The organism is Mucilaginibacter sp. SG538B (assembly GCF_013376065.1).
GTDB lineage: Bacteria > Bacteroidota > Bacteroidia > Sphingobacteriales > Sphingobacteriaceae > Mucilaginibacter > Mucilaginibacter rubeus.
This window is the reverse complement of sequence record NZ_JABMJI010000001.1, coordinates 1,900,359-2,015,701: the sequence shown is the minus strand read 5'-3', so window position 1 is coordinate 2,015,701 and position 115,343 is coordinate 1,900,359. Positions and strand designations below refer to the sequence as shown.

Here is a 115,343-nt window from a genome sequence, read left to right as displayed (position 1 = left end):
GCGACGAATTCAATGGTACATCCTGAATCACGCCGGTAACTTTTAAATTGTAGTTATTATCAACCTTAACTACCTTATTGATCACATTCCCCGCGCCAAATAAAGCGAGAGCAGTAGCTTTGGTCAATACAATTGAATATGGATCATTCAAAGCGGTGGTACGGCTCCCCTGTAAAAAATTGTATTGAAAAATTTTCAGGAAATCACTACCTGCCTGCACGCCATCAATAGATAGCTTCTTATCGCCTACCATTAACCCATGTGTGCCCCCCCAATCTGTGGGTGCTACATATTCTATTTCGGGCATAGTTTTCAACACATCTGCCAGTTTTAGCGAGGTTGAACTAAACGTTAATGTTTCGCCATTACTATTAAAATTACGGCGAACCTGGTATACCCTGTTGGCATCGGGCAAAAATCTGTCATATGAATATTCATGGGCAACCCAAAGCGCTATCATCAAGGCAACAGCCATCCCAGCTGCCAATCCTAAAACGTTGATAGCTGTATAAGCTTTGTTGTTTGCGATATTTCGCCAGGCTATTTTCAGATAATTTCTAATCATATTCTATATCATTAGGTCAATGCGTCATTAGGTCATTTTTTGCTTTGCTCATTCTTCAATGACTTAATGACACGAAGCAAATGACTCAATGACTATTTATTCGGAACGCAAACTTTTAACCGGGTTGGCGAGCGCCGCCATTGCAGCGCGGTAACCTACCGTAATCCAGGCTATTATGAGGCTTGACAAAATCGATATCACAAATATTTGCGGGCCGATACTGATTCGGTATTGAAAATCCTTTAAGTAATTGTGCATTGCCCACCAGGCCAGCGGAGAGGCAATTACAAATGCAACAAGCAACAATATGCTGAACTCTTTACCGAACAACCAAAGAATACTGCTGATATTTGCTCCCAATACTTTGCGCACACCAATCTCCTTGGTTTTACGCACGGCCATAAACGATACCAGGCCGTATAAACCGAGGCAACCTATGATGATCGCTATACCGGCAAACGCTTCAACCAATGTTAACAGGATATTATCCATTTCGTAAAAATGGGCAATAGTATCGTCCAAAAACTGGTATGAATATAATTCTTCCGGAAAGGTTTGGTTCCAGATCTTGTCAATTGCAGCTAATGTAGCCTTAGCATTACGCATATCTATTTTCACAGCAACGGTACCCAAATCCTGGTAATTAGGCATCACACACAATGGGGAAATTTCCGAATGGAAAGAGTAATTATAAAAATCTTTCATCACCCCTACAATGGTGCCTTTATAGTCGCGGCCATTAATTGCCATCTGCTTTCCAATTACATCCTGCGGCTTAAGGTGCAGTTTTTTAACAAAGGTTTCATTAACCAAAAACTCTTTTACCGAGTCGCCTTTAAAGAAATTTCTACCGGCAATCAGTTTAATGCCAAAGGTTGAAATGTAATTTTCGTCGGCCTGTTTGGTATTGATGCTCCAATGCTCGTCTTCGGCACGGTTATCATATTGAATACCGGTATTACTATTTGAACGGGATGCAGGTGCATTAGCACAGTAAGATACGTTTTCAACTCCCTTAATTTCGCTGAGGCGATTACGCATCGTGCTCATTTTCATCTTATCGTTTTGAGGGAGCGGCACCAATACTATGGCATTTTTATTAAAACCAAGATCCGCAGTTTGTGAATAGTGTAATTGCGATACCACGATAATGGTGCCGATGATCAAAACCTGCGATATAGTAAATTGAGTAACCACCAAAACCCTGCGCAACGAAAACCCGCCGACGTCTTTTTGTGACAGCTTGCTTTTGAGCGCCTTGATAGGTTGAAACCGTGCCAGTACCAAACCAGGATACGAGCCCGAAAGGAATACTACAATAATAGTAATCAACACGATAAAAGCACTAAGTTCCGACCAGTTAAAGGTCATCCTTGCGTGAAAGAGTTTATTCAATGCAGGCAAGGCAATTTCCGACAACCCAATGGCCACCCCAACGGCTATAATACTGATAATGGCTGTTTCGGCAATAAACTGCCAAAATAATTGAAAAGGCTGGCTGCCCAATACTTTACGGATACCCACCTCTTTTGAGCGATTTAGTGCCTGAGCCGTAGCTAGGTTTATAAAGTTCACCGAAGCAGTAATGATCAGGAACACGCCGATAAAGAACAGTGCCCATAAATAGCTCTTATCAGCGTAGCCGCCGAGTTCACGGTCAAAGTGCATTTCGGCAATAGGTTGTAACTTAAAGCGCCATACCTGCAGATCCCGCCCTGTATAATTTTTCTTAACCAATTGCAGCATGGCAGTTTCAACCTGTGCTTTGGTTACGCCTGGTTTTAAACGGGTAAAGCCCTGACTGCCGCTGTAAACACCTCCCCAGTTATTTTCACGATCTTTGCCTCCGTAGGCATCCATACTTGCGTACGAAATAAAGATCTGTTGTTTTTGATCAGTATTATTTGGCAAATCCTGTAGTACACCGGTTATGGTTACGCTGATATTATTATCGAGCTTAAAAACTTTGCCTATCGGGTTATCGTTACCAAAGTATTTATGAGCCATTTTCTCGGTTACCAAAGCTTCATTTGGGTTCGCGAGGATGGTTTTCTTATCCCCTTTAAGCAATGGAAAATTGAGGATCTGGAAATAATCAGGCTCAACAAAAGCAACACCGTCGTCTTCGCCAAATTTCTTAACTTCATTTCCCTTCGTAATAGTGATCAGCGTTTTGTTAAAGCTGATATACCTTGCCGTTTTTTCGCTAAAAGCAAAGTCATTACGATATCCTTTGGCCATAGGCTGCGGAATAGCTCCTACCCGGTCTACACCCTGATCGTGAAACTCGGTATAGAAACGGTAGATCCTGTCTTTATCTTTATGAAATGTATCAAAGCTCAGGTGGTAGCTGATCAGCGTAAAAATCAATACGCCGCAGGCTATCCCCAAAGCCAAACCAATAACACTGATGGTTGCATAAGCCTTGTTACGAACCAAATTTCGCCAGGCAATTTTTATATAGTTTTTAATCATAAACCCCTCCTAACCTCCCCAAAGGGGAGGAATTGTACTTGTGATATATTTAGTTATTATTTATCTATTTTAATCTTCTTAAAGCCCTCTCCAAAGGAGAGGGTTTGGGTGAGGTTACTCACTTCGCAAACTCTTAACCGGATTTGTCAACGCTGCTTTTATAGCCTGGAAACTTATCGTGATCAGGGTGATAATTATCGCAGCTACTGCCGAAAGCATGAATACTCCCGGACCGATGGTTATACTGTAATCATATTTCTGCAACCAATCCTTCAAAAAGTAAAAGGCTATAGGTGTTGCTATTATGCAGCTTAACATCACCAATAAAATAAATTCTTTCGACAGCAGCAGCCATACCTGTGCTATGGAAGCACCCAGTACTTTACGGATACCTATCTCTTTAGTGCGTTGTTCGGCCACATAAGCGGCTAACCCAAACAAACCGAGGCATGATATAAAAATCGCTAACCCGGCAAACACACCGGCCAGCTTGCCAACCAATGCTTCCAGGCTAAATTTGTGGTTGTATTCTTCATCAACAAACTGATAGATATAAGGATATGCCGGGTTGTAAGTATCGAAGATCTTTTCTATCTTTTTAATTGCATCCTGCATATTTACATTAGCAGCCAGGCGATACATGATATTGTTGCCGCCGCGACCGTGATTAAATACAGCTGGCTGCACAGGCGTAAAGGGCGATTCCATTAAAGCATCTTTAACCACACCTATGATACGCACGGGCTTATTGCCGCCCGAATAGCTAATTAATTGATTAATTGGATTTTTAAGCCCCATCCTTCTTACTGCCGCTTCATTTACTATCACATTCAAAGTATCCGAAACCCAATCGCTTGAAAAATCACGGCCATCCTTGAGGCTCATACCCAATGTTTTAAAATAATTGGGCGATACTGATATCGAACCAACATTTATGCCTGTTTCTCCACCGGCTTTTCCCGGCCAGTTATCGATACCTGTATGACTATAAATATTGGTAACCGGGCTTGATGCTGAAGCAACACTTTCTACCATACCGCTTGCCAATAGATCATTTTTAAGGGCGCTGTAGTTTTTTTCCAGATCGCCGCTCATGTCGGTCATCATTAACCGGGTTGAACTATAACCGGTAGGCCTGTTTTTTGCATATTGAATTTGCTGATAAACGATGATAGTACTGATAATCAAAGCAACCGAACAACTAAATTGCATTACCACCAAAACCTTGCGCGGCAATGAAGCCGACTTACCAACCTTGATAGTACCCTTTAATACCTGTACGGGATTAAATGACGATAAGTAAAATGCAGGGCGGCTACCTGCCAATAAGCCGGTTAATAACACGTAGGCTATCATCATAGTCCAAAACAAAATATTGGTATATGGGATACTAATGGCACTGCCTACGATAGCATTAAACGAAGGAATAGCCAGCTGCACCATCACTATGGACAACAAAAATGAAATGAAAGTGATCATTACAGATTCGGCAAGGAACTGGGCTATCAAATCGCTTCGTTGAGATCCGATGGCTTTGCGTACGCCTACTTCACGAGCCCGCTTTTCGGACCGGGCAGTTGAAAGGTTCATGAAATTGATACAGGCTATCAGCAGCACCAAAATGCCTATCACACTAAACATGCGCACATAATCAATAAACCCACCAACAGCTTTCCCGTTTTTGAAATCATTATACAGATGCCATTTTTTTAGGGGATGAATGATCACTTCAGGCTTGCCAGGCCGCATTTGTTCACTATGATCATATACAATGTTTTTAATTTTAGGCGCTATCTGCTCCATAGTTACACCGGGCTGCAACTCCAGGAACATATTGAACGAGTTGTTTGTCCACATCGTGCGGGCACCTTTCATCCAGCCCTCGGTTGCTTCCTTGAAACTAAAAGGAGTTAAAAAGCTAAATTGTATTGTAGCGTTTTTGGGAATATCTTTGATAATACCGGTAACCTTTAAATTTTGGCTGTTGTCATAACGAACAACTTTATTGATTGGATCAGCATTGCCAAAAAGAGCTATAGCGGTCGATTCATTCAGGATGACGGAATTTGGCTGGGTAAATACGTCTTTAGCATTACCTTTTACAAAAGTATATTTAAAGATCTGTAAGAAATCGGGATTAGCTGCGCCCCCGGCAAGGTAAAGCTTTTTATTACCCACCAGCAAATCATGCCATTGCATGCCAACCCAATCGGTTTCGGCTACACGCTTTACCCCCGGAATCTCTTTACGTAACACTTCGGCTAACGGTAGTGAAACCGCCGTTTGCGTATGCTCGCCATCGTGCTGGGTACTAAAATGCTGTTCAACCTGGTACAGCTGCTCATAATTAGGCAAAAACCTGTCATACGAATACTCGTTAACTACCCAAAGACCAATCATCAGCGCAACCGCCATCCCCGCGGCAAGGCCCAGTATATTAATAGCGCTGTAAACCTTATTTTTAAGGATATTGCGCCAGGCGATTGTTATATAATTACGAATCATAAACCCCTCCTAACCTCCCCAAAGGGGAGGAATCTTTTATATTATTACTTTCAGTTTCATTTAAAGCCCTCTCCTTTGGAGAGGGTTGGGTGAGGTTACTCCGACCTCAAACTTTTAACCGGGTTGCTCAGCGCCGCTTTAACAGCCTGGAAACTTACCGTTGCCAGCGCTATAAAAATCGCTGCTATACCGGCGGCGGCAAACACCCACCATTGTACGGTTATCCTATATTGGTAACCTTGCAACCAGTTATTGGTAGCATACCATGCAACCGGAAAAGCAATCAGGCAAGAAACTGTAACCAGTTTTAAAAAATCACGCGATAGCAGGCCGGTTAAACCGGCTACTGATGCGCCAAGTACCTTTCGGATACCAATTTCTTTGATCCTTCTTTCGGCCGTATAGGCGGCTAAGCCAAACAGACCGAGACAGGATATCACTATAGCCAATGAGGCAAACACACCCGCCAGTTTGCCGGTAAGGGCTTCTGTTTTAAACAACTCATCAAAATCCGAGTCGACAAATTTGTATTCGAAAGGATAGCCCGGGTTAGCACGTTTATAAACCTCGCCTGTTTTGGCCAGCGCTTCGGTTAAATTTACGCCTTGTTTAAAGCGAATGGTTAAAATATTGTTGTTTTGTGGGCGGCTAAACAACATCAGCGGAGCACCCGAAACATACATATCATTATAAAGGAAATCTTTAATAATCCCCGCAATTTGATAAGGCTTACCGCCGCCATCCCTGATAATCCCCCCCACATGACCGGCCTTACCCATTTGTTTGGCAAAGGCTTCGTTGATGATCACATTGCTACTATCAAGCCTGGCATTGGCATAAAAATCCCTGCCTGCAAGCAGCTTCATATTCATGGTTGATACAAATTGAGGGCTTACGCTTTCAATGGTAATCAGTGGATTTTTTGACGCGTCCTTACCATCCCATGAAAAATTATCGGTATTGCTCCAGATCTGTAAAACAGGGTATTCGCTTAATGACGCATCGGCTATAACGCCGGTTTGCTTCAGTTCGCTATTTATCGCGGCAAAATGGTCGGTTATTTTGCCCTTGGTATCAATGTAAACGAGGTTATCTTTTTCATAACCCAGTTCCCTGTTTTTAACATGTTGAATTTGTTGATATATGATCACCGTACCGATGATAAATATTATCGATACCGAAAACTGGATCACCACCAGACTTTGTCTGATGAAACCCGCGCCTGTTGCAGATGGCAATTTGATATTCTTTAATATCGCTATAGGGTTAAATGATGACAGGTAGAACGCAGGATAACTGCCGGCTAACAAACCGGTAACCACCCCCATCAACAATAGATAAGTTAAATGCAGGGGCTGCAGCAAATTAATATTAAGTTCTTTTTGAACCATGTTGTTGAACGATGGCAAAACAGCGTAAACTAAAAGTACCGCGATAATAACGGCAATGAATGCCATGATCAAAGCCTCACCTATAAATTGAGCAACAAGCTTGCCTCTACCGGCGCCCATTACTTTACGAACGCCAACTTCTTTAGCCCGCTTTTCGGAACGGGCGGTTGATAGGTTCATGAAATTAATACAGGCTATGATAAGGATGATAAAAGCAATCGCCGAAAACAGGCGGACGTACTCAATCCTTCCACCATCCATTTTGCCATCGGTAAATTTATCACGCAGGTTCCAGTCGTTCATCCCAAAAAGAAACGACGCGGTATTATTGCCGTTTTTCTTAGTGCCGATATAGTTAGCCAATTTTTTGTTAATTGCATTAACATCTGCAGATGGTTCAAGCTCCACATAGGTATGGGCCCAATTGGCCCCCCAATCCTGCATCCATGGTTGCGTATGCTCGATATTTTTTAAGGGCGCGAACCACTGCATTTGGAAAGTTGAATTTTTAGGAAAATCTTTAAACACGCCAGTAACTGTAAAATCCTGCTCATTGTTCATCTTCAGAGCCTTGCCCAGCGGGTTGGTTTCACCAAAGAACTTTTTAGCCATGGTAGTGCTAATCACTACCGAATGCAGGTCATGAAAAACATTCGTTTCATTACCGTGTATAAATGGGAGTTTCAGCATCGGGAAGATCTCCGCGTCCGTATAAGAACCATCTTCGTTGATCGCTTTATCACCGAGCGCAAATACAATATTATCGGAGCCGGCCATACGGGCAGCATTTCTTATACCGGGGATATCATTCTTAAGCGACGCAGCCATAGGCCCCGGGGTGGCGCGGAATGTGGAGGTTTTACCATCATAGGTTTGATTTTCACGAACCGTGTACAGGTTATCCCGCTTTACAAAATTGTGGTTAAACGTAAGCTCGTCCTGCACCCATAAAAATATCATAGATGAACAGGCCACTCCAATAGCCAGGCCGGCGATGTTCAAAACGCTGTAAGCCCGGTTTTTCGTCAGGCCACGTACCGTGGTTTTAATGTAATTTCCTATCATGGTTTGGTCATTAGGTCATTTACGTTGTGTCATTTGCTGCACGTCATTGGCTCATTTAGTCATTCTTTGCCTTGCATTTTTGTCAATGACTTAATGACGCGAAGCGAATGAAATAATGATTATTCCGATCGTAGGCTTTTAACCGGGTTAACAAGTGCTGCTTTAACAGCCTTGTACCCTACTGTTACCCAAGCTATCACCAGCGATGATACTATTGCCAGTAAAAAAATCCAGGCGCCCATTGAAATACGGTAAACAAAGTTTTGCAGCCAGCCGTTCATGATATACCATGCGGCAGGCATGGCTATCAGGAATGAGATACCTATAAGTACCATAAACTCTTTTGAAAACAGGAATACTATACTGCTTACCGACGCCCCCAATACCTTGCGAATCCCGACTTCTTTTGTGCGCTGAACTGCCATGAACGACACCAGGCCGTATAAACCAAGGCATGATATAAAAATCGCTATCCCCGCAAAAACTTTGTAAACTGTTGCCATTTTATTTTCCTGCTCGTAAAATTTTGCAATATTATCATCCAGGAAATAACCGTTATAAGCATATTCGGGATAAGTATCCTCCCACAGTTTTTGCAGTTGGAATACGGTTTTGCTTAGATCGGAGGTTTGGATTTTTATACCTATCTGGCCTTCAAATTTCTTTGCCGGTGATATTACTATCGGCTTAATGGCTTCGCGAAGAGAGTTGGTTTTAAAATCCTTAACTACCCCTACTATCGGCAGCCATTTACCGCGACCTAAACGTAATGTTTTACCAATGGCATCATTAGCATTTTGGATGCCTAATTTATGGATAAAGGTTTCGTTAACTACATATTGCTTTGCAGTATCGCTTACATCATATCCTTTACCAGCGGCAAACTTCAGACCATAAGTTTTAAAGTAATCAACATCTCCAAATTTGAGATAAGTATTAAAGCCAACATCTTTGGTTGAGTTATTGAAATCGAAATTAGTGCCCCAATTGTTTTCGGACGATGGCACATCCGAGGAAAAACTGACGGCTTTGACATTCGGGTTTTGCAAAACCTGCAGCTTGAATGATTCCATTTTATTAAGGCTCAGGCTATCGGTGTAACCCGGAATGATCAACAAAGCGTTTTTATTGAAACCAAGATCTGCCTTATTAACGTAGTCCATCTGGTTTACGGCTACGATAGTACCGATAATAAGCAATTGTGATATGGCAAACTGGGCAATCACCAGTCCGCGGCGAAGCGGGATGCCACCGATAGAAGCTGCCGTTATTTTATTTTTAAGTGCAAGTACTGGCTTAAAACCTGATACTACTAATGCAGGATAAATACCCGATAATAAAACTATAGTTACTGTACTTGCTGCTAAAAACAACAAGCTGCCCGTAGTAAATAAGCTGATACTATCTGGCACATTGGCTATATTTTTTAATTGAGGCATGGCCAGCCTGGCAACTGCTAAAGCAATCAGGGCCGAAGCAATAACAATGATAGTTGTTTCACCAATTACCTGAAAAATCAGTTGCGGGCGGGTGCTGCCTAACACTTTCCGGATGCCAACCTCTTTTGACCGTCCCACAGATTGCGCTGTCGAGAGGTTGATAAAGTTAATAGACGCCATAATAATGATTAGCAATGCAATGAACGACAAGGTACTCAAGGTAGCCCTGCTGGTACTGTGATCGCCCAGGGGATTACCTATTTGCGTATCAAAATGCATATCAGCAAGCGGCTGTGGTAACAGCGTAGTTTGTGCCGATCCCTTTTTAAAATGCTTGGTCGAAAATGCTTTTAACTGTGCGTCGATACTGCTTTTTGACATGCTTGCCGGGAACAACATAAACACCTCATGGCTGCTGCTGGTTGATCCCCATTCGGCGCTGTAGTTGTAATCTTTAGGATGCTGTTTCCAGGTATCAAACGATACCATTACCTTAAACGGAAAATCGCTGTTAACCGGGGCATCTTCTACAATGCCGGATACTTTCAGCGTTAAAACATTATCCATTTTAAGAGTTTTGCCTACAGCATTTGTCCAGTCGCCAAAATACTTAATGGCCGAGTTTTTATCCAACACGACCATATCCGGACTGGCCAGTACAGCAGGGTTACCAGCCAGCCATTTGTAGCTAAAAATATCGAAGAATTGAGGCTGAATAAATAGCACGCCAATATTTTCAGTAAATTTCTTATCGCTGCCATTACTTCCTGCAGTTTGCGGCACTGTGATCTGACTGCCATAGCTGCTGTTCAAAGCTGCCACTTTAGCCTGAGGTATGTCTAAACGAAGGGCATCTGTAGCAGGAACAGCAACTCCGGGATTGGTGGTAGTTTCCGATTCGTGCTTTTCCTGGGTAACTATACGATAAATGCTTTTATAATTAGGGTTGAAAGTATCAAAACTAAGTTCAAACTGAATAATCACAAAAATGAGCAGGCAGGCAGCCAGGCCAACTGTTAAACCCGCAACATTTATAGCAGAATAGCCTTTATGACGCACGATATTGCGCCAGGCTATTTTGAAGTAATTTTTAAGCATATCGTACAGTAATTTTCGAAATTGATGTAAAAGCTATACCAAAACCAAAATCAACTGAATATCAATTATTTAAATCAAATAAAAAACATCAACTGTTCGTAAGTGTAACACCTTGTGTACGGTATTGATACAGTGGTTTTGGAGATTAGTGGTTTGAGGTTAGAGATTAGTTATAACTCGAATTTCGGAAGTTCGATTTCGGATTTAGAAGTTTGTTTCCTGCGCCCGGCAGGCGCAAGTGTTGTGTGTGAGCAATTGTAAGGCTCACTTGTGCCTTCAACACATTATTAGTTTATTCATATATCATCATAAACTAATCTCTAATCTCTACTCCTCAAACTTTCAACCGGGTTTGCCATCGCTGCCTTAATGGATTGAAAACTTACTGTGACAAATGCTATCAGCAGCGCTACAAAAGCCGCCAGCACAAATACCCACCATTGAATATCTATGCGGTAAGCAAAATTTTGAAGGTATTTGCTCATCATAAGCCAGGCAATAGGCGATGCCACAATAACAGCAATCAGTACCAATTTCAGAAAATCAACAGAAAGCAAACCTGTTATATTGGTTACCGATGCACCAAGCACTTTACGGATGCCAATCTCTTTGGTACGCTGAAGCGTTAACAGCGATATCAGGCCAAGCAAACCGAGGCAGCTGATAAAAATGGCGATTATCGCGCTTGAGGTGATCAGCTTATTTAACAAATCTTCCTTTTGATAAAAGTCGGCTATTTGCTGGTCGAGAAAGCGGTATTCAAATACATTATCCGGATAAATCTCCTGCCACTCTTTCTTAATACGGTCGATAACAGCTGAAGGGTTATTCGAACCGATTTTTACGCCTGCATATTGATATCCTTTTCTGAAGGTGGAAATATATTCAGGTGCTATAGCTGTATATAATGATTTGGCATGAAAGTCTTTAACCACACCTACTATAATTCCCGGATTGTTGGATAAATCCCCGGCGGTAAAAAACCTGCCGATAGCTTGTTTCGGGTCTTTTAAACCTAATTTATGTATCAACACTTCGTTAACCAGGTATTCACGGGCGGTATCGGCTTCAACAATATTGCGGCCCGCAATTAACTGCATTCCAAAAGTTTTAACATAGTCGGCATCACCTATCTGAGTATACCCAACAAATTTTTCCCAGTCGCGGGTATCAAATTTAATTGATCCGCCTTTATCAGCTGTAGAAGATGGCGCGCGATAACAAAATGAAATACTTTTTATCGCTGGATCAGCCAGCAACTGGTTACGCAAATAATTGGTTTTACTTTTATCATTATCTGGCACCGGAATCATTACAACGGCATTTTTATTAAAACCGAGGTCAGCAGTTTTAAGATATTTAACCTGCATGGTTATCAATATCGTGCTAATGATAAGCACCTGGGCTATTATGTTTTGAACCACAATTAAACCTTTACGGGTAAAACCAGGAGCGTGCGTTTTACCGCCAAGCTGGTTTTTCAAAGCGTTTACAGGCTTTAACCTGCTTAATATCAGTGCGGGATATGAACCGGCAGCTATTATGATAATGACTAAAACAACTACAGTAAAACCAGCAAGGCGATAGTCATTAAAAAGCTTAAAGCTCAGTTGAGTTTGCAGCCAATTATTCAACACCGGGATGGCTGTAATCACCATTACAAATGATAACAATGCCGCAAAAACTACGATATATGATGTTTCAGAAATAAACTGAATGAATATTGCCCGCGGTGAGCTGCCTAAAACTTTGCGGGTACCTATCTCCTCGGCCCGCTTAAAGCTTTGGGCTGTAGCCATATTGATGAAGTTAACGCAAGCAATAATAATGAGCAGTAAACCAATTATACCAAGGGTTACCAATAAAGAGCGTTGGATAACACCCGCAAAGCGACCGTCGAAATGCACTTCGCTTAGCGGAAGCATCATAAAATGGTATGGTTTTGCGGCTTCCGCACCATGTAATTTCACATTCAACCGATTGATATCTTTTTCTACCGATTGCGGATTTGCCCCATCCTTAAGTTCTAAATAAATTGAGTTAGTTGAATTGATAAAGCCCCAGTCATTTTGAAGGCCATTGGCAACATCGGGATAGATATTTTTTAATGTGGCGAGAGAAAGAAACAGATCTGCTTTGATATCAGTATTAGCCGGGTGATCTTTAACAACACCTGTTACCCTGAAAGTATTCTTATTATCAACCCTGATAGTTTTTCCGATAACCTCCTGGCTGCCAAAATACTTTTCGGCAAGATAGTGACTTAAAACTACGGTATTAGGTTCGGTAAGAGCGGTATTCTGATTGCCTTGCTCCCACCCGTAATCAAATAAATTAAAAAAATGGCCATCGGTTATGCTGATATTTTCATGCTCGGCAAACATTTTTTTACCAGCCCCATCATTTTGAGGAATGCTGACATTGATATCATGCATTCGTAATAACACACCTACATCTTTCACCTGCGGATTGTTCGCTTTCACATCTCTTGCCAAAGCCAAAGGCGCTCCCTGGTCATATAACGGCATGCCATCATCAAAAGTAAGCTGGTGAACAACCCTATATACCTGTTTGGCATCATGGTGATAAGTATCAAAACTCAAATGATAGGTAATAAACTGAAAAAGTATAATACTGCAGCCTATGCTCAGCGCCAGGCCAAACATATTGATAAAGGTGTAAAACTTATGCTTCCAAAGGTTACGCCAGGCTATCTTAAAGTAGTTTTTTATCATATCAAATACTTTATACGATGATACGCAAAACCCTTTAAATGAGTAGTTAAAATATGTTAAAGGTGAAAGGTGAAAAGCGAAAGGCGGAAGTCTCTAACATCGGACAACTACCTTTTAGCTTTCGCCTTTAACCTTTCGCCTCAAAAATCTATTCGCTCCTTAAGCTATTTACCGGGTTGGCCAGTGCAGCTTTAATAGATTGGATGCTTACGGTTATCAATGCTATTAAAAGTGCTATGCACGCGGCAACAGCAAAGATCCACCATGTGATATTTGTACGGTATGCGAAATCCTGCAGCCATTTGTTCATCATGTACCAAGCCACCGGGAAAGCAACGACGTTGGCTATGACAACTGTTTTTAAAAACTCGGCAGATAGCAATCCTATTATATTTTGGACACTGGCGCCAAGCACTTTACGAATACCTATTTCTTTTACCCGCTGTTCGGCGGCAAAGGCGGCCAGGCCGAGTAAACCCATGGCCGATATTGCAATGGCTATAATGGCGAAAGCGGCTATCAATGTTGACGAACGCTGTTCGGCATGGTAAAGTTTATTATAACCGTCATCAATAAAACTATAATCAAACGGCTGGTCGGGAACAAATTCATTCCATACATTTTGGGCTATCCTGATGGCTGCCGCCGTATTGCCGGGAGCAGTTTTGATATAAAAACTACGCGCCCAATCAGTATGATTATTTATAACCATAGGACCTATCTTTTCATGCAGGCTCCTGAAGTTAAAATCTTTCACCACACCGGCAACAACGCCCGAATCCCCGTTAAACTTAAACCGCTGCCCTATAACAGGCCTATGGATACCAAGCTGTTTTACTGCGGTTTCATTCAAAACTACATTATGCTGATCGGAGCCATTTTTATCAAACCAATGCCCGTCGGCCATTTTAAGGCTTAGTATATGTTGAAATTTTTCGTCGGCCGATATGGTGGAAACCGAAGGTTTATAATCCAGTGGCCGGCCTTCCCAATCCATTGATCCTGACACCTTGTTACTGTTATTAAAAAAGGCATCGTTGGCCGATTGAGAGATCTCAGCTATCGCGCTTTGCTGGGTTAACTCGCTGGCGATACTTTTTAATTTCGACTCTCTTGTCTTATCGTCTAAGCCAAGCACCTGCCATGGTATAGTCATTACAAAAACGTGTTCGCGCTTATACCCCAAATCAGCATTTTTCATAAAATTAAGCTGACGGTAAATGATCATTGTACTAATGATAAGCATCACCGAGATACCAAATTGCAAAACAACCAGCGTTTTACGGATGCCGCCATCCTTAAAATTCAATAGTGCCCTACCTTTAAACACGCTTAATGGCTTAAATGACGACAATAACACAGCGGGATATAAGCCATTAAAAATAAAGCAAACTATCAGTGTACCCAACAATATCAACCATGTAATACCGGATGTTAGTGGTTGTACAAAATGCTTTTCGGTAACCTGATTAAACCAGGGCAGGCAAATCTGGATAAATAAAATGGCAAATAATAATGATAAGAAACTAACAACCAATGATTCGGACATAAACTGGGCGAAAAGCTGCCTCCTGCCGGCACCAACAATTTTACGTACGCTCACCTCTTTTGAACGCACGCTTGCCCTTGCCGTAGTTAAGTTTACATAATTAATGCATGCCGTTGATAAAAGTAAAAAAGCCAGTATCAGGAAGATGTTAACCAACTTTCGGTTGCCGTTTTCAAATGAAGTACTTAGCAAGCCACTTTCAAAATGGATATCCTTAAGGCTTATCACACTCATGGTTGTGTTTTCGCTGCCCTTGTTATTTTTCCTGATAATTTGGGTTAGCTTTTGGCCTACCTCTTTAATATTTACGCCCGGCTGCAGCTTTAAAAATGTGAGGCCGCTGTAATTACCCCAATTGCTCGCCTGTTCTTTTTCATGTGCATTGCTTAGTTTAGCCTCTACTGGCATCAATATATCGTACTGAAAGCTTGAATTTGCAGGATTATCCTTAACTACTGCCTGCACCTGGTAGTTCATGGAGTCAACTTTCAGCATTTTGCCGACAGCTTCGCCATTACCAAAATATTTCTTTGCTGTTGATTCTGTCAGGATTAAACTAAATGGATTTTTCGAAAAACTATCGGCGCTTCCGTCGATAAAATCGTAATGGAATACTTTGAACCAATTAGCATCTATATATGCATACTTTTTTTCCGATATCAGTTGGTTATTATGATGCACCGTCATCATATAACCCGGCCACAAAAACGTATAATTCTTTAAACCCGGTATTTCCTGCCTGGCAACCGGGCCTAACATATAAGGAGATGATTCCCAGTCCCACACTTCGTCTTTAGTCAGGCTTAGTTTGGTTTTTACCCTGTAGATATTATCAACATCAGGGTGGTAATTGTCAAAGCTAAACTCATTTTGTACCCACAACATTATAAATACCGATGCGGTAATGCCAATAGTAAGTCCGGCAATATTAATGAGACTGATAGTGCGGTGCTTACCTAAATTACGGAATGCTATTTTAAAATAATTTCTGAGCATATTAATTAGTCATTGAGTCATTATTGCATAGTCATTAAGTCATTTTGCTTTTCTAAATCATCAATCAAAATGACTTAATGATGTGAAGCAAATGATTCAATGACCAATTATTCAGAGCGCAAACTTTTGGTTGGATTAGCCAACGCAGCTTTAACAGTTTGAAAACTTGAGGTGATCAACGCCGTCAATAACATTCCGCCGCCGCTTACTACAAATATCCACCAACTTATTGTTGTACGGTCGGCAAAGCTCTCCATCCATTTGTTCATTGCATACCAGGCCAGTGGGGTTACCAGTACAAAGGCCAGCACAATGAGCATTACCAGCTCAGTTGAAAGCAGGGTTACTATCTGCGTTACCGTAGCACCAAGTACTTTCCGTATGCCTATCTCCTTAGTACGCTGATTGGTATTGTAAATGGCCAAGCCTAACAAACCAAGGCAGCTGATAAATATGGATAAGCCCGTTGCCCATGTTAACAGCGTTGATGTATGTTGCTCGGAATCATAAAATTTGGCGATGCTTTCATCAAAAAAGCTATATTCAAAATCGTCTTCAGGATAAATCTCTTTCCACGCCTTTTCCATTGATGCGATAGCTTTTTTCCATTCGTTGCCTCCGGCAGTTTGCGGCTTAAGCGCTATATGAAAGGTACCGTTGTTGTAATAACTGTTACTGATATGAATGCAGGTAGGTTTAATTGCCGAATGCAATGATTCAGAATAAAAGTCGGCCACTACACCTATGATCTGCATTCTTTTATCGCCATTAAATTTATCAATGTATTTACCTACAGCATCAGCCGGATTTTTAAACCCCATTAGTTTTGCGTAAGTATTATTAATTAAAAATGCCCTGGTACTATCGCCATATTGTATATTACGTCCGGCCAAAAGTTTAAGCTTGTATACATTAATATAATTAGGGTCGCCGTACTTTTCGTACAACTCAATCTTTATTTCCTTTTTGCCATCGATATACGTAGCTTCCGTTGAATTGGTACTGGTTGATGATGGAGCGGCCTTACCTGCACTTACCAACTCAACCTGTGGTATTGCCTTGAGTTTGTCCATAAATACCTGGTTCTTACTAAGCGTTCTATTTTTCCAGGGTGAGTTAATGATCAGGATGGCATCCTTTTTAAAACCCAGGTCTTTTGTGAGCGCATAATGAATCTGTTTGCCTACCAGCACAGTAGCCATTATAAAAAACTGGGCAATAACAAATTGAGTTACTGTTAATGATTTACGTAGCCACGCATTACGTGTTTTACCCGTGTTTGACGATGCCTGATTTTTAAGCACTAAAACAGGTTTGTAGCCTGATAGCAAAGCTGCGGGGTAAAAGCCCGACAATAAGCTTACCACTATTATCAATAAAAACAGGAACACAAAAAGATGGGGCTGTTGCAGCAGGTCAAGTTTAATACCTGCGGATATAAAATCTTTAAACAGCTTTAATATAGCGGGTGCCAACGCCACCGAAATGATAACTGCCAAAAGGGTTATGATGAATGTTTCGCTCAGAAACTGCGTAATAAGCTGGGTACGGCTACTTCCCATTGTTTTACGTACGCCAATTTCCTTGGCTCTTTGGGTAGCCTGCGCGGTAGTTAAATTAACAAAATTGATACAGCCTAATAACAACAGGAAGGCAGCTATAACCAGTAAACCGTAAAGTGTTGTTTTATTAGCCGGATTACCGGAATCAAATGTTCCGTATATACTGTTAAAATGCAGATCGCTCAAAGGCTGTAAGGCAAAATCACGTGTGTTGCCCTTGTTTTCGGGTTTTGGAGGATCATTCTTTTTAAGAATAATATTTAGTTGCTTTTCAAAATTAGCTGCAGTGGCATTGGGCGCCAGCTTAACAAAAAGTATAGATGATGAAGTAGTACCTCCCCAACTGGTAAGGCTTAGTTCGTCAGACAGCGCTTTATTAGCTTTTGCCGTTGAATAAGAGATAAAATCGTGAAAAGTAAAATCGTTATTCTCCTTTAATGGTTCAACAATGCCACTAACGGCCACACTAATAGTATCATAAGTGATTACCCGGCCCATCATCTGGCTATATGACAGCTGAGGGAAATATTTTTTTGCCTGATCTGAAGTGAGCACCGTTTGATTGGGAGAATTCAAAGCAGTGTTGGCCGAGCCCGCAAGCCAGTTATATTTAAACATGCTGAAATACCTGCCATCAGCGAGGATCACATTATCCTGTAGTTTAAACTTAACAGGAACGCGCCCTTTTTCGGGAATAAACACATTAGGCTGATTCAACAAGAAAAATGGCACGGTAAGTTCCACGCCACTCACGCCATTTCTTACAGCTTCGGGCACCGGGCCTGATACGCCGCGGTTATGCGCTTCTTCGCCGGAAAAGGTATAGTTTGATACTACCCGGTAAATGCGGTCGCCGTTATCAAAGTTTTGATTAAAAGTAAAATCAAAATGAACTATCAGGTAAATAACCAGCGCCGAACTGATCCCTATAGATAAACCGATTACATTGATGAATGTAAAAAATTTATGCCGCCAAAAATTACGCAGCGCGATTTTGAAATAGTTTTTAAACATTGTCAAGTCATCATTAGGTCATTAAGTCATTTTTGCCTCGCGCTAATCAAAAAATGGCTTTATGACGCGAAGCAAAATGACATAATGACGAATTTATTCAGAACGTAAACTCTTCACCGGGTTAGCCATAGCTGCTTTTATTGATTGATAGCTTATGGTTGCAAAAGCGATGATCAGCGCTATTACGCCGGCCATCACAAAAACCCACCATTGTATGTTAATTCTGAAGGCAAAATCAAGCAGCCATTTACTCATTGCGTACCACGCTATTGGTAAAGCAATTACCGATGCTATGATCACCAGCTTCAAAAAGTCTTTTGATAGTTCGGTAACAATTTGCGGTATGCTTGCGCCAAGTACTTTGCGCACACCTATTTCTTTTACTCTTTGCGATATGGTAAAAGCTGAAAGTCCAAACAGGCCAAGGCAAGCTATGAATATGGCAAGACACGAAAATATAGTAAACAGGTTGCCCTGCTCCTGCTCACTATTATATAGCTTTTGGAAGCGTTCATCTAAAAAGCTGTACTCAAAAGGTGTTTCGGGTTGATATTTTTTCCAGGTTTGCCCAAGGGTTGCCAATGCCGAATTGATGCGATTACCATCGATCTTAACCGTTATTCTTCTATAACTATTGTTGACGAATGAGGGCATCTCCATTAAAAGCGGGATGATATTTTGATGTAATGACTCGAAATGAAAGTCATTAACCACCCCTATCACTTTTCCTTTAACGCCACCATAGCTCATATCCTTGCCTATAGCGTTTTCAGGCGATTTCCATCCTAATGCACTTACTGCCGATGCGTTGATCACAAAATTATTACTGTCGGTGGCGAACTCGCGACTAAAATTTCTGCCAGCTGCCATTTTTATACCGTAGGTTGGAATAAAGCCATAATCGGCATTGATGCATTTGATATCTGCTTTAACCGGCAGCGGTTTATCCCCGTCAAAAACAGAAACGCCCTGATCATCCAGTAGCCGCCCCGACGGAATCCGCGATGAACGGCCGATATCTTTTACAGCAGGATCCCGTAATACCTCTGCCCTGAAAGCTTCAAACTGGTTAGCAGGGATACCGCCCAATGTTACTAAATGATCTTTATTAAAGCCAAGTGATTTGGTTTGAATATACCTCAATTGCTGAAAAACTATCGTCGTAGCAACAATCAGGATGATGGAGATGGAGAACTGCACCACCACCAATACCTTACGGAACGAGATATTTCCAGATCCAACTTTAAGAATACCTTTTAAAACTTTTATCGGTTTAAATGACGACATAAAAATAGCCGGATAAATACCACTGATAAGTCCGATAATCAGCGGCAGCAATAACACCGATATTAAAATTATCGGTTGAAATAAACTATTGATAGAAAGACTAAGTTCTGAAAGCCGGTTAATAAGTGGCAGCAGCAACCACGTCAAAGTCAAGGCCAGTACAAGCGAAAAATAAGTGATCAACACAGATTCGCTTAAAAATTGGGTAATAATCTCTTTTTGTTGTGCGCCGATCACCTTGCGGATACCGATCTCTTTAGCCCTAAGCGTTGAGCGGGCAGTAGATAGGTTCATGTAATTGATACAGGCGATCAGCAAAATAAACAGGGCGATAGCCGAAAAAATGTAAACCCTTTTAATATCGCCATTTTGCTCTACTTCATCATCAAGATGTGAATGCAGGTGAATATCCAGGAATCTTTGAATATGCAGCTGGGTAAATTTTGACTGCCGGGGTTGCCCGGGAGAATTCATGTATTTATCTATAAAAGCCGGAAACTGTGAGCTGATTTGATCAATATTATAATGATCGGGCAATAGCAGGTAGGTAAAAAATGAGTTGTTCCCCCAATTGGTTGCCAGTTGATTACGTCCGTAAACCTTGTCATCGTTCAGTGTATTGAATGACAGCAACATTTGAGGGTGCATCTGCGAGTTAGCCGGAAATGGCTTAAAAATACCTGTAACTTTAAAATTGGCTGTATTATCAAGCCTGATTTCTTTGTTTATAGGATCTTCGTTACCAAAGTACTTGCGCGCCATATCTTCGGTCATCATCACTGTATACGGCTCACTAAGGGCAGTTTTAGGGTCACCTGCTACTGTTTTAAGATCAAAGAAACTAAGGAAGTTTTCATCAGCAAAATAAGAGCCCTTTTCAACGAGCAATTTTTCCTTATAGCGCAAAACCACATCGCCGTTCGGGAACAAGCGTGTTACCTTTTTTATGTCTGGAAATTCATTTTTTAACAATGGGCCAAAAGGGGGCGCCACGGCTCCCAAATGCAGGTTGACGATACCATCGGCCGTATTAAAACTCCGGCTCACCCTATAAATATTGGGGGCATTATGGTTAAACTTATCATAACTGAGTTCTTTAACTATGTAAGTTAAGATAAGCAGGCAACAGGTTAACCCTATGGTTAAGCCAAATATGTTGATGAACGAAATAAATTTGTGCCGGGCAATATTGCGCAGGGCACTCCGTAAATAATTCTTTATCATGTTATTTCATTTTGTCATTGAGTCATTAAGTCATTTTTTTGCTCATCGGGGCATTGGGTCATTAAATCATTTTGAACTTTTCAATGACTTAATGACGCGAAGCAAATGCCCCAATGACCTATTCTGAACGTAAACTTTTCACCGGATTAGCCAAAGCTGCCTTAACTGATTGAAAGCTTATAGTAACAGCGGCAACTACCAGCGCAATAGTGCCCGCGAGTAAAAATACCCACCATTGGATGCTGATGCGATATGCAAAATCCTGCAGCCATTTGTTCATGGCAAACCATGTTACCGGGAACGATATAACAGAAGCAATGACGATCAACCTCAAAAACTCCTTCGATAACATGACTGTTATATTCGCGGTTGATGCGCCCAGCACTTTGCGAATACCGATCTCTTTAACCCTAAGCCTGATCATGAAAGCTGCCAGGCCGAATAAACCTAAGCTGGCGATGATCAGAGCCACACAGGAGAATACCGTAAATATTTTGCCGGTTTGTTGCTCAGAGGCATAAAGTGACGCGTACTGCTCGTCAAGGAACGAATAACTGAAAGGAGCTTCCGGTCTGAGATTGTCCCATTCGGTTTTAAGGCTCGCAATCAGCAATTTTATATCGGCGGTTTTAGCCTTCAAAATTAATGTACCTGTACTATGCCCCGATAAAAGCATTAATGGTGCAATTTTTTGCCTGGCCGAAGCATAGTGAAAATCTTTAACCACACCTACAACTTTGTATTGGGTACGGGCTGAACGCACTATAGTTTTACCTATCGGGTTGGTGTTACCCCATCCCAAACCTTTTACTAAAGCTTCGTTCACTACAACCGACATCGAATCGGCGGGAAAGGATTGATAAAAATTGCGCCCGTTGATGACCTGTAAACCTAAAGTAGGCACATAACTTTCATCCACATGGTAAATATTGGTATGGATCTCGGCATGACCACCCTTGTCATCAAATTCTTTAGCAGCAATTTGGGTACCATCAACACCGGCTAACATACCTGGCACACTGCTGGATATAGTAGCATTCAACACCTGCGGGTTGCGCAGAAGTTGATTTTTGAAAGCATCTGCATTATGGCCTAAGGTATAGGCATCATTAATTATCAATACCTGGTCTTTATCATAACCCAACTTTTTGTTCTGCATATAGTGTAATTGCTGGTACACTACAAAAGTTGATATAATAAGTGCTGTAGATACCGCAAACTGAAAAATGATTAATCCGCTGCGTAAAATCCCTTTTCCTTCTGCTTTGGTAGCGCTGTTGCCTTTTAACACAGCGATGATCTGGAACGAGGACAAGAAGAATGCCGGATAAATACCTGCGAGAATTCCAACGCCAAAAGCTGTAAACAGTTCGATAAGCAAAGCCATAGGGCTCAGGAAAAACCTAAGTTCGATATGTTTCCCTGCCAAGTTATTGAACAGCGGTAACAGCAGATATACAATACCTAATGCCAATAATAAAGCCCCTAAGGTTAGCATAACCGATTCGGTGAGGAACTGGGAAACCAGTCCGCTCTTTTCAGAACCAAGCACCTTACGGATGCCCACTTCTTTTGAGCGCTTGGCCGAACTTGCCGTTGAAAGATTAGTAAAATTAATGCAGGCCAATATCAATATAAAAGCGGCCAATGCACCAAATATATATACATAATGAATATCGCCATTGGGCTCCAATTCGTATTTGGTTGCCGAGTGCAGGTGGATATCGCTTAAAGGCTGCAGGAAAAACAGGAAAGTGTTCACCGATTTGCTTGCCTGTGCCAAACTCGTACCCATATCATGGGCAATTTCGGGCACAACAAATTTCCGCACCATTTCAGGGAAAGCAGCTTCCAGTTTTTTTGCGTCGGCATTTTTATTTAATACCACATAAGTAAAATAACCAATATTGCTCCAGCTTTGCTTTGCTTTTTCAACAAAAGGGGCCATATTTAAAAATGCATCGCCATGAAAGTGCGAATCATCGGGTATTTTGTCAATTACTCCTGTTACTTTATAAGGCTTCCCGTCTATTGTAACAGCTTTTCCTACAGCTTCCTGGTTGCCAAAATATTTGGTAGCCATGGCCCTCGTGATTACCATGCTGTTAGGCTCAGTAAAGCAGGTTTTATTATCACCATCAACCAATGGTATCGAAAACAGGCGAAAGAAATTGGCATCTATCATCTGCACATGCTCTTCCTTAAACTGCCTGTCGTTATATTTTATAAAAACCGGACCACGACGGGCAAGCCTTGTAGTTTCAAGCACTTCGGGAAACATATTTTTAATCCCCTGTCCTACCGCGATGTCAACCATCGGGTATTCGCTTACGCCATTATTTTCAATGGAACGTAAACCAACACGATACATTTGTTTGGCCTGTGCCGGATATTGATCATAATTTAATTCACTATATACATAAGCACAAATGAGCATACAGCATGCTAAGCCTACAGACAGGCCAAACACATTAATAAAAGAGAATATTTTGTTCCGCCTTAAGTTTCGCCAGGCGGTTTTGATGTAGTTTCTGAACATGAGTGTACGATTAACCTTAATACAGGTTTAAAAGCCATACCAATAAATCAAATCTCTAATTATCAATCAATTACGATTTATTTCATATAAAAACTGTACGAAGACGTAACACCATGTGTTCGGTTATGATACACCCCAGGCAACACAAAAGGCCTGTCACTATTTGAGCAACAGGCCTTTGTAATATTCCTTACACTTATATTAATTGACGGTAAGATTAACTCGCCCATTACCACGTACTTCAACGGGGGATCCGCCGCCGTTAAGTTTGCCTTCTACCCTTTCTTTATCCTTGTTACCAGAGAAGTTATCTGCAAGGTTACTTTCTATTTTGTTGGCGCGCAAATCGAGGTTAAGACCTTGTTTTGACGGTAACTGCAGATCGATATGACCCGAGCTTACATCAATTTTAACAGATTTACCAACGCTTACAAATTGCGCATGAAAGCTGCCGGCACTTGTTGAAGCATCGAGGCTGCACGACAAATCAGTAAGGTTAATGCTACCACCTGATGTGCCGGTAATGAAATCGCCATCAATTTTACTGCCGCTGATACTGCCGCCGCTGGTTGTAGCTTTGATATCTCCCTTTAAACCATCGAGATGCAACGAACCGCCAGATGTTTCAAGTCTGATATGCCCCATGCAATTACGGGCTTCAATACTGCCGCCTGAGGTTTGCAGATCGATATTTTCTTTTGAATCGCTTACATGAATGCTGCCGCCAGAAGTACGGCCTTTAATTATACCAGTAATTTTATCAAGATGTAAACTGCCGCCGCTGGTTTCAAATTGCTGTGCACCTGTTAGATTATCCAAATGGATACTGCCTCCGCTAGTATTTAGATTAGTTGCCACACTGCCGGGTACATACACACGGAACGAGATACTTAACGATTTTTTCCAGTCCCAGTTGCCATCGTGCTTGCTTTTAGCCTTGGCATGCAGCTCCCCGCCGTTAACATCAATGCTCAGGTCGTAATTTTCGTCGAGGCGCTTTTTGATCTCTTCTTTGGAAAGGTCATTATTACCATTATTACCTTGTATAAAAACCTCAACTCTCGGTTCTTCGCCCGATGCGCCGCTAACAGTAATACTGCCGCCCGATGTATTAACAAATACATTTTTCACAGCCTGTCCTGACAATGATTTGGTGAGGTATGGTGTTTTCTGATTATTTTGTGCAAAAGCGCTGCCTGCACAGGCAACAAATAACACAAGTAAATACTTTTTCATAATAATGATCTTTGGTTTATATATAATAAGACCAGGCGTTTAGCAAATACGTTGCATGGTGCTGAAAATAAATTCAGGCTGCCTAATAATGACAGAACGTCATAAAAAAGCCCGTGGGGACACGGGCTCAGGGTATATCCTATTTCTTCAACTGCTACTGCAAACTGCCACTGCTATCTGCAAACTGATCTCATTCGCTTCTCAAACTCCGGATAGGATTTGCAAGTGCCGCCTTTAACGATTGAAAGCTAATGGTAACCACTGCTATAACAAATGTAAGCAAAGCCGCCAAAGCAAAGATCCACCAATGCAAAGGTGTTTTGTAAGCGAAACTTTGCAACCATTTATCCATGCTGTAATAACCCAGGGGGATAGCAATCACTGTAGCTAATAACACCGGTTTAAGTAGATCTTTTGATATCAGGATAAGGATATTTTGTACCGATGAACCCAATACTTTACGGACCCCGATCTCCTTGGTACGTTTCGCCGCGGTAAATGAGGCTAAACCGAACAAGCCCAAACAGGCTATAAAGATTGCCAAGCCTGAAAATATACTTAACATGGTTTGCTGCCTGATATCGTTGCGATAGGTAGTATCAAACTGCTGATCAAGAAAGCTGTATTCAAACGGATAAACGGGCGCAACTTCGGCATAAATGTTTTTGATAGCCGCCAAACCAGCCTGGATATTCCCGGATTTTAATTTGATTACGGCTACACGCCTGTCTTCGCTTGGCGATATCACCAGGGCATCCATGTTTTCTTTAAGTGAAAGGAAGTTAAAATCTTCAACTACACCAATGATAGTGCGGCGACTACTATCACGCACCGTATTTTTAATCCATTTACCGATAGCCTGCTGCGGCGTAAAGCCCAGTTCTTTAGACGCTGTACGGTTGATCAATACCGAGTTCGTAGTATCAGTAGCAAACTGTGATGAAAAATCCCTGCCGGCAATAATTTTCAGGCCAAATGTTTTTACATATTCAAAGTCGGCAAATTCCGACCTGGATTTGAACGTTTCATGCTGGCCTTCAACCTCAAAGCCCTGCATATCAAAAAAGCCGCCCGGCTCGCCCGACATCAGAGATACCGACTTCACATAGTCCGAATTTTGCAGCTGATGTTTAAATGTTTGCCTGTGGTCATAGATATCGTTATTATCAATCTGCACAATAACCGTTTGCTCTTTGTCATAACCTAATGATTTGTTTTTGACATACCGCATCTGGTTAACTATCACGATAGTGCCAATAATAAGCAACACCGAAATACTGAACTGGAACACCACCAGCGATTGCCTGAAAAATGACCCGCCTTTGCCTAATTTAAGCTTACCCTTTAACGCCTCAATAGGCGAAAAGGCTGACATGAATATAGCCGGATAGCTTCCGGCAAGGAAACCCACAAATAAAATAACTCCTAAAAGAAACAGGTAAATCGGTACACTGTTCCATGATACAGTGAGTTCATACCCCAGCAGGCTGTTGTATGATGGCATCAGCAGGAGTAACAAACCAATAGAAAGCGCACATGAAATTAGCGCCAGCAAAATAGATTCGCCTATGAATTGCCATACCAAATGGTTTCTTAACGCGCCTAAAACCTTGCGCATCCCTACTTCTTTTGAACGTTCGACAGCGCGGATAGTGGCCAGATTCATAAAATTGATACAGGCAATGATCATGATGAGCACTGCTATCGAAATAAAGATGAATACCACGGTTTTATCCCCATGTTTTACATTATCAAACGACGAAGCATTTTCAAAATAGATATCCTTTAACGGTCTTAAACTCAGGTTAAATTTAGTACCAAAACGCTGCATATCCTTGCCCATGTATTTATCCATAAATTGCGGAAAGCGGCTTTCCAATGCAGCAGGGTTGCTATGCTCATTCAACAACAGGTAAACAAACAGGCTATTGTTAATCCATACATTAAAACCCTGGTCGCGGGTGTAATTGGCTATTGGCATCACCAAATCAAAATCAAGATGCGAGTTGGAAGGTACATCTTTGGCAATACCGGTTACCTTTAACTGCAGGCGTTTATCCATCTGCACCACTTTGCCCAAGGCATTATCAATATTGCCGAAATATTTTTTGGCGGTGGTTTCAGTTAGCACCACGCTGCCCGGATGGTTTAGCGCCGAAGTAGCATCCCCTCTCAGCAACGGGAAGGTAAAGAGGCTAAAAAAGTTGGAGTCAACCGCGTAAACCTTTTTCTCATTGAACGATTTTTCGCCAAAAGAAACCAGGTTATTTCGCGGAGAAACCCGCACTGCCATCTTGATATCCTGCGGATAATCATTCAGCATGGCAGGACCGTAAGGCCCCGAGAGGTAAGATGTAGGCGCTTTCGACTTATCAAAACCGCGCATTACCCTGTAAATATTTTTGCCCTGCTTATGAAAATTATCCACGCTAAACTCATTCATAATGTACAGGAATATCATGAGGCAAACGGTTATCCCCATGGTTAACCCCAAAATGTGGATCAGCGAAAATCCCTTATTCCGATAAAGGTTTCGCCATGCTGTTTTTATGTAGTTACGTATCATATTTATATCATTGTGTCATTACTGCATAGTCATTAAGTCATTTGGCCACTTTTGTCATTTTCTTTTTAATGACCTAATGAGGCGAAGCTAAAGACCTAATGACAATTATTCATTTTTCAAACTCCTAACCGGGTTGGCCAGTGCCGCCTTGATGGATTGAAAGCTGATGGTTACAAAAGCGATCAACACGGCCAAAACCGCAGCCAATACTACCACCCACAATTGTATGTTTTGCCGGTACGCAAACCCCTGTAACCATTGCTGCATGGCGACCCAGGCAACCGGAATGGCTATTACTATTGCTATCATTACCAGTTTGATAAAATCTTTTGACAGCATACCTACTATAGCGCCTACATTAGCGCCAAGTACTTTACGGATGCCTATCTCCTTAGTGCGCTGTTCAGCGGCATATGCTGCAAGGCCAAACAAACCTAAACAGGCTATTACAATTGTTAAACTTGTAAATATGATGAATATGGTACCCATCCGCTGTTCCGCACGGTATGATGAATCAAAATCATCATCCATAAATGAATATTCAAACTCCTTACCCGGCTTTATGGATTTCCATTTGTCGCTGATCATTGCCATAAGTGCAGTGATATTAGCGGTATTTACTTTTACACTTAAGGCGCCGGTATCCTGCCCGTACATCAATATCACCGGGCTTACATTATTACGCAACGAAGCGAAATTAAAATCCTTAATAACGCCTACTATATGATATTCTTTAAACGTTTTGGCCATATTGTCCATAGGTAAAAACATGGATTTGTTAAGCGGGTCACGTACGCCCATCAGTTTCGCCGCCGTTTCGTTAATGATCATAGCCGCCGAATCGGTGGGCATCTGGTTTGAGAAATTACGGCCTTTGGTCAGTTTTATGCCGAGGGTTGGCAGGTAGTTGTCGTCAACTACCCAGGTTTGTGCAAGCACTGCTTTTTTGGGGTCGAGCCCGCGTTCCTGGAAAACGCTGCTGCTGTTCCGGTAATCAGAAGTTGGCAAAAAGCCTGTCATGGTTACACCTATTACGCCGGGCAACTGCTTTACTTCATCTCTTAACACTTTGCTCTTGTCGCCAAGGTCATACACGCCATGAATCACCAATACCTGGCTGCGGTTATAACCAAGGTCTTTATTCTGAATATATTTAAGCTGATTATAAATCACCAGCGTACCAATGATGAGCACAATCGATATAAAAAACTGGAACACCACTAACGAGCTCCTTAACATACCACCCTTAAAGCCAGAGGAAAGCTTGCCTTTCAAAACATCAATTGGCTGAAATGCCGAAAGAAAAAATGCAGGATACGAACCGGCCATGAAGCCGATCACCAAAACTATAACAAGCAAAGCGGGAATCAGCCAAACCAATGACCCCATATTAAGCTCCATGGTTTTACCCGCAATATTATTGAATACCGGCAGCAGAAAATATGCCATCAGCATAGCTATCACCGTAGCAATAAATGTTACTATGATAGATTCGGACAGGAACTGGGCAATGAGCGACCGACGCCTTGAACCAAGCACCTTGCGTACCCCTACCTCCCGGGCACGGTTTGCAGAACGGGCGGTTGAAAGGTTCATGAAGTTTACACAGGCTATCAATAAGATAAAAATTGCCACCGCGCCAAAAATGTACACATACTGGATATTCCCGTTATGGTCGAGCTCCGACACGAGGTTTGATTTAAGGTGGATATTCTTCAATGACATAAGGCTCAATTGGTATTTGTTGCCGGAACCTTCAAACGAATCAAAAGTAAGATGTAAGATACTCTGCAATTGCGGACCCGCATATTTGTGCATCAATGCAGGAAACTTTGCTTCAAATTTTTTGGCATCCACACCAGGTTTTAGCAGCACATAGGTATTGAAATTATTGCTAAACCATGCCCCATCTTTGCTTTCGGCATTTGATGCCATCGACAGGAAAAAATCATAACGAAAATGCGATTGCCTGGGCAGGTCTTTAATTACACCCGTAACCTTATAAAGCAGCTTTTCATCAAACGTAAAGGTTTTGCCCACTACCTGCGTGTTGTTAAAATAACGTTTGGCCGTACTTTCAGTGATAACCACGGTATTCGGTTCAACCAGCGCCTTTTTGGGATCGCCGGCTATCATAGGCAGAGTGAATACATCAAACAATGTCGAATCTGCAAGTACCATTCTGTTTTCGTGAATGGTTTGGTTACCTTTTTTCACGTTATAACCGCCGCGTTGCAACAAACGGCAGGCACGTTCAACCTCGGGATAATCGTTTTGAAATACAGCCCCCAGCGGCGCCGGAGACGATGCATAGCTTTGATCGATACCGCCAAATTTAATCTGCATATTGGCGCGATAGATCCTGTCGGCCTTAACATTGAACTTGTCATAACTTAGCTCATCAACCACATAAAATATAATGAGTAAACATGTGGCCAGCCCAAGGGACAAACCAAATACATTAATTGCGGTGAAACCCACATTTTTTTTCAATGTGCGAAATGCAGTTTTAAGGTAATTTCTAAACATGGTTCATTGGTTCAATTGTTCGTTAGTTCATTGGTATCCTCCTGTTACATAACTGCTAACTGCCACTACAAACTGCCTACTCATTTTTAAGGCTGTTAACCGGGTTTGCCAATGCTGCTTTTATAGATTGGAAACTTACTGTCACAATAGCTATTAACATGGCGCCTGCACCTGCCAGCACCAGCACCCACCATTGTATACTGATGCGGTAAGCGAAATCCTGCAGCCATTTGTTCATTAAATACCAGGCTAAAGGGGTTGTAATGGCTATGGAGATCAATACCAGCTTTATAAAATCTTTGGATAAGGTATTTACTATGGCAGATACACTTGCACCGAGTACTTTACGGATCCCGATTTCTTTGGTACGTTGCTCGGCGGCATACGCAGCTAAGCCAAATAGGCCAAGGCAGGCAATGGAGATGGCTAATACGGTAAATATGATAGATATGGTGCCGGTACGCTGCTCGGCCCGATAGTTAGCGTCAAAGTCCTGATCCATAAAAGAGTAGCTAAACTGGCTTTGGGTCATGCCCTGCCATTTGCTTTTTATCTGATCGACGAGAGCCGGTAAATTAGTTGTATTTACCCTGATACTCAGATTTCCACTGTCTTCGTCCATTAAAAAAATCATCGGACTGATATTTTCTCTCAGCGAATTGAAATTAAAATCCTTAACCACGCCAATGATGTGATAAGCTTTTACATGATCACGGTTACCATCCATATTGCGGTACAGGATTTTATTAACGGGATTAGTAAAACCTAAAAACTTGGCCGCTGTTTCGTTTATCACTAATCCGGTGGAATCCGTTGGCATGCCTGCGGAAAAATCGCGCCCGGCTGAGATCTTCATACCCAGGGTATTGATGTAATCTGCGTCTACCCGCCAGCTTTGTGGAAACAAAGCAGTTTTTTGATCGGCCGCCGCTTCTTTGTAAAAAATGGACGTTCCCCTGTTTTTACCGGTTGGTAAATAACCCGTCAATGTAGCGTTAACCACGCCTTGTAATTGCTTCACCTCATTTTTAAAGGTTTTGGCATGGCTGCCCAACTCAAACGCATTATTAATAATAAGCACCTGGTTACGGTTATAACCCAGGTTTTTGGTTTGAATATAATTGAGCTGATTATAAATAACAATGGTGCCAATGATGAGGAATATTGAAATAGAAAACTGGAAGACAACCAGCACACTCCTGAGCCAGCTGCCTTTGAAACCACCGGCCAGTTTACCGCTAAGCACATTAATTGGCTGAAATGCTGAAAGAAAAAAAGCAGGATATGATCCGGCAGCAAAACCTACCACCAGTACAATTAATAGTAAGGCCGGCAACAACCAGGTTAAGGTTTGCGAACCTACAACCAATTCTTTTCCGGACACTTGATTAAATAGCGGCAATAAAAGTAAAACGGCAAAAAAAGCGATAACCGCTGATGCCAGGGTCACCAATACCGATTCTGTTAAAAACTGGGCTATTAAATATTTACGCGGGGAACCTAAAACTTTACGTACTCCTACCTCTCTTGCCCTGTTGGCCGAACGTGCTGTTGACAGGTTCATAAAGTTGATGCCTGCTATAAGTAATATAAATATGGCAATGGCCGAAAATATATAAACATACTGCACCGAACTGTTGCTGCTTAACTCGCCGGTACGGTTTGAGTGTAAATGGATATCGGTTAACGGAGTTAGGTTAAGCCTGAAATAACTGCCGCTTTTTTCAAAATCGGCAATGTTGACGTGTAAGGCCGTTTGCATTTGCCCTTCGCTGTATTTTTTTAGGAGGGCAGTTAATTTCTTCTCAAATAACTTGTAATCTGTGCCCGGTTTCAACACCACGTAAGTATTATAATCACTTCTCAACCATTCAGAAGATTTGCTATCAGGCCAGCTTATCATCGACATTAAAAAATCAAAACGAAAGTGCGATTGCTTCGGTAAATCCCTGATCACCCCTGTAACCTTTAATAGTTGATTGTTATCGATGGTAAGTGTTCGTCCTACAACATTGGTACTGTTAAAGTACTTTTTAGCTGTAGCTTCAGTTATTACTACTGTATTTGGCTCTTTCAAAGCCGTAGCCGGGTTACCATTAATCATGGGCAACGTAAACACATTAAACACCGATGGGTCGGCAAAAACGGTACCGTACTCAAGGATGCTTTCATTACCTTTTTTAACATGAAACCCTCCCGCTGCTTTAAGCCGGGTTGCTTCTTCCACCTCAGGGAGATCCGTTTTTAAAGCCTGAGCCAACGGCGGCATTGCAACGGCATAAAGTACATTATTATTACCAAATTTAAGGTCTTCATTAACGCGGTACGTGCGATTGGCTTTGTCATTAAAACGATCATAGCTCAGTTCATCAGCTACATATAGCACAATCATAAGGCAGGTAGCCAGGCCAAGGGCCAGCCCCAATATATTTATAACCGTAAACCCCACGTTTTTACGCAGGGTACGGAATGCTGTTTTTAAGTAATTTTTAAACATAAACCCCTCCTAACCTCCCCAAGGGGAGGAATTTTAATTAATTATTTTATATCATAGCCACACTTTAAGCCCTCTCCTTTGGAGAGGGTTGGGTGAGGTTTATTCGTTTTTTAAACTTTTAGCAGGGTTAGCATTTGCTGCCCTCACCGATTGTACACTCACTGTTACAAAAGCAATGATCACAGCCAGGATACCCGCTACCGCGAAGATCCACCAGTTAATATCAACGCGGTATGCGAAACTTTGTAGCCATTTGCTCATGCCATACCAGGCCAGCGGCGACGCTATCAGTGTGGCAATCAACACCAGTTTCATCAAATCTTTTGACAACAGGGTAACTATAGAGGTTACACTTGCACCCAAAACTTTCCTGATGCCAATTTCCTTTACCCTTTGCTCTGCGGTAAAGGTTACCAGGCCGAAAAGCCCAAGACAAGCAATACTGATGGCCAACACGGTGAATATGAACAGGATGCTACCTTGCTTTTGCTCTGACTGATATTGTTTGGCAAAATTCTGATCAAGAAAATGAAACTCTGCCTTGTTTTCAATATCAAACCTGCCATACACTTTACCGATATAATTAAGCGTGGCCTGGATGTTATTTTTGCCTATGCGCACGTACATATTATCCTCATCATTAGTAGTAGCCGGCAGGTGCAGTACCATAGGCGATACTTTATGCTGGAGCGAATAGGTATTGAAATCCTTAACTACACCAATGATCTTTTGTGTAATTACATTACCGTTTTCATCCACCCCGGTACGTACCGATTTTCCAACAGCATCTTTCCATCCCATTTCATTCACAAGCGTTTGATTGACGATGATGGACTCTTTCTGATCAGTCGCCATCGAGGCTGAAAAATTCCGTCCTTTAGCCAGCCCGATTTGTAAGGTTGGTATAAAATTTTCATCAACAACCAGGCTTTCCACCACCTTTGAATCAGCGTTGTTTTTACCATAAGCACCGATATTGAATTTCACTGTACCAATATCATTATTGCCTATCGGGTTACCGGCTATACCCACAGCCTCAACGGCAGGGTTTTGCAACAGCTGAGTTTTAATAGCTGCTATTTTAGTTCGGGCCGATTTATCATGAATATGAAAAGTAAGCGTTTGCGCCTTGTTAAAGCCGAGATCCTTGTTCATTACATAATGCAGCTGCCGGTAAATAATGCATGAACCGGCTATCATCACAATGGTAATCACAAACTGAAACACCACTAATGCCTTTCTGAAAATTAAAGTAGAAGCCTGGCTGCCCAGTTGCCCTTTCATAGCAGTGATGGTTTGAAAACCCGAAAGGAATAAGGCCGGGTATAAGCCACTCAAAATACCCGTAATAAAAGCAAACAGTGTAGATATAATAACCGTTTTACTAATGCCGAATTGAAATAGAATCAAATCTTTGCCCGATAGCTGGTTAAAATAAGGTAGTAAAGACTGTACCATTACCGCAGCTATCAGGGTAGCAACGCCGGTTAGTAATACCGATTCGGCAAAGAACATGGTTATTAGTTGTTTTTTGCTTGATCCGATCACCTTGCGTACGCCGATCTCTTTGATCCTTACCGATGAACGTGCGGTAGTTAGGTTTACGTAATTAATAACCGCGATTGCCAGGATTAGCAAGGCCACTACACCAAACACATAGATATAGGTGATGTTACCAACGCTCCCAAGCTCATAATCAAGGTTTGAATGCAGGTGGATGGAAGTAAGCGGTTGCAGTTCCATCGTAAATTGCATTGGGCCAAGTTCGCCTTTTATATATTTATTGAAGAAAGCATCCGAGCTCGCTTCTATCTTTTTATAATCGCCCGGATTTTTGAGCAGTAAGTAGGTATAAATACCTGCATTGCCCCATTTATCAGTATAACCATCAGGAAACGAGCGCAGCGCCTCAAAACTGAATTGCGAATTTACCGGCACATCATCTACTACGGCGGTAACGGTATTGGGATTATTTTCGATAAGCACCGTTTTATCCAAAGCATCGGCAGTGTTGCCAAACAGTTTTTTGGCCAGTGTTTTGGTAATTACAATGCTGTTAGGTTTGCTTAAGGCAGTGGCAGCGTCGCCGGATAAAAAGTGATGGGTAAAGATATTAAAGAAGCCCTTATCAGTAAAAAGCATGGCGCCTTCATTGATCTGCTTTTCACCATAGCTTATTTTACCACCTCCTTCAGCATCTATGCGGACAGCATCTTCAACTTCAGGATAGTCGTTTTTTAAAGCGGGGGCATATGGGGCCGATGTCACTGCAAGGTTAAACTTGCCGCCGTTCCATGCCCCGTGTTGTACAACCCTGAAAATCCTGCCGGCCTTTTCATTGTACCGGTCATAGCTCCATTCGTCGATAACATATAGGGCAATGAGCCAAAAGGCAGCAACACCAATAGCCAGCCCTAAAATATTGATAAATGAAAATACTTTATGTTTGAGGAGGTTTCTCCAGGCTATTTTAATGTAGTTACGCAACATTGGTAAATGGTTTATACCACTAAAGTATTAAAACCCGTACCAAATATACAATTAATTAAAAATCAGATATTTATACAAAAAACATCAATTTAAAACCGTACGATAATGGAACACATGTAGTGCGTTTGTGAACGATTGTTTAAGGTTAAAGGCAAAAGGCTTTGAAATTGGGATTTTAATCCATTTTGTTCTTCCTTTCGCCTTTGACCTCTTAAATCACACTTTTCTGGCGCAAGTATTGAGCGGTTGCCGGAGCGTAGACCGATCTATTCGTTTTTCAAACTCTTAACCGGATTGCTCAACGCCGCTTTGATAGCCTGCCAGCTTACCGTAAGCAGGCAAACTACCATACTGATCCCTATAGTGGCAATAAATACCCAGGCGCTTATATCTGTACGGTAGGTATAATGCTGTAACCATTTGCTCATGTTGTACCAGCTCAGGGCCGAACCAATAATAAATGAAATAACCACGAGTATTAAAAACTCTTTCGACAGGTTGAACCACAAACTACTGATGCTTGCGCCTAATACTTTACGGATACTGATTTCCTTTTTACGCTGCTCGGCCGAGAACGAAGCTAAACCAAACAAGCCGAGGCAGGATATAATAATGGCCAACACCGTAAACGAACTCGACAACGTACCCAACAGCTTTTCATTCTCAAATTTGCCGCTGAAGTTTTCGTCAACAAACTTGTATTCAAATGGGTATTCGGGGTTATATTTTTTATAAATATTGCCAATTGTAGCAAGGCTCTTTGATACCGAAGCGTTCGGATTTAAACGAATACCAAGCTGACCTGCCCAACCTTTATCAAAACCAATAATGGCAGGCTTGACAGGCTCATATGGCGATCCCCAAACAAAATCTTTAACAATACCAACCACGGTACAATTACGGCCCTGCCATTTCACTATCTGCCCAAGCGGATCTTTTAACCGCATCAGTTTAACAGCCGATTCGTTCATAATGAGCGACAGTGAATCGGCCATACGACCAGGTATGTAATCACGGCCTTTTATCAATTCAAGCTTATAAGTTGAAATAAAATGAAATGAAGTAACAATCTGGTCGATAGGTATTTTATCCTCGCCAGGTAGCTGTCCGGGCCAGTTGATGCCCCAACTGCTGCTGCCGTTACTGGCTATACTGCCCGATGTCTCTGCAGCATCAACAGCGGCTCCTGCATTAATTATATCCGTTCTGAAGTTTTCGTACTCTTTATATAAATTTCCATCTAATGAGATTTCGATAAGTCCATTTTGTGAATAACCTACCGGGCGGTCTTTAATGTAGTTGATCTGTTTATAAATCAGGATACTTGAAAGTATAAGACATGTAGCAAATACAAATTGCACAATAACCAATACCTGTCTTGAGTGCAGCGTTTTTCTACCAGTTTTGTTAGTGCCCTTTAAAACTTTTACCGGTTTAAACGACGATAAAAACAAAGCCGGGTAACTACCTGCCAATAAACCTGTTATCAGCGTTACTAATATAGCGGCACCCCATGCCCACGCATTTCTATAAGGAATTGTTAGTTGCTTATGTATGATTTCGTTAAAATAACCAAGCGTTGATGCTATTATTACCAGTGCAACAACAAGCGAAATTATAGCGGTTAGGATTGATTCGCCTAAAAACTGCTGAACAATGGCTATTCTCCGTGCACCCACAACTTTACGGATCCCAACTTCACGGGAGCGGCGCTCAGACCGCGCAGTAGAAAGGTTCATAAAGTTGATACACGCAATAAGCAAAATACCTATTGCCAGAAAAAGGAATAAACGCACGTATTCGATTGCGCCACCTGTATTCACTCCATTTTTGAACTCGCTGTGCAGGTGCCATTTGGCAAATGGAAACAAGAACAACTGATTTTCTTTATTATGATCGTCATAGCGACCAATTAACTTTTTGATTTCCAGATTAAGCTTATCTACATTAACACCAGGCTTAAGCATAACATAAGTTTTAAACGAATAGTTACCCCAACCCGATGTTTTCACCCAGCCATTATCAGCTTCATAAAGTTTCCATGGAATTAGTGCATTAAACCTGAACGTAGAATTCCGGGGCAGATCTTTGTAAACAGCACTCACTTTTACCAGCCGCGAACCATTTAACTTAACAGTTTTACCTATAGGATCGACATCGCCAAAAACGGCCTTTACTGCCGATTCGGACATGATAACTGACGACATATCCCTAAAAGCATCTTTTTTGTTACCCTTCACAAAATCAAGTGTAAACATGTTCAGAAATGACTCGTCGGTCGCAATTGTATTAACTTTTAACGGTTTGTTGTTGTAATTAAACAGTTGATCATATGACCAGTTTGCACGGGCTGCATACTCAACCTCCGGATAGTCTTTTTGCAGCGCGGCAGCAATCTGCACGGGCGTGGCATCCCCCGTGTTTATTTCGCCATTTGAAGGCTGGTTACGCATTACCTTATACAACCTGTCTTTATTTTCATGAAACCCATCGTAAGTAAATTCATTATAAACATATAACAGCAACATAAAGCTCACTGCCATGCCTACACCCAAACCTCCAATATTGATGGTCGAATAAAGTTTGTTTTTAATCAAACTCCGCCACGCGATTTTTAAATAGTTCTTAAACATATGTTTTATTTCATTAGTCATTGGCCATTAAGTCATTACCTGTCACTTGCGCAATTAGCCAATCAAAATGACTTTATGACGCGTAGCTAATGACTTAATAATAATTATTCAGATCGTAAACTCTTCACCGGGTTAGTCAACGCCGCCTTCAATGCCTGGAAACTTACCGTAGCGAAGGCTATAACAAGCGCTACCATCCCTGCTAACGCAAAAACCCACCAGCCTATCGCAATACGATAAGCAAAATCCTGCAGCCATCTGTGCATGGTTAACCATGCCAGCGGAAATGCAATTAATGACGATAGTATAACAAGCTTCAAAAACTCTGCTGACAGCATATTTACTATACCCGATACAGAAGCCCCTAATACTTTACGGATACCTATTTCGCGGGTACGCTGTATGGTGCTGTATGATGCTAAACCAAATAAGCCCATACAGGAAATAAGTATAGCCAACACAGCAAAATACATGAACAGTTTACCAAAATTTACTTGTTCTGCATATTGAGCATTAAAAGTTTCGTCAACAAAAGCGTAATTGAATTGTCGTTCGGGCACAAGGGTTTTCCATCTGTTTTGAATAGCAGCTATCGTTGCAGGAATATTTTTTGCTGCGATTTTGAGCGTGAGCATCCTGTTAAAATCAGGATCGACACTTATACTTAACGGCTTAACAGGCTCTTGCAGCGATTGAAAATGAAAATCTTTTAAAACGCCGATGATCTTTCCGGTTCGCCCCCATTGTGAAAGCTTACGTCCTATCGCTTCGGAGGGACTACTGTAGCCAAGGCTTTTGGCTGCTGCTTCATTAATTAAAAAAGCTTTAGAGGTATCAGTGCCGAACGATTTCGAAAATATTCTGCCAGCCGCTACTTTCACTTCAAACTGTGGAATAAAATCATAGTCAACATAGTACGCATCAATAAGCATTTGCTGCATAACACCTGTGTGGTTCTCTATCTCCGAATCGCTATTTCCGTTACCAAAACCGGGCAAACTTCTGGACGCCGTTACAGAAATTACATTGGGAATTTTTTTTAATTCATTCTTTATTAATTCAACTCGATGCTGTACAGCGGTATCTGAGAAAAAATCAATGGTCATCATTTGGTTTTTTTGAAAACCAAGTGGCTGATTACGCATATAATTTAGTTGCGTATAAACTACAATGGTGCCAACAATGAGAATTATGGATACCGTAAACTGTACGACTACAAGTGATTTTCGTATTATAATTCCTTTAAAAGATTTACTAATCCTGCCACTTAATGTAGCTATTGGTTTAAAACCGGAAAGAACAAAGGCGGGATACAAACCAGCTACAGCACCGATGCTTAATGACAACAAAAAGAGATCGAACACATAACCATGAACAAAAATGGTGGTATTTGTTATTTTGCCCGATAACTGATTATAAAACGGCAATAACAAATTACTTAGCAATATCGTAAATAAAAAGGCAAATAGGCATATAATAACCGTTTCGGATAAGAACTGGATAATCAACTGCTTTCTCGCTGCTCCAATTACCTTGCGAATCCCAACTTCTTTTGCCCGTTCTGCTGCCCTTGCTGTGGTTAAATTTATAAAGTTAATACATGCAATAAGAAGAATAACAACAGCAATGGCCGAAAAAATTCGCATATTATGCAAATCACCAAATTCCGGACCTCCCCTGGTGGTATCCATGTAAATATCTTTCAAAGGTACAAAGTGATAATCGTAATTTACACCTTCCTTTTTATCAGCTGCGGTATAATGTCTATTTGCAAAAGCCGTCATTTGGCTCTCTAACCTTTGCGAATTATACCCTTTGGGCAATACCACATAGGTGCGTCCACAAATAGCGGCCCAATTCGCCAATACATCTGGACGAAATTTTAAAAAGGTGGCGTAAGAAACAGCCATATCAAATTTAAAATGTGAGTTTGCAGGTACATCTTTTATAACTGCTGTAACCAAAGCTGGATATTTGCCATCAAGTGTTAGGGTCTTACCAACAGGGTCAACATCGCCAAAATATTTTCTGGCCATAGTTTGTGTCATTACAACCCTGAACGGTGCCTCAAATCCTTTTTTCACATCGCCTTTGATGACCGGTAAAGTAAATACCGTGAACAATGAAGGATCTGCATATATGAGGTTTTCTTCCTGAAATTTTGCGCCGCCATATTGTACCAAAAATCTTGCCCCGAGTATCCTGGCATTTTCTTGTACTTCGGGGAAATCTTCTTGTAAGGATGGACCAATTTGTACAAATGCTGCCGATGTTTTAATAGTTGAATTAGGATGTACTACATCAACTGCGACACGATAAATGCGATCGAACTTTTCGTTAAACGTATCATAACTGAGTTCGAACTTTATATTTATGTAGATTAGAAAACAGGCTGCCAAACCTATTGCCAGCCCAATAATATTAATTATCGAAAATCCTTTATGCCGCCATAGGCTCCTGCATGCAATTTTGATGTAGTTTCTTATCATTGGGTTAGTTCATTAGTTTAATCATTCATTGGCGCTTGTTTGCTTATGCAATTGATTCATCGGGTTTACTCACCTTCACTCATGAACAAGTGACATCGCCATTCAGAACGTAGACTCTTCACCAGGTCAACGCTGCTTTAATGGCCTGGCAGCTGATGATAAAAAAAAGCTATGATAACGGTTAGGCCAACAATATTTAAAGCGCTGTAAACTTCGTATTAACTAAGTTTCGCCATGCGGTTTTCAGGTAGTTTTTAAACATAGGAATAGCTCTTAAATAGTAAAATTCTCTAACATGCCCTTCTCACAAATGCAGAGAAGGGCAGCAGAGGCAATTATTAACTTATCTATAAACTGATTTCGGGGGCGTTGGTCTAAGTCAAAATCGTCAGTTTTAAACCGGAAGTTCTTTTCTTACCAAGAGAGCTATAAAACCATCAGCTATGAACTCAACAAACTACACCATGATATTTTCCATAACCGTTTGTCCGTCAAGCAGGCGTATAATGCGGTGACTGTAACGGGCGTCATGTTCAGAGTGGGTAACCATGATAATGGTAGTTCCCTGTTCGTTCAGGTCGGTAAGCAGTTCCATCACATCGTTACCATTGCTGCTGTCCAGGTTACCGGTAGGCTCATCCGCAAGGATCAGTTTGGGTTTATTAACAACTGCACGGGCAATGGCCACACGCTGTTGCTGACCACCTGATAACTGCTGCGGATAGTGGTTGCGACGGTGCATGATCTGCATTTTGTCTAACACCTCTTCCACCCTTTTAACACGCTCTGAAGCAGCCACTCCTGTGTAAATCAACGGCAATTCAACGTTTTCAAACACAGTAAGTTCATCAATAAGGTTAAAGCTCTGGAACACGAAACCGATGTTGTGTTTACGCAGATCGGCGCGTTTACGCTCATTAAAATGCGCTACTTCAATTTCATTAAAAACATAGCTGCCGGCATCCGGGTCATCAAGCATTCCTAAAATATTAAGCAGGGTTGATTTACCGCAGCCCGATGGGCCCATAATGGCTACAAACTCACCTGTAGCCACTTCCATAGATAGCTTGTTTAATGCGATGGTTTCTACCTCTTCGGTACGGTAGAATTTCTCAAGATTAGAAATTTTTATCATTGGTGCCTCCGTTATTCATCCCGCCTTTATGGCGATATGATTTTATTTTTTGTTTATTTTAATTTATTAATTAGCTCTGTTATATATTATATATGACGCTTAAACAGTGCCAGGCGTTGCAGCCTGGTTACGTTATTTTTTTAGCACAAGCTCCTGAATATCACCATAGGTTTCATAACTTGAGGTAATAACCTTATCGCCCGGATTTAAGCCTTCTGTTACCACGAAGTAATCAGGGCTCTGGCGTCCAAGCTGGATGTTTACCCTGTATGCTTTTGAACCATCTTCACTTACCTTAAAGATCCAATTGCCGCCTGTTTGCTGGAAGAAACCACCTTTAGGCACCAATACCGCCTGCATCTGATCACTCAACGCCAACCTCACCTGCAGTGTTTGCCCTTTACGGATCCCTGTAGGCACTTTACCAACAAATTGCATATCAACCTGGAAACTACCTGTTGTTTTAACCTGGGTATATACCTTTTTTATGACCAGGTTATATGTTTGATCGGCAAACTGAAAATCGCCTTTCAGGCCGGTGTAAATACGTGACAGGTAATGCTCATCGATATCAACCCTAACCTTAAAGCCCGATTGTACGTCTATCTGCCCCAAATGCTCGCCCTTATTTTTGCTCTGACCTACTTCGGCATCCATTGAGGTTAACTGGCCATCGGTAGGCGCCACCAATACTAAACCGGCCACTTTTTTTCGCATCAGTTCAAGCGTAGTTTTCATGTGGGCGTATTGTTCCTGTGATTGTGAAGCCTGTTGCTTAACCAACGCTGTATCCTGCCTAAGAATCTGTTTAGCCAATTTGTAACGATTTACCTGATAATCATAAGTATTTTTAGCTGATTGATATTCCTGCAGGCCGATGGCTTTCTGATCATATAAATGTTTGTCCAACTTGTAAATCCTTTCAGCCTCTTTATATGCATTCTCTACATCGGCCATAGTATTTAGCTTGCTGATGGTGTTTTGCTGTGCATTGTTATGGGAGATCTGCATTTGGGTTTGCTCGGCATAAACCGCGGTTTCCTGGTTAGCTAAAGTAAGCTCAAGATCGGTATTAGACATTCTCAAAATCCGATCGCCTTTTTTAAGGTTAGCTCCGTCTTCAACGTATTTTTCTTCAACAACACCGCCTTCAGATGCATCAAGAAATATGGTAGTTAGCGGCATAACCACGCCGTTAACCGGTATAAACTCCTGGAAAGGACCTTTAGTAATAGTACTTATAGTTAAGCGTTCAGTATCAACATCAAGCTTGCTTTTACCCGATGTAAGATAAATACTGCCGCCTATTAGTAAAATAATGCCTGTAATACCTGCAATGGTAAGTATCTTTTTGCTGTTCCAGGTCTTTTTCTCAATTTTTCTGTCCACTGTATTTCTATAATATTTTGAATGTTATAACAAAAAGATATGCCACAAATTAAGATACTGTTTTTCAATAACTTAAACACAAAACACCATATTTGAGCGTACGCTTCTGTTACATCAGGTGTACGGTATTGATACAATGTTTTTTTACGTATTAATAGCCTGTTATAGGCAAATACAGGTTAGCACTTCATTGTGAAGTATTTATATCATATACTGCATAAAGTGCGGGTATTTAGCACAAAAATTGTAACATGTGGCATAATTAGCGAGTCTTTAATTTATTGTTCATAGTTAAATGGTTTTAGCGTATAGTTCATAGTTGATGGCAACAATGCTAAAAGTTTATTTAGGCAGCTTCGGTAAAGAGATACAATTTAATTTAAATTTATAACTTTTATTAAATTGACACCCTCAATAAATAAGATGCTATTTTTATTTTGAACTTAAATGATCAAGTGGCATCGTTTTGAAGACCATGAACAATTATCTATGAACTATTAACTAAAAATAAATGATACTAAAAAAAGCCACCGTTTTAATTGTTGATGACGATCCGGACGTACTTACCGCGGTTAAACTTTTGCTAAAACCCGAAGCCCGTGAAATCATCACCGAAAAGAACCCCGAAAACCTGAACTGGCTGCTGCAACGTAACGAGGTTGATCTGATTTTGCTTGACATGAACTTCAACAGCGCAATTAACACGGGCAATGAGGGGCTTTACTGGCTGCGCAAGGTAAAAGAATGGAAGCCTGATGTTTGCGTAATTATGATAACAGCTTATGGTGATATTGACCTGGCTGTCCGTTCGCTTAAAGAAGGAGCAAATGACTTTGTGGTAAAGCCATGGCACAACGAAAAGCTCATAAATACGATAAAAGATCTTTTGGATAAAAAAGAAGGTGGAACAAAAACCACCAAAACCCCTGTAAAAAGCACCGCGGGAGACACTTCTATCCTTGGTGAATCGGACGTGATGCAGGATATTTTTTATAAGGTGAACAAGATAGCCCCTACCGATGCCAATATCCTGATCCTTGGAGAGAACGGTACCGGTAAAGATCTTATGGCAAAGGCTATCCACGAACGTTCGCTCCGCGCTGATAAACCTTTTATTAAAGTAGATGTTGGCGCGTTAACAGATACCCTGTTTGAAAGTGAGCTCTTCGGCCACAAAAAAGGCGCCTTTACCGATGCCCGGGAAGACCGTATGGGGCGTTTTGAAGAAGCCCAGGGCGGTACTTTATTTTTAGATGAAATTGGCAACATCAGTTTGCAGCAACAGGCCAAGCTGCTTACCATTTTACAAAACCGCCAGGTAACCCGTTTGGGCACCAACAAACCTGTTGATGTGGATATCAGGCTCATTTGCGCTACCAATGTGCCTTTGAGCGAACTGGCAAACGAAAACAAGTTCCGTAAGGATTTGATCTATCGTATCAATACTGTCGAGATCAATATGCCACCGCTACGCCGTCGTAATGAGGATATTGTAATATTGGCTCGCCATTTTGCGAAATTGTACGCGAGTAAATATCTTAAGCCATCAATGGACTTTGATACGGCAGCTATTAACAAGCTTAAATCATACAATTTTCCGGGCAATGTTCGTGAATTACAATATACTATTGAACGTGCAGTGATTATGGCCGACGACAATACCTTAAGGCCCGACGACCTGATCTTTTCAATACTGGAAACATCAACAGAGAGCGTGGTTGATGCCGACAATATTCCGTTAAGCGCCCTTGAAAAGAACGCTATATTAAGGGTTATTGAAAAACACAATGGCAATATTACCCGCGCAGCCAAAGAACTTGGCCTCACCCGCACCGCCTTATACCGAAGACTAAGTAAATATGATATTTAACCGTTACGAGTGGCGGCTTTTGCTGCGTGTATTTTTATTGCTGATTGTACTTACCGTCACGGCTTTTGTCATAGTAAGCCTTAATCAGCTGTTGTATCTCGTGATCCTGTTGCCGCTGGTTGCCTACTCGGTGGTGGATATGATCCGTTTTCAGAAAAAAGCACAGGACGAAGTAAATCAATTTGTAGAGTCGATCCATTACCGTGATTTTTCCCGCCATTTTGATGTACGCAAGGCCCCCAATGAGCTTAAGCCCCTGCGTAAAGGTTTTAACGATATCAATACCACATTTAAACTGATAAGCCGCGAACGCGAAACACAATATCATTACCTGCAAAAAATCCTTGAGCTGGTTGATACCGGCATTTTATCTTACGAAGAAGAAACCGGCGAAACCGGCTGGATCAATGAAGCTTTTAAAACCATTATAGGCGTACCTTATCTTAAGACTGTGCACTCACTTGAAAAGCGTGAGCCATCATTGTATGCTGAACTTATTAAACTCAAACCCGGAGATAGTAAGATTATCACTGTTACCCGTAACCAGCAACAGGTTAAAATACTGGTGAACGCCAGCCTGATGCGCAGCGATGATAAACTATACAAACTCATCGCTTTTCAAAACGTAAACGAAGCCTTGGATGAAACGGAGTCGAAAGCGTGGTCGAAATTGCTTAATGTAATGACGCATGAGATCATGAACTCCGTAGCTCCTATTTCCTCACTGGCGGATACGCTCAAGAACCGCCTGCAAAGCCCTGATATTGCCGAAAGTCTGCCTCATAGCGATTTGGAAGATATTGAGCTCGGTATCGATACCATCAAGCGCCGCAGCGAAGGCCTGCTTAAGTTTACCGAAAGCTACCGCAGCCTCAATAAGATCACCAAACTTGATCTGAACAAGATCATGGTGCGTAATATCTTTGAAAACCTCAACAGCTTGATGACGCCTACACTGGAGAAAAAGAAGATAGAACTGGAGATCATCCTGCGCGATCCGACACTTGCCATTGAAGCCGATATTAACCTCATCGAACAGGTGATGATCAATTTGCTGGTCAACGCTATTGAAGCTGTAAAAGACCGCGAAACACCGCGCATAACGCTTACAGCTGAGATTCAGGGTGGAAAAACCTTTGTAAAAGTTATCGATAACGGATTAGGCATGCCACCCGAACTGCTCGACAAAATCTTTATCCCTTTCTTCAGTACCCGTAAAACAGGCAGCGGTATTGGCCTAAGCCTGTGTAAACAGATCATGCTGTTGCACAAGGGCAATATCCAGGTACAATCAACCGAAGGTAAAGGTTCGGCGTTTATTTTGTCATTCGTATAACCCCCCAGCCCCCTGAAGGGGAGCTTTTGATTAGCATCCTTTATATGACATTCCGAAAACTTACGAAGTTTCCAAAACTTCGTAAGTTTGGTTTAATAACGTCTGCTTCATGAATTATAAAGGTAATATCCTCGCCATTTCCGGCAGTTTAAGGTCGGGATCATCTAATCATAAAATCCTTCAATTTTTAAGCGGATTGGTTCCAACTGATATAAGCTTTTTTGTGTACGGCAAACTGGCAGATATCCCGCCATTTGATCCGGGATTGGATCATGAACATCCACCAGAAGCAATTGCAGAATTGCGAGAATTAATTAAAAATGCATCAGGCATTATCATTTGTACACCTGAGTATGCATTTGGAGTTCCCGGTCAGCTTAAAAACATGTTGGATTGGATGGTCTCGAGCGGTTCGTTGGTTGATAAACCTGTAGCTTTAGTTACCGCGTCATCAGTTGGCAGTCATGCTCACGCTGCATTGCTGCTGACACTTGGGGCGCTTTCAGCAAAAGTAATAGCAGGAGCAACTTTGCTTATTCCTTTTATCAGGAGTAAAATAGATGTGAATGGGAATATTACAGATGAGCAAACGGAGAGGGCTTTGCGGGATGTAATGGAAGTATTTTTAAAAGAAATATAGCCATGAAAAAACTGCACCATATGCTGAATTTATTTCAGCACCCCACAGGACAGGCAGACGCCCAGATTAGCAGGCGGCTTAGCAAATGAGGTGTTGAAACAAGTTCCATAGACCATAATTTTTACTCCACTCCCAATTCCCTCATCAACCTGCCCACGGTTTCTTTCAATTCGGCAATTTCCTGTTCGGCTTTTGTTAAACGGGCCTCCATTACTGATGAAGATGGGCGACCACTTGGCTCATCTGCAAAATCATCATCGTTAATTTCGGGTGTTCCGCTTAATAGATGGGCATATCTAACTTCTTTTTGGCCGGGGCGTTTTGGCAACTGTACTATATAAGGCATTTCACCTCCGGCCAGTTTATCCAGGATTTCCTGCACCTCTTCTATCGATTCAAACTCGTACATGCGGCCGCTGTTGGTATTCAATTCACCGGGTGTTTGAGGACCGCGAAGGATCAACAGGCAAATCAGTGCTACTTCTGACGGGATCACCGGGAAAACTATCGCAAAATTGTGTTTGTATTTAATATTGCGAATAGAACCACCGGTAGCGGTAGATGTCAACCCCCGTCGTTTTAATGAGTTTAGCGCATTGATAACAGTATCATCGTCATAATTAACAACAGGTTTGCGCGATGTTTTCTGGTTACAGGCGGCCACCAATCCGTTAAGGGTCATAGGATAATAATCGGGCGTGGTTTTGGCCTTTTCCATTAAAGTACCAAGCACACGTAGTTCTTCTGCATCAAGTACGGGTAAAGTTTGCGGTGAATCCATGGCTAAATATAAGCAGGTTTTTATAGCGTCAAAAAAAAATGCTGATTTTCTGAATGCTAAAATCATTAGGATTAAAATAATAACACCAAAATAGTTTACTTTGCATTGCAATGTCTTTATTCATTACATCATTAAATTCGGGAAGTAATGGCAATTGCTATTACGTAGGGAACGATCAGGAGGCTATATTGGTTGATGTGGGCATTTCATGCCGCGAGACTGAAAAACGCATGACCCGGCTGGGCTTGTCCATGCAAAAGGTAAAAGCCATTTTTGTATCGCATGAACATTCTGATCATATTCGTGGTATACCGGTATTAGCCAAAAAATATCAGCTGCCGGTTTACATCACCCCCGGCACGTTGATGCACCTTAGCGGTGTTGATCATTTTAAGGTCCATCACCTTACCGCATTTCAAACAATTGTTATTGGTGACCTCGAAGTAACATCCTTCCCCAAAATGCATGATGCGTCTGAGCCGCATAGCTTTATTGTAAGCTGTCGCAATGTTAAGGTAGGCGTGTTTACCGACCTGGGAATAGTGTGCGACCAACTGATCCGCTACTTTAGCCAGTGCCACGCCGCTTTTTTGGAAGCCAATTACGATGATGACATGCTTGATAAAGGCGGTTACCCTTATTATTTAAAACAACGCATCTGCGGGGGAAAAGGACATTTATCAAACAAGCAGGCCCTGGGGTTATTTACAACACACCGCCCACCGCACATGACCCACTTGCTGCTTTCACACCTATCTAAAAATAACAACGACCCTAAACTGGTGAAAGATTTGTTTACCAATTGTGCCGATGGTATCAATATCATCGTAGCTTCGAGGCACGAGGAAACGCCGGTTTATTATATCAGCAATACGGTTGTTCAGCATGAGTCGTTAGGGCAGCTTGGCCTGAGCTTTTGATCAGGCAACATCATTATCAGCCAGATCCTGCAAGAAGATGGTGCTTAGCATATCATACAGTTCGGGGTGTTTATGTTTCAACTCGTTTGGCTTTTGAAAAAAGTACTCGGAAACAACGGCTAAAAACTCGGCTTCATTGGTTATTGCATATGGATTAATATCAGAACGACCCGCTTCTATTTTGTGAATTTCCTGGTGAATCATCTTCAGCCACGGCATTACATATTCATGAGCAAGCAGATTTTCGGGCACACCGTCAGTAGCCCCGTCCGATTTATCAAGCAGGTGTACAAACTCATGAATAGCCGTGTTCCCTTTCCCTGCCGATTTACTAAAACCTTTTGTCAACGCCGCTCTCGACAGGATCATTTGCCCGTTCATATATCCTGAGCCTACCATTCCTAAAATGTTCCTGTTTTCTCCTTCAAACTGAAACTCGCTGTCGAAAGTATCTGGGTAAAGGATCACGTTGGTGAGGTTACGGTATTTCCAATCGTTAAAGCCAAATATCGGGATCACGGCACTGGCAGCTATCATTACTTTATCAGCATCGCTTACCGTTGTACCAACACCCTCGATAGTAATATCCGCTAAAAGTCCGGCAACCTTTCTCTCAAACAACAGTTTTCGATCAGCATCAAGGTGCTGATAATATGGAATGTGCAATTCTAAAAGCGCTTTATAATTCAATGTGGCAGCAGGCGTTTCATTTACCATTTTCTTTTTATTGAGGAAAACGAACACCACCAACGCAACAACGATCAATATCAGGATAGGAACCATTTTTATTTACAGATTAAATTATAAAACAAAGTACAACAACAACATAAACAAAGCGGCTATCAGGGTATTTAAAAAATTAACGGTATTGTTGTTGATCAGATTTTTTCTTTCTAATACAGCACCTAACACAGAGTCGGCTACATTCCCCAATATGCCGGCAACAACTATCAAGATGAGGTCCGCTGTCCAACCCATTCCTATGGCATAAACAACAGCAATGATAACTGAGCCAATTACGCCAATTAAAGTACCCTCTAAGCTGATCACCCCATCAAGTCCGCGTAAATCCGGCTTTAGGGTTATAATATTGAAGAAACGTTTTCCGTAAACCGTCCCTAACTCCGATGACAATGTGTCGGCTGTTGCCGAAGCGAAGATGGCGGCAATCATCAATTGTAAAACTTGAGTTTGGGCCGGAAAAACGAAGATCAAAATTCCGCATAAGGCAGCGGTACCTGCATTGGCCAAAACCTGTCCGGCTGTTCTTCCACCTTTTTCCGCCGCATTTAAATCCTGCTTAACTTTGCTTTGCACTGAGGTAGCCGCCGAGCCTAAGATAAAAAAGGTGGTCATCATGGCTAAACCTGTAAAGCAGGCACCGGCAAATACCAGGATGGCAACAGCGGCACCGGTTAATGCTGCTATAACAGTTAGCTTACGGGCCGATATACTGTATGCTACACCAGCTACTAAAATAAGTGCCAGCAAACCATAACTTAACCACATAGTCGATCAAAGGGATTAATGTGGCGCTAAATTAAACTTTCAATTCATACTTTTGGGCACATGAAAGATATACTGGGCCAGGCCATACATGATCATTATCATAAATCAGCTAACCATAAACTTTGGATCAATAATCAATATGGACCTAAAGAGGAGATGCCCATTGATGTTTACTTCAGGGATGAGGATGACATGCCGGATATAGAATGGCTGGCCATGAACGAATGCCGCGGAAGCGTGCTGGATATTGGCGCAGGAGCAGGCAGTCATGCTTTAGTATTGCAGCAACGTGGCTTTGATTGCACCGCGCTTGATATTTCCCCGTTAGCCTGTGATGTAATGAAACTGCGCAAAGTAAACAAAGTAATCAAAGGTAACATTTTTGTTTATGACGAATGTAAATACGATACCCTGCTTTTGCTCATGAACGGGATTGGCCTTACCGGAACGCTTGCAAACCTAAAGGTGTTTTTACAACACATTAAACTGCTGCTCAAGCCAGGCGGGCAAATCTTATTTGATTCATCAGATATCACTTATTTATATGAAGATGGCCTGCCGGAAAAAGGTTATTACGGTGAGCTACTTTATCAATATGAATACAATCGCCAAAAAACTGACTGGTTCCATTGGTTATATGTTGATGAAAAAACACTTGAGCCCATCGTTGCAGAAGCAGGATTTGATATGGAGGTGTTATTGGAGGATGAATTTAAGCAGTATCTGGTGCGGTTAACATTGAGCAAGTAAAACAACAGTAATTTTCTTGTTGGCAGGCTGTATTATGTGCTGAATAAACTATTTTTATTCCGATAACATCATCCTAATGAAAAAAGTCATCACTCATATTCTCGCCGGTCGCGAAAAGAAAATTACTGCCGAAGAAACCGTTCGTCAACCGTTGCCCCATAAAGATTTTAGGTTTGCAAACCCGTTCATTGTATTACATCACATGGGGCCGGAGATAATAACGCCCGGTCAAACCTTGCGCATCCATCCACACCCGCATCGAGGCTTTAGCCCTTACACTATTATGCTGCAGGGCGAAGGTTACCATAAAGACAATGCGGGTAACGATGAGATCATCAAAGCCGGCGATGTACAATGGATGTTTGCAGGCAAAGGTATTATGCACAGCGAGGGCCCCACTGCCGAATTACTGCAGCAGGGTGGCGTTCAGGAACTTATTCAACTTTGGATCAATGCGCCTAAAAGTAAAAAGTGGGATGAGCCTTTTTACCAGTCGGCCAAAGCAAGCGAACTACCGAAAGTACTTATTGGTGAAGGCCTCGACTTCAGTTTGGCCAGCGGAGATTATGAGGGCAAAACCGGACCTATCAAAAACTTCACCCCGGTTATTTCTATAGTTGGAAAAATAGCCGAAGGTAAAAAGGCAAACTTTGAAGCCATACCCGGCTACTGGGCATTACTTTATATTATAAATGGCTGTGTTAATGTAAATGAACAAACCATCAACCAATATAATCTAATCGTATTTGAAAAAAATAACGAAGAGATTTCAGTGATGGCTACCGAAGATTCGCAGGTATTATTCCTCTCAGCAGAACCTATTGACGAACCCGTATCAGCTAAGGATAATTTTGTAATGAACACACCCGAAGAAATTGAGCAGGCATTATCCGATTATCAAAACGGCGTATTTGGCACATTAAATTATTAAGAGTTCATAATAACTTTTAGTTATCACAGATTGCGTTTTATGATAAAAAACCAGCGGTAATTCCTCACACCTTTGTATCATTAAAACAAAGGAAAAATGAATACCCAACATCAACTAAACAATACCGGCGGCCTTTTATTAAACATCAATGAAAACGCCCGCAAGGTTATATTCGCAATTTGTATAGTGCTATGTTTAATGCCCTTCATGAGCCCGGCCGTTGCCTTATTATTAGGCTTAATAGTAGCGCAATGTTCCGGTCATCCCTATCTGCACCTTAATCACAGGGCAACCCATATTTTATTACAAGTTTCAGTGGTAGGCTTAGGCTTTGGCATGAATGTGCACAGCGCATTGCAAGCCGGCAAAGAAGGTGTCCTGTTTACCATTGCTTCCATCACCGGAACACTGCTATTTGGCACGCTGATGGGCAGATGGTTGAGCATCGAAAAAAAGACTTCATTTTTGATCTCATCAGGAACTGCTATTTGTGGAGGAAGCGCAATTGCAGCCATATCACCGGTTATCAAAGCTGAAGAAAAGCAGATCTCCGTAGCGTTAGGTTGCGTATTCATTCTCAATTCAATAGCCTTATTCGTTTTCCCAGTGATTGGTAGTTATTTTAATTTATCACAAACGCAATTTGGTTTATGGTGTGCGATTGCCGTACATGATACCAGCTCAGTAGTGGGTGCAGCAAGTAAATATGGTGCTCATGCGTTGGAAGTAGCAACTACTGTCAAGCTGGCCCGGGCCCTGTGGATCATCCCGGTAGCATTTCTATCTACCATTCTGTTCAAAAACAAATCAAAAAAAGTGAGTATCCCCTATTTTATCGGTTTGTTTATATTGGCAATGATTGCTAATACTTACGTGCCTGTTATAAAATTGGTAAGCCCGTTTATAATCAACATAGCAAAGGCTGGTTTAACACTTACCTTGTTTTTAATAGGTGCGGGCCTTTCACGCATGGTATTGGCATCGGTTGGGTTGAAGCCACTTCTGCAGGGAGTAGCGCTTTGGATTGCGATATCAGGGGCAGCATTGTATGCAGTTATGCATTTAGCTTAGGTCATGCTATTCTATGCCGCTGCAGATGTTTGACAGCCACACAATGGAGCATTGCTATTTTGGTTTTATAGATAGTCTATGCCTCTACAATACCACTACGCAATCTATTGCAGGTTTACCACATATGCGTTTTTTTCGCTTAGCAATATTAGCGAACTACATATTATATGTAAAATGTTGATTAATTTACGGCTATTAATTAGGCTCGCATTTGCCGGGCAATACTAATTATCAATGGGTTTTAACCCTCGCCAGGAAAACAGTTAATGAAAAAAAGCATGCTATTTGTTATTGTTCTGCGCATGTCGATCTGCGCATCTTCTGCTCAAACAACCATTGGGACACCCGCTATCAAAAGCTACACGCATAATGAATATAATGCAGGGAGCGAGATTTGGAATATTAAACAAGATAAGAATGGGATTCTTTATTTTGCCAATGATGAAGGCCTGCTGACATTCGACGGGAGTTATTGGAAAACATATCCGCTTCCTAATAAAAGCGCCATAAAATCTGTAGCTATTGATGCCTGGGGACGTATTTATGTTGGCGGACAGGATGAAGTAGGCTATTTTTTTCCTGACAATGCAGGCATCCTCAAATTTCATTCGCTTAAACAACTCCTGCCCAAAAAAGCAAGGCAGTTTGCCGATATCTGGGATATCGTTATCCATAATAATGAGGTGTTCTTCAGGACCATAGAGTGTATCTTTGAGCTGAAGAACAATACCATGCACACCTTTGATGCACCCGGTGGCTGGATGCTGCTAAACCAGGCCGGCGGTAAATTGTTTGCTTATGATAAAGCTATTGGACTGGTTATTTTTAAAGATTCGCGCTGGCAAGCCTCCGTTCAACAACCCACAACGGCGCTGAGCATCACCGGCATCACTGAGTTTAATAAAGACACCTTACTGGTAAGTACCCGCAAAAATGGCCTCTTTATCGTCGCTGGCTCGTCACTGGTTAAAAAAAACACGGCTATTGATGGAATCCTGCTTACTGATCTTATAAACTTCATTCAAAAAATTGGCACCGACAGGTACGCCATTGGTACATCAGCAAAAGGGCTGATTATTATTGATGGCAAAGGCAAGCCGATAGACCAGTTCTCCAACAATCAGGGGTTACAAAACAATAATGTGCATGGTATATTGTTAGACAGAGATCGTAATTTATGGCTCGGACTGGAAAATGGGCTCGATTTTATCAGTTATAACACTTCAGTTAAAAATATTTATCCCAATCGCGAAAACCTGGTAAAAAGCAATGCGGTAAGTATCTTCAACAATAAACTGTTCATCGGAACATCGAACGGCTTATATGCTGTACCGATAGGCGCGCAGCAAAAAGATATCAGCACGGCCACAGGTGCTTTTGCAGAAGTGCCAAACACTAAAGGACAGGTTTTAAGCCTTACGCAAATTAACGGGCATTTATTGGCCGGTCATCAGGATGGTGTTTTACAGGTAGACGATAACCAGGCTAAACTGATTACTCCCGGCCCGGGGGCGTGGATGGTGAAAGCTTTCCCTGCTACTCAAGATGTGATAGCAGGGACTTACACCGGCTTTCAACTCTTAAAATACAATGGTGCCGGATTTACCTTTGAAGGAAAAATAAATGGTATTTATGAATCGTTAGGAAACCTCGCGGTGGATAAGGGCAACTTCGTGTGGGCAACGCACCCCTACAGGGGCATTTTTAAAGTGCAGCTATCCGCCGACAGGAAAAAGGTAGTTGGCTATACACAATATACCGAAAAAAGCGGCTTACCATCGGCGCTGAATAATCATGTGTATTTTATTAAAAACAAAGTAATCGCTGTCACCGAAAAAGGTGCTTATGAGTATAATGTCACCGAGGGTGACTTTGCTCGGTCTGTTTTTTACAAACCTATATTTGGCAAAGCAAAAATCGAGTTCCTTACAGAAGACGGTAAGGGTAATATCTGGTTTATCAGCAACCAGCGGGTTGGCGTAATTGATTTTGGCAAAAGATCATCTAACGTATCTTATAAGGTGATCTATTTCCCTGAACTGGCCGGGCAAACAGTAAAGGGGGCAGAGTATATTTATCCGTACGACATGGAGAACATCTTTATCGGCTCAAACAATGGCGTATTTCATTTAAATTACCGACAGTATGTATCTTCCAACAACAAACTCAAGGTATTGCTTACTACAGTAAAAGCTATAGCTGAAAAAGACAGCCTGATTTTTGGAGGATATTTTGTTAAAAACAACCGGATCGCATCAGCACAAAACACGCAACTTATTGCCTCGCTGTCCAACCACTGGAATTCCTTTCATTTTGAATATACATCTACCCTGTTCGCACAAAAAAGCAATGAAGAGTTTAGCTATAAATTGATAGGTTTTGATAAAGACTGGTCACAATGGTCGGTTAAAACAGAGAAGGATTACACCAACCTTCCTTATGGCAAATACACGTTTTCGGTAAAGGCCCGTAATAATTTGGGCACTGCATCTGCTGCTGTCAATTATACTTTTATTGTTGAGCCGGCCTGGTACCAAACTATTTGGGCTTACCTGGCTTATTTCCTGATCATTGCCTGCATTGTTTATATCGGCATAAAGGCACAGCAAAAACGTTTCGAGCTGTATCAACAACGCCATGCAGATGAACAGAAAAGGCTCAGCTACCTCCATAGTCTTGAACTTGACAGGAATGATAAAGAGATCATAGCTCTTAAAAACGAAAAACTTGAAGCCGAACTATCTCATAAAAATAAGGAGCTGGCTACCTTAACCATGCAAATGGTTGACAGGGGAAAACTATTGCTCAATATTAAGGACGAGGTGATGATATTGATCAAAAAACTTAATATCCCTGATGCATCATACCAGTTCAGGAGTGTGTTTAAATTATTAAACGATACCGGGAAAAGTGATGATGACTGGGACAACTTTTCCATGTATTTTGACCAGGTGCATAATAACTTTTTAACCACCATGAAAGCCAAATTCCCCGGTTTAAGCTCAACCGATTTGAAACTGTGTGCTTACCTACGGTTAAACCTGTCATCAAAGGAGATAGCGCAGATGCTTAACATCTCGCTGAAAGGCGTGGAAATCAGCCGTTACCGCGTGCGCAAAAAACTGCAATTAGCTACCGAAACCAATCTGTATGATTTTTTGATGGAGGTTACTAAACAATCCGGCTAAAACTGCTTCCTGATCTTATTATTTTCCAGCTACTATCAAACATCAAAGTGCCGTTTTTCATAGGCATTTCTTGTTTTAAAAATGTTTTTACTCAATTCCGGTTAACTCCGTATTTATTTTCCGGCGGCCCAGAATATCGCATTGCTGAAAAGCCTGGTATAATCCCTACTATCAAAAAGCACAGGCGAGTGTCCCATAAAGATGTAAACGTTACGGGCTTTTTTCCTGAGGTTAGTCCACACAACAGGATGGTCACCCATGGTAATACCGTCTTTAGGTTCATAGGTTGATTCATCTACCGAGGCCAGCACATGTACATTAGGCCTTGGATCTTTGTCATAAGTGTACCACTCTTCCTTCTGAACCAGGAAAGCTGGTGATACACCCCTCATTACCGGATGGTTTTGATCTTCAATATTGACAGTACCTTTGGCAAATGTAGCTATGTAGTTTTTATAGCGGATCCCCCCCATAAAATTCCAGAACCAGTTCCACATCGGGTAGCCATCAAACTCGCCCAGCAGGGTTGCGTGGTGAAAACCTATCCAGCCTCCCTTGCCTTCATCAATGTATTTTTCAAAGGCTTTTACGGCTTTTTTTTTCCAGGCATATGGCGGGTAGTCCAACTGGATAATTAACTGATAATTAGATAAAAAAGCATCATCAATTCTATCAGTACTTTGAATATAATCGACAGAAAAATTACTGTCAGCAGCCAGCTTATCCAGCCATACTTTTGCCACTTTTGAATACTTAATATGATGTCCCCCGTTTTCATACAGGGCTATTACTTTAAAACGCGGGGCCTTTTGTGCCCACGCGCTGATAACGGTTAACAGGCAAAAATTGAAGATCAGGGCTATTTTTTTCATATCGATAATTTCTGCATTGATGATTTATTTATAGATCCTGCCCATCATCGGGTTATTCCAGATCACTTTCTTAACTTCCTCCAGATCGATAGCGCCCTGATGGCTGTATACAACCTTCCCATCCGGGTCAATCAGCATGGTATAAGGTAAAGCTCCATCCCATTTAGGATCTACTGCCTCTATCATTTTATATTTGTCATCGCCTGTATAAATGTAGTTGATACCTGATGACTGCTTGCGTTGTAAAAACTTCAGAGCTTTATCTTTATTAGCCGGGTCATCAGCGCTGATGCTTACAAATTCCAGTCCCCTGTCGCGGTAAAGCCTGTTTAGGGTAACCAGATCGTCAAACTCCGCAACGCAGGGGCCGCACCAGGTAGCCCAAAGGTTGATAAGCCTTAACCTATCCGAATGATTTTTTACCACTGTTGCAATTCCGCTGGCGTTAATGGTATCAAGTTTTACCGCCTCCTTTGCCCATTGAATTTGCGCCTTATCTATCCAGTCCTTTTTTTCGGCCCATTTAACCGAGCAGCCAAAGGTTTTGGTAACCGGTACTGCTATTTCTTTGCCTCCAAGTACCGCATCAATAGCATTACGAGCATCCAATGATTTGGGTGTTTTGGCAGGGTTTTCCACATCATCTATTCGGCCATTGTAACGCAGCTTTCTGTCTTTATCAAAAACAAAAATATGAGGGGTAGCAACCGGGCCATATTTATTGGAAGCTACTTCGGTTTCGCCATCATACAGGTATGGGAAGTTAAAGCCTTTATCTTTCGCACGTATTTTCATCTCTTCAAATGAATCGCCTAAATCACTGTAGCCCAATTCATCATAGCGCAATGAGGCAGGATTATTAGGATTGATTGCTACCACACCAACTCCCTTTGGTGCATAGTCGCTGGTTAGTTTTATTACCTTGTCTTCATAAGCCTGCGAGGTAGGGCAATGGTTGCACATAAAAACCACAACTAACACTTTAGCATTTCTGAACGATTGCAAAGTGTAAGTTTTGCCATCAATACCGGGCAGACTAAAATCGGGCGCCGCTGCTCCTATCGCCAGTGTTTTATGTTCATCAAAGGCAAAAGAAAACATCGGCAAAACCAACAGTAACCCGAAGATGAAACACAAACTGATCTTAAACTCCTTCATAGTAGATATGGTTTACAATTAATCACTCGTTGATACTGCCAGCAGGTACCAGGCCGTGTGTGGAAGCCATTGCTCGGCCCAGCGCCAGTCGGAATCTTTACCTGACACTGCATAAGGGATATTGAAATCAATATCATCCTCATTATCAAACCCTGAAGTAATGCCATTCACAATGCCGCCCGGCGCGTTGGTATATTCAAACGTGCCAAAAAAGCCATACGCCGGATTGTTATGTCCTGTGCCCTGCAGCATACTGGCATCAAAGGGGTTCAGGCCCAGGATCCAGTTCAACTGATCTATCGCAAAGCCGGAGAGCTGGTCATGGAAAGTCTTATCATCTTTAAACAGGCTGGCAGCCATTCGTGCAGCAGTGGCTACTGAACCTAATCTCGCGTTTTCGCCCTGCCACCAGGGCGAAGCATCGCTGCCATGCGGAAAAAAGAAAGCGCTGTGCCGGTTGCCCAATGTATCCTGCACCAGTTCGCGGCTGTAACCAAAGGGATTGTTCACTTCGTGGGTAATAGCCAATTCAAATTCCATTGATTTTCTTACCGCTGTTTTGATCTTTGCCTGCAGATCTGTGGACGCATAAGGATAGTAATACAGCAGGCTTACTACAGGCAAGCCGCCATCTGATGAATGAAAAAAAGGCCTGTCCTTATCATCGGCGCGCCAAAAATTTTGGTATTTATTCCATGAGGTTAGGCGGTTAAGCAGGTTGTTAGCACGCTTTTCTGTAGCAGCTTTATATATATCCTTGTGAGTTGCTTTGTATAATTCGGTAGCGGCACTCAGCGCACAATAATCATCAAGGATATTTTCTTTTTTATCATAGTCCATTTGCGGGTTTTCCTTTTCCAGAAAAGCAAAGGCATTTTCGGCAGCTTTCAGATAATCGGCGTTACTAAACTCACCCGACGCTTGATAAGCCGAAGCCATAGCCAGCGCCGCAATAGCAATCCCCCCGCCCGATCGGTAACTGACCTGATAAGCACGCCAGTTTTTGCCCCCGGTGGTTTTGGTAAACGACTGGTCTTTGGTTTGTTTAATCCGGTAATTGCCTTCATCTGCCTGGATCACCCTATCCTTAGGCAATTTCCCGGGGCCGGGCGATGACACAGAGCGATAAAATGAGCCATTTTTAGCCTGCATCCGCACTAAATAATCAGCGCCATACATGGCTTCGTCTAAAATCCTGCGGTTAAACTGGCGGAAATCAGTTCCCGGGCGGGCGTTTAGCAGCTCATATGTTTTAAACAGGCTAAAGGCTGTTAAACAGATCTGCTGCGGGTTAAAATAATTGGAAAATGATAAATGCGACAAATGCTTGCCATAATCGCCGGTGGCATCATACCAGCCACCGTGCGCGTCAATAGTATCCGTTGTGCCCGGTAATACCAGATGATGATCGGCCTTATCCAGCAGGCCCGAACTGCGCTGCCCTTTAAAATAATATACTACATCGGATATAGTTGCTTTTTCAAGCACATTTTTGCCAATGGTAAAAGGGTATGATGAAATTATTCCTTTAGGTGAAGCGAATTGAATTTTATAAGTCCCCGGCACGGTAAAACTGCTGAAATCAAGCGTCCAAAACTCAAATTTTTTCCATTTGCCAACCGGGCCGCTGTAAGAGATCTTTCCGGTAAATACAGCTTTACCCTTATCTGCATCAATGAGGTTAAATGATGTAAATGTAAGACGGTTGTCGGCAACTATAACGGCATGTTTTGCCTTGTTATCTTCATAACCAACGTGATTGGTTACCACTTTAATATTTTGTGCCTGTACAAAAATCGGCAGACCGAACCAAAACAAGGCAGTGGCCTTAAACAGGACATTGATGTGTTTTTTCAGACTCATATATAAAGTTAAGAAATTGCCCTGCGGTTTAAGCATGATGGTTTTGCAATGTTGGTCAAAGCTAAAAGATTAAGTTTCGGCTGGATATTTTTGTGCCACTACATTAGCACTACCGCGATTAAACACCTCAATTTGTTACAAACTTACCTTCGCCGATTACCCGGCAAGTGCTAAGTGGGGTGTGAAAAGTCGTTTTTAAAATTCTGTGCTTAGAAACTACGACTTTGGGCTAATGACCACGTAGCACTTTATCGATAACATAATAGTAGTGATATTGTAGTGGCTTCAAAATAGCAATTGAGTAAAGTTTGGCTGATAATTGCAGAATATAAAATTTCATCTCTTATATAAATCCAACATGAAATATAGTCTACGAGACTGCCGTAAAGTTAAAATTGTTAAACAGGCTATTCCAGGCCGTGTAAGTACGGACATCCCTACGTCATTAGTATAGCTACATCCTAATTGCGAGGTTTTGCCTGACGCCAATGCGGGCGCATTGATTGCCGATTATGCCAAAGAACGCAATTATAATTAGTAGCTTTTATTATAATCAACCTAAACCTAAAAGAGGCCGCTTGATTTCCGGGGGCCTCTTTTGAAGATGCTTTTAAAGTTCTTTTAATCCAAGTGTCTGATAGCCGCATCGAGTAAGCGCTCATTTTTTCACCAACATCTCCCGGCATATTTCACTAGCCATGGTTACAATAATGATGAAATTGTTGCCATGACATTTTAGGTATGTATAATAATTAAATTTTTAAGCGCAATCTTTTCTTTTCAAGTAATCCAACAAATAAAACGATGATCACAGCCGTCAGAAAAGAGCGCAATAGTCCCGGAAATCCGTTATTGATAACGCCGGGATAGTTAATTTGGAACAGTTCCAGTGTAAACACCTGAAAATACGGGATCAGGTAGCAGGTTAGTGTGCTGGTACCTGCCGGTTTGATCCAGTTAAAGGCATCTATTTTTCCTTTAACATCTACCATATATATCAGCATCAAAAAAACTAACGTGGTAATTCCGGAACAAATGAATACCCATGCAGGTGTTGAACGGATCTTGGAAACACCTTCGGTATAAGGCCTTAAAGCAAAACCTGCTATCAGGAATAAAATAACGACGACAATCAGTGTGCCCCAAATATGTTGCGTTTTACCCTGCTCAACCAATTTGGCGTAGATCCCCGATATTACCGCGCCTCCCATAGTTAAAGTCATTGTTGACGCGTCGTTGATTATCCAAAACGGTTTTAAAAAGATAATAGCATTGCCGAGGAAACTGCCTGTAACATCTTTTCCTGCGATGGCTACCATCGTTTCGTCGTGCAACACCTCTATCTTTAATATAGAGTGTGCCAAAATATTAATGGCGGCAAACATTATCCATGCTACGATAAGGCTATTCAATTTGCCTTTAACTGCGAAAAATATCAAAGCACAAACCAAATATGCCCATCCTATCAAACCCAATATCCCCCACCATGAAGGCTCCATACCCCGTACCTCGCCATCTTCGCCACCTTTATAAATCACCGCCATGCCTATCAGCATAGCAATTCCCAATGTCTGCAAGGCATATCTTTTAGTCTTTGCCATAGTTTCCGGATAGTCAAGCCAGATTAGGAAGAATGCCATAGTAATAACCAGTGCCCATGCAGCCTTCGGAATTAATGCCGCCGATGAATTATATTCTTCAAGGTTTACATGGTAAAAACCCATAATGAGCAGCGCCGCACTGCGCACCAGGATATAAAATAACACCTGTCTCGTACTATCACTCTTTTTGATCCTGTTATTAATGGCAAATGGTAACGACAAGCCCACAATGAACAAAAACGCCGGGAAAATAGTATCAGCAAAACCCATCCTGTCTTCAAGACCTTTGGCGTGGTCTATCCATTCGGGAATATGCTGTACACCGCCCGCATCGTTAACAAATATCATCAGGAGCATAGTAATCGCACGCAATACATCTATTGATAAAAGGCGTTTGGGTAATTGCTGCATATTTTATATGAGGGTTTTCATTTAATTTTTACGGAAAATAGTGAATTATGGCTTGCGATATATAAAATATTATCGCCGTACATGCCAAATGCCAACCTCGTTTATAAGGCACTGGTATAAATCCAATGGATCATTAATGCACAAATCTATCCGATAGCATGATCTGATGCTTTTATTACAGCACTACATCACTACTACCACAGGTAACATTATATATAAATAAAAAATTCAGCAATTGGGAAAGAAGGGGGTTTTGGAAGCGACGGAAAAAACGCGGAGCGGATTGGTTAGCAATGAGTACGACTGATCACAAATGTTATAAAAACGAAAATGGGCAACCAAAGGCCGCCCATTCATTAACTGGTTTTAATTGTCCAATTATTTTGCAGTTTTTCTTGCAGGGATTAATGGAACGATAATAACAGCTAAGAAAAGGGCAACTTCTAATACGGTTAACATAACTTTAATTTTTTTAATGTTTTGATTACTGAACTAACAATGTTTTCAGGAAATACAACCGTTCCTACAGGCATGCTGTGGCAGGGATGCAAGAACAATTGTATCATTCCTGTCACCGGTTCGGCTAAAAACATGCCATTAAAAAATCAGCCCTATAAATCAATACTTTAAGCCCAAAAACGTCATTTTCAAAATGGATTTTTTCTTTGAAACTACCTTCAAAAACTGGTGTTTATTAAATTTAACCCAGAGTTTTGCGCTTAACGAAAAAAAACAGGCTTAAATCGGGGTAAAAAAAGCCGAAAAATTATTTTTTGCCGAATTATTTAAAAAAAAGCGGGCAAACAAGCACAAATTTATTTTTGGAGAAAATTATTTCGCTCATTAATTTCTTAGCCTGCTTTGCGGCTACAAAAACTCATCGCCAAACTTTTTTTTGTAAAAAAACTATTCCCTGATTTTTACATATTAGAGGTCTTAGCATTTTAAAAAAAATTAACCGACAATTTGTCACTGGCATGACAAACGTAAATTTTGGCAGAAAATCTCTAACTTAAAAGCATGACAACAACTGCCATAGCATGACACGATATTAACAAATTCATCCTATTATGGCGTTTAATCCCCTATGCCAAACTTTTAAATTTTGGAAGACATTTAAGAATGGCCTTTTTCCAGATATTTACTGCTTCATGCATTTCCTTTTCGTTTAATGACGCAAACCCTATCCGTACAAAACTGTGTTTAAATGTTTTATCATAATAATAATCATGCCCCGCACCTATAGACAGCCCCAGTTCATTAGCTTTTTCTGAAACAACAGCAGTGTCCAGATCATGGAGGTATTTAACCCATATGGCAAAACCGCCACACGGTATTTTAAAGGAAATATAATCGCCCAATTGCTCCTGCAGTAATTTGCAAAGGACATCCCGTCGTTCGTGATACAGTTTATTGGCTTTTTTCAGGTGCCTGCCAATGTCTCCGTTCTTTAATAAACTTGCCATAGCTTCTTCCAACAGGTGCTCCCCCTGGCGGTCAATCAGCCTGCGTAAGCGGGTGGCTTGTAATAAAAAATTAGCCGGCGCAACCATAAAGCCAATGCGAATGCCCGGCGCGATGGTTTTGCAAAATGAACCCACATATATTACATTGCCATAATAATCGGCACTGGCCAGCGGTAAAATAGGGCCGCTTGTATAATGAAAGTCAAAGTCGTAATCATCTTCAATAATGGCAAACTGATATTTTGCTGCCAGTTCGAGTAAATGCATACGCCTCTCCGAGCTCAGCGTCACCGTAGTAGGCTGATGATGATGCGGCACCACGTACAGCATACGTACTTTTTGTGCTTTACAAATAGCGTCAACAGCATTGATATCAATACCGTAGTCATCCACAGGAACAAATTCCAACCTGGCGCCCGCTTGCTCAAACACCTCATTTGCACCACTGTAGCCTGGGTTACCTACAATTACAATATCATTTTTATTAATCAGTACCTGTGCGCACAGGTAAAGTGCCATTTGAACGCCTTTGGTTATTAAAATATCATTAGGTGTTACATGCAAGCCACGGGTTTCACCCAAAAAACGGGCAAGTTCGTTCCTTAAATTTTCGGAACCCTGCTCCAGCCCATACATCAGGTATTTATGCGTAAAATGATAACCTGCCATCCGTCTGTATTCGCGCACCATCAGGTCGACAGGCGCAATGCGGGTATCTGGAAACCCTTCGGTAAACGTAATATTGCCATCAGGCATATCCACAAACATACGCTGAGGGTTGATCCTGTTATCATCAACATTGAACGAAGTTTCATTTGCCAGGCTATGTTTCAGAACAGCTTTTTCAATAGGCCGGGGTGTAACATCGGGCAGGTTTTTAGCTACGTAAATCCCCTTACGCGCTATAACATCAACCCAGCTTTGCGCATAAAGTTCGTCGTAAGCTGCTACTACTGTTTTACGATGTACGTTTAACGATGCCGCCAATGCACGACTGGCAGGAAGCGCAGAGCCTGGTTTTAAGGTCCCCTGCCTGATATAATTGATAATGCCGTTGCTTATTTGCAAATACACGGGCACCTGGCTGCTTTTATCTACACTTAATAAACTTTCAATGAGCATCATTCTGGACTATCTTTAATCTGTTTTCTGGACTACAAGTATAGTCCAAAAGCATGGTATTTTTGATCATCAAAAAATAATACTTATGCAACTCAATCAAAAAATATCGTCCATATACCTGAGGTTAGCCATTGGAGTAAGCTACCTGTGGGAAGTAGCCGACCGCCTCGGCTTATTTGGCCCAAACGGTCACGCACACGTTAGCTGGGGCGACTGGAAACATTTTATTGCCTATGCCAAACAGGTAATGAGTTTCCTGCCCAATGGCATCATAAATCCGCTGGCAACTATTGCAACCATTGGCGAAGGCGGTTTTGGCATATTACTCATCCTTGGCTTATTTACCCGCGTGGCAGCTATCGGCAGCGGTATCCTTAGTTTATGTTTTGCTATCGCGATGGCAATTTCCTTCGGCGTCGAATCGCCTTTAGGTTACTCAGTGTTTACTTTGAGCGCCGCAAGTTTTCTGCTGGCCGGGACGTCCCAATATTCATGGAGCTTGGATAAATGGTTCGCCTCACGTATTGTGAACAAAAAGCTTACGGCTTACCAATCATTGCAAACCAATTAAAATCAGCAAACATCTCTAACCAATAAAATAATCATGGCAATTACAGCAAATACAAAAGCATCCCCCCTTTTAGTGATCATAGCCTTTGCTACTGTTTATATAGTATGGGGGTCAACCTATTTCTTTATACAAATGGCAATTCAGGGCTTCCCTCCCATGCTGATGGGTGCATTTCGTTTTTTTACCGCGGGTATTTTATTACTTGGCTGGTGCTACATTAAGGGCGACAACATATTTGTTAAGCGCGATATCATTACCTCCGGTATCTGCGGGCTGCTTACCCTATTCATAGCTACAGGTATAGTGATCTGGGTCGAGCGCAATATCCCCAGTGCCATGGTTGCCATTATGGTTTCCGTGAACCCGATATGGTTCATCATATTAGATAAAGCTAACTGGCGGGTAAACCTAAAAAATAAATCGACCATATTCGGCCTCATCATCGGCTTTGCAGGAATCCTGCTCCTTTTTGGTGAAGCCTTCCTAAAATCAGTCACCAGTACTATGGACCATGCAAAATTAACAGGATTACTATTGTTACTGGCTGGTCCTGTCGCATGGTCGGCAGGATCATTATATTCAAAAAAGCGGGGCGGTACAGCTCCGGCAAGGGTAAATACTTCCTGGCAAATGATCATTGCCGGTTTGGCTTTTGTACCGGCTGCCATTATTCACCAGGAGTTTAACGGATTTGATCTCGCTACTGTTCCGGCTCAGTCATGGATGGCTATCGTTTACCTTATCATATTCGGATCAATTGGGGCATTCAGCGCTTATGTATGGCTGCTGCAGGTAAGGCCTGCAACGCAGGTGAGCACCCATTCGTATGTAAATCCGGTTATCGCCGTATTACTTGGGGTTTGCTTTGCACATGAAAGTATTTCGTTAATGCAGTTTTTGGGGTTAATTGTGATCTTGCTCAGCGTATTGCTTGTAAATCTTTCAAAGTATGGGAAGCTTACGTTTAAAAAACCTGTGACCGAAACAGTTGAACAAACAGGTAACTGCAACCACCTCAACCCTGCTTCCGATTTGGAACAGATCAAAGCATTGGCTAAAATAGCTTACCGGATCTAAAATCATCTCCCTAAATAACACTTTATAAAACAATGAATAAAACCATCATATGTAGCACATGCGGCACCCAGCTTTTAGCCGGGCCGGTAACACCCCAATTTTGTCCAATTTGTACCGATGATCGACAATACGTTCCGGAGAGTGGACAGCAATGGAATACGCCAGCCGAACTTAAGAACCGCACCATCAAAATAACACAGTTAAATAAACATCTGTATGCACTCAAAATACAACCAGACTTTGCAATTGCCCAAAGGGCCCTGCTCCTTATCTCTCCGGGAGGTAACATTTTGTGGGATTGTATTCCGTACCTGGATGATGCTACAATTGAATTTATCCGGGCTAAAGGCGGATTAAAAGCTATCGCGTTTTCACATCCGCATTATTATAGTAATATGAATGACTGGGCCGCCGAATTTGGCTGCCCAATCTATATACACCAAAATGACGCCGAATGGATACCTTTTAATTCTCCGTATATCTACTTATGGGGTGGTAACACCACACAACTTTGGGATGGCATAAGCGTAGTACATATCGGCGGTCATTTTGCGGGCAGCTGTGTGTTGCACATTGCAGGCTTTACACCTAATGGAACTATGCTTTGTGGTGATACATTTAATATAGCCAGAAGCAAACGGCATATGGCTATTATGTACAGCTATCCTAATATTATATTACTCGCCAAGGAAGAATTTGTCAAAGCATATCAAAAAGCATCCATGCTTAATTTTGATACTGTGTATGGAGCATTTGAAAACCAGGATATCGAGGGCAACGCGATGGAAATATTTGAAACTTCGATGCAGCGGTATAAGGATAGCTATGGATTATAATTATATTAAATTAACTACGTTTTCAGCTGAAATTTTTTTAAAGTAAAAAGTATGATATAGTTGTATTTGGCTAATCCATTGTGTTATATTTACACAATAGCTATTACCAGTGGATAAAGATCCTCGCCAATTATTGGTAATTAGCTATCTTTCAATTCCGGAAGCCAGTTTCGGATCACGAAGTTTAAACCAATTTAACCAAATACAATCATGAAAAAAAACAGTACCCTCATGCTGCTTTTACTCATTTGCTTTTTACCCGTAACGGCGTTTTGCCAAAGCAGCAACGAACCAGTTGTCGCCGGGAACGATGTGGCTGTAACATCAACCGAAAGCGGAAAAGTAAAAGGCTATCTTCACAATGGCATTTTTACATTTAAAGGTATCCCCTACGCCAAAGCCGACCGGTTTATGGCGCCCGAAAAACCTGCGCCATGGACAGATGTACGCAGTTCAAAAACTTACGGTCCGGTTTGTCCTACCGATCCAACTACAACTGTTAACGACGAATTTGAATTTGCCTTTCAGCATGATCTGGGTTATTCAAATGAACACTGCCAGTCGCTCAATGTATGGACACAGAAACTGAACGATGGCAAAAAACGCCCGGTAATGGTTTGGCTGCATGGTGGCGGCTTTACTGCCGGTTCATCAATTGAGCTTCCATCGTATGATGGTGAAAACCTGGCTAAAAAGGGAGATGTGGTACTGGTGTCGGTAAATCACCGGTTAAACATTTTGGGCTTTCTTGATCTTTCAGCCTATGGTGATAAATATAAGGGCTCTGCAAACGCGGGCCTGCTCGATTTGAAATTGGCCCTGGAATGGGTAAAACAAAATATAACCCAGTTTGGCGGCGATCCTGATAATGTGACCATCTTTGGGCAGTCGGGCGGCGGCGGCAAGGTTACCTGTTTAATGAACGCGCCATCAGTAAAAGGTTTATTTAAAAATGCCATTGTTGAAAGCGGCAGCTATATCACCAATTTTAATGAAAAACCGGTTACCCAAAAAATTGCCGCTGCATTATTGGAAGAACTTCACCTGCAGCCTTCACAGGTTGATTCTCTTCAAAAACTGCCTTATGATGTACTGAACGAAGCGGGTAAAAAAGCAATGCGCAAGGTTTCAGCCGATTTAAAGAAAGAAGGCAGAACCATGAACGGCTGGGGTCCTGCTTTAGACGGCGATTTTCTGCCTTATCAGCCCTCTGATGCTGCCGCCAAGGCATTGTCTAAAAATGTTCCGCTGCTGGTAGGCACTACCAAAAACGAGTTTGCTCCATTTGTTCCCGGCCCCAAAAGCCAAACAATGGATGAGTTAAAGACTGCCCTGCAAAAGAAATACGGCGATAAAACCGACGCTTATATCGCTGCTGCTCAAAAAGCGTATCCAACAATCTCAAAACCATCAGAATATACCGACATTGAATTTAACTTCCGCTCATTAGCCATTAAACAGGCCAATGAAAAGGCTGTTAGTGGCGCGGCCCCGGTGTATATGTACCTGTTTACCTGGCAATCGCCCGTAAATGGAGGTATGTATAAAGCCATGCACTGTATGGATATTGCTTTTCAGTTTAATAACATAGCCCGTTGCCAGGAAATGACCGGCGGCGGTAAGGAAGCATATGCCCTTGCCGATAAAATAAGCAGCGCATGGATAAATTTTGCCAAAACCGGCAACCCGAATACGCCATCATTACCTAACTGGCCGGCATATACTGCCGAAAATGGTGCAACAATGATATTGGACAACCAATGCGTAGTTAAAAACCACCCTGATGATGAATTATTAAAAATAGTAGCAGCTGCCCCTAAACCCTAAGTATATGAAAAGAATAGTTCTAACATTTACGCTGTTGTTTTGCTGCGTATGGGTATTTGCTGCCAAAGTTGACACGGTACAAATCCCCAGCGCAGCTATGAACAAAACTTACAAAGCGGCGATTGTCTTTCCGAAGGCATATGCAAAAAGTAAAGCCAGTTTCCCGGTACTCTATCTTCTGCATGGCGGCTACGGCCATTTTGACGACTGGCTGTCGAAAACACCGGATAAATCACTGGTGAAAGATCTCTCCGATCAGTATAATATCATTATTGTAATGCCGGAAGGTGAAATCTTCAGCTACTATGTTGATAGCCCGATTGATCCTAACAGCAAGTTTGAAACTTATATTATTAAAGAGGTGATCCCTTTTATCGATAGCAAATACCGCACTATCAATGATAAAAAAGGCAGGCTTATCACAGGTTTATCCATGGGGGGCTTTGGTTCGTTGTATCTCTCGACCAAACATCCTGACCTTTTCGCAGCAGCAGGGAGCATGAGCGGAGCCCTTGACCCCAACATGACAACCTGGAAACTTCCGCCCGACAGGTTTGAGATGCTTAGCAAAATGCTTGATAAGATTTGGGGGCCTATGACGCCCGATACTTATCTGCAATATTCTGTTGTGAACATGGCAGATCAGATCCGTAAAAACGGGCTGCCATTGGTTATTAATATAGGAGTTGATGACTTTTTGCTTGAGCCCAACCGTGAATTACACCGCAGATTGGTTTATAACCATACTCCACATGATTATTCCGAACAACCAGGAGGCCATACCTGGGAGTTTTGGCAAAACGCCTTGCCGGGGCATTTGTTGTTTTTCAGCAAAGTTCTGAAAGCAAATGGTGTTTACGTTTTATAAAAGACCAAATTGAATATATAAAGGGAAGATCGATCACAGTATCTTCCCTTTATATTTACGCTATTTTCAGCATGGAAAGATAAGCGCCGGTAGATGGGCATGTTCTTCATTCTCCATATTCTCCCAATCCCATAACCCATTTAATTGTGAGCTGCGGTTGCTCAATACAAAAAAATCAACCCGCATTATATTGGCCAGTACATCAACGGTTTTCATGATATCCCGCTCCTTGATATTCACCAGGTTCAGCCTTGAACCGGAGAACAATTGCCTGAACACAGCATCAGCATAATCATTATGCATATGGGGTAATCCCGATTCAGTTATATTAAAAAGTGATGCCTTTACATCCATTGCTTCACTCATTTTACTTAAAAGGCTTACGATATCCTTTTTGGCATAACGAAGATCGGCAAGGTATCCCATATTCGTAATATTGAATGAGGCACCTTCCGGAACGGCCAGTAAGGGGCAGCATGAATGATTTAAAACAGGCACAAGCTGTTCATTAATTTCTTTTGCAGTTCCGTCAACCCCTTTGATAATTAAACCTATATCATATTTAGCTATAATTGCGTGGAGCGACATCCCCAAAGTATCCAGATAGTTAAGGAAAACTATCTTTTCGATGCCTTTATTTTGATCTTTAAAACTGAATTCCTCATTATCAAATATATCCTGCTTGGTAGTATCAGATAACTGAACACTCATCGGCTCCGGTACCGTGTTCATAACAATTACTTTGGTTTTTAATTTATCACCTAAATTACCGGCGTAAGTAAGTGCATAATTGCTTTCTTTTTTGAGATTGTGAACTACCAGGATTGCTTTCATAGCTAATTTATAATAATGAGATGTATGATTTGAACAAGTGATAACAAGAGCTGTTTCTTAATTTGTAATTAAAAAAGTCATAAAAAAGTCAGTTTGATACGCTCAAGAGTTACCGGCAGCATATAACCTTTAACCTTAACTAAAAAGCGGATATTATTCACCACCCGCTGCAATAAACGGTTATGTTGAGTAATCTTTAAAATGACTTTGTTTTAATTTACACTGATATTAAATAACGTTGCTTATAAATGTCACGGATAAATAAATACAGATCAATTTACAACAAAATTGAGCGCACATACTCAACACTTGATCGCTGTTAACGATTCCCTCGTATCACAACCGTTACCCGCTCCTGCTACAAGAAATTACACGGGATGATGGTATTGGCGAATCGATTAAAATCCTGCCTATTCAACCAATCCCTGGTTTGGTTGCTAAATATGAAAGCAAAAAAGCCACTCAATTGAGCAGCTTTTTACTTATTTAAGGTTTAACAACCTTTGTTAATACAAGGTAAATTCAACCCTGCGGTTAGCCTGACGGCCTGCAGCTGTTTTGTTTGTAGCTATTGGCTGTGTTTGACCATAGCCGGTTGCTTCAATACGCGATGGATTTGCACCTTTGCTTGCGAGGTATGATTTAACCGATTCAGCACGATCTTTTGATAAACGCATGTTTAAATCAGCCGAACCTGTATTGTCAGTATGGCCAGCAAGTTTCAGGCTAAAGTTTTTATCAACTAATAACTGTGCTACCCTATCCAAACTTGGATATGAATGCGCACGAATGGTAGCTTTACCCAAATCAAACTCAAGGTTTTTGATAGCGTCTTTAACCACTTTTTTATCTTCTTCAGTAACATAAACTACCGGTTTAGCCAAAGGACAACCTGAGCCATCAACTTTTTGGCCGGCTGGTGTGTTAGGGCATTTATCGTTTACGTCCACAACACCGTCACCGTCGCTGTCGGTAGTTAATTTGGCAAGATTGGCATTGGTTGTTGCAAGGTCGCTGGCCAGCTGCGCATTTTTTGCTTTTTCAGCATCAATCTGTTGCTGTAGTTCGGCGCGGGTACGCTGGTTTTCCCATTGGTACTCTGTACGCATTGACGATACGGGATTATGAGTTGCCATCTGGTGTTTTTTCTTATTACCAAGGGCAAACTCTAAACCAATATGCGCGTATGAAAACCTGTCATCACCCGCCCCATACTTATATCCGTCAAGGTTATCGGCCTGTACAAAGTTAACCTGGTAACCTAAATCAAGGTTTATACCTGGTACAAGGTCAAATTTCAAACCTAAGCCAACCGGGATAAACAATTCGTTGATATGGCCGTTATCGGTTTTCTTAAAGTTTTCCTGTTGCCCGCCAACCGGGGTAATCCTTGGTGTGTAGTTCAAATTACCAACACCTGCGGTTAAATAAGGCTGAATAAACGGCTTTTCATGGCGCCAATTGATGTTAGCCAGCGTAATATTAGCACTTAAAGCTGCCGACCAGTTTAATTTAGTAGAGTATGAATCATAGGGAGAAGTACCTGCTGCGTTAGGTTGACTGTTTGATGAAGTTAATTTACCGCGAAGGAAGTCGGCCTGTAAGCCCAAGGATGGCAATATTTGTTTTTTAATGTATCCGCCGTAACCAAACTGTTCGGTTGGGCTGGTAAAATCCTGCCTGTTATTGCGTCCAAATATGGTAAAAGGGGTTAACAAACCACCATGTACACCTATTGACCATGTGCGCAGTTCACCACCACCCGAAAAGGGCCTCACGTAATCTTTTGCTGTAGCTGAGGTATCTGTCGACTGAGCGAATAATTTACTGCCAATCATAACTCCTGTAAGAAGCAATGAGGCTTTTTTTAAATTTGTTTTCATATCTATATATTTAATTATACGTTTAACATTCAAGTAAAACGTACACCGGGTAATCCAACATTGATGCCATCGGCATTTTGCAACCCCAATACCCAATATTAGACAAGTCAAAAACAAATCGAAAAAAAAAACAGAAATTTGATATAAACCGCTGACTAACTAAGTAAATCGCCCGATTTTTTATGATATGGTTAAGCTCCTTTTTGAGTAGTAATGAACGGCCTGCTTTTAACTTTTTGTACCGAATGGTTAATGAGTAAAAAAGAATACAGTTTTGTACAAATAAGGAGTAAATAAGCAAAATAGTTGTTACGCCATTACGGCAACCATATTAAACAGATTTTCGCCAAGGTTAATATTGCCGCTGATATTAGATGCCTCCAATGCTGTTTGCGGATCGATGCCTTTGGTGAACGCCTTCCAGGCAATATCAGGCGATAAAGTTACTATAGTATCCGGCACAGACCCGGCATTTTTGATGAGTGTCCAGCCCTCAGCCATTTTAAGCAGGTACCAGTTACCTCCGGCTTCGCCAGTTACAGTAATTTGAATTAGCGTACCGGCATTTGCGTTGACCGTACGATATGCATGCGGCAATCCGCACATAAAGGTGTCGATACAGGGATAAAACAATTCAACAGTAAGGATACCTTGTTTGCCAACGGCTTCGCGGATCTGTTGTTGGTGATGAAACTTTTCGGTGTATTCGCGGGCTATGTGAAACCAGTTAACAGATTCATCTTCACCTGCCCAGGCTACTGAAAATGGTGCAGGCGCAAACAAATCAGCAGCAGTCATTATTTCGCTGTATTGTTTGCCTGTAGTTTCTAAAAGATCGGTAAGCAACTGTGGGCTTACACGCTTCATAGCGTTTACCCAGGTAGCGTTTAATCCGTTCAAAAAAACAACTAAATCACTATAGTTATTAATGGGATTTGAAGGAGGGTCGCCGGCAAACTGGTGAGCGGAAGAAATGACGCGCATGTTACCATCAAGTAAATGAGCGGCAATATCCTTTACAGTCCAAAGCTTTGCTAATGTAGGCCTGTTCCAGTCGTCGGTCGATAAGGATCTAAGCAGTTCTATTAGCTTTTGGTCCAACAGGGGGAACAGGTGAACTGTTTTAATAGGTACTTCCTGTTCCGCCATCTGGTATTTTCAACGAGTAATAACTATGTTATTGAGCAGGGTGAACAATTACTTTCCAGTTAATTTCAGCACCGGCTTTTGCAAGTGTTGCAGCAACTGAGCAGTATTTATTAATAGAAAGCTCGGCAGCCCGTACAGCTTTATCCTCATCAACATTGCCATAAATATGAAATTCAATATCCACATCCTCCCATAATGAAGGTTCTTTACCGGCTTCCCGCTCGCCATTAACCACCATTTTATAGTCGGTAATTTCCTGGCGCTGTTTTTTCAGGATACTGATCACATCAATTGCCGAGCAACCAGCCAGGCCCATTAAAAGCATTTGCATTGGGCGGATGCCAAAATCCTGGCCGCCACTTTCCGGACTGCTGTCCATTTTTACGGTGTGACCGTTAGCGTCAACAGCTTCAAAGCCAAAATCGCCATGTACACGTTTTAATTCAATCTGAGCCATATTATCGGGTATTATTGCGCTAAGTTATACAATTAAGTGCTTATGCTAAAACGCAGTGCCGTTTGTTTAACTGGTTTTAACCAAAAATGACCTATACCACATATTTCCTGTTTTTAACGGGGATCACCAGCTTTAAACCCGACCACACTTCATCAACCGCGCAAACCTTGATATCAACCAACCCCATTTGCAAAGCAAAGTTCCTGATCAAATCTTCTGTAATATCAGTAACTACTTTTGAAGCCTTTTTGGGCCAGGATACCCAAATCATGCCGTTCTGTTTAATTTGCTTTATCAGTTCAGGCAGCTTAACCCGATATTCATCCGCACTTTTGCTAAAGAAATGGATCACATCAATTTCAAATGAAATATCATCTGTAAAATAAACATCAGGAGGCATGTCGCTAAACAGATCAAGGTAATGGTCAGGGGCATTAACAAGCAACAGCTTCCCGCCTGCTTTTATGCCCAGTTTCTTTGCCAGTGGTGTACCCGAATAGCCAGCCATTACAATATATCTTTTAGATGATGCAGCATATGATCAACATAGTCGGCGGCAAGCCATTCTACAGTTTGCAGGTTTGGTTCGTGTTTGCTGTTGTCACAGCGGGCACTCCATCTGTCGGCAGGGTAATTCTCTAACACCCGTACAATCTGCAGGTTCAGCAAGGCCCAAAGTTCAATCAATTCGTTAATGTCAGCATCCTGGTAACGTGCGGCAGCAACCCATTCTACCTGTTGGTAGGTAAGTCTGAAGTTTTCTTCATAGGTGCAACGCACAAAACGCTGCAGGTTAATTTGAGCACTGTCAATCAAATGGCCAATCACTTCTTTTTTTGACCATTTAGCGGGCGATGCCTTATAGGCCCAGTCAATGTCATAGCTTTTAAGTTGCCTTACATTATCTATAATTCCGTTGAGTTTATGGATAGTGTCGTTCATTTATTGGTTTATCGGTAGTATAAAAGTATCAGTATTTCATATTAAACAGCAAAAGCACTAACTTCAAAGCCTTAAACATTACTATGGCGCTTAACTATATCTGGATAGCTTTTTTTGTAATTGCATTTGTAGTTTCACTCATAAAATTAGTTTTTTTTGGCGATACAGAAGCTTTCAAATTATTGGTTGAAGGATTATTTAATTCGTCAAAATCGTCGGTAATGGATATCGCTTTGCCGCTGATTGGCTCTATGGCATTCTGGCTAGGCATTCTGAACATTGGCGAAAAAGCTGGAGCTATTAATTTTTTATCACGGATAGTAAGACCTTTCTTTAGCCGATTGTTTCCCGATGTACCTAAAGATCACCCCGCTACGGGCCAGATGATGATGAACTTTTCGGCCAATTTAATGGGCCTCGATAACGCAGCTACACCGCTTGGCTTAAAAGCGATGGGCAGCCTGCAGGAGCTGAATCCAGATAAAGAAACAGCTTCAAATGCCCAGATCATGTTCCTGGTGCTGCATACATCCGGCTTGCAGTTATTACCCGTTACCATCATCGCACAAAGGGCCATCCTTAATTCAAAAGATCCGGCCGAAGTATTTTTACCTTGTATCATTGCTACCTATGTAGCCACGGTAGTTGGCTTAATAGCAGTGGCCATTAAGCAAAAAATCAATCTTTTTGACAGGGTTATTATTGGCTGGCTTGGCGGCGTTACCGCTTTCATTACATTGGTGGTATGGTACTTTACCACGCAGCTAACCAAAGAGCAGATCAGTACGGTATCATCAGTTATAAGCAATGTGATGTTGTTTACCATACCGGTAATATTTATCGTGGGCGGCCTTATAAAAAAGGTAAACGTATTTGAAGTTTTTGTAGAGGGCGCTAAAGGCGGCTTTGAAACCTCAGTAAAGATAATTCCCTATCTGGTAGCTATGCTGGTTGGGATCAGCGTGTTCAGGAATTGCGGCGCGTTGGATTATATGAATGAAGGCTTACGCTGGGTTTGTGTTCAGTTTAATTTAGATACACGCTTTGTAGATGCTATGCCCGTGGCTTACTTAAAACCACTTAGCGGTTCGGGCTCAAAAGGTATGATGATAACGGTAATGCAAAATTTTGGTGTCGATAAATTTGCGGGGCGGCTTGCCGGGATCTTTAACGGTTCGGCCGATACTACTTTTTACATCGTTGCTTTATACTTTGGTTCGGTGGGTATTAAAAAATCGCGTTATGCTATTCCGGCAGGACTTATTGCCGATTTGGCCGGCGTTATTGCGGCTATTTTTATTGCTTATTTGTTCTTCGGCCATCAGCCATAATTACCGCTTAACAAAGGGGTGTTTATTCATCAAATTAATTGCTAATTTTATCGCACCCTTTATAAACTAATGACTCAAACTTATCTTAAAGAAAAGCAGCTAAAAAAAAAGCGCGCTATGAAAGGCGTCTACGCTATTATCATCGCTGGTGTAGTATTTATTTTTATTATGGTAAAGTTTGCCATATCCGGTGATGTTACGGAGGTGCTTTCATTTAGCAAAATGCCTAATGCCGATGATGCTTATAAAATTGCGAAGGAATTTGTAATCCCAACCATACGTTCGGGAAATATCTCTTTTCCTGACGACAGATATCAATTTGGCAAAAAGGCCGACTCTGTTTTTATTATCAAATCGTATGTTCTTTCAACAGATAGCCAGGGTGAAACAAACCGTACCAATTTTGAAGTGATACTGAAATATAATGGCGGCCCCAAATTTCTGAAAAAGAACTGGAACCTGGTTGATATTAATGAAACACCCGAATAAAGAAAATTAAGTCGATAATATTGAGTCGGAAGTCGCCAATCTGTTTTTTTGCTTTTCTATACTTAGAACTCATGCCTTAGGACTAAGGACTAAGCTTAATTTATTAATAACAATACTCTATTTAAACGCCTTATGGAAGAAACCGGAATTGAGTTGATAGAAACAGCTACTGCACTTATAGGACTCACTCAATATCAAACAGTAGTTAACAGCGGTGGGCATGGCCTTATAACCGATGAACCCCTTGAGGCCGAAGGCAGCAATACAGGCATGAACCCATTTAGTTTGTTACTGGCGAGCCTCGCAAGCTGCACTGCAATCACCCTACGCATGTACATTAACCGTAAAATGTGGCCTATAGAGGAAATTAAAGCCGATGTTGAAATGTTTAAGACTTTAAGTGGTACACGCATTGAAACTAAAATTAGCTTTAAAGGTGAAGTAAATGACGAACAAAGAGACCGGTTATTGAAAATAGCAAATGCATGCCCGGTACATAAAATATTGACCGGCAATATTGCTATCCGTACAAATATCAACCCATAAAAAAGCCCGCACGGCAAAAAGCTATGCGGGCTAAATCACTCTAAAACAATCACCTCTTAAAAAAGAAGTATTTTATAATAACTAAACAGGGAGGTAATACCTGGCTATTAAATTATTTGTAAGTACAAATGTACCCATAAATAATAGCCATAATATTTAACAGCCAATTCATTTGACGGCTAACTGACAGTATGGAGTATTTATACCTTAAGATGACTTTAGTACATCAATCCTTTGATAAAAATATCAAGCAGGAGTAGTTTTTTATGATGAATTTCTTCCAGGTGTTCCTTGCGCGGAAAGTTAGTTTTCTTTTGAGATATCGCCCCCACCCTGATGCCGTGCAAAGCGTCCATCAATACATCAACAACTTCGTCAGGATTTTCTACAGGCTTAATGGCTCCTTTTTCAACTTCCGATTTAATAGCATTGCTTAACAAGTTTAGCTCGGCACTGTGAACTTCGCTAACTATTTGCCAAATGGTTTCGGGGAGGTTTTGTTCGTTAAGCCTGAAAAAATCAAAAAAGTTATAATTGTTTACTATAAACTCGTGATGGGTATTTACCTGGAAGGTGAAAGCTTCTTTTAAATTGGTAAATGTATTTAGCCTGTTTTCAAGTGTTTTAAGATAGTCAGTAGCAAGCTTACGCATTACAGCAATGTACAACTGGCTTTTATCCGGGAAATAATAATAAAGCAGGGCCTTTGACATAGAGAGGTCGCCGGCTATTTCGTTCATGGTAGTTTTTGAATAACCGTAATGTAAAAAGCGCTGGTGCGAGGCTTCTAAAATTTTCTCTCTTTTAATATCCTGCTGGTCATTCACTGCTGCCATGTGCTCGTTAAGTTTTATTTAAACAGGTAAACAAACAAGTCAATACAATCGATTTCCTGACTTTTTTAACAAAACTATCAAAAATTCATTAAATAAATGTAGCAACACCCGCTCACAGGTCGTTTGCTAAAACAATTTTACATTCCAACTATTTTATACGGGAAAGAAGCATGTGATTATGGATATAGAAACCAGACTGCCGCCCGATTTGCTTGAGTTTTCACAACAGATCCCCTCTGTTGTCTGGAATCTGATCATTATCGTTTCGGCGATACTCATAGGCCTTTTTACCAAATTTATCATAACCAGGTTATTTAAAGTGTATGCCCGGCGAAAGGATACTGATTATTCTATCCTGCGATCAATAATTGTAAACCTGGGACCGGCGGTGGCTTATTTTATACCCTTATTCATACTCAACCTGTTTTCGCCGTTAATGAGGATGAACAAACTCTATTATCAGCCCTTCGATAAAACTATCGAGATTTTGCTTACCATATCATTTGCAGGCTTGCTTGTACGTTCTGTACGGATCCTGGAAGATTATATTTATCACGCTTATGATCTTAATAAAGTAGATAACCTTAAAGAACGTAAGGTGCGGACACAGATCCAGTTTATCCGTAAGATCATTGTAGTAACCATCATCTTTTTAACTATAGCCATTATCCTGCTTAGTTTTGAAAGTATGCGCAAGATAGGTACGGGTTTGCTTACCGGCGTTGGCATTGGTGGTATCATAGTTGGTTTTGCCGCGCAAACCTCGTTGGGTAATTTACTCGCAGGCTTCCAAATAGCTTTTACTCAGCCAATCCGTATTGATGATGTTTTGGTTGTGGAGGGCGAATGGGGACGCGTGGAAGAGATCACGCTCACTTACGTGGTTTTAAAGATCTGGGACGAGCGGAGGTTGATACTGCCCATTAATTATTTTATTCAAAAGCCCTTCCAAAATTGGACACGTACGTCGGCAGATATCCTGGGTACCGTGTTTTTGTACATGGACCACACAGTCCCGGTTGATGCTATACGCGAAGAATTTGAACGCCTGATAGTTAAATCAAACTTATGGGATAAACGGGTTAAAGTAGTACAGGTAACTGATGTTAAAGAACACACTATCGAGATCAGGGTACTAATGAGTTCCCGTACCTCATCAGATGCTTTTGACCTGCGTTGCTATATCCGCGAAAACCTGGTAACCTTTATTCAAAAGAATTATCCCGGCAGCCTGCCCCGCTCGCGTAACGAGATCAGTAACCTGGGAGAGCTTGAAAAATATGTTCAGCCTGCAACCGGGGCATAAATCAGCTTGCTTAAGCCAAAACCCGATCCTATTACCAAAGCATCTTCAATCGCGCCAATTAATGGGTCGGCAATATGATTTGCCTTAACTGTGTTTTTTCGCAGGAAGTAGCTTCCGTAGGTGGCTGCTATTGCCACTGCCCCTCCTATCAGTGCTCCGGTTAATGCTTTACCGCCAACAGCTTTATAAATACTTGCACCGGCCAAAGCACCTGATAGCCCCCTTGCCGCTAACCCGGTGGGTTCTATACGGTTTGGAGTTGAAGGTAATTTATCCGCAATAACTTCAGTAACAGATAAGATCTTTAAAACAGCAGCCACGGTTGTTGATTGCATGAACCTTAGCGGTGATTTTTCAAGTTGCTTTGATGGATGATGACTTAATACATGCGTAGTTACAACAGGGGCAGATAAGGTACGCATACCGGCTAATGTACCAAGGCCTATTACCGGCCAAAGCGGTTTTGATATTTCAAGTTTCATGGCTGTGATAAACGTTTGCATAAAGAACCATAAATATATTATTATGTTTTATTTAAAAACTGTCATAAAACAAAACAGCCGCAATCTTTCGACAGCGGCTGTTTGTGTTACTAATGGCTCTTTATTTTAAACTGCTTCTGTTTCCAATACCTCCACATGTTTAGTTTCAACCGATTTTTTACCGAACAGCCTTGCTTTAAGATTATAGCGGATGAGGTATAAACACGGTACAAGGATCAATGTAATAATAGTGGCAAAACCTAAACCAAAGATCATTGTCCAGGCCAGCGGGCCCCAGAATGCAACGTTATCACCACCAAAATGGATATGCGGTGCAAAATGGGTAAACAAGCCCACGAAATCAATATTAAAACCAACGGCCAAAGGTATCAAACCCAAAATAGCTGCAGTTGCAGTTAACAATACAGGCGTCATACGGGTATGGCCGGCTTCAACCACCGCATCGTGGATGCTTACCCCCTGCTCCAACAGCATATCGGTAAACTCAACCAATAAGATCCCGTTACGAACAACCACACCTGCCAGCGCGATGATACCAATACCTGTCATTACGATAGACATGGTCATGCCAAATACGCTAACCCCCAGCAACACACCAATAATACTAAAGAGGATCTCGCTGATAATAATAAGCGTTTTGCCAATAGAGTTAAACTGGATCATTAAAATAACAAGAATAAGTCCAAATGACACACCAAGGGCAGAAAGCAGGAATGTCATGGCTTCCATTTGGTCTTCCTGGCCACCACCCTGGCGTATGATAACGTTATCCGGCTTTTTGAAGTTATTAATAGCTTTTAAAATATTGGCGTTAACATCATTAGGGTTGTTAGGCTTAATAACATTTGAGCCAAGTGTTAAAACCCTGCGTTGCTGTTTACGCCTGATATTGCTGTACGTAGTTGTATAACGTACATCAGTGAAAGCTGATATTGGCACCTGGCGTATTGTTCCATTCATTGCCATATCGCGATAGGTTATTTTTAAGTTTTTGATCTCATCAATACTGCCTCGCTGATCTTCGAGCGCTCTTACTTTTATTTGATAATCATCCTCTTTAGTATTTCTAAAATCAGCTGCTTTTTTTCCAAAAATAGCGGTTGCCAAATTATCAGTAATCTGCCCGGACGATATTCCTTCCCTGTTGGCACGCTCACGGTCAACATCAAATACTATTTCAGGCTTATCACTTTGCACGTCGGCAATAAGATTTTCGATACCAGCAATATTCTGTTTTGCTAAATAATTTTTCAGTCGCGTGCCTGTCGCTACCAAAGTATCTAAATTATCACCAACAATTTCAATACTTATATCCTTTTGTACAGGCGGGCCACTATTTTCTTGGGTTACTGATATTTTAGCGCCAGGGACACCTTGTACAGCTTCACGTATACGTTTGAGTATTGCTTTAGTATCTTTTCCGTTTCGCTTACCAAACTCAACAAAAGCAACTGTTATTTTGCCTTTATTCTGGTAGTCACTTTGGTCTTCATCTGTGGGATCATTTACTCCCTTTGTAACATTTGAAATAACTGACGACACAATATCCTTATCGGGCTCAACAACTGTTGCAACCTTTTTTTCTATCTGCCTGGTTACTTCATTAGTATAAGCTTGATCAGTACCGATAGGCAAAGTAATATAGACGTATGCAAAGTTAGGGTCGCCGGAAGGAAAAAACTCCGGAGTCTTTCCTCGTACTGCCATCAGGAAAATAGCAAAACCAAATAAGCCAATGGTTCCTACCAAAACGGTTACAGGTCTGCGCACAGCGCGTTCAAGCCATTTGGCATACCAATTTTGAAATTTGGGCCAGGCGTTTTTCTGAAATCTGTCAATAATCCGCAGCAGGAGGAAATGATTGATCAGATATAATACCATGATCAGCACCATCAGGTTGCCAAAACCAATATTGATCAAGTAACCGATTACCGCAGCGATGGCCAAAAATATCATAGCCCTTTTTGTAGGCCTGTCAAACTTAGGGTTATCATGCTCACCATCATGATGAGGTTTCATAAAATCAACCGCAAATACAGGGTTAAAGATATAGGCTACCACCAACGATGCCAACAAAGTAATGATCAGTGTTATAGGCAAGAAAAACATGAAATGGCCAATCAAACTATTCCAGAATGCCAATGGTATAAATGGAGCCAAAGTGGTCATGGTCCCTGAAAACACTGGCAAGAAAACCTCGCCTGCAGCCATTTTTGCGGCCTCCTTAATCGGAACCTTTCCGTTAGCAAAAATACGGTGTGTATTTTCTATCACCACAATAGCATCATCTACCACAATACCCAGCGCCAGCAAAAACGAGAACAACACGATCATATTGAGCGTAAAGCCAATAGCAGGCATCACCAAAAAGGCTATAAAGCATGACAACGGAACCGAGAGCGCAACGAAAATAGCATTGGTTGTGCCCATGAAAAACATCAGGATAACGGTAACCAGCAAAAAACCAATAACAATCGTGTTGATTAAGTCGTTTAACGTTGTGCGGGTTTTGTCAGATTGATCCCCGGTTACTGTAATATCTAATCCTTTGGGAAATACTGTCTTCTGCTTAAGTTTGATCAGGTCGTTGATTTTGTCTGAGGCTTCTATCAAGTTTTCACCCGCCCTTTTACTTACATTAAGAGTAATTACATTTTTAAAATTAGGGTTGGCATTAGTTTTCAAACGAGCATAGCTTTCCTGCTCAAGAAATGAATCCTTCACTTCCGCAATATCCCTAAGATATATTGGCTGTCCTTTAGGGTTCCTGATTACCATTGCTTTTACTTCATCAGCATTTTTAAAATCCTGTTTGATATCAATGGTACGTCGTACTCCATCTGTTTTCACTGTGCCCGTAGAGGCTAATATATTTTCGTTTCCTACAGCTGTAGTAATATCATTAAAGGTAAGCTGCGCCGCAGCCATTTTATTGATATCGACATTTATTTGAATTTCTGGAGTCAATGCGCCCACCTCGTCTACTTTAGAGATTTCTTTAAATCCTTCTATTTCATCTTTTAACGCATCTGCATATTCTTTAAGCTTTTTGAGGTCGTAATTACCCGATATATTTATATAAAGGATAGGGATATCAGCCACATTAATATCTGAAATGGTCGATTCCTTAAGATTTGGATCCCCCTGCGGAAGATCCTGCTTCGCTTTATCAACAGCTTCCTTAACATCTGTTTTCGCATCTTTTATATCAATATCAGCATTGAACTCCGCAGTAATTACCGAAGCGTTTTGAATTGAATTAGATGTTACCTTTTTTAAACCTTTTAATGATTTCAGGCGTTTTTCGATTTGCCTGGTTACCAAATTTTCAATGTTCTGCGGTGATTGCCCCAGAAACTGTGTTGTGACAAACACCTTTGATTGCGCTATATCCGGAAAGTTTTCCTTAGGCAGGCGATTATAACTTATCAGGCCAAGTGCAGTGATCAGGAACATGAGCACATAAATGGCTGTTTTGTTATCAATGGCCCAGCTTGAAGGGCCAAATTCTTTTTTTACATCTTTCATAATGAACAGATCAATTGGTTAATAACTAATTGGCCGACTGAACAACTTTGATCTTATCGCCGTCTTCTATTTCAGTTGCACCTTCAACAACCAGCTGGTCGCCGGCTTTTAAGCCTGATAATATCTCTGTTTGGCCACCATAGGTAACACCCGATTTTACATTTACCTGCTTGGCAATACCATTCTGATTAACAAAAACATGGTCGCCATTCTCTGATTTCTGTATAGCTTTAACCGGTACCGCTATGGTATTTGTTTTTGAATAATCAGCAATTTTTAAAATTGCAGTCATATTAGGGCGAAGTGTGCTGCGTTGAGGTAATTTGACCTCCACACCGAAACTACGCGATGTTAGGTCGATGGCTTTGGCCGCAAAAGTAACTTTAGTAACCAACGAGTCCTTAGCATCCGGAATTAATATTTTGACATCGTTACCGGTATTTACGCTACTTGCATATGATTCAGGGACATCGGCCTTAACTTTTAAAACATCGGCATTCACAATACGGATCCCTGTTTGCCCCGGCGTAGCACCCTGCCCCAATTTCAGGTCCATTTGATCTACGGTACCAGAAATTGGCGATATGATGCGGTATAAACCCGATTGCCTTTTTAAGGAAGCCAAAGCTTTCTGATTGCTTTGCAATGCGGTTTGAGCTTGCAGATATTGTACTTCAGTGCCAATTTTCTGATCCCAAAGGTTTTTTTGACGATCAAACAACTGTTGGCTTAAGCTAACCTGTGCTTCGGCTTGTGCTATATTTTGTTGCATAACACTATTATCCAGTTGTGCTAACACCTGGCCTTTAGTTACATGCTGGCCTGGTTTTACGTAAATAGCAGTAATAACAGCCGATGCCTGCGGATAGGCAGTAACGTTATCCTGCGCATCTATTTTACCCTGGATCTGTACATAGTTAGTAAAACTGCCATTTTTCACTTCTGTAACACTTACATCAGTTGTTTTAGCCGAATCGGTAGTACCCATTTCAGCCTGCAGCTTCGCTATTTTTGAATTGATATCCGATTGTTGCTTTTGCAGATCGGCCAGTTCGGCCTTTTTATCTTTGGGCTTACTTGAGCATGCAGCCAGTAAAACCAGGAAAGGTATGTATATGAGTTTTTTCATTTTCATTGTTATATAGTGAGTTTAGTGTTGTTATTTAATTCGTCCGTAAGCTTTGTCAAGGTCAACTTTACTAACCAGGGCATCATAAAGACCTTGTATATATTTGTTATCGGCATCTTCAAGAGATGTTTGAGCCTGTGTAACCTCAATGCTTGAGCCTACCCCCTGCTGATATTTTACTTTTGATACACGCAGTACTTCCTGTGCAAGCTCCTGGTTACGTTTTTGATTATTAAGTGATTGTAAGCCATTAATGTATGACACAGTTGCCACCTTTGCATCAAGATTTATCGTATTTTTAAGGTTTACGAGGTCGTTTGTTGATTTTTGCACCTCAATTTTTGCCTGTCTTACCTGGTTTAGTCTTTGCCCGCCACTGAAAATAGGAACGTTGAGCGTTAAACCGATATAACTTGAAGGAAAAACCTGGCTGTAAAGCTTACTAAAATTATTATTCTGATATGATGCCGCATAGCTGCCATTCGCGCTTAATGTTGGCAAATAAGTTGTTTTTTTGTTTTGCAGATCAAGCTCATTTAGTTTTTTCTGAGTTTCCTGCAAGGAGTACTCTATACGATTATGGTAAAAGCCTGTATCTACCGACATTTCTGCAACGTTATTATCAAGGCTAACGTCGCTTAGCTTATCTTTCAACACAAGGTTTTCATCAACAGGCATTCCCATCTGAAACTTCAGCATTTGATAGTTCAAAGCCAATGAACGTACAACGTTTTCGCGGTTAGTTATTAAATTATTGTATTGCACAGTAATGCGGTCTACATCAATTTTTTCAACAAAGCCTTGCTTATTTTGTGCTACGGTTTGGTCAACCTGCTGTTTTAACTGGGTTATATTAGCATCGTATAGTTTAATTTGTTCGTCGCTAACCAAAACCTGATAATATGCTTTGGTGACAGCAACGTTCGCTTCAATTTTTGAGCGGGTATAATTACGCTGTGAAAGCTCACGATATGTTCTTGAAGCCTTTAAACCAACAAGATAACTCCCGTTAAAAAGGATCTGGTTTAAACTAACACCAAGGTTTGATTGGTACTTTACACCAAATTTAACCGGCACAAAGGTACCAGGGGCTCCAAAAAACTCACCCGGTAATAACGTGGTTGGTATTTTAAGATAATCCTGGAATGAGGCTGAGCCGCTGATTTGGGGTAAGCCAATGCCGGTTGTTTCTTTAACCTTATACTCCGCACTTTTGATATCGAGACCCGAGTTCACAACTGCGCTTTGGTGCTCGTAAGCATAATTGACACAATCCTGAACTGTAAAGTTATAGGTTTGTCCATTTGGCGTTGCCTCCTGCGCGTAGCTTTTAAAGGCTATGGCACAAAATACAGTTGCCGTAAAAAATAGATATTTCATTATATATATTGTGGTTGAGTGATTTACTTAAACTGATACAAATTTCTTTTAGCTATTGACAACCTTGTGTCAGCAGCCGGTTATTCATTATTAATATTTTTATATTCGTTAAGCAGCTTGTAGCCCTCAAGCGTACAAATGCCATAGTTAAAATGATCTAAAAACTGAACTTGTACCTTCCAGGGGCTAAATTCAGTTACCGGGAATATTGAAGTGTTAAAACCCAACTCCACCTGGTTAACCCGCATCCGTGCCATTATCTTTACGTCAATATCCTTACGAATGTAACCCTGACCCATGCCTTTAGTTAAAAGTTCTTCCATTTTTTGGATCAGTACCCCGGCCTTGAATCTTTGAAAGTCTTCCCAGGCTTCAGCATGATATTTTTGCAAATCATGAATAACAATCGGGTTGATCCTTGAAAATATCTCTTCTGAGCATTTGGTCATGTTGATCATCTCCTCAATCACATTAGCTGATTTACTGATAATCTCATTCATTTGATCCTCATCTTCCTTCAATTTCTTTTTTGTAAGGGCAACAACTAATTCGTTTTTGTCCTTGAAAAATTGATAGATCGTTTTTTTTGACATGCCAAGGTGCCTGGCTATATCATCCATCGTGATACTTTTAATCCCCGCCGTTAAAAACAGGTCTTCAGCACCTTTTATAATTCTTTCTGTTTGACTCATTGACTTTCCGGGTCAAAACTAAGGAAACATTTTTTGAATAAAAAGTTTCCATTCATTTTTACTTTTTCATTACAAATACTTATTTGCTTTTTTTTACATCAGTTAGTTATTGTTTGTTGTAGTGGCTTATTTGCAAAGCTTTTAATCTGCCGATGGCACATCAAAAATGATTACCTTTGCAAAAAATTATACCACTCTTTTAATATGACGCTTACTCCACTTTCAGCGATCTCGCCTATTGATGGCCGTTATAGAAACACCACCGCCGAACTTGCCGCGTACTTTTCAGAATATGCCCTTATCAAGTACCGCGTATTTGTTGAGATAGAATATTTTATAGCACTTGCCGAATATCCACTACCTCAGTTACAATCATTTGATAAAAATCTATCAGAAAAGTTACGCGATATTTACAGGAATTTTTCGGAAGATGACGCTGAAAGCATTAAAGTGATTGAAAAAACGACAAATCACGATGTTAAAGCGGTTGAATATTTCATTAAAAAAGAGTTTGATAAATTAGGTTTGGAGCCCTACAAAGAGTTTATCCACTTTGGCCTTACTTCTCAGGATATCAACAACACTGCTATTCCATATACCTTTAAGCTTGCTCTGAATAACAGCTACTACCCTGCCATTAATAACCTGATTAGTATCCTGAAAGCATTTGCTGCCGAGTGGGAAAATGTTCCGTTATTGGCGCATACGCATGGCCAGCCAGCTTCTCCAACCCGGTTAGGCAAAGAGATCCTGGTATTTGTTGAACGTTTGGAAGCCCAGCTTGAGTTGCTAAAACCTATTCCAAATTCAGCCAAGTTTGGTGGCGCTACCGGTAATTTTAACGCTCACTTTATCGCCTATCCTGATAAGGACTGGAAATCATTCGGTAATCATTTTGTGAACGAAATATTGGGTTTAAAACGCTCGCAGTTTACTACCCAAATTGAGCACTACGATAATTTTGCCGCACAATGTGATGCTTTGAAACGCATTAACAATATCCTGATTGATCTTGACCGTGATATGTGGACTTACATATCCATGAATTACTTCAAACAAAAGATCAAAGCCGGCGAAGTTGGTTCATCGGCCATGCCGCATAAGGTTAACCCTATCGATTTTGAAAATTCGGAAGGCAACCTGGGTATCGCTAATGCTTTATTTGAGCATCTTGCAGCCAAACTGCCGATTTCAAGGTTACAGCGCGACCTTACCGACTCGACCGTATTAAGGAACATCGGTGTACCTTTTGCACATACATTGATCGCCATTAAATCAACCGTAAGGGGATTAAACAAACTATTGCTAAACACTGATGCTATCAATGCTGATTTAGAAGCTAACTGGCCTGTTGTTGCAGAAGCTATCCAAACCATTTTAAGGCGTGAAGCTTACCCTAATCCTTACGAAGCCCTGAAAGACCTTACCCGAACCAACCACCAAATCAACGCCAACACAATAGCCGAGTTTGTTGATACGTTAAATGTAAGTGCGGCCATTAAAGAAGAGATTAAAAAGATAACGCCGTTGAACTATACAGGGATTTGAGTTAGATGTGCGAATTTCAAATGTGCAGATGTGCAAATGATTTTTAAATTATTGCTGCTTTAATTGTTTATGAATTTGCACATCTAAAATCTGCACATCTGAAATCGAAAATCATCCGCATGTCATAACAAAGTTTAGGGTAGCTTTTAATAAAAAAGGTAGTTAAATTTGTTAATTAGATTGAATAAAAACACGAAACGATGAATATCAACGTATATACCGAATTAACGCCTAACCCGGCAACTATGAAATTCATAGTTAATAAACTGCTTATTAATGGCAGTGTTGATTTTCCTACTAAGGAAAGTGCCGAACATTCACCTTTTGCAAAAGAACTGTATAAGTTTTCGTTTGTAAACGGCGTTTTCTTTGCCAGCAATTTTGTGACTATCACCAAAGTTGAAGGCAGCGAATGGGCAGATGTTGAGCCGATAATGAAAGAGTTTGTTAAAGGCGCAATCGAATCAGAATTAAAGATCCAGTTAGAGGAAGAAGCCGAAGCCGGAAACTTTGAAGGCACTGAAACTGAAGTTAAAATTCAGCAGATCCTGCATGACTACGTTCGCCCGGCTGTAGAGCAGGACGGCGGCGCTATCTCTTACCGCTCATTTAACGAGGGTGTTGTAACTGTTGAGCTTCGCGGTTCATGCAGCGGCTGCCCGTCATCAACCGTAACCCTTAAAGCCGGTATCGAAAACCTGCTTAAACGTATGGTTCCTGAAGTTACCGAGGTAGTTTCTGAAGCGTTATAATATTATTGATTTTGGGGCCGAACCCCATCATTTACGCGAAAGCCTTTCATGAAAATGAGAGGCTTTTTGCTTTTTTACCCCTAATCCTGTTTATAATTAAATGAGGTTATCTGTCTATAAGTTTTTATTTTAGCTACCCAATCTTTAAACGTTATCACAATGCCTAATTTGATTGATATTCCCAACTGCCACATTTTAATTTCAGTTGATGATACTTTGTTTACTCCAACTTTCTAAGCTATGGAAGTTAATGAATTACTAAATTGTAAGAATTGCGGTGCAATATTAACTGCAAGCGAGAATCAAACAATTAAATGCGACTATTGCGGAACAATTTATCATCCAAAACCGCAGACAGATCATACAATATCGTCTACAGAAATTACAACGGAAGGAGTACAACACCAACTGGAAAACGTGGAAAATAGTGATGCCAATGAAACACTCCAATCAGATAATTTTCCTACTGACAAGCAAAATACAAATCTTGGATGTAGTATCGCTCTAATAGCTTCGGTCGTCATCATGATGGTAATATTCATAGCTAAAATCATTGGATCGGAGCAGAAGACTACTTATAGTGGTAGCATAGCTATTGACACCTCAATGTTAAACACACAACCCCAGCCTGTTGAACTGTCAGAAACAGCGCAAGCGAGTCTCAAAAAATTAGCCGCAATCATTGTGGATAAGAAACTCTTTAAAAAGTTAATTAAAGATTCAAGCAATATCACAACAGAATCTGCGGTTCAGGCAACGTATTTCAGAGATAAAAATTCAATAGTCGGTAAGCCAGTCACCGGTTTATACGCTTATATAAATTGTTATGACATAGCAGGCTGCAACATTTATTTTGGTTGTCAACATATAAATAAAAAACCTTTAGGATTACAGAGTTTGACATTTGTTATAAATGGTAAACGTCTCCGGTACAAATCCGATTTTGCAACAGACTCTTTACAGCATTGGATAAACGAATACAGCGAGGAGACGATTTACGACGACAAAATCTCAATATTATTAAAACTTGTAACAGCAGATAAGGTCATTGTTCGTTTTAACGGTAACAAAGGCCACGATCAAATAATATTACCAAAAGATCAGCAAGATGCGCTTAAGAGGCAATTGCAACTTTATAAAGGATTGCTTTTGGGATATGCTAAGGAATAAAGGTGTAAAAGTATTACCTGAAATACTTCTGTATCGCCCCCAACATCTCCCCCGTGATCTTCCCATTGGTAGCTAACAGTTCCCGGGTATCCAATACCTCAGAACCGCCTTTAAAGTTCACCACTTCGCCTCCTGCTTGTTTTACAATCACAATACCGGCGGCCACATCCCAGGCGTTAAGGTTATACTCGTAAAAAGCATCAAAACGACCGCAGGCAGTATAAGCGAGGTCAACAGCTGCAGAACCTAAACGGCGCAAGCCATGACTGCTGCGCATCAGCTCGGTAAATAATTCGATATAGGCTGCCTGCTTTGTAAAATCGTAATATGGGAAACCGGTTGCCAATAAGCTGGTGCCTATTGTTTTGTTTTTACTTACACTGATTTCTTTGCCGTTCAGGTATGCGGGCGCATCTTTCCAGGCGTAAAAGCATTCATCAAGGTTTATTTCATATATAACACCGGCTATCAGTTCATCATATTCTTTCAACGCGATACTTACTGAAAAAGCGGGTACTCCATGAATGAAATTGGTAGTACCATCCAGAGGGTCAATGATCCAGTTGTAACGCTCGCCTATTTTGGTTGTTGTCTTTTCTTCGGTGATGAACCCTGCTTCAGGCAAAATTTTGCTCAGGCCTTTTACTATAGTTTCTTCGGCGGTTTTATCAACGTAGGACACCATATCGTTAAGGCCTTTATATTCTATCTTATCAGGATCAAATGCTTTACGTTCCTGCCTGATGAAATCACCCGCCTGTTTTGAAACTTCAATTACCTGGTTTATGATGTTCGCTGTTTGCATGGTTACGTTTTAATGATAAGCTAAATGAAAAAACTTTATGGATAAAAAAGCTGGCGAAGAACAAGCTTAATGCAGCTGAGATCCGTGCTACTGTAGGGTTAAAGCTGCAAGTTTGGATCAATATTTTTACAACTGATAAGTTGGCGAAGAAACCGATTATAGCCACCGTGACAAAGCGAAAAAACTGCTTGCGCGGCGCGGATTTAGATTCATTGAACACCATGTAACGGGTAATTAAAAAATTAACTACCACGCCCATAAAAAACGATAATGCCAATGATACGGTATAGTTACGAACGGTAAGCCCGAATATCCTATAAGTATGCTGTATTAACAGGTTGTGGTAAAAAAGATAAAACGCCGAAACATCCACCAAAAAGCCGGCACCGGCCGAAACTACAAATCTGAATACCTGGTTATGGATTAAACTGCCTTTTGATTTGTTATCAGCCATTTGTTGTGCCCAGCGCTTTCTTTTCTTTGTTTAATCCGGTTACAATAAGTGTAATACCACCTAAAACCATGATCACAGAGATCATTTCGGCCTGGGTAAATGAAACACCCGCAACAACATACTTTGTATTAACCCTGATGAGCTCAATAAAGAAACGCTCAACGCCTGCTAATATCATGTATATACCAAACAAAACGCCCGGAGCTTTAAAAATGTGCCTTATTTTCCACAATACAAAGAACAGTAATAAACAAATTACAGATTCGTAAAACGAGGTTGGATAAACCGGATATTGAAGTTCATGGCAAAATTTACCCACGCAATCCATCATCTGCACACCTTCGTCGTTCACGTTGTGCGGAAATTTGAAGCTCCACATCCAATCAGGTGCCCAGCTTAACCAATGAGGCTTCGGCGCCAGGTTAACTATACCCCAATCACCATCGCCGCTCATCTGGCATCCGATACGGCCTAAAGCATAAGCGAGCATCATGCCCGGACCACCGATATCAAGCATATCCAGCGGTTTAATGCCGTGTTTGTTAGCAATATAGAGTACTGCCGCGCCACCGCAGATCAGACCGCCATAAAAGGTTAAACCACTAAAGCCTATCAGCATGCCAACCGGGTCTTTCATAAAGTCGCCCCAGTTTTCCAATGCATTAAACAGCTTAGCACCCGCAAAGCCAAACACCGCAGCCCATAATAATATACTCCCCATCAATTCGTTTGGGTGCACATCAACATCTTTGGTTACCGGTTTGTCTAACTTTTGTTTTTGAGCCTCTTGCCACGCCCAGTACGCAAATGCTGCAGCCCCAAGGATCCCACCTATCCAGTTGCCTCGCAGGGATAACAAAAACTCCTGCGGGTTATCTATAAGAGCCTGGTAATTAAGGATACAGTCAACAATTTTATAGCCTAATATGAAGCCAAAAACACCATTTCCCGCAAGCTCGGCATTTGAAGCCGGCAACCCGATAGTAACACGTTTTTTAAAAGTATGGATTACGCCTAACGCTTCTTTACGTTTAAACTCCTGGCCAAATGCCCAATAAGCGCCAACAAAAGCTATCGCCACAAAAAAGCCGAAGGTTTGTATAGGCAAAGGAAGATTAAAACCAAAAAGGTATTTCAGTAACGATGTAAGCGTTGGAAACATAGGTTATATTTTAAGGCGAATATAGAATTTAATGCACTAATATTTCTTCGCCTTCTGTTATTTCAACATCACCATCAGGTGAAATATTTGTTAGGTGCACCGTTTTCAATTCGTTAACCAGTACAGGATCATACTTGGTACGTACCTTTACATAGTTACGGGTAAAGCCGTGCATGAAGCCATCTTTGATATCACCCTCAAACAAAACTTCCTGGTTTTTACCGAGTTGGCTTTCATAAAAAGCACGGCGTTTTTTATCCGACAGGATATGCAACATTTTACTCCGCTCGCCCCTTGCCGAGCCGGGTACCGCGCCCGTCATCTGAGCGGCCAAAGTATTTTCCCTTTCCGAATAAGTAAATACGTGCAGGTACGATATATTAAGTTCGTTGAGGAAGTTATAGGTATCGATAAAATCCTCCCTTGTTTCGCCGGGGAAACCAACAATAACATCCACGCCAATGCAGCAATCGGGCATCAGCTCTTTTATCCTGGCAACACGGTTAACATACAAATCGCGTTTGTAACGGCGGCGCATCAAGCCCAGGATCTTATCCGAACCCGATTGCAGCGGGATATGAAAATGCGGTACGAAACGTTTTGAAGCAACTAGAAAAGCGATGATCTCGTCGGTAAGCAGGTTAGGTTCTATGGATGAGATCCTGAAACGGTCGATCCCTTCTACCTCATCAAGGGCCTTAACCAAATCAAAAAACTTGTCTTCGCGTTTACCGTTCCGGATCCCGAAATCGCCAAGGTTTACGCCGGTAAGCACAATTTCTTTTACGCCCGACTCAGCAATTTGTTTTGCCTGAGCAACAACGTTTTCAATAGTATCGCTCCTGCTTGTGCCGCGGGCCAAAGGGATGGTACAAAAGGTGCAAGAGTAATCGCAACCGTCCTGCACTTTCAGGAAAGTACGGGTACGGTCGCCAAAAGAATATGCGGGAACAAACTCATTAGCTTCAGAAACCGGCTGATTAAGCACCAGCGCCTTTGGCCTTTTGGTTAAGTCGGTAATATGGTCAACTATCTGAAATTTTTCGGCAGCGCCAAGCACCATGTCAACACCCGGAATTTCGGCAATTTCCTGTGGTTTTAGCTGCGCGTAGCATCCTACTATGGTTACGTAGGCATTAGGCGAAATTTTAAGCGCCTCTTTAACAATCTTCTTACACTTTTTATCGGCATTGTCAGTTACCGAGCAGGTATTGATCACAAAAACATCCGGTGTTTCGGTAAAATTTACCGTATCATAACCGGCCTGGTTAAACAGCCGACCAATGGATGAGGTCTCTGAATAATTCAGCTTGCAGCCTAAAGTGTAAAAAGCGACTTTCTTGTTCATTTCAATCGGCAAAGATAATGTTTTTTAAAGAAATGCCTATTTCAGCAATTTCACTTCAAGGTAAAAAGTAATTGTAAAATTATGGGTGTCCCAAAATCGCGATTCCCCAAATAAAATTGGTTTTGTCTTTGCCGATTTTTTAAAATGTCCCATTTTTTGAGACTGAAACGCAAAACATGCTTTTTATGAAACATATTGATAATCAAAGCTTTAACATTTCACCTGAAACATCTATAAATATTTGATTATCAACAATTAAAACTTTAAGGAGTACGAAATCAACACTTAAGAACGTGCATTTATTTTCGGCTTTTTTTTGATGTTTTTTTGAGTTTTTTTAACCTGCAGGGCCTATTGCCAATACCCGCTGACAAAACAGTGCCACCATCGTTGCTTTAGTTTTTCTATAAACAAGAGCCTCTTTATAGTCCCGGTATTTTCATAATCCTGGTAATTTACCTATTTTCAGTGCGGATAAACGTAAACCCTAAACCACCCATACCATGATCATATACGGCACCAAAGCGAAACTATTAAAAGCTGAAATAACAAGCGACATCTGCCCAAACTGCAATACAACCAACAGTATCCAGATGAATGTATTTCAACGCTGGGCGCATATTTTCTGGATCCCGTTTTTCCCGATAGGTAAAACAGGCGTATCCCAATGCCTCCATTGCAGGCAGGTTTTGAAGCTTAAGGAAATGCCCGCCTCGCTTAAATTAAGCTATGATAATATAAAATCTCAAACTACAATACCTGTGTGGACATTTGCAGGCTGTTTCCTGATCGTTATTGGTTCGATATTTTTTTATATCAGCGAAAAGCAGAAAGCAAAAAAAGTAAACCAATGGGTTTTATCGCCACAAAAGAACGATATATTTCATATCAAACTTAAAAACGATTACTATACCCTTTACAGGGTAAATAAGGTTTCCGGCGATTCTGTTTACCTGGCCTTAAACAAATATGAATCGGACCGTGAAGAGGGCCTTGATGATATCGCGGCAAAGGGTGATACCGCCTATGATAACGCCCAGCAAGGTATTGCCAAACCATTTCTTGTAGAGATGGCCAAAGAAGGATCTATCCTGGATATTGAACGCAAATAAGCTATGAATACCACACCCCGCTCCTATTGGTTTGCCAAGTTCCTTGAATGCCTGTATCTGCTCGTAGCTATCTACGATTGTTTAATGATAATGTGGGGCACTTTGCTTTATAAGCTGTTTAGTTCTTTTGGTGACCTGTCCTTCGCGATGACTTTCACCTGGATCATTATTGGAATATGCATCCTTTCGGTGATTTATTCCATTTATTGGCATCAAAAAAGTAAAAAGGAAGGATTTAATTCAGGAATAAGGCACGCGTTTCTGCGGGGCGTTATGCGGTACTTCCTTGCCTTCCAAGTGTCGGCTTATGGCTTTGCCAAGATCCTGAAAACACAGTTTGGACACGTTTACATGAGGGATAACACGCCTGTAGGCAAGTTAAACGGCTTCGACCTCACCTGGAATTATTTTGGCCACTCTTACACTTTCGCGGTCATACTCGGTTTACTTCAGATTGGTGGCGCCATCATGCTTTTATTCAGGCGTACTACCTTGCTGGGCACCTGCATATTATTACCCATAATGTTAAACATTGTACTAATCAATGCTTTTTATAATATAGCCGTGGGGGCATTTATGAACTCAATCATTATAACTACCGGATTGTTATACCTTTTACTACTACGATGGCCGGATATTAAACCTGTTTTATTTAAAGACGTAACAATACCGCCCTTAAGGCTAAGTTTTGCAAAACCAGTTTTAAAACTTTTAGTAATCGGTCTTGCGTTTTATAGTATTTACCGTTATGTAGCAGCCGTCCCCCCATCGGCCTTTGCAGGAAAATGGAAAATAGATGAGCTTATCAGGAACGGCAAACCCGTGGGTAAAAACGAATGGATAAACGGTGCGCAAAACTGGTGCTACGTTTATATAGAAGACGGCGGCCGGATTGCATTTTGTGCCAACCCTTATGTTTTTGAGGCTAACCGCGCATGGTTTGGTCAATACATATATCTGACAGGCAAAAAAACGTTCGACATTGTTTTTGACGGAGGTACAAAACGAGATACAACAAAGGTAAAGATCAGCAACTACAACGGTAAGCAAATGCAATGGGATACTAAAGTGTATGATGATACCCTAAAGTTGAAATTGGTTAAAGAATAGCTGCTTCTTAGAAACTGTTTAAAAACGATTAAATGATACTACTATATCCGCCACGTCATAGCGGGTGATTTAAACCCGGGGCCTCTGAAGGTTAGATGACAAAGAGGGCGTGTCAGTCTGAGCCTGTCGAAGACTCGTGCGCAGAGGCCTGCCCGCCATACTTCGACTGGCTCAGTATGACACCCCTTTTTTAGTTGTCATGGGTAGGCACGAAGCAATCCCCGACTGTACAGGGCGGATTTGCTTAGCGGATCTGCCTCTTGGAGATTGCTACGTGCCTCGCAATGACGGCTTTTATATATTTTTAAACTGCTTCTTACACGTTCCCCCAGCCCAAAGCCAAAACATCGGCAATGTGCATGGTTTGGATAGGCAGGTTATTTTTATCGATGTACCCCTGCATGTGCATTAAACATGAGGCATCAGTAGATATGATGTATTCCGCACCAACATCAAGGGCATTATTAACTTTTTGCTGCGCCATGGCGGTTGAGATGCCATCAAACTTAACGGCAAATGTACCGCCGAAACCGCAGCAGGTTTCACCGTCTTTCAGGTCAAGCAGTTCGAGACCAAGTACCTTGGAGAGCAGCTGGCGCGGCTCATCCTTTATTTTGCACTCGCGCAGGCCGGCACAGCTATCATGATAAACGGCTTTACCGTCAAGTTCGGCGCCGAAATAATCAAACTCCAGGATATTCACCAAAAAGTCTGATAGCTCGTAGATATTCCCTTGAACAGCTCTGCATTTATTGTGTACAGCCGTGTTGGTAAACAGATCGTTATAATAATTTTTTACCATGCCCGTGCATGAAGCTGAGGGCGAAACAATAACGCTGTCTTCCGAAAAATCGCTTAAAAACTTGCTTCCCACCTCTTTGGCATCATCCCAAAAACCAGCATTAAAAGCCGGCTGACCGCAGCAGGTTTGTGCCGGGTTATAACTAACCTTGCAGCCTGCTTTCTCCAACAATTTTACAGTATTAAAAGCAGTTGCCGGAAACAACTGATCTATGAAACACGGTATAAACAATTCAACCTTCATCGGCACAAATTAGTTAACGGGCGCTAAAATCCAAATTTTTATTGACGTTTCGTTCAGCCCTCAGCAAAGAAAACAACAAAACTAAGCCAACAATGAAAAATACACCCAGTACCAAAACCGAGTTTCGCGGACTGCCGGTTATTTCTTCAAAAAAACCAAAGCTAAATACCCCGCCTACTATGGCCAGCTTTTCGGTAACATCATAAAAACTAAAGAAAGATGCCGTATCGGGGATATTTTCGGGCAGATATTTTGAATACGTTGAGCGCGACATGGACTGGATACCGCCCATCACCAAACCAACCACCACTGCTATGATGTAAAACTGTGTTTGTGTATAGGTAAAGTAAGCAGCTATACAAACCGCGATCCACAGGATCACCACACTAATTAAAATCCTTACGTTACCATATTTACCCGACAGGCGCGACATCAGCGTAGCGCCCAAAATAGCTACCAATTGAATAATTAAAATGATAGTGATCAACTGCGGAGTTTCCATTTTAAGCTCTTTAGCAGCAAAACCGGTTGCCACCAGCATAATGGTTTGCACTCCCATGGAATAAAAAAAGAATGACGGTAAAAACCTTTTTAACAACGGCATTTCCTTAACCTTTTTCCAAACGTGCCCTAATTCGATAAAACCGCCTTTTATAATATGATGATTGTGGCTTTGCGCATTTGGGCTGCCCTTAGGCAATACGCTGAAGGGGATCATAGCAAAACCTATCCACCATAAGCCTACCAGCAAAAACGACAATCGGGGCGCGAAGGTTTTGTCAACAATACCAAACCACTCCCCTTTCAGCACAAATAAAAAGCAAATAAGCTGAAGCAGTACGCTGCCGATATAACCATAGGTGAAACCTTTGGCACTCACATTATCCTGCATATCAACAGTGGCAATTTCGGGCAGGTATGAATTGTAAAACACAAAGCCACCACTATAACCTATAGCCGCCAGCGCAAAGCAAATGATACCTAACTCCAGGTGGTCTTTGTCAAAGTTGAACAACGCGCAGCAGGCTGCCGAACCAAGCAGGGTAAAAAACATCATGAAGATCTTCTTATTGCCTTTATAGTCGGCTATTGATGACAATATGGGCAGCAGCAATACCATTACCAGGTAAGCGGCCGATAAAGCATAATCTGAAAGTGCTGTATTTACAAAGCTTTTACCAAAAAAGTTAACCCTGTCGCCATTGGCATGATTGGTAGTTATAGCTACATAATAAGCCGGAAAAATGGTTGAAGTGATGACAAGGTTATACGCTGAGTTGGCCCAATCAAAGAAAGCCCAGGCGCGGATGGTTTTTTTGTTGTTTTTATTTTCCATTTGCTCACTAAATGTATGCAAATTTTAGAAACTGCAAAAAAGTCCGACAATAGTACTTATCAATGTCCTCGCGGTGCATAAACAATGATACAAGCGCCTACCAATGCAATCAAAGCACCGATAATATCATAACGGTCGGGCTTAAATCCATCCACCTTCCAGGCCCAGATTAATGCCAGTACAATAAAAATACCGCCATAAGCCGCATACACCCTGCCGAAATTGGCGGTTTGCCACGTTGCTACTATACCATAAAGCGCCAGGATCACCCCGCCCGCTATACCAAACCAAAGCGGCTTACCTTCTTTTAACCAAAGCCAAACCAAATAGCCGCCGCCTATTTCAAATAAACCGGCCAGCAAAAAAAGAGCAAAAGAGCGGATAATTGCCATTATTAAAATTTGAAGTAACCACTTCGTTAAAGATATAAAAACGCCAATATTGGCCCGGGGCAATTATAAAAAAAGGCCTCCCTTTCGGAAAGCCTTGATTATTTTTTATAAAACGGGTTTAGCTCCTGTCATAAAACGCGGGTGGCTCAATACCCAAAGTGCGAAGGTAAACATAGCCCTGGCCGCGGTGATGGATCTCGTTATCAATAACGTACTGTAAAATATAATTGACTAATCCTTCGTATTGGCCAAATGCCAGTACTGTTTCCTGGAAACGCTCAGGCGTAATCTGGGGCCAATAGGTTTTTATTTCCTCAGTGGCCTCATCCCAAAGTTGCAACAGTTCCGCCTTTGTAGCCGCTGCTATTTTACCTGTATGGTGATCCAGACCTGCAATTGGGGTCCAGTTATCTGTTACAACACCTCTTACACAAGGCCCGCCCATACTAATAAACTCTTTAACCATATCGGCAAAGGGGCGCATACCACCTATCGAATAATTAAATAAGGCTTCCTCCGGAAAAGCGTCTATAACCCTGCGGGTTACCCGGCGCTGGCCAAGCCAGCTTTGTAAAAGTTGATCGGGTGTATAAACAGATGCTGCTGCAGTTTCTGTTGACTGTTGATTTGTGTTAGTTTCCATTGCTTTGAGTTTTGTTTTTGATTACAATACAAAGTAACCACACCATGGTGACAGCCCTATGTCAGCAGGAAAAAAGAAAAACTAACTAATTTGTATTTTGGATAAACTCCACCACCTGTTGCTGTTCATAATTCGATAAAGTGCCTTCCGAATAATGCCATTTAGAAGTAACATCACCCTCAAACCTGATCTGTCCTAAATAATCCGGATTTTTGTTATCATCCAGCAGCGGCTTGCTTTCACCAATTTCGGGAGCTATCTCCTGAATTTCAAAAAGTGTAGCTTCCCCATCGGCCCCACCTTTATAAAGTTTGTACAAGCCGGTGGCATTTAATTCATGATTTGTTGATTGATGCAGTACCGGCTCAATAATGATATTTCTCTGTGTGCCGTTATCGCCGGTAACGTTGTGGTTAACTGTGTGGATCATGGCTTATGTTTTTATTTATTGATAGTACAAGCCTGCCGCCAAATTGTTTAGGCCTCTACTTCAACACGCTGTTTGCGAAGTTTATTTTCTTTAAACATCAGCACGATGAGCATAATAAGGCCCAACACAAAAAAACCATCAAGGGCAAGTGTCGAGTCGCGCATCTCATTAGTCACAGCTTCCACAAAGCCAAAACAAAACAGGCCTACCACAATCGACAGCTTTTCGGTAACATCATAAAAACTGAAATATGAAGCCGTATCCGGGATGTTTTCGGGTAAATATTTGGAGTAGGTTGAGCGTGACAAAGATTGTACCCCTCCCATTACAATGCCAATGATCACCGCGGCCACATAAAACTGGGTAGAATTGGTGATAAAGTAAGCATACAAACAAATGGCCGACCAGATTGCCACCAAACCTACCAGCGTACGCACATTCCCGAATTTCTCCGATGATTTGGAGGCGATCAATGCCCCCGGCACAGCAACCACCTGGATGATGAGCACAATAGAGATCAGGGCAGCATCGGGCATGTGCAATTCTTTGGCAGCAAAGTTAGCCGCAGCCAGCATAATGGTTTGTACACCGACAGAGTAAAGGAAAAACGATACCAGGAAGCGTTTAAGCAGCGGCATGTTACGCACTTTGCCAAAAACTTTGGCAAGTTCTTTAAAGCCTCCCGTAAGTACATTATAATTATGTTTACCGGCGTTAGGTTGGCCTTTTGGCAACATGCGGAACGGGATAATGGAAAAACCTATCCACCATACAAAAACCATCAGGAACGAGATCCGGGCTGGCAGCCAGTCGTCGGTAATGCCAAACCAATTAGGTTCAAGCACTACGATAAAGCATAATACCTGCACTACAATACTGCCTACATAACCATAAATAAACCCTTTGGCGCTTACAGCGTCCTGCTTATCGGGCGTGGCTATTTGAGGGAGATAAGAGTTATAAAATACAAAGCCACCGCAATAACCTATAGAAGCCAATCCAAAGCAAAGCATCGGAATTTCCAATCCACCGCCAGGCTTAAAGAAAAACAAACCGGCGCAGGCCAGGCTACCCAACCAAGTAAATAATTGCAGGTATGATTTTTTATTGCCCCGGTAATCGGCTATGGAAGTAAGGATAGGCAGGATGGCGGCCACCACAAGATATGACAAACCCAATATATAATTTGATAAAACCGTATTAACATACCTGTGCCCCAAAAAGGTTACCATTTGGGTATTTTTTGAATTGAACTTGGTAACCTCCACAAAGTATGCCGGGAAAATAGTAGAGGTGATAACGATGTTATATGACTGATTGGCCCAGTCAAACATGCACCAGGCCCAAATGGTTTTCTTGTTATTTTTTGCTTCCATTACGGGCTTAAAAGTAGGGAAATTTGGTTGAGTTGCATATCAGGGACACATCATTATAAAATTTATTGTAGCTTTAAGAACAGAAGATTATAGCATGTTCACCTACCTCCATTTTACAAATCAATTCGGCTCCTATCTTTATGATGACAATTTCCAGGCATTTTTAGCGGATACATTTACTGATCTTAGCTCATACAATATTTTAAAAAGCGATTACATGCGATCTGAAATATTGGGTATCGATTTGGGGTTCACCAATGAGGATGCTGTTATTGATGAAGATGAGTTGATCATTTTAGAACCTGGCCGGCCGATATTCTCTCATCTGAATATTTACCCTAAACCGGGTATGCAAGTTGTACTCCCATTTGAGATTTCATTTGACGATACCCGCGCAGACGTTTTCAAAAAAGCAGGAGAACTTACGCAAACCAAACACGGAGATTCGCCGATACTGGATAAACCCTTCCTGGTAGACCATTACAAAATAGATAACCTTGTTTTAAGTATCGATTACGATCCGGCTGATGAGCATATTAATTTTATACAGATCAGGGACAATAACATTGTTGCGCATTTGAAATTGTAAGTCAACACTTTTTATTCATATATACCGCCTTGAAACCTTATCCTTTCTTCAACATCAGAACCCGTCCCAGCACATATTCGCGATTGTGGCATTGTTATCAATTATACTTTCATTTTTTACGACTGCCGCAACAATAGATATCAATCTTCATGACACTTATTTCGTAGTATCAGCAGTTCATTTATGCCGCTTAATAGGCTTAATATTTTTTATCTTATGGGTTATTTATACAATAACCGAACTGATATTGCCTGTAGTTTGGTTAAAATGGGGACACGTGCTGGTTACATTGATTGCGTTAATTATAATTTCTTATTTTTCCGCACAGCTATCCATCCGCGGCCCGCATAAATACTATACCGATGGTCAGATCCGGGAAGCGGTCAACATTAACGCTATAATTACTATTGCAACAACCGTATTGCTGACTGCGCAATTGCTTTTTATAGCTAACCTTATGACGGGTATTGTCAAAAAGGCTTTCCTATCAAGTCATCGATATAAAAACCGGAAGATATAAACAGCATACATCTCCCGGTTATACGTATTGCCACCATTAATCAAATATTTCGGGCAGATGCTTATAGTTACCTTTTACGGTAGCCAAAACCTCATCAAATTTACCACCAAGCATCATTTTGGTCATGGAGACGGCCATTCCTTTAACCATTTTAAGTTCGATATGCGGCGGCATGGCAAGGGCGGTTCCGTCGGTATAAACATTTACTAAAACTGGTCCTGTGTGTGCAAAAGCTTCGGCTATGCCCTGTTCAAGGTCCTGCGGGTCATTAATAGTGATCCCCTTTATACCCATTGACTCCGCGACCATGGTAAAATCAGGATTGTGCATGTCCACTTCAAAATCGGGCAGGCCCATTACTTCCATTTCCAGCTTTACCATGCCAAGGCTCCTGTTATTAAATACAATGATCTTTATAGGCAGATCATATTGTTTAATAGTGGCTAAGTCACCCAACAACATAGAAATACCGCCATCGCCGCACATAGCCACAACCTGCCTTTCGGGGCAAGCCAGCGCCGCGCCGATAGCATGCGGCATAGCATTGGCCATAGATCCATGAACAAACGAGCCGATCATAGAACGCCGCCCATTAGCGCTGATATGCCTGGCACTCCAAACATTACACATCCCGGTATCGCAGGTAAAAATGGCATCAGCAGATGCATATTCGTCTACGATAGCTGCTAAAGCTTCGGGATGAATAGCATCATGTTCACCAAAATCCTTAATGTAAGCTTGCTGCTGTTCTTTTACTTTAGCATGTACATGAAGTTGCGCATCTAAAAAGCTGCTGTCGGTTTTTTCTTTAATTAAAGGGATCAACGCTTTAATTGTAGATTTTATATCACCGTAAAGCCCCATCGTTAGTTTTGCGCGGCGACCAAGATTTTCGGGCTTGATGTCAATCTGCACTATCTTTTTATCCTGGGGATAAAAAGGCGTGTAAGGAAAATCGGTGCCAAGCAGGATAACCAAATCGCTTTCATGCATGCTATGATACGCAGCAGGCAAGCCAAGCAGGCCGGTCATACCTACCTCGTATGGGTTATCATGCTCCAAAAACATTTTACCACGGAACGAATAACCAACCGGCGCCTTGATCAGTGCCGCCAGTTCAACTACCTCATCATGGGCGTCGGCGCAACCAATACCGCCAAAAATGCAAACTTTGGGGTGGCGATTGATCAGATCGGCCAGTTTTACTAACTCTTCCCATACCGGGGTAATGTTGGCTTTGCAAAAAAAGTTATTTACCGACGAATCGATTTCAACAGCATCCTCCCCTGCCACATCGCCCGGTAAACCCAATACGCCAACCCCTTTGCGCTGAATAGCGGTTTGGATAGCCGCCTGTGCCATACGGGGTACTTGCTTGTTGTTGGCAGCCACCTGGTTATAGTAACTGCAGTCATCAAAAAGCTTGATAACATTGGTTTCCTGGAAGTAGTTACTGCCAAACTCTTTAGTAGCACAGGTAGATGCTATGGCTAAAACAGGTGCTCCTGACCGGTGAGCATCATAAAGGCCATTCACCAGATGCACATGCCCGGGACCACTGCTTCCTGCACAACAGGCAAGCCCGCTCAGTTGCGCATCGGCCGAAGCTGCAAAAGCGCCTGCTTCTTCATTGCGTACGTGGATCCATTTTAATTCGGGCGTTCTGCGTACGGCATCATTAAGTTCGTTTAAACTATCGCCGGTAATGGCGTAAATACGTTTGATGCCGGCCTGTATCAACATTTCTACAAGTTGCTCGGCTACTTTTTTTGACATGTTTGGGTTGTTTAGCGTTAGTGATGTGGTAATTTACTATCCATAACACCAAACACGTGCCATTTGTTAAGCAATTAACAGTCAAATATTTGTAATTAACATATTTTTTTAAGCTTTTTGATATACCGTGATTTCACGATAATGAATGATATATCGTAATCTAACCGGATTCGCAACGGATGTTTTTTTCATGATCATAGTTTTGAAATAGAATGACTGATACCTAATGAAAGGGTGCGCGGAGGGGCCGCTGTATAAGTATCCCCATAGCTATTTCCAGTAACAGTAGTTGCATATAGCTTATTGGTCAGGTTCATTACATTGAACCAAACTTCCAGTCCCTTTGCGCTGCCGCTGCTGATGCGATAGGCAGTGCGTAAATTAAAAAGATCATAACCACTGTAGGTTTTGGTATTAGCTGCATTTGTAAAGTATTTACCCAAATGTTGCCATTCAACACCAGTTCTGAAGCCAGCGATAAAAGCGGGTTTCCAGGTAATCTCCGAATTAGCAATCCATTTTGGCGCATTGGTCATTTGATGACCGTCATAGCCGATGGATTTTCCGCCACTAATTTCACTGTATTTATTAAAGGTATGGGACGCAAACGTTCCACCGATGCGAAAGGCAAGGCTTTTTACGGAGCCAACCAGTAGGTTATACTCTAAGCCTTTGTGGGTAGTAGCAGCAGCGTTGGCATATTGTGTAGTATTGTCTGCCTGGAGCAAGCTGATGATCTCATCTTTCCCCTGCAGGTAATAAGCAGTTAGCTCAAACCTGATCTTTTGGGAGAACAATGATGTCCAGCCGCCCAGTTCATAATTGTTATAAGTGGCCTGTTTAAGCGGTGTTAATTGCCTGGAATTGTAAAGGGTATTAGTTTCAGGCGGCTGAAAGCCCATACTGAAATTGGCATAAATGCCGCGCCCCTTCTGCAGGTCATAAGTTACGCCAAGCTTGGGCGCCAATACATCATATCGATTATGCTCCTGTTGTTTGTACTTGGTTTTTAAAGGAGGCAGCTGGTTGTCAAAATTGTAAACGAGCAGGTCATAACGCAGTCCGGTAGTAATTTTTATCCGCTTAACCGGCTCTGCCATATACTGTACATAGGATGCGGCATTAAAAAGATGAATCTTATAATTATCAATCAGCGAATCAGTGTTAATATAACCGGTATAATACTGAGCGGTATTATCTTTTTTAATATTCAGGAAGTTAGCATAAAACGAACTTGGGCTATTATCCAGGTAAATGCCTGCGATCAATTGTGAGTGCATAAAATTTAACTTTACGGTATGCTGGGCAAGCAAGCCAAAGCTGTAAAAACTCAGCTCATTTAATTGACCTGTTGACTTTATGTATTGACCCTTATTGTTGCGGACATCAGAAATGTAATAGCTGGGTAATTGCCCGGTGGAATTGTTTCTGTAAAAAAGCGTTAGAAAGGTGTGATTATCATCATTCCAATTATGGTCAAGACGACTGCTGGCCCGGAATGCGTTCACCCTGCGGTAGGCAAAACGCTGATTACTACTGTAAGATCGGTTATAGAAACGTGCACTGTCAAGGTTTCCAGGTGTTTGTGTGTTAAGATAATTATAGGTACCATATACTGTTAGCTTACTGTCGGCCCCCAGCGGATAACTAACTTTAGCAGAAAGCGAATACTTATCAAAATCAGTATAATCCTGCCAGCCTTTTTCCTGGTGTGTGGCATAACCTGCCATATAAAACCCAACTTTTCCTGCCGTGAGGCCTCCCTGAATACCAGCCCGCAGGTAATGGTATTTATCTCCCTGTACATTGATTTGCCCTGCCGGGGTTACGGGCTCTTTTGCCGTATTGAAGTTAACAGCCGCGCCTATTGAGTTACTGCCATATAAAGACGAAGCTGGCCCCTTAATCACCTCAATATCCCGGATACCATCGGTATTGATCTCATATAAAGCGTTATGATTGAATATCCCCGTCGGTCGGATCGGGATACCATCTTCCATGTAAAGGTAGAGCGCGTTGTAAGTAATCGGTTGGCGGATGGCCATGGTATGCTGCTCATTACCGAGGTTCACCATATATACCCCCGCAACTTTATTCAACAATTGATAAGGAGCGGTTGCATGCGCTTCGCGGATAGTATTTGAACTTATCTTGCTGATTGCGGCCGGTATATCCTTGCGGGGCTGCTCCTGGCGGCCCGCCGTTACCACCACCTCCTCCAGGCCGGCAATCACCGGTTTTAGTTGAACTGAGAGCGAGCTATCGCACCTGATACAGCAAGTACCATAACCAGTACAGCTAACCATCAGGGAATCAGCTTTATTTGTATGCGCCAATATAAATTTGCCTGATAAATCCGTTGAGGTACCCAGCTTACTTCCTTTGACACGGATACTGGCACCGACAACGGGTGCCTGGGTTTGGGCGTCGACAACAACACCCCATATTTTTTGCGCTGATGCCTGTAAAGTAAAGGCAATAGCAAAGCAGAACACGATAAAGTATTTCATTTTTAAACATCTTCTTGTTAAACCAAAATTGAATTTGCTCAGGAGAGCATGTAGCGGTAAACTGAAGACGTAGCGGGGGGCCGAAAGATAGCTCCGAGCGGGCGAAGCAGCAGGGCGAAGCTTACCAGGGAGGTAAAAATGGCCAGCAGTTTGATGTGTACAGTAAATTGATTAACGCCGTGATAATAAGCCTCAAAAATGATTTCTTTAGTGGTTCGGTTTTCGTTGCTTTTCTCTTCACTATTAGCCTTTTTAAGCTGTTTGCTCAGGAAACACCTGCCGTTGCAGTGTAGCATGGGCCTTGACTTATTGGCGCAAAGTTTTGCCGCGATATAATCCTGGTTGAGCCGGAACCCCGCATAAAGCCATAGCGAGTTCAGGTTCATAACCAGTACCGAGAACAGGAGTAATATGGCGGTGAAACGGCGGAACATCTTACAGATCTTTTTTGGAGAAAATTTTAAGCGCCAGTAGTACGGGTAAAACAGACCAGATAAATAGCATCGAAACACTGAAGGCAATGCCTGTACCGCTTCCGAAAAACTGTCGGTAAAGCGCGCCGGTGTAACCCATCAGAGCAGAAATATCCAGTTTTAACAAGATCATGATCCTTGCCAGGTCTACGGGATTTAAGGCCGTGAGCACAATCATGGCTTTTTCCAACGGATAATCGCTAAAGGTGAACAGGAACAACAGCACCAAAGCATCATAAATAATGGCCGCATAGAACCAAATCATTAGCGCAAGCCCAATCCCCTTTGATTTATCCCTGGTTTTGGTGGAAGCCCAGAAAGCGAGTGAAGTAAAACTTAAGGTTACCAAACCTCCGGCAACCATTAAGGTGATGCCCGTAGCTGAGAGTGCAAACAAAGCAACCGGCAGGCAAACTCCGAGCACAAAAGCCCCGAGGATAGAGCTGCTGATGCCGAGGTATTCTCCCAATAAAATGTCCCTGCGTTTGATAGGCTGGGAAACAAGCAATTCGGTAAACTCCGCTGCATTGAAATAATAGGTGGTTGCATAGATAATGCTGACCAGCGGCACAATGATCATCACAATGGTTGTAATACTTACCAGTCCTTTAATCACATCGCTGTCTGACAGGAAGATCACTGTACAAATGGTAGCGAGCAACAACGTGTAGGCAATGAGTACCTTACTGCGTATGATGTCGAGAATAATATATTTGGCTATCTTAAACATGTTCTTCAGTTAATAATCGGGTCAATATTTTACCCAGTCTCTGCTCACCTGTCTCCATTTGCAGCGTAGCCAGCGGCTCATAAAATTTGATCTTGCCTTCATAAAGGTACATCACGGTATCGGCCAACTCCTCCGACTCTGAAAGGATATGTGAGGTAATGATCACAAGCCTGTTATTTGCTTTTTCGGCAAGGATCTTTTGTTTTAAAATCTCGGTGGCAAAGGGATCAAGGCCCGCTGTGGGTTCGTCGAGTATCAGCACGTCAGGATTAAACATAAAAGCAAGGGCGGCGCTCACTTTCTGCCTGGTACCTCCGGAAAGTGTCCTCATAGGCTTATGGTACATACTTTTGAGCCGGTAAGCCTCAATCAGGTCTGTATCAGGTATTTTGTTGCAGTTACGAATATCAAGCATCATGTCAAACACCTGGCCAATCTTCATATTGTCCGGGTAACGCCCGATCTGCGGCATATAGCCGATGTATTTTTTGTAATCAAAAGTCTTGTTGACTCTGGCTCCTCGAAACCGGATGTCGCCTTCGTCGGGTATAACCATACCGAGTATACTTTTGATCATGGTTGTTTTTCCGGAGGCGTTTGGCCCCAAAACAGACACAATGTTGCCGCTTTCAAAATGACAACTAATATCTTTTAGCACCTGTAATTTGCCGAATGCCTTTTTAATGTGGCTTAGTTCAATTAACGTGTCCATGGTTTCATTTTAGGGTTTATATCTTTAACAGATTCAGGGGTAAGAGATGGGATAGCCCGTTCAACCTTGTCTAAAAGATTGACCATAAAACTCCGCATCAACATCACGCTTTGCGGAATTTGCTCCATTATCTGCGCATAGAGGCTAACCGGCCGGTAGGGTACATCACCGGTGCCATCTCTATTCAAATCATAACCTTCATACTTGTCCCAGTAGTTCTGATCAAATTTATTAAGGTTGAGCACCCCGTTGGTTGTCACATCAAAAGAGTTCGACTCGAAATTATTCTGCTCAAACGTGCCGTTTTCACAATTAGCCAGTATACGCATAGCCCAACCGTTATTGATAAAGGTATTATTGTTAGCCGTCATGAGGTTGCAACCCTCCATGTAAATACCCGTCGTATTCCTAACGAAACGGTTGCCAACAATTTGGGACCGGGTAATATCTTTCAGCAGCAAACCATAAATAGAGCTTCCCCAGTTTTCAATAAACAAATTATCAAACATTCGTATCCGTTTGGAATACATCACCGCGACACCTGATCCGTTATTGCGAAAAGTGTTTTTTTGATACAGATCATCATCCGAAAACATGAAGTGCAGCCCATACCTAAAGTTCCGTTCACTGGTATTACTGATGATCCTGCTCTTTTTCACAAATTCAAAGTAGATACCGTCGCGGTGGCGGGTAGAATAATTATTCATAATGATAACATCATGACATTGCCAGGCATGAATGCCGTTACCGGCCGTAAGCTCGGTACCAGTGCCACTGGTTGTATTACCAATAACAGACACATGATCGCAATCGGACAGGTAAATCCCAAAAAAGTTATTGATTAACCTGTTATTACTGATTGTAACATTGTGTACCTTATGCAGGCGGATACCGGCATAGTCGCGCATCGAACCGGTTCTAGAGTTTTTGAGCACAAAGCCGCTGAACGTAACACCATTCGCCAGGATAGTCACTACTTCTTCTTTATAATTTGCGTCCAGCACAGGATACCCATCGCCAATGATGGTCAGTCTTTTGTTGATAAGTGTATTGTACGAATAATAATCCCCCTTCTTCACCTTGATCGTATCACCATCGGCAGCCTCAGCAACAGCTGCCTTTAAATCAGGCAGGGCAGTATTCACGGCCACTACAAGTGTACGTGCATGCGAAGCAACAGTTACCGCCACGGCAAAAAGACAAATGAGCAAGATCCTTTTCATGCAATCTTTTATTTAACAAGTTCATTCCAGGTCAGTAGTTTCCCGTTTCCGTTGCCAAGAAAGGTTTTCGCCTCTTGTTCGGAAGCAAGGGCAGCGAGGTTACCGCCCATCGGAGAACTGATCTTTTGGTCATGTATATAGGTGCATTTGCGGGCATCCATAAGTGTACCGCCTGACTTGTAGTTTACAACAAGGTAAGTATCTGCATCGCCAAACTGCCCACGTTTTTCGCTGATGTAACCCAGCATACACTCTGCAGAATCGAACTTATAAATCTTGCCTTTGGAAGTTACGATCTCTGCACCGAACTTACGGTCCATAATTGTCATCATACAGTGTACGCAGGCATCTTTTCCATATTGCAGGGCCTCAGGCTTTTGACTGCAGGCGGTGATCCAAAGTGCCAGCAGCACGATCATTCCTCTCTTTTTCATTTCTTTTACCATTTCTTATTTCGATGTATAATGTAGCGGCGGTAATTATTCCGGCCAGGCCGATCAGCATCCCCCCCGTAGCAGGAAAAGACCCTGCCAGGAAGTTCAGAAGTTGTTTATACCCAATCAGCGGAGGTTGATAATACATGCCTTCAACTTTAATGGCTGCATGAGGATCAAGATTGTGCCCATAGTTGTATTCCCATAGGTAAAAATCAATAAATCCGGCGGCGGCAAAAACGATCATCAGCGCCAGCAAGCCAATCAGCAGTTTTCTGCTGCCTTTTACTGAAGCAATCGACCCGATCAGGATTAGTAACCCGAACACATAGGGGGCAATCTTAAATTCGGCAAAGTTCTGCGGGTCGATATGCTGCATGCCGATATAATGGTTAAGCCCATTGATCTGCAGCACGTTTCCTGTGATACCATTCAGCCATATATCCATACTCAGGCCCTCAGGGTATTGTGGTGCGGACAAGGTAATCTCCCATAAAGGAAGAAAATACGCTGTTAGCAGCAGCACCATGGCTGCAGCTATTGCTATTCTTGAACCGGTTTTCATATTATTGGTATTAATGGGAGGTCACAGGGCCCTCCCGTTGAATAAAAGATCTATTACCTTGCCGCCAGGTTTTCTCCCAGGTGGAAAGTAAGTGGTACGTTTAAGCCTTTAGGCGATACCCTAAAGTAACCAGACATCTCCTGGTGCAATGCAGAGCAGAAGTCGGTACAATAGAATGGGAAAATACCAGTCCGGTCAGGTGTCCATTTCAGTGTGGCGGTCTCGCCTGGCATGATCAATAATTCTGAGTTATTGGAACCTTTGATGGCAAAGCCGTGCGGAACGTCCCAGTCCTGCTCCAGATTGGTCACATGCACATACACATCATCACCCTGATTTATGCCTTCTATATTGTCCGGGGCCAGGTGAGACCGGATAGCAGTCATGTATACATCCACCCGGTTGCCTTTTCTTACTACGCGGGCTTCTTTCTCTGATTTGGCAGCGTATGGATTATCATTCTCTTCCAGTTTAAAAAACTTCACAGAATTTTTCTCTATTTTCTCCGCCGGTATGGTCTGTGCATAGTGCGGCTCACCAATGGTCGGGAAGTCAAGCAATAGTTTCATCTTGTTGCCGGTAATGTCAATCAACTGGGCAGATTGCGTTAGCTCGGGACCGGTGGGCAGATAACGGTCTTTGGTGATCTTGTTCAATGCAATCACATATTTACCATATGGATGCCTGGAATCGCCGCCCGGTACCGAAAGGTGGCCAATAGAATAATAAGTTGGAATACGATCGATGATCTCGCGTGTGTCCACTTTCCATTTTACAATCTCTGAAGACACGAACATGGACGTATAAGCATAACCTTTACCGTCAAATTCGGTATGCAGCGGACCTAAACCCGGCTTTTGCACTTCACCTTCCAATACAGTATTATATTTCAATACCGGAATACCGTCAAAGTCCCCTTCAAATTGTTTTTGGTCAATAGCACCAAGCATCTTCTTAAACGAAAATACAGGAATCACCGCGGCCAGTTTACCGCTGGCTACAAAGTATTCGCCGTTAGGTTCCACGTCAACACCGTGAGGTGATTTCGGGCAGGGAATATAATAGATTAGTCCCGGATAATCTTTTACATCCAGCATGGTCACGTCGTTTTCCATGGCTGAAGTAGCTGAGTGGGTGCGCTCGTTATAGAGGTTATGCGCGTATTTAGCAGGCGCTTTACGCCCCTTGCCCTGGGTCACCAACTCTTCTGCTTTTTTCCAGTTCACCGCCATGATAAAGTCCTTATCGCGTTGACTGGCATTAACTTCAAGCAAGGTATTGGCTTGCTCCGTATTATAACAGGTAAAGAAAATCCAATCATGTGAGGGGCCTTTGCCGGCATGTGCCAGGTCATAGTTAAAGCCAGGAACAATCAATTGAAAGGCAATGTTCATGCGGCCCGTGTTCTTATCTACTTTGATAAAAGTGGCGGCACCTTTGAACTTCTTTTTGAAATCACCTATCGATACATCCTTATCCCCATCAAGCGGTACGCTAAAACGAGTGTTACCTACTATATACTCAGTATTTTCTGTACAAAATGGCGAGGCGTGGTTACCGGCAACGTTTGGTAACTCCAGAATTTCTTCCGTTTTGAAAGTTGCCAGGTTGAGACGGGCAATGCGTGGCGTGTTATTACCGTTGATAAAAAGCCAGCGGCCATCATCTTCGCCATTGGTTTTGGAAAATTCAGGATGGTGCGTGTCGTCCCAGGGCACAAATCCGTGCGAGGTGTTGAGCATTGGTTTGGTCTCTTCTGAGTAGCCATAACCATTTTCCGGGTTCTGGGAAAACACAGGTATCACTTTAAGCAACCTGCCGGAAGGAATGCCATACGCTGCAATTTGGCCGCTGAAGCCACCGGAAGCGAACATGTACAATTCATCATGCTTGCCGGGCGCTACGTATACTTTTTTGGCAGCATCTTCATCGGTGGCCGCCTGCCCCGTTTTACCTGCTTTACAACCGCTGGCAATGGCAATCGCCCCCAGTCCCGCTAACAACAGGGTAGTTTGTGTAATTCGTTTCATGGTTTAAACATATAAAGAGGTTATTGATCGTTTTTTCTCAAATACTCAAGTATCTGTCGGGTTTCATCGTCACTTACATTCTGAAAACTCATCTGAGTCAGATATTTTGCTAAAAGTGCTTTACCCACGGGGTCTTTTTGTTCCATTTCTACCGGATTGGTGATCTGGTTCATGATCCATTCCGGCGTACGGCGTTTGGTTACCCCTTTCAGACCGGGCCCAACCACCTTCTGATCGGTGATCTGGTGACAGGCGGAGCACTTGGCAGTAAAAACTCCTTTGCCTTTGTCGGCCATTGCATTGTCAATTGTACCGATCTCCACGCTTGTGAATTTACCTACGCCCTTGCTGTCACTTTTGGCGGCCGGGTCAACATCTGCTGAAGATGCGGCCGAACTATTTTCGGCATTGGCAGCCGGAGCAGATTCCGTTGCCTGTTTATCACCCCCATTGGAAGGGCCGCAAGCGGCCAAAAGGGCCATACCTCCTATAAAGGCGGCCCGGATAAAGCTGGTTGAAATTTTCATTATTTTCATATTTATAATACTTCGAAATTGCTTTATTAATTTTGACTATTTCATGATTCAAATCATGTTTTTTTAGTGATATATCTCATTTAAATAGCATTTTATATGATATATAATATATCTATATAGCTTCTGCCCCAAAGCACCCCTATAAATAAAGACATTTTTATCTTTTATTATTTTAAACTTGTCCCCTCCTGTTTGTTGAATAATTTTTTTTTATTTTAAAACGAACTTATTTTGCTGGTAATCGCTTACCAGGTCTCGAAGGGATTTTTTGTTAAATTCGAGGAGCAGTTGTGTCCGTACCGTCTTGATTTCGTCATGCACCGGACAAGGCTTCGTGTCGGAACAGCTTTTAAGTCCAAGTATGCAGGCATTGAATAGCCCGTCCCCTTCAATAGCCCGGATAATATCAATCAGGTAAACCTTGGCGTAGTTTTCAATATAAAAACCACCGTGCGGACCTTTGCTGGAGGAAATGACGCGCTTTCGGGATAACCCCTGCAGGATCCTGGCAGTGAAATGGACAGGTGCACCTATCGCTTCAGCGACCTCTGAGATGCCGGTCTTTTCTTTGGTCAAGGTCTTATAACCAACATATACTGCCGCCCTGATGGCATATTCACATGATTTAGATAATAACACTACTATCCTTTCAACTTAAAACCTATAATTGAGAATTATCTTTTAACTGCTGTTCGAGTTGAACCGACTTCGGAAACAAAATATTATTTTCGAGGTGTACATGTGTGTGCAGGTCATTTTCAAACTCCTGCAACTTTTGGAAAAGGATACGATACGAGGTACAGGCATCTTCCGGAAGCGTATAGTTATTTGTCATTTGCCTGATCTCTTCGAGTTCTTCTCCCGCTCCTTCGTGCTCCATCTCCATCATTTGAATGGGATTCATAACCCCTCCAAACGGCGCCGGCAACACAGCGGTACCTAATTCCCGGGCTGTCACCATATCCCTGATATAAGGAAAAAGGATGCGCTCCTCTTTAATCATGTGCATGCTCAGTTCCTGTGCCACCGTAGCGAATACGTTAGCCACCCTAACCAGTTCGGGGTGTTTGTCCCCATGTACACGCGCCACTTTTGTTGCAAGTTCACCAATAAAGGGAATATTGTCACGTACATATTTATGATGGACATTTACTACGTAGTCACTTAAAAAATCAAGAGCCCAGTCCTGAAAATTATGCGCATTTACATATTCTCCGTTATCCGCCGACTGCAGTGCGAGCTTCACTTCTTCAACGGCAAGCCCTTTTTTCACGCAGGCTTCTGTTAATGTTTTTTTGCCGCCGCAGCAGAAATCAATGCCGAGTTTTTTGAAAACCATCGCCTTCCTATAGTCTTTAGCAACAATCTCACCAATTGTCTCTTCCTGGTTATGCGGGTTCTTTTTACCAATCAGAACCCTCCAAACCTCCGGGCCGCTCATCAGATATTCCCAGTTAAAGATCTGTCCGCGCTCTGCCAGCAACTGATAATAAAGCGGTTTGGGGTCATGATCATTGTGAATGATCAATTCCTCACCGCCGGTCAGTTCATCGAATCTCTTAAAAATAGTGGGATGTTTTAGTTTTGGTTCAATGACCGTTACATCCAAAATTTGTGTTTCCATTTGTTATTAATTTAATAGAAGACAAATTTATCCTTTATTATTGTTCTTGTATATTTTAGGCTGTTCTTTTTTCGTAAATGTGATAACAATCAATTTTTAAAGCGCAAAAGTGACCGCGCTCATTAGCTACGGCTGAAACTTTGAAAAGCATTGCCGTAATTTCAGTAAAAAATAGTCATGGCACGTTAACCCGATATTTGAGGCAAATTACCGGGCGTTCAACCGAAGAGAAATCAGATTATGTCCAGGCACTTCCGGATACAGTTGATAAGCTCAGCTTCGTCATATGGTTTAATGAGATAGTTTTGTATTCCCATCACTTTTGCTATGTCCTGGTCCCTCTTTTCGGAAAGTGCAGTGGTAAAGATAAAGGGGATGTTTTTTTTAAGGGAATCCTGTTGAAGCTGATTGAACACATCGTATCCACTAATACCCGGCATAACTACATCCGAAATAATCAAGTCCGGGTGTAAATCAGTTAGGTCCAATCCTGCCTCGCCGCAGTCGGCAACCAGCACTTCAAAACCGTAAAGCTCCAGCAGCTCTGCTGCGTTTTCCCGAATGTCCTGGTTGTCTTCGATTAGGAGAACTTTGTTTTTCATATCCGGCGTGTTAATCCAAAAATAAATATTTGAATCTGATTTTACACGCTAACTGCCTCGCTTTTTTTTGAACTACCTAAAATTAGCAGCCCAAAATAGCCGAGCCCGCATAGCAGCAACAGTATGGATAGCAACAATAATTGGGGCTCGACATCCTGAACTATTATTCCGACAAGTTTTAAGGCGGGTTCAACAAATAATATCACGAGATATGCGAAAGTCAACACTATATAACTTCCGTTTATGATCTGCAAT

The 115,343-nt window shown here is 41.8% G+C and carries 87 protein-coding genes (2 of these 87 cut by a window edge); 24 read left to right on the top strand and 63 right to left on the bottom strand.

Annotated elements, in window-relative coordinates:
* The 19 genes from FHW88_RS08110 to FHW88_RS30320 form a co-directional block, all read right to left on the bottom strand.
* Window positions 1-565: the 5' portion of an ABC transporter permease gene (locus FHW88_RS08110; protein ID WP_176624500.1), read on the bottom strand. It extends 1,802 nt beyond the left edge of the window; the window shows 565 of its 2,367 coding nt (coding positions 1-565); the start codon lies at window positions 563-565; its stop codon lies off the left edge, out of view.
* A 96-nt stretch (window positions 566-661) separates the two neighbouring features.
* The gene (locus FHW88_RS08105; protein ID WP_176624498.1) at window positions 662-3,040 is read right to left on the bottom strand and encodes an ABC transporter permease; all 2,379 of its coding nucleotides are present in this window, start codon (window positions 3,038-3,040) and stop codon (window positions 662-664) included.
* A gap of 114 nt (window positions 3,041-3,154) precedes the next feature.
* Complete coding sequence (locus FHW88_RS08100; protein WP_176624496.1) at window positions 3,155-5,545, bottom strand: ABC transporter permease; 2,391 nt, start codon at window positions 5,543-5,545, stop codon at window positions 3,155-3,157.
* A 95-nt stretch (window positions 5,546-5,640) separates the two neighbouring features.
* Window positions 5,641-8,001: an ABC transporter permease gene (locus FHW88_RS08095; protein WP_176624494.1), complete on the bottom strand. Its 2,361-nt coding sequence runs from the start codon at window positions 7,999-8,001 to the stop codon at window positions 5,641-5,643.
* Between the two features lie 119 nt (window positions 8,002-8,120).
* Complete coding sequence (locus tag FHW88_RS08090) at window positions 8,121-10,538, bottom strand: ABC transporter permease (RefSeq protein WP_176624492.1); 2,418 nt, start codon at window positions 10,536-10,538, stop codon at window positions 8,121-8,123.
* Window positions 10,539-10,858: 320 nt separating this feature from the next.
* Entirely contained in the window at window positions 10,859-13,273 is a 2,415-nt protein-coding gene (locus FHW88_RS08085; RefSeq protein WP_176624490.1) for an ABC transporter permease, read from the bottom strand.
* Between the two features lie 148 nt (window positions 13,274-13,421).
* Window positions 13,422-15,818 (bottom strand): ABC transporter permease, encoded by a 2,397-nt coding sequence (locus tag FHW88_RS08080; protein ID WP_176624488.1) that lies wholly within the window; start codon window positions 15,816-15,818, stop codon window positions 13,422-13,424.
* 107 nt (window positions 15,819-15,925) lie between these two features.
* Window positions 15,926-18,394, bottom strand: a complete 2,469-nt coding sequence (locus tag FHW88_RS08075; RefSeq protein ID WP_176624486.1) for an ABC transporter permease — start codon at window positions 18,392-18,394, stop codon at window positions 15,926-15,928.
* 93 nt (window positions 18,395-18,487) lie between these two features.
* Window positions 18,488-20,905 carry an ABC transporter permease gene (locus FHW88_RS08070; RefSeq protein WP_176624484.1) on the bottom strand — a complete coding sequence of 806 codons (2,418 nt, stop codon included), beginning with the start codon at window positions 20,903-20,905 and terminating at the stop codon, window positions 18,488-18,490.
* Window positions 20,906-21,023: 118 nt separating this feature from the next.
* Window positions 21,024-23,444, bottom strand: a complete 2,421-nt coding sequence (locus FHW88_RS08065; RefSeq protein WP_176624482.1) for an ABC transporter permease — start codon at window positions 23,442-23,444, stop codon at window positions 21,024-21,026.
* Window positions 23,445-23,645: 201 nt separating this feature from the next.
* Window positions 23,646-24,680: a DUF4097 family beta strand repeat-containing protein gene (locus FHW88_RS08060; RefSeq protein ID WP_176624480.1), complete on the bottom strand. Its 1,035-nt coding sequence runs from the start codon at window positions 24,678-24,680 to the stop codon at window positions 23,646-23,648.
* A gap of 190 nt (window positions 24,681-24,870) precedes the next feature.
* Window positions 24,871-27,246 carry an ABC transporter permease gene (locus FHW88_RS08055; RefSeq protein WP_176624478.1) on the bottom strand — a complete coding sequence of 792 codons (2,376 nt, stop codon included), beginning with the start codon at window positions 27,244-27,246 and terminating at the stop codon, window positions 24,871-24,873.
* 105 nt (window positions 27,247-27,351) lie between these two features.
* Entirely contained in the window at window positions 27,352-29,775 is a 2,424-nt protein-coding gene (locus FHW88_RS08050) for an ABC transporter permease (RefSeq protein WP_176624476.1), read from the bottom strand.
* 76 nt (window positions 29,776-29,851) lie between these two features.
* Window positions 29,852-32,272, bottom strand: coding sequence for an ABC transporter permease (locus FHW88_RS08045; protein WP_176624474.1), 2,421 nt, complete (start codon window positions 32,270-32,272; stop codon window positions 29,852-29,854).
* A 99-nt stretch (window positions 32,273-32,371) separates the two neighbouring features.
* Window positions 32,372-34,762: an ABC transporter permease gene (locus FHW88_RS08040; protein ID WP_176624472.1), complete on the bottom strand. Its 2,391-nt coding sequence runs from the start codon at window positions 34,760-34,762 to the stop codon at window positions 32,372-32,374.
* Window positions 34,763-35,028: 266 nt separating this feature from the next.
* Window positions 35,029-37,395 carry an ABC transporter permease gene (locus FHW88_RS08035; protein WP_176624470.1) on the bottom strand — a complete coding sequence of 789 codons (2,367 nt, stop codon included), beginning with the start codon at window positions 37,393-37,395 and terminating at the stop codon, window positions 35,029-35,031.
* A 104-nt stretch (window positions 37,396-37,499) separates the two neighbouring features.
* Window positions 37,500-39,884, bottom strand: a complete 2,385-nt coding sequence (locus FHW88_RS08030; protein ID WP_176624467.1) for an ABC transporter permease — start codon at window positions 39,882-39,884, stop codon at window positions 37,500-37,502.
* Between the two features lie 457 nt (window positions 39,885-40,341).
* Window positions 40,342-41,019 (bottom strand): ABC transporter ATP-binding protein, encoded by a 678-nt coding sequence (locus FHW88_RS08025; RefSeq protein ID WP_090525339.1) that lies wholly within the window; start codon window positions 41,017-41,019, stop codon window positions 40,342-40,344.
* Between the two features lie 132 nt (window positions 41,020-41,151).
* Window positions 41,152-42,408, bottom strand: a complete 1,257-nt coding sequence (locus FHW88_RS30320) for an efflux RND transporter periplasmic adaptor subunit (RefSeq protein ID WP_091163814.1) — start codon at window positions 42,406-42,408, stop codon at window positions 41,152-41,154.
* 511 nt (window positions 42,409-42,919) lie between these two features.
* Between FHW88_RS30320 and FHW88_RS08015 the strand changes: the two genes are divergently transcribed.
* The 3 genes from FHW88_RS08015 (at window position 42,920) to FHW88_RS08005 (ending at window position 46,254) form a co-directional block, all read left to right on the top strand.
* Window positions 42,920-44,278, top strand: a complete 1,359-nt coding sequence (locus FHW88_RS08015; RefSeq protein WP_090525334.1) for a sigma-54-dependent transcriptional regulator — start codon at window positions 42,920-42,922, stop codon at window positions 44,276-44,278.
* Complete coding sequence (locus tag FHW88_RS08010) at window positions 44,268-45,614, top strand: sensor histidine kinase (protein ID WP_090525332.1); 1,347 nt, start codon at window positions 44,268-44,270, stop codon at window positions 45,612-45,614. Before FHW88_RS08015 ends, FHW88_RS08010 begins: the two co-directional genes overlap by 11 nt.
* A 109-nt stretch (window positions 45,615-45,723) precedes the next feature.
* A complete protein-coding gene (locus FHW88_RS08005; RefSeq protein WP_176624465.1) occupies window positions 45,724-46,254 on the top strand; it encodes an NADPH-dependent FMN reductase in 531 nt (176 codons plus the stop codon).
* Window positions 46,255-46,375: 121 nt separating this feature from the next.
* On the opposite strand, the gene FHW88_RS08000 is transcribed toward FHW88_RS08005, so the two are convergent.
* Entirely contained in the window at window positions 46,376-47,035 is a 660-nt protein-coding gene (locus FHW88_RS08000) for a YceH family protein (RefSeq protein WP_176624463.1), read from the bottom strand.
* A gap of 110 nt (window positions 47,036-47,145) precedes the next feature.
* Between FHW88_RS08000 and FHW88_RS07995 the strand changes: the two genes are divergently transcribed.
* Entirely contained in the window at window positions 47,146-47,955 is an 810-nt protein-coding gene (locus FHW88_RS07995) for an MBL fold metallo-hydrolase (RefSeq protein WP_176624461.1), read from the top strand.
* Here FHW88_RS07995 and FHW88_RS07990 read toward each other — a convergent pair whose 3' ends face one another.
* Window positions 47,956-48,738: a zinc-dependent peptidase gene (locus FHW88_RS07990; RefSeq protein WP_176624459.1), complete on the bottom strand. Its 783-nt coding sequence runs from the start codon at window positions 48,736-48,738 to the stop codon at window positions 47,956-47,958.
* Window positions 48,739-48,756: 18 nt separating this feature from the next.
* On the bottom strand, window positions 48,757-49,464 hold the full coding sequence (locus tag FHW88_RS07985; RefSeq protein ID WP_176624457.1) for a DUF92 domain-containing protein: 708 nt from the start codon (window positions 49,462-49,464) through the stop codon (window positions 48,757-48,759).
* A gap of 60 nt (window positions 49,465-49,524) precedes the next feature.
* Here FHW88_RS07985 and FHW88_RS07980 point away from each other — a divergent pair, with 60 nt between their 5' ends.
* The 4 genes from FHW88_RS07980 to FHW88_RS07965 all read left to right on the top strand — a co-directional run bounded on the left by FHW88_RS07980 (window position 49,525) and on the right by FHW88_RS07965 (window position 55,404).
* Entirely contained in the window at window positions 49,525-50,214 is a 690-nt protein-coding gene (locus FHW88_RS07980; protein WP_176624455.1) for a class I SAM-dependent methyltransferase, read from the top strand.
* Between the two features lie 76 nt (window positions 50,215-50,290).
* Entirely contained in the window at window positions 50,291-51,145 is an 855-nt protein-coding gene (locus FHW88_RS07975; RefSeq protein WP_176624452.1) for a pirin family protein, read from the top strand.
* A gap of 96 nt (window positions 51,146-51,241) precedes the next feature.
* Complete coding sequence (locus tag FHW88_RS07970; protein WP_176624450.1) at window positions 51,242-52,216, top strand: YeiH family protein; 975 nt, start codon at window positions 51,242-51,244, stop codon at window positions 52,214-52,216.
* A gap of 266 nt (window positions 52,217-52,482) precedes the next feature.
* Window positions 52,483-55,404: a triple tyrosine motif-containing protein gene (locus FHW88_RS07965; RefSeq protein ID WP_176624448.1), complete on the top strand. Its 2,922-nt coding sequence runs from the start codon at window positions 52,483-52,485 to the stop codon at window positions 55,402-55,404.
* Window positions 55,405-55,517: 113 nt separating this feature from the next.
* Here FHW88_RS07965 and FHW88_RS07960 read toward each other — a convergent pair whose 3' ends face one another.
* The 5 genes from FHW88_RS07960 to FHW88_RS07940 all read right to left on the bottom strand — a co-directional run bounded on the left by FHW88_RS07960 (window position 55,518) and on the right by FHW88_RS07940 (window position 63,900).
* Window positions 55,518-56,276: a ThuA domain-containing protein gene (locus FHW88_RS07960; RefSeq protein WP_176624446.1), complete on the bottom strand. Its 759-nt coding sequence runs from the start codon at window positions 56,274-56,276 to the stop codon at window positions 55,518-55,520.
* A 24-nt stretch (window positions 56,277-56,300) separates the two neighbouring features.
* Window positions 56,301-57,434 carry a redoxin family protein gene (locus FHW88_RS07955; protein WP_090525312.1) on the bottom strand — a complete coding sequence of 378 codons (1,134 nt, stop codon included), beginning with the start codon at window positions 57,432-57,434 and terminating at the stop codon, window positions 56,301-56,303.
* Between the two features lie 18 nt (window positions 57,435-57,452).
* Window positions 57,453-59,297: a glycoside hydrolase family 9 protein gene (locus FHW88_RS07950; protein WP_090526208.1), complete on the bottom strand. Its 1,845-nt coding sequence runs from the start codon at window positions 59,295-59,297 to the stop codon at window positions 57,453-57,455.
* A gap of 752 nt (window positions 59,298-60,049) precedes the next feature.
* On the bottom strand, window positions 60,050-61,309 hold the full coding sequence (locus FHW88_RS07945) for a DUF5009 domain-containing protein (protein ID WP_176624444.1): 1,260 nt from the start codon (window positions 61,307-61,309) through the stop codon (window positions 60,050-60,052).
* 1,085 nt (window positions 61,310-62,394) lie between these two features.
* Window positions 62,395-63,900: a PLP-dependent aminotransferase family protein gene (locus FHW88_RS07940; protein WP_176624442.1), complete on the bottom strand. Its 1,506-nt coding sequence runs from the start codon at window positions 63,898-63,900 to the stop codon at window positions 62,395-62,397.
* Between the two features lie 82 nt (window positions 63,901-63,982).
* Between FHW88_RS07940 and FHW88_RS07935 the strand changes: the two genes are divergently transcribed.
* From FHW88_RS07935 to FHW88_RS07915, 5 genes are all read left to right on the top strand, one after another.
* Window positions 63,983-64,468, top strand: a complete 486-nt coding sequence (locus FHW88_RS07935) for a DoxX family protein (protein ID WP_175489928.1) — start codon at window positions 63,983-63,985, stop codon at window positions 64,466-64,468.
* 33 nt (window positions 64,469-64,501) lie between these two features.
* Window positions 64,502-65,545 (top strand): EamA family transporter, encoded by a 1,044-nt coding sequence (locus FHW88_RS07930; protein WP_176624440.1) that lies wholly within the window; start codon window positions 64,502-64,504, stop codon window positions 65,543-65,545.
* Between the two features lie 32 nt (window positions 65,546-65,577).
* Window positions 65,578-66,381 (top strand): MBL fold metallo-hydrolase, encoded by an 804-nt coding sequence (locus tag FHW88_RS07925; RefSeq protein WP_176624438.1) that lies wholly within the window; start codon window positions 65,578-65,580, stop codon window positions 66,379-66,381.
* A gap of 210 nt (window positions 66,382-66,591) precedes the next feature.
* A complete protein-coding gene (locus FHW88_RS07920; protein WP_176624436.1) occupies window positions 66,592-68,208 on the top strand; it encodes a carboxylesterase/lipase family protein in 1,617 nt (538 codons plus the stop codon).
* A gap of 4 nt (window positions 68,209-68,212) precedes the next feature.
* Window positions 68,213-69,076, top strand: a complete 864-nt coding sequence (locus tag FHW88_RS07915) for an alpha/beta hydrolase (RefSeq protein WP_090525299.1) — start codon at window positions 68,213-68,215, stop codon at window positions 69,074-69,076.
* A 66-nt stretch (window positions 69,077-69,142) separates the two neighbouring features.
* On the opposite strand, the gene FHW88_RS07910 is transcribed toward FHW88_RS07915, so the two are convergent.
* From FHW88_RS07910 to FHW88_RS07885, 6 genes are all read right to left on the bottom strand, one after another.
* Entirely contained in the window at window positions 69,143-69,910 is a 768-nt protein-coding gene (locus FHW88_RS07910) for a hypothetical protein (RefSeq protein WP_176624434.1), read from the bottom strand.
* Between the two features lie 506 nt (window positions 69,911-70,416).
* The gene (locus FHW88_RS07905; protein ID WP_176624432.1) at window positions 70,417-71,793 is read right to left on the bottom strand and encodes an OmpA family protein; all 1,377 of its coding nucleotides are present in this window, start codon (window positions 71,791-71,793) and stop codon (window positions 70,417-70,419) included.
* 309 nt (window positions 71,794-72,102) lie between these two features.
* Window positions 72,103-72,942, bottom strand: coding sequence for a maleylpyruvate isomerase N-terminal domain-containing protein (locus FHW88_RS07900; protein ID WP_176624430.1), 840 nt, complete (start codon window positions 72,940-72,942; stop codon window positions 72,103-72,105).
* Between the two features lie 28 nt (window positions 72,943-72,970).
* Window positions 72,971-73,399 carry an OsmC family protein gene (locus FHW88_RS07895; protein ID WP_090525291.1) on the bottom strand — a complete coding sequence of 143 codons (429 nt, stop codon included), beginning with the start codon at window positions 73,397-73,399 and terminating at the stop codon, window positions 72,971-72,973.
* A 91-nt stretch (window positions 73,400-73,490) separates the two neighbouring features.
* Entirely contained in the window at window positions 73,491-73,907 is a 417-nt protein-coding gene (locus FHW88_RS07890; RefSeq protein ID WP_176624428.1) for a DUF3052 family protein, read from the bottom strand.
* The gene (locus FHW88_RS07885; RefSeq protein ID WP_176624426.1) at window positions 73,907-74,341 is read right to left on the bottom strand and encodes a DinB family protein; all 435 of its coding nucleotides are present in this window, start codon (window positions 74,339-74,341) and stop codon (window positions 73,907-73,909) included. The genes FHW88_RS07890 and FHW88_RS07885 overlap by 1 nt, the downstream gene beginning before the upstream one ends.
* Window positions 74,342-74,424: 83 nt before the next feature.
* Here FHW88_RS07885 and FHW88_RS07880 point away from each other — a divergent pair, with 83 nt between their 5' ends.
* From FHW88_RS07880 to FHW88_RS07870, 3 genes are all read left to right on the top strand, one after another.
* On the top strand, window positions 74,425-75,672 hold the full coding sequence (locus FHW88_RS07880; RefSeq protein WP_090525283.1) for a nucleoside recognition domain-containing protein: 1,248 nt from the start codon (window positions 74,425-74,427) through the stop codon (window positions 75,670-75,672).
* 69 nt (window positions 75,673-75,741) lie between these two features.
* A complete protein-coding gene (locus FHW88_RS07875; RefSeq protein ID WP_176624424.1) occupies window positions 75,742-76,161 on the top strand; it encodes a hypothetical protein in 420 nt (139 codons plus the stop codon).
* Between the two features lie 132 nt (window positions 76,162-76,293).
* Entirely contained in the window at window positions 76,294-76,707 is a 414-nt protein-coding gene (locus tag FHW88_RS07870) for an OsmC family protein (RefSeq protein WP_176624422.1), read from the top strand.
* 218 nt (window positions 76,708-76,925) lie between these two features.
* Here FHW88_RS07870 and FHW88_RS07865 read toward each other — a convergent pair whose 3' ends face one another.
* A complete protein-coding gene (locus tag FHW88_RS07865) occupies window positions 76,926-77,543 on the bottom strand; it encodes a TetR/AcrR family transcriptional regulator (RefSeq protein WP_091163733.1) in 618 nt (205 codons plus the stop codon).
* 178 nt (window positions 77,544-77,721) lie between these two features.
* Between FHW88_RS07865 and FHW88_RS07860 the strand changes: the two genes are divergently transcribed.
* Entirely contained in the window at window positions 77,722-78,849 is a 1,128-nt protein-coding gene (locus FHW88_RS07860) for a mechanosensitive ion channel family protein (protein ID WP_176624420.1), read from the top strand.
* On the opposite strand, the gene FHW88_RS07855 is transcribed toward FHW88_RS07860, so the two are convergent.
* From FHW88_RS07855 to FHW88_RS07835, 5 genes are all read right to left on the bottom strand, one after another.
* On the bottom strand, window positions 78,828-79,331 hold the full coding sequence (locus FHW88_RS07855; RefSeq protein WP_090526206.1) for a DUF4126 family protein: 504 nt from the start codon (window positions 79,329-79,331) through the stop codon (window positions 78,828-78,830). The two genes, FHW88_RS07860 and FHW88_RS07855, sit on opposite strands and share 22 nt — an antisense overlap.
* 126 nt (window positions 79,332-79,457) lie before the next feature.
* A complete protein-coding gene (locus FHW88_RS07850) occupies window positions 79,458-82,880 on the bottom strand; it encodes an efflux RND transporter permease subunit (protein ID WP_176624418.1) in 3,423 nt (1,140 codons plus the stop codon).
* Between the two features lie 25 nt (window positions 82,881-82,905).
* Entirely contained in the window at window positions 82,906-84,009 is a 1,104-nt protein-coding gene (locus FHW88_RS07845; RefSeq protein WP_176624416.1) for an efflux RND transporter periplasmic adaptor subunit, read from the bottom strand.
* A gap of 30 nt (window positions 84,010-84,039) precedes the next feature.
* On the bottom strand, window positions 84,040-85,389 hold the full coding sequence (locus FHW88_RS07840; RefSeq protein ID WP_176624414.1) for a TolC family protein: 1,350 nt from the start codon (window positions 85,387-85,389) through the stop codon (window positions 84,040-84,042).
* 80 nt (window positions 85,390-85,469) lie between these two features.
* Window positions 85,470-86,081, bottom strand: coding sequence for a TetR/AcrR family transcriptional regulator (locus tag FHW88_RS07835; RefSeq protein ID WP_090525271.1), 612 nt, complete (start codon window positions 86,079-86,081; stop codon window positions 85,470-85,472).
* Between the two features lie 204 nt (window positions 86,082-86,285).
* Here FHW88_RS07835 and purB point away from each other — a divergent pair, with 204 nt between their 5' ends.
* The 3 genes from purB (at window position 86,286) to FHW88_RS07820 (ending at window position 89,551) form a co-directional block, all read left to right on the top strand.
* The gene (purB, locus tag FHW88_RS07830) at window positions 86,286-87,629 is read left to right on the top strand and encodes an adenylosuccinate lyase (protein ID WP_176624413.1); all 1,344 of its coding nucleotides are present in this window, start codon (window positions 86,286-86,288) and stop codon (window positions 87,627-87,629) included.
* A gap of 200 nt (window positions 87,630-87,829) precedes the next feature.
* Window positions 87,830-88,381, top strand: a complete 552-nt coding sequence (locus FHW88_RS07825; RefSeq protein WP_176624410.1) for a NifU family protein — start codon at window positions 87,830-87,832, stop codon at window positions 88,379-88,381.
* Window positions 88,382-88,621: 240 nt separating this feature from the next.
* Window positions 88,622-89,551, top strand: a complete 930-nt coding sequence (locus tag FHW88_RS07820; protein WP_176624408.1) for a hypothetical protein — start codon at window positions 88,622-88,624, stop codon at window positions 89,549-89,551.
* Between the two features lie 13 nt (window positions 89,552-89,564).
* On the opposite strand, the gene FHW88_RS07815 is transcribed toward FHW88_RS07820, so the two are convergent.
* Genes FHW88_RS07815 through mtaB form a run of 4 tightly spaced genes read right to left on the bottom strand, consistent with a single transcriptional unit; the run spans window position 89,565 to window position 93,320 of the window.
* A complete protein-coding gene (locus FHW88_RS07815; RefSeq protein ID WP_090525263.1) occupies window positions 89,565-90,356 on the bottom strand; it encodes an inositol monophosphatase family protein in 792 nt (263 codons plus the stop codon).
* Window positions 90,322-90,810, bottom strand: a complete 489-nt coding sequence (locus FHW88_RS07810; protein WP_090525262.1) for a GtrA family protein — start codon at window positions 90,808-90,810, stop codon at window positions 90,322-90,324. The genes FHW88_RS07815 and FHW88_RS07810 overlap by 35 nt, the downstream gene beginning before the upstream one ends.
* Window positions 90,803-91,972, bottom strand: coding sequence for a prolipoprotein diacylglyceryl transferase (locus FHW88_RS07805; protein ID WP_176624406.1), 1,170 nt, complete (start codon window positions 91,970-91,972; stop codon window positions 90,803-90,805). The genes FHW88_RS07810 and FHW88_RS07805 overlap by 8 nt, the downstream gene beginning before the upstream one ends.
* A 28-nt stretch (window positions 91,973-92,000) precedes the next feature.
* On the bottom strand, window positions 92,001-93,320 hold the full coding sequence (gene mtaB / locus FHW88_RS07800; RefSeq protein ID WP_176624404.1) for a tRNA (N(6)-L-threonylcarbamoyladenosine(37)-C(2))-methylthiotransferase MtaB: 1,320 nt from the start codon (window positions 93,318-93,320) through the stop codon (window positions 92,001-92,003).
* Window positions 93,321-93,823: 503 nt separating this feature from the next.
* Between mtaB and FHW88_RS07795 the strand changes: the two genes are divergently transcribed.
* A complete protein-coding gene (locus FHW88_RS07795; protein ID WP_176624402.1) occupies window positions 93,824-94,432 on the top strand; it encodes a hypothetical protein in 609 nt (202 codons plus the stop codon).
* Window positions 94,433-94,435: 3 nt separating this feature from the next.
* Window positions 94,436-95,542 carry a hypothetical protein gene (locus FHW88_RS07790; RefSeq protein ID WP_176624400.1) on the top strand — a complete coding sequence of 369 codons (1,107 nt, stop codon included), beginning with the start codon at window positions 94,436-94,438 and terminating at the stop codon, window positions 95,540-95,542.
* A gap of 316 nt (window positions 95,543-95,858) precedes the next feature.
* Here FHW88_RS07790 and FHW88_RS07785 read toward each other — a convergent pair whose 3' ends face one another.
* The 6 genes from FHW88_RS07785 to FHW88_RS07760 form a co-directional block, all read right to left on the bottom strand.
* Complete coding sequence (locus FHW88_RS07785; protein ID WP_176624398.1) at window positions 95,859-96,587, bottom strand: (Fe-S)-binding protein; 729 nt, start codon at window positions 96,585-96,587, stop codon at window positions 95,859-95,861.
* A 13-nt stretch (window positions 96,588-96,600) separates the two neighbouring features.
* Window positions 96,601-97,923 carry an MFS transporter gene (locus FHW88_RS07780; RefSeq protein WP_090525248.1) on the bottom strand — a complete coding sequence of 441 codons (1,323 nt, stop codon included), beginning with the start codon at window positions 97,921-97,923 and terminating at the stop codon, window positions 96,601-96,603.
* Window positions 97,924-97,982: 59 nt separating this feature from the next.
* Complete coding sequence (locus FHW88_RS07775) at window positions 97,983-98,315, bottom strand: YnfA family protein (RefSeq protein ID WP_175489927.1); 333 nt, start codon at window positions 98,313-98,315, stop codon at window positions 97,983-97,985.
* Between the two features lie 118 nt (window positions 98,316-98,433).
* Window positions 98,434-98,958, bottom strand: a complete 525-nt coding sequence (locus tag FHW88_RS07770; protein WP_176624396.1) for a DinB family protein — start codon at window positions 98,956-98,958, stop codon at window positions 98,434-98,436.
* A gap of 85 nt (window positions 98,959-99,043) precedes the next feature.
* Window positions 99,044-99,388, bottom strand: a complete 345-nt coding sequence (locus FHW88_RS07765; protein ID WP_090525244.1) for a hypothetical protein — start codon at window positions 99,386-99,388, stop codon at window positions 99,044-99,046.
* A gap of 47 nt (window positions 99,389-99,435) precedes the next feature.
* Window positions 99,436-100,764 carry an MFS transporter gene (locus FHW88_RS07760; RefSeq protein WP_176624394.1) on the bottom strand — a complete coding sequence of 443 codons (1,329 nt, stop codon included), beginning with the start codon at window positions 100,762-100,764 and terminating at the stop codon, window positions 99,436-99,438.
* Window positions 100,765-100,858: 94 nt separating this feature from the next.
* Between FHW88_RS07760 and FHW88_RS07755 the strand changes: the two genes are divergently transcribed.
* Entirely contained in the window at window positions 100,859-101,353 is a 495-nt protein-coding gene (locus FHW88_RS07755) for a hypothetical protein (protein ID WP_176624392.1), read from the top strand.
* 85 nt (window positions 101,354-101,438) lie between these two features.
* Window positions 101,439-101,873: a hypothetical protein gene (locus FHW88_RS07750; protein WP_176624390.1), complete on the top strand. Its 435-nt coding sequence runs from the start codon at window positions 101,439-101,441 to the stop codon at window positions 101,871-101,873.
* A gap of 36 nt (window positions 101,874-101,909) precedes the next feature.
* Here FHW88_RS07750 and FHW88_RS07745 read toward each other — a convergent pair whose 3' ends face one another.
* The 14 genes from FHW88_RS07745 to FHW88_RS07680 all read right to left on the bottom strand — a co-directional run.
* Entirely contained in the window at window positions 101,910-103,649 is a 1,740-nt protein-coding gene (locus tag FHW88_RS07745) for a thiamine pyrophosphate-dependent enzyme (RefSeq protein WP_176624388.1), read from the bottom strand.
* A 194-nt stretch (window positions 103,650-103,843) separates the two neighbouring features.
* Complete coding sequence (locus FHW88_RS07740) at window positions 103,844-106,159, bottom strand: TonB-dependent receptor domain-containing protein (protein WP_176624386.1); 2,316 nt, start codon at window positions 106,157-106,159, stop codon at window positions 103,844-103,846.
* Window positions 106,160-106,197: 38 nt separating this feature from the next.
* On the bottom strand, window positions 106,198-106,593 hold the full coding sequence (locus tag FHW88_RS07735; RefSeq protein WP_176624384.1) for a hypothetical protein: 396 nt from the start codon (window positions 106,591-106,593) through the stop codon (window positions 106,198-106,200).
* Window position 106,594: 1 nt separating this feature from the next.
* Window positions 106,595-107,362 carry an ABC transporter permease subunit gene (locus tag FHW88_RS07730; protein WP_090525226.1) on the bottom strand — a complete coding sequence of 256 codons (768 nt, stop codon included), beginning with the start codon at window positions 107,360-107,362 and terminating at the stop codon, window positions 106,595-106,597.
* A complete protein-coding gene (locus FHW88_RS07725; protein WP_176624382.1) occupies window positions 107,355-108,074 on the bottom strand; it encodes an ABC transporter ATP-binding protein in 720 nt (239 codons plus the stop codon). The genes FHW88_RS07730 and FHW88_RS07725 overlap by 8 nt, the downstream gene beginning before the upstream one ends.
* Complete coding sequence (locus FHW88_RS07720) at window positions 108,062-109,297, bottom strand: nitrous oxide reductase family maturation protein NosD (RefSeq protein ID WP_176624380.1); 1,236 nt, start codon at window positions 109,295-109,297, stop codon at window positions 108,062-108,064. Before FHW88_RS07720 ends, FHW88_RS07725 begins: the two co-directional genes overlap by 13 nt.
* 8 nt (window positions 109,298-109,305) lie before the next feature.
* On the bottom strand, window positions 109,306-109,731 hold the full coding sequence (locus tag FHW88_RS07715) for a nitrous oxide reductase accessory protein NosL (protein ID WP_176624378.1): 426 nt from the start codon (window positions 109,729-109,731) through the stop codon (window positions 109,306-109,308).
* Window positions 109,667-110,296, bottom strand: a complete 630-nt coding sequence (locus FHW88_RS07710; protein WP_217633107.1) for a hypothetical protein — start codon at window positions 110,294-110,296, stop codon at window positions 109,667-109,669. Before FHW88_RS07710 ends, FHW88_RS07715 begins: the two co-directional genes overlap by 65 nt.
* Window positions 110,297-110,349: 53 nt before the next feature.
* Complete coding sequence (nosZ, locus tag FHW88_RS07705) at window positions 110,350-112,326, bottom strand: Sec-dependent nitrous-oxide reductase (RefSeq protein WP_176624376.1); 1,977 nt, start codon at window positions 112,324-112,326, stop codon at window positions 110,350-110,352.
* A 20-nt stretch (window positions 112,327-112,346) separates the two neighbouring features.
* On the bottom strand, window positions 112,347-112,853 hold the full coding sequence (locus FHW88_RS07700) for a c-type cytochrome (protein WP_229701493.1): 507 nt from the start codon (window positions 112,851-112,853) through the stop codon (window positions 112,347-112,349).
* Window positions 112,854-113,072: 219 nt separating this feature from the next.
* The gene (locus tag FHW88_RS07695) at window positions 113,073-113,501 is read right to left on the bottom strand and encodes an RrF2 family transcriptional regulator (protein WP_176624374.1); all 429 of its coding nucleotides are present in this window, start codon (window positions 113,499-113,501) and stop codon (window positions 113,073-113,075) included.
* A 22-nt stretch (window positions 113,502-113,523) separates the two neighbouring features.
* Entirely contained in the window at window positions 113,524-114,486 is a 963-nt protein-coding gene (gene ric / locus FHW88_RS07690) for an iron-sulfur cluster repair di-iron protein (RefSeq protein WP_090525215.1), read from the bottom strand.
* A gap of 233 nt (window positions 114,487-114,719) precedes the next feature.
* Window positions 114,720-115,088: a response regulator gene (locus tag FHW88_RS07685; RefSeq protein WP_090525213.1), complete on the bottom strand. Its 369-nt coding sequence runs from the start codon at window positions 115,086-115,088 to the stop codon at window positions 114,720-114,722.
* A 41-nt stretch (window positions 115,089-115,129) separates the two neighbouring features.
* Window positions 115,130-115,343: the end of a hypothetical protein gene (locus tag FHW88_RS07680; protein WP_176624372.1), read on the bottom strand. It continues 998 nt past the right edge of the window; 214 of the gene's 1,212 nt are visible here — the last part of the coding sequence; its start codon lies off the right edge, out of view; its stop codon occupies window positions 115,130-115,132.

What these genes read in the sequence shown, in the direction of transcription:
- FHW88_RS07985 (WP_176624457.1), bottom strand. Translation starts at nt 49,464, where the DNA reads ATGTGGTTAAGTTATGGTTTGCTGGCACTTATTTTAGTAGCTGGTGTA.
- FHW88_RS08105 (WP_176624498.1), bottom strand. Translation starts at nt 3,040, where the DNA reads ATGATTAAAAACTATATAAAAATTGCCTGGCGAAATTTGGTTCGTAAC.
- FHW88_RS07775 (WP_175489927.1), bottom strand. Translation starts at nt 98,315, where the DNA reads ATGGCAATTATCCGCTCTTTTGCTCTTTTTTTGCTGGCCGGTTTATTT.
- FHW88_RS08010 (WP_090525332.1), top strand. Translation starts at nt 44,268, where the DNA reads ATGATATTTAACCGTTACGAGTGGCGGCTTTTGCTGCGTGTATTTTTA.
- FHW88_RS07900 (WP_176624430.1), bottom strand. Translation starts at nt 72,942, where the DNA reads ATGGCGGAACAGGAAGTACCTATTAAAACAGTTCACCTGTTCCCCCTG.
- FHW88_RS07795 (WP_176624402.1), top strand. Translation starts at nt 93,824, where the DNA reads ATGATCATATACGGCACCAAAGCGAAACTATTAAAAGCTGAAATAACA.
- FHW88_RS07735 (WP_176624384.1), bottom strand. Translation starts at nt 106,593, where the DNA reads ATGTTCCGCCGTTTCACCGCCATATTACTCCTGTTCTCGGTACTGGTT.
- FHW88_RS07910 (WP_176624434.1), bottom strand. Translation starts at nt 69,910, where the DNA reads ATGAAAGCAATCCTGGTAGTTCACAATCTCAAAAAAGAAAGCAATTAT.
- FHW88_RS08060 (WP_176624480.1), bottom strand. Translation starts at nt 24,680, where the DNA reads ATGAAAAAGTATTTACTTGTGTTATTTGTTGCCTGTGCAGGCAGCGCT.
- FHW88_RS07745 (WP_176624388.1), bottom strand. Translation starts at nt 103,649, where the DNA reads ATGTCAAAAAAAGTAGCCGAGCAACTTGTAGAAATGTTGATACAGGCC.
- FHW88_RS07810 (WP_090525262.1), bottom strand. Translation starts at nt 90,810, where the DNA reads ATGGCTGATAACAAATCAAAAGGCAGTTTAATCCATAACCAGGTATTC.
- FHW88_RS07895 (WP_090525291.1), bottom strand. Translation starts at nt 73,399, where the DNA reads ATGGCTCAGATTGAATTAAAACGTGTACATGGCGATTTTGGCTTTGAA.
- FHW88_RS07685 (WP_090525213.1), bottom strand. Translation starts at nt 115,088, where the DNA reads ATGAAAAACAAAGTTCTCCTAATCGAAGACAACCAGGACATTCGGGAA.
- FHW88_RS08035 (WP_176624470.1), bottom strand. Translation starts at nt 37,395, where the DNA reads ATGTTTAAGAACTATTTAAAAATCGCGTGGCGGAGTTTGATTAAAAAC.
- FHW88_RS08045 (WP_176624474.1), bottom strand. Translation starts at nt 32,272, where the DNA reads ATGTTTAAAAATTACTTAAAAACAGCATTCCGTACCCTGCGTAAAAAC.
- FHW88_RS07765 (WP_090525244.1), bottom strand. Translation starts at nt 99,388, where the DNA reads ATGATCCACACAGTTAACCACAACGTTACCGGCGATAACGGCACACAG.
- FHW88_RS07980 (WP_176624455.1), top strand. Translation starts at nt 49,525, where the DNA reads ATGAAAGATATACTGGGCCAGGCCATACATGATCATTATCATAAATCA.
- FHW88_RS07820 (WP_176624408.1), top strand. Translation starts at nt 88,622, where the DNA reads ATGGAAGTTAATGAATTACTAAATTGTAAGAATTGCGGTGCAATATTA.
- FHW88_RS07840 (WP_176624414.1), bottom strand. Translation starts at nt 85,389, where the DNA reads ATGAAATATCTATTTTTTACGGCAACTGTATTTTGTGCCATAGCCTTT.
- FHW88_RS07770 (WP_176624396.1), bottom strand. Translation starts at nt 98,958, where the DNA reads ATGGAAACTAACACAAATCAACAGTCAACAGAAACTGCAGCAGCATCT.
- FHW88_RS07940 (WP_176624442.1), bottom strand. Translation starts at nt 63,900, where the DNA reads ATGATGCTCATTGAAAGTTTATTAAGTGTAGATAAAAGCAGCCAGGTG.
- FHW88_RS08075 (WP_176624486.1), bottom strand. Translation starts at nt 18,394, where the DNA reads ATGTTTAAAAACTATTTCAAAATCGCGCTGCGTAATTTTTGGCGGCAT.
- FHW88_RS07950 (WP_090526208.1), bottom strand. Translation starts at nt 59,297, where the DNA reads ATGAGTCTGAAAAAACACATCAATGTCCTGTTTAAGGCCACTGCCTTG.
- FHW88_RS07915 (WP_090525299.1), top strand. Translation starts at nt 68,213, where the DNA reads ATGAAAAGAATAGTTCTAACATTTACGCTGTTGTTTTGCTGCGTATGG.
- FHW88_RS07860 (WP_176624420.1), top strand. Translation starts at nt 77,722, where the DNA reads ATGGATATAGAAACCAGACTGCCGCCCGATTTGCTTGAGTTTTCACAA.
- FHW88_RS07920 (WP_176624436.1), top strand. Translation starts at nt 66,592, where the DNA reads ATGAAAAAAAACAGTACCCTCATGCTGCTTTTACTCATTTGCTTTTTA.
- FHW88_RS08055 (WP_176624478.1), bottom strand. Translation starts at nt 27,246, where the DNA reads ATGATACGTAACTACATAAAAACAGCATGGCGAAACCTTTATCGGAAT.
- FHW88_RS07710 (WP_217633107.1), bottom strand. Translation starts at nt 110,296, where the DNA reads ATGAAAACCGGTTCAAGAATAGCAATAGCTGCAGCCATGGTGCTGCTG.
- FHW88_RS08015 (WP_090525334.1), top strand. Translation starts at nt 42,920, where the DNA reads ATGATACTAAAAAAAGCCACCGTTTTAATTGTTGATGACGATCCGGAC.
- FHW88_RS07865 (WP_091163733.1), bottom strand. Translation starts at nt 77,543, where the DNA reads ATGGCAGCAGTGAATGACCAGCAGGATATTAAAAGAGAGAAAATTTTA.
- FHW88_RS07995 (WP_176624461.1), top strand. Translation starts at nt 47,146, where the DNA reads ATGTCTTTATTCATTACATCATTAAATTCGGGAAGTAATGGCAATTGC.
- FHW88_RS08095 (WP_176624494.1), bottom strand. Translation starts at nt 8,001, where the DNA reads ATGATAGGAAATTACATTAAAACCACGGTACGTGGCCTGACGAAAAAC.
- FHW88_RS08040 (WP_176624472.1), bottom strand. Translation starts at nt 34,762, where the DNA reads ATGTTGCGTAACTACATTAAAATAGCCTGGAGAAACCTCCTCAAACAT.
- FHW88_RS07890 (WP_176624428.1), bottom strand. Translation starts at nt 73,907, where the DNA reads ATGGCTGGCTATTCGGGTACACCACTGGCAAAGAAACTGGGCATAAAA.
- FHW88_RS07870 (WP_176624422.1), top strand. Translation starts at nt 76,294, where the DNA reads ATGGAAGAAACCGGAATTGAGTTGATAGAAACAGCTACTGCACTTATA.
- FHW88_RS07970 (WP_176624450.1), top strand. Translation starts at nt 51,242, where the DNA reads ATGAATACCCAACATCAACTAAACAATACCGGCGGCCTTTTATTAAAC.
- FHW88_RS07905 (WP_176624432.1), bottom strand. Translation starts at nt 71,793, where the DNA reads ATGAAAACAAATTTAAAAAAAGCCTCATTGCTTCTTACAGGAGTTATG.
- FHW88_RS07975 (WP_176624452.1), top strand. Translation starts at nt 50,291, where the DNA reads ATGAAAAAAGTCATCACTCATATTCTCGCCGGTCGCGAAAAGAAAATT.
- FHW88_RS07835 (WP_090525271.1), bottom strand. Translation starts at nt 86,081, where the DNA reads ATGAGTCAAACAGAAAGAATTATAAAAGGTGCTGAAGACCTGTTTTTA.
- FHW88_RS08025 (WP_090525339.1), bottom strand. Translation starts at nt 41,019, where the DNA reads ATGATAAAAATTTCTAATCTTGAGAAATTCTACCGTACCGAAGAGGTA.
- purB (WP_176624413.1), top strand. Translation starts at nt 86,286, where the DNA reads ATGACGCTTACTCCACTTTCAGCGATCTCGCCTATTGATGGCCGTTAT.
- FHW88_RS08085 (WP_176624490.1), bottom strand. Translation starts at nt 13,273, where the DNA reads ATGATAAAAAACTACTTTAAGATAGCCTGGCGTAACCTTTGGAAGCAT.
- FHW88_RS07760 (WP_176624394.1), bottom strand. Translation starts at nt 100,764, where the DNA reads ATGGAAGCAAAAAATAACAAGAAAACCATTTGGGCCTGGTGCATGTTT.
- FHW88_RS07700 (WP_229701493.1), bottom strand. Translation starts at nt 112,853, where the DNA reads ATGAAAATTTCAACCAGCTTTATCCGGGCCGCCTTTATAGGAGGTATG.
- FHW88_RS07805 (WP_176624406.1), bottom strand. Translation starts at nt 91,972, where the DNA reads ATGTTTCCAACGCTTACATCGTTACTGAAATACCTTTTTGGTTTTAAT.
- ric (WP_090525215.1), bottom strand. Translation starts at nt 114,486, where the DNA reads ATGGAAACACAAATTTTGGATGTAACGGTCATTGAACCAAAACTAAAA.
- FHW88_RS07990 (WP_176624459.1), bottom strand. Translation starts at nt 48,738, where the DNA reads ATGGTTCCTATCCTGATATTGATCGTTGTTGCGTTGGTGGTGTTCGTT.
- FHW88_RS07845 (WP_176624416.1), bottom strand. Translation starts at nt 84,009, where the DNA reads ATGAAAAAACTCATATACATACCTTTCCTGGTTTTACTGGCTGCATGC.
- FHW88_RS07720 (WP_176624380.1), bottom strand. Translation starts at nt 109,297, where the DNA reads ATGAAAAGGATCTTGCTCATTTGTCTTTTTGCCGTGGCGGTAACTGTT.
- FHW88_RS07880 (WP_090525283.1), top strand. Translation starts at nt 74,425, where the DNA reads ATGGCGCTTAACTATATCTGGATAGCTTTTTTTGTAATTGCATTTGTA.
- FHW88_RS07815 (WP_090525263.1), bottom strand. Translation starts at nt 90,356, where the DNA reads ATGCAAACAGCGAACATCATAAACCAGGTAATTGAAGTTTCAAAACAG.
- FHW88_RS07785 (WP_176624398.1), bottom strand. Translation starts at nt 96,587, where the DNA reads ATGAAGGTTGAATTGTTTATACCGTGTTTCATAGATCAGTTGTTTCCG.
- FHW88_RS07790 (WP_176624400.1), top strand. Translation starts at nt 94,436, where the DNA reads ATGAATACCACACCCCGCTCCTATTGGTTTGCCAAGTTCCTTGAATGC.
- FHW88_RS07965 (WP_176624448.1), top strand. Translation starts at nt 52,483, where the DNA reads ATGAAAAAAAGCATGCTATTTGTTATTGTTCTGCGCATGTCGATCTGC.
- FHW88_RS07755 (WP_176624392.1), top strand. Translation starts at nt 100,859, where the DNA reads ATGTTCACCTACCTCCATTTTACAAATCAATTCGGCTCCTATCTTTAT.
- FHW88_RS07740 (WP_176624386.1), bottom strand. Translation starts at nt 106,159, where the DNA reads ATGAAATACTTTATCGTGTTCTGCTTTGCTATTGCCTTTACTTTACAG.
- FHW88_RS08050 (WP_176624476.1), bottom strand. Translation starts at nt 29,775, where the DNA reads ATGTTTAGAAATTACCTTAAAACTGCATTTCGCACATTGAAAAAAAAT.
- FHW88_RS08100 (WP_176624496.1), bottom strand. Translation starts at nt 5,545, where the DNA reads ATGATTCGTAATTATATAACAATCGCCTGGCGCAATATCCTTAAAAAT.
- FHW88_RS07855 (WP_090526206.1), bottom strand. Translation starts at nt 79,331, where the DNA reads ATGAAACTTGAAATATCAAAACCGCTTTGGCCGGTAATAGGCCTTGGT.
- FHW88_RS07955 (WP_090525312.1), bottom strand. Translation starts at nt 57,434, where the DNA reads ATGAAGGAGTTTAAGATCAGTTTGTGTTTCATCTTCGGGTTACTGTTG.
- FHW88_RS08070 (WP_176624484.1), bottom strand. Translation starts at nt 20,905, where the DNA reads ATGATAAAGAATTATTTACGGAGTGCCCTGCGCAATATTGCCCGGCAC.
- FHW88_RS07780 (WP_090525248.1), bottom strand. Translation starts at nt 97,923, where the DNA reads ATGGAAAATAAAAACAACAAAAAAACCATCCGCGCCTGGGCTTTCTTT.
- FHW88_RS08065 (WP_176624482.1), bottom strand. Translation starts at nt 23,444, where the DNA reads ATGTTCAGAAACTACATCAAAACCGCCTGGCGAAACTTAAGGCGGAAC.
- FHW88_RS07825 (WP_176624410.1), top strand. Translation starts at nt 87,830, where the DNA reads ATGAATATCAACGTATATACCGAATTAACGCCTAACCCGGCAACTATG.
- mtaB (WP_176624404.1), bottom strand. Translation starts at nt 93,320, where the DNA reads ATGAACAAGAAAGTCGCTTTTTACACTTTAGGCTGCAAGCTGAATTAT.
- FHW88_RS07875 (WP_176624424.1), top strand. Translation starts at nt 75,742, where the DNA reads ATGACTCAAACTTATCTTAAAGAAAAGCAGCTAAAAAAAAAGCGCGCT.
- FHW88_RS07925 (WP_176624438.1), top strand. Translation starts at nt 65,578, where the DNA reads ATGAATAAAACCATCATATGTAGCACATGCGGCACCCAGCTTTTAGCC.
- FHW88_RS08030 (WP_176624467.1), bottom strand. Translation starts at nt 39,884, where the DNA reads ATGATAAGAAACTACATCAAAATTGCATGCAGGAGCCTATGGCGGCAT.
- FHW88_RS08000 (WP_176624463.1), bottom strand. Translation starts at nt 47,035, where the DNA reads ATGGATTCACCGCAAACTTTACCCGTACTTGATGCAGAAGAACTACGT.
- FHW88_RS07715 (WP_176624378.1), bottom strand. Translation starts at nt 109,731, where the DNA reads ATGAAAAAGAGAGGAATGATCGTGCTGCTGGCACTTTGGATCACCGCC.
- FHW88_RS07885 (WP_176624426.1), bottom strand. Translation starts at nt 74,341, where the DNA reads ATGAACGACACTATCCATAAACTCAACGGAATTATAGATAATGTAAGG.
- FHW88_RS07850 (WP_176624418.1), bottom strand. Translation starts at nt 82,880, where the DNA reads ATGAAAGATGTAAAAAAAGAATTTGGCCCTTCAAGCTGGGCCATTGAT.
- FHW88_RS08090 (WP_176624492.1), bottom strand. Translation starts at nt 10,538, where the DNA reads ATGCTTAAAAATTACTTCAAAATAGCCTGGCGCAATATCGTGCGTCAT.
- FHW88_RS07935 (WP_175489928.1), top strand. Translation starts at nt 63,983, where the DNA reads ATGCAACTCAATCAAAAAATATCGTCCATATACCTGAGGTTAGCCATT.
- FHW88_RS07930 (WP_176624440.1), top strand. Translation starts at nt 64,502, where the DNA reads ATGGCAATTACAGCAAATACAAAAGCATCCCCCCTTTTAGTGATCATA.
- FHW88_RS07945 (WP_176624444.1), bottom strand. Translation starts at nt 61,309, where the DNA reads ATGCAGCAATTACCCAAACGCCTTTTATCAATAGATGTATTGCGTGCG.
- FHW88_RS07730 (WP_090525226.1), bottom strand. Translation starts at nt 107,362, where the DNA reads ATGTTTAAGATAGCCAAATATATTATTCTCGACATCATACGCAGTAAG.
- FHW88_RS08005 (WP_176624465.1), top strand. Translation starts at nt 45,724, where the DNA reads ATGAATTATAAAGGTAATATCCTCGCCATTTCCGGCAGTTTAAGGTCG.
- nosZ (WP_176624376.1), bottom strand. Translation starts at nt 112,326, where the DNA reads ATGAAACGAATTACACAAACTACCCTGTTGTTAGCGGGACTGGGGGCG.
- FHW88_RS08080 (WP_176624488.1), bottom strand. Translation starts at nt 15,818, where the DNA reads ATGCTCAGAAATTATTTTAAAATAGCATTCCGTAATTTAGGTAAGCAC.
- FHW88_RS07960 (WP_176624446.1), bottom strand. Translation starts at nt 56,276, where the DNA reads ATGAAAAAAATAGCCCTGATCTTCAATTTTTGCCTGTTAACCGTTATC.
- FHW88_RS07725 (WP_176624382.1), bottom strand. Translation starts at nt 108,074, where the DNA reads ATGGACACGTTAATTGAACTAAGCCACATTAAAAAGGCATTCGGCAAA.